Here is a 113,255-nt window from a genome sequence, read left to right as displayed (position 1 = left end):
AGGCGGACTTGTGCATCTTTCAGGTCGATCTGTTTCCCGCCCGTGGCCAGATGCCGCGCGACCTTCTGGAGGTCGATGCGCGCGTCAAGGAAATCCGCTATTCCAGCCGCACGCGCATGAACACCGACGAGTTCGCCCGCAAGCAGATGTTTCGCCGTGCGGCCCGCCGCCTCCTCGAAAAACTGCCGCCGGAGCTTCGCGACGACGAGGATGTCAAACTGCTGCGCTCCGTCGGCATCGAATACGATGTGACGCTGGTCCATCTCATCCACCGCAGCGCCGCCTATGATTCGCACGCCATGGATGCGGAGTTCTCGCGCGCCAGCGTCGAAGCCAACTGGAAGGCCGGTTATGACGATGCCATGCACACGCTGAACCATCCCAAGTGGAAAAAACGGGGCCGTCCGAAGGATGGCATCCAGATCTTCGATCTCGCCCGGGACAGGCCGCGAGACGAATAACGACGGACCCTCAGCCGGTACAAAAACACCGACGGGGCGGCCCGATTTCAAGGAGACCGCACCATGACCCTCAACGGAAAAATCGCCATCGTCACCGGATCGGCAAGCGGCATCGGCGCCGAAATCGCCAGGCGTTATATCGAACAGGGCGCCCATGTCGTCATCGCCGATCTCAGGCTCGATGCGGCGGAAGCAAAGGCCAAGGAACTCACCGCCATCGGCCCCGGCCGGGCAATCGGCATTGCCATGGATGTCACGGACGAGGCGGCGGTGAATGCGGGCGTTGCAAAAACCGTGGAAACCTTCGGTCGCGTCGATATCCTCGTCTCCAATGCCGGCATTCAGATCGTCCACCGGATCGAGGATTTCCCGTTTGCCGACTGGAAGAAGATGCTCGCCATCCATCTCGATGGCGCCTTCCTCACCACCAAGGCCTGCGTGCCGCACATGAAGGCGAGTGGCGGCGGCGCGGTCATCTACATGGGCTCCGTCCACTCGCACGAGGCCTCGCCGCTCAAGTCCGCCTATGTCACGGCAAAGCACGGGCTTCTCGGCCTTGCCCGGGTGCTCGCCAAGGAAGGTGGCGAATTCGGCATCCGCGCCAATGTCATCTGCCCCGGTTTCGTGCGCACGCCGCTTGTCGACAAGCAGATCCCCGAACAGGCGAAAACGCTGGGCATTTCCGAGGATGAGGTGGTGAAGCGGGTGATGCTGGGCGAAACCGTCGACGGCGAGTTTACCACGGTGGAGGATGTCGCCGACGTTGCGCTGTTCCTCGCCGCCTTCAAGACCAATGCGCTCTCCGGCCAGTCGATCACCGTCAGCCACGGCTGGCACATGGGCTGAACTTTCCCGGTCCGCCGGGGCATCACGTCGACGCAACCCGCGCCGCTCCTGAAGCATCACGCAAAGTTGTGGCGCGGGTGGCGGCCGGGCCGCTTCCAAAACCTGCGCTTTCGCCCATCTTGTCCCAAGCCGTGGGGATTTGATGGAGGAAACGCAATGACCGACAAGCCGAAGATCACGCAGGCGATGATCGACGCCTATGACGAATACACGCATCTCAGCCTCGATCGCCGAAAATTCATGGAAAAGCTGAGCCTGCTTGCAGGCTCCGGAGCCGCCGCTGCCGCAATTGCGCCGATGCTCGCCGCCAGCAGCGCGCAGGCAGCCGTCGTGCCGGCAGACGATGCCCGGCTGACCGGTGCGGATATCACCTATCCGGGAGCAGGCGGCGAGATGAAGGGTTATCTCGTTACGCCCAAAAATCCGGCCAGCCCGCTTGGTTCGGTCATCGTCATCCACGAAAACCGTGGCCTGAACGATCATATCCGCGATGTGGCGCGCCGTATGGCGCTTGAAGGTTTCGTGGCGCTCGCCCCGGATTTCCTGTCACCCAATGGCGGCACGCCCGCTGACGAGGACCAGGCGCGCCAGATGTTTTCCACCTTGGACATGAGTGCTGCCGTCGCCAATGGCGAGGCCACAAGGGCGTTTCTGGCAAAGCGCCAGGGGGCGAACGGCAAGGTCGGCGCCATCGGTTTCTGCTGGGGCGGCGGCATGGTGAACCGCATGGCGGTGGCATCACCGGAGCTGAACGCCGGCGTCGCCTATTACGGCGCGCAGCCGCCCGCCGCAGACGTTGCGAAAATCAAGGCGCCGATCATGCTGCATTACGCCGGCCTCGACGAGCGCATCAATGCCGGCATCGATGCCTATCGCAAGGCGCTGGAAGCCGGCGGCAAGACGTTTGAAATCTTCATCTATGACGGCGTGAACCACGCCTTCAACAACGACACCTCATCGGCCCGTTATGACAAGGCGGCAGCTGACCTTGCCTGGAGCCGCACCGTGGCATTCTTCCGCAAATATCTGGCGTAATCTTACTGCCAGAGGCCGTGCCCGCATCAGCCGGCACGGCCCTCAAATCCTGCTCACCACCCCGGCATCAGCTGGGCGGTGCGCAGGCGGGCGGCGGCGCGGCCAAAGGCTTTCATGTCGCCGTCGAGATCATCAGGTGCAACGGCTGGCGAGATGTTGTCGAGGCAGGCGGTGATGTGATCGGTGATCGCCGTCATCAGCGAGGGCGACAGGCCCGGCCGCTTCATCAGGCCGATCTGCACCGGGGGAAGCGGCGGAAAACCGTCCGACTGGCTCAGCACCTTCATGCCCGGGCGAAGGGCCGATTCCGGCAGGATCGACACGGCCATGCCGGCGAGAACCGCTGATGCCACCACCATGGACGACCAGCTGGTAAACAGGATCTGGTATTCGCGCCCGTCGGCATCGAGCGCCGAACAGGCAAGCTGGCGCCAGTTGCAATCACGCCGGCCGACAGCGAGCGGCACCGGCGCATCGTCGCGCAGTGGATGGTTGGCCGAGGCCACCCAGCAGAGCGGCTCCGTGCGCACCACATCCGACTGGCGGGCGCGGGGATTGTGGGTGACGAGCGCGATATCCAGCTCGCCGCGCGCCATCTTTTCCGCCAGATCCACCGAGGGTTCGCAGACAATGAACAGCTCGACATTCGGATGCGTCTTTGCAAAACGCCCGATGATCTCAGGCATGTAGCGGTCGGCGTAATCGTCGGGCGTGCCGATGCGCAGCGTGCCTTCCAGCCGGTTGTCGTCGAAGGCTGCAATCGCCTCGTTGTTCAGCCGAATGATGCGGCGGGCATAGTTCAACAGCTTTTCGCCCTCGAGCGTCAGCCGGTTGCCGCGCCCGTCCTTGGCAAACAGCTGCTTGCCCACCCGCTCCTCCAGCCGTCGCATCTGCATGGAGACGGCGCTTTGCGTCTTGAACACGCGGTCGGCGGCCTTGGTGAAACTGCCGCTGTCGACGATGGCGACGAAGGTTTGCAACTGGTCAGTATCAAGTGGAGCAGACATTGGAGCACCCATCAGTGAGTTTGATGCTAATCATTAGAAACATTCGTTGGACTGATCAATGGTGATTTCGCATAACGCAAAGGCAAAGCCAAACAGATGGCGCTTCCCAAGCGCCGTCCCTGCCTTCCTTCCAGAAACGGCGGCCCGATCCAGCGGCCTGACACTGTTGGAGGAATGAATTTTCGTGCCTGACGAAAGGAAGTTCCCATGAGCACGACTGAACGGACCATGACCCGCACCCTCTCCGCCACCCGGAAGGTCAATGTGCGCCTTTTTGCCGATGTGATCGCCTATACGGCAGCATGGAGCAAAACCGTTCTTCGTGCCCTTCGCAATCGCAAGGCCATGAATGCGCTGAGCGAGCTTGAAGATCACCAGCTGTTCGATATCGGCCTGACACGGCTTGAGGTCGATCGTGCGATGATCCAGTCGGGCCTGTTTGAGGATCCCTATGCGCTCCTGCCACCGCATGCCCGCCAGCGCGGCCGCCGGTCGCTGTTCGTGAACAAGCGCGCCTGACCACCAGTTTTCCCCGCAGGGTAACGCCAATGACCCTGCATACTTGCCCGGCCGGATTTATCCGCGCCGGGCTTTTTTATTGGCCTGCAAACCTCTGCAGGGCAGGACCTCTGGTTCAGGCGGTGATCAGACGGAAGCCTTTGGCGCTTCACCGGCCTGCGCGCGTACATAACCCTCGAAGATGGCTTCCATATTCTTCTGATAGGCTTTCTGCACTTCGACGCCGCTATCGAACATGCTGGAGAGAACAGCCTGGAATTTCTCGATCTCCGGCTTGCCAGTCGGCATCTCGGGCGCCTCAGTCTTCGGCGCTGCGGCTTTGGCTGGCTGTGGGGCAGCCTCGGGCGCGGAAAAACTGCCGCTCATCATGTCCTGAAAAGCCTTGGCGAACGGATTGTCGGTGAAAGGGTTGGTCTGCTGGGCTGCCTCTGCAGGCTTTTCCAGCCCCCACATGCTGCGCATGGCCTGGAACATCGGGTTGTCGAAGGGAATGGCCTGCGGCTGCGGCTTGGGTTTGGGCTGGAAGCCGATCGCCTGCAGCCATTGCTGCGTCGCCTGGCCCATGGCTTCCGGCGAGAAGGGATTGGCCGAGACCTGGCCGGTCATCTGCTTGAAGAGCCCGCCCATGATCGTGTCGGCCATGGCCGGCATCATCTGCTTCAAAACGTCCTGGCCGATGCCGGTCAGTTGTGCCGCCTGCGCCGCAATCGCGCGCGACACATCCTTGGAGCCGAACAGGCGTTCCAGAACCGCATTGCCATCAGCCATGCCCTGCGGCGTGAAAGCCTTGTTGATGTCCTCGAAATATTTGCCGTAGGCGCCGGAAAACATGCCGCTCATCAGCGCGCTGAAATCATATGGGTTGTTGCTGGTGCGCTTGAGGCCGGAGGAAAACGCCGGGAGGAGGGCGGCCATGGCCTGCGCCGCCTGCTCCTGGGCAAGATTGAACTGCTTGGCCAGAGTGTCCATCGCGGCGCCGTTCTGCGCCTTCAGCATCATGTCGAACAGCGGCAGCATGGTAACCGGCTCCTTCCTGGATTCCCCTTGTATCCAGCTACTATAACTGGAAAAATCCGGGACGGAACCGGTTTGTTCAGCTTTAAACTGTCCCTTGGCGGGAAGGCTTGAGGCTTAATACTGGTATTCGTCGAAAACCGGCTCAACGGAGCCGTTCCAGCGACCGTGGTAAAGCGACAGCAGTTCTTCCGCCAGCACCTTCTTCTTGGCCAGAATCTCTTCCAGCGGCTGCAGAAACACCGATTCGTCCTGACCTTCACCGTTCAGCCGGTTGCGGGCCTTGAGGCCTTGTGTGGAAACGGAAAGAATGTCGCGCGCAACCTCCATCAGCGGGCGGCCGGCAATTTTTGCAGCAAGCCCCTCGACCGGCACGGCATCGCGCAGCGCCAGCACATCCTGGTAGGTCCAGTCACGGGTGATCTCTTCGGCGGCCGTCATGGCGGCATCGTCATAGAGAAGGCCGACCCAGAAGGCCGGAAGCGCACAGATGCGGCGCCACGGGCCACCGTCTGCGCCGCGCATTTCCAGATATCGCTTCAGGCGCACATCGGGAAACAGCGTGCCGAGATGGTTCGTCCAGTCGCCAAGCGTCGGCTGCCAGTCGGCCACTTCGCCCTTCAGCGCGCCGGCCATGAACTGGCGGAAGGTGACATGCGTGCAATCGTGATATTTGCCGTCGCGCACGATGAAATACATCGGCACGTCGAGCGCCCATTCCACATAGGTGGCAAAACCGAAACCGGGCTCGAAGGCCTTTGGCATCAGCCCGCCGCGGGCATTGTCCGTATCGCGCCAGATCTCGCCACGCCAGGACAGAAGCCCGTTCGGTTTGCCCTCGGTAAAGGGCGAGGCGGCAAACAGCGCCGTGGACAGCGGCTGCAGCTTCAGGGACAACTGCATCTTGCGTGCCATGTCGGCTTCGGAGGAGAAGTCGAGGTTCACCTGGATGGTGCAGGTGCGGTACATCATGTCCAGCCCGTGGCTGCCCACCTTCGGCATGTAACGGGTCATGATCTTGTAGCGGGATTTCGGCATGACCGGCGTTTCCGCCAGCGTCCATTTCGGGCTGCCGCCAATGCCGAGGAAGCGGATGCCCATGGGCTCGGCAATCTCGCGCAGCACAGCCAGATGCTGGTTGGATTCGCGACAGGTCTCGTGCAGCGTTTCAAGCGGCGCGCCCGACAGTTCGAACTGGCCGCCCGGCTCGATGGAGATCGCGCCCATGCCACCGGTCTCACCAAGCCCGATGATGTTGTCGCCATCCATGATCGGTTCCCAGCCGAGCTTTTGCTGCATGCCCTTCAGAAGCGCCGAAATGCTCGCCTCGCCGAAATAGGGAACCGGCGAATTGTCGGAGCGGAAGAAGGCGAACTTTTCGTGTTCGGTGCCGATGCGGAAGTCGGTTTCCGGCTTGCAGCCCCCGGCCATATAGTCGGCAAGTTCCGAAACGGAGGTCAGCGGGGTGTGATCGGTGGTATCGCGGGCCATGAAGTCGACCTTGTTTGAAGTAGGAGCCGTGAAGCAGGACGCTATCCCGAACGCTGCAATGAGACCTTCGGAAAAGTTGCTTGTACCGGATCTAGCGGCGGTGCAAGTGAATTTCTCTGAACGCAGAATGAGGCGAAAACCTCATCCCCAATCCCCGATGGTTGCCTGCACGAGCGCAAGGGCGGCCACGGCTGCGGTATCGGCGCGCAGAATACGCGGTCCAAGCGGAATGGCGGTGACGAAGGCGAGGCTGCGCAGCAGCACCCGCTCTTCTTCGGAAAACCCGCCTTCCGGGCCGATCAGCAGCGCAAGCTTGCGCTCCTTGATTGCTCCGAGAACAGGCAGCGGGTTCTGGCTTTCCTCACCCTCGTCGCAAAAGATGATGCGCCGGTCGGAAGGCCAGGTGTCCAGCAGATCCTTCAGCTTCATCGGGGCTGCCACCGCCGGCACCGCCAGCACGCCGCATTGTTCGGCCGCCTCCACCACATTGGCTTGAAGCCGTTCCAGGCTGGTGATCTTGCCCTGCACATGCTGCGTCATCACCGGCTGCAACAGGCCGGCGCCCATCTCCACCGCCTTCTGCACGAGATAATCCAGCCGGCCGACTTTCAGCGGCGCAAACAGATAATGCAGATCGGGCAGTGGTGATTGCGGCCGTGTCTGTTCGATGGGCTCGATCAGCAGCTTTTTGCGGGTGGGCAACAGAAGGCGTGCCCGCCATTCGCCGTCAACGCCGTTGAACACCAGAACCTCGTCGCCCTCTGCCATGCGCAGCACGTTGATCAGGTAGTTGAAATGGTCGCTTGCCGCCTCGTGGGAAAGGCCGAGAGCCAGCTTCTGGTCGATGAAAAGCCGCTGCATGCGGAAATTGGCGCGCATTCGGAATGCCCCATTCTTGTTTTTGGTCAACAGCCTGTCAGGCGAACAGGCGGAACATAACCATCGCGATGACGGCTGCAAGGGCGCCGGAGACCGGAACGGTAATCGTCCAGGCGCCGACGATGGTCAGCAGGTGCGAACGGCGCACGAGATAACGCCGGCGCACTTCGGCCGTGTTGACCTCGCCGATCGGCCTTTCGCCAAGATCCTGTCCGCCCGGTGCGATCTGGCTCAGATAGGCCTTGCGCTGTTTGGAATAGCGGTGATGCCATTCGCGAAACAGGCCGACGCCGAAGACGGCGCCGACGGCGATATGCGTGGAACTGACAGGTGCGCCAATCGAAGAGGCGAGGATAACGGTGACGGCGGAAGACAGCGCCACGCAATAGGCGCGCATCGGATTGAGCTTGGTGATTTCCTTGCCGACGAGATGAATGAGTTTCGGCCCGAACAGAAGAAGCCCCATCGAGATGCCGACACCGCCGATCAGAAGTTCCCAGAGCGGGATCGGGGCATCGCCGACCAGCGGCCCATCGTTCAACGTTCCGATGATGGCCGCCAACGGCCCGATGGCATTTGCCACGTCGTTTGCGCCATGGGCGAAGGAGAGGAGGGCGGCCGAGAAGATCAGCGGCATCTGGAAGAGCTTGCGCAGCGACTGGTTGCGGTTTTCCAGCCCTTCCGACTGGCGCCTGACCAGCGGTCGGCTGAGAACCGTTGCCAGGATGCCGCTTACAAGGCCCAGCAGCAGGGCCTGCGGCAGGGGAAGCGTCAGGGTTCCCAAGGGCAATATCATCAGGAGGTAGGCGGCAAACGAGCCGAACATCACGCCGATCAGCACCGGCACCCAGCGGCGGGCGGCGGCAATCTTGTCGGGCGTATAGATGATGAAGGTCTTGATGAAGGCGAGCATGGCGATGGCCACCGCCGCCCCGAGGAGGGGAGAGACCACCCAGCTGGTGGCGATGCCGGCAAGCACCGTCCAGTTGACGGCGCTGACACCGGCTGCCGCAATGCCGCCGCCCATCACACCCCCGACAATGGCATGGGTGGTGGAAACGGGCGCGCTGATCCAGGTGGCGATGTTGATCCAGATGGCGGCTGCCAAAAGTGCGGCCATCATCGCCCAGACGTAAAGATCAGGATTTGCCAGGCGGTCGGCATAAATAATGCCATTGGCAATGGTGCCGGCCACCTGGTTTCCGGCAATCAGCGCGCCGGCAATCTCGCAGATGGCGGCAAGCGCAAGGCCAAAGCCGAGGCTGAGTGCCTTGGAACCGACGGCAGCACCGATATTGTTGGCGACATCATTGGCGCCGATATTCATCGCCATGTAGCCCGCCAACACGGCCGCCGTGATGGCAACGATGGTTTCCGGATGTCCGGCCGTGAAGGCGACGGTAAAGATCATGACGGCGATGAGAAACAGGAAACCGGCACCGGGACCAGCCAGCCGGCGGCCGATATGCTTTGAGGCATCTTCCACCGAGGCGATCTTTTCCAGATCCTTGTCGAGGGTCGCCTTCCTGGCCTGCAGGGCGCGGTTTTTGTGCCGGCCGTCATGTTCTGGTTCGGGTATTGTCTTCAATGAAAAAGCGCCGCCTTCGCAAAATCTTTCGTGTGTCGATCATGGCCGGTGCGCGGCAGCGCCAGCCTGTCACGCGAACGCATCTTCGACAATCTCGTCCGCAGTGGTAAAGTCCACGCATGCGGTTTAATTCCGGTCGCCGATCGCAAAACGCGATCGTCTGAAATCCGTCGCCTTTAAAAAATCAGCGCCCGAAAGCGCGCAGCTTGCCTTCGACAGGTGCCGGCACCATGCGCTTGGCAAAAGCCATGAACAGCGCCCGCAGTTCGGGCTCATTCACCCGCAGTGCAGCCTCTGCACACGAGGTCCATTCCAGCGTGCGGCTGTCCCGTTCGGGAAAATCGGGAAGCATCTCACTAACGTGCAATGCATGAACCTGCACCCTGACAGGCACTTCCACGCCGCTTTTGCGCTTTTTCATATAGGCGAAATAACCGAAGGGCTCCTTCTCGGCTTTGCCCAGCACGCCGGCTTCTTCATAGGCTTCCCGCTCGGCAACCGCATGGGCCTTCTTGCCCTTCATCGGCCAGCCCTTCGGAACGACCCAGCGGCGCGTTTCGCGGCTGGTCAACAACAGAACCTGCAGGCCCGCCATCGCATCAAACCGGTAACACAGCGCAGCATATTGCTGCCGCGGTGGACGCCGCAGCATCAGATACAGGTTCGAGGCGAGTTCCTTGAGAAGGTTCACTGTCTTTGTTCACTCCGGATATGCTGAATGGCTCCTAGCACGATAGCGCATTGCACAGCTGTTCATTTGCGACGTTAACCGAAAATTTGATTCGGTGTACAAGCTTGTCCAAACAGTCTTACACCAGCTGGGTTGCGTGAACCTGAAATATAAGGGCCTGCTTGAATATGTCGCGCATTTTTCTGAGCCGGGACGCTTGCGACTTTTTCAGCGCTTGATGCTGACCGGCCATTCGTGAGACGAGTAGGTGCGGGACAGGTGGAGGAGACGACGTGTCGGACGCAATTGCTTTTCTTGAACCTCGCGCGAACGTGATGGCGCGCCGCTCGATCATCATCGCCGACCTGGCCGACATGCTGCCGCCCGAATGCCTGGTGCATGAGGCGCGCGAACTGGTGCCGTTCGAGACGGATGCCTTCGTCGCCTATCGTCGCCTGCCGCTCGCCGTGGTCCTGCCGAAAACCACGGCGCAGGTGTCTGCCGTGTTGAAATACTGCAACCGCTACGGCATTCCCGTGGTGCCGCGGGGCGCGGGCACCTCGCTCTGCGGCGGCGCCATTCCGCAGGAGGATGCGGTGGTGATCGGGCTGTCGCGCCTGTCGCGCATTCTGGAGATCGACACGTTCAACCGCACCGCAAAGGTGCAGGCGGGCGTTACCAATCTAGCCATTTCGGACGCCGTATCGCCGGAAGGTTTTTTCTACGCCCCGGATCCCAGTTCGCAGCTTGCCTGCACCATCGGCGGCAATATCGGCATGAATTCCGGCGGTGCGCACTGTCTGAAATACGGCGTGACCACCAACAACCTGCTCGGCGTAACCATGGTTCTGGTGGATGGCACCATCGTGGAGCTGGGCGGCAAACATCTGGATGCCGGCGGTTACGATCTGCTCGGCCTCATCTGCGGCTCCGAGGGGCAGCTCGGCATCGTGACGGAAGCGACCGTTCGCCTCATCGCCAAGCCGGAAGGCGCACGCCCCGTTTTGTTCGGCTTCGAGACGTCGGAAGAGGCGGGCGCCTGCGTCACTGATGTCATCGGCTCCGGCATCATTCCCGTTGCCATCGAATTCATGGACAAGCCGGCCATCGAGATTTGCGAGGCTTTTGCCAAGGCCGGTTATCCGCTGGATGTCGGCGCGCTGCTGATCGTCGAGGTGGAAGGCTCCGAGGCCGAGATGGATGCGATGCTGGCGCTGATCGTTGAGATCGCCCGCCGGCACGGCGTCAAAACCGTGCGCGAATGCCAGTCGGCGACGGAAGCGGCCCTCATCTGGAAGGGCCGCAAATCCGCCTTCGGCGCCACCGGGCGCATTGCCGATTATATCTGCATGGATGGCACCGTGCCGCTCAGCCAGCTGTCTTATGTGCTGAAGCGCACGGGAGAGATCGTCGAGGGCTTTGGCCTTCGCGTCGCCAATGTCTTTCACGCCGGTGATGGCAACATGCATCCGCTCATCCTCTTCAACGCCAACGATCCGGATGAGGCGGCACGCGCGGAAGCGGCCGGCAACGAGATCCTGAAACTCTGCGTCGATGCCGGCGGGTGTCTGACGGGGGAACACGGTGTGGGCATCGAAAAACGCGACCTGATGCGCCACCAGTTTTCCAAGGCCGATCTCTACCAGCAGATGGCAGTACGCTCCGCCTTCGACGCGCAGTGGCTGATGAACCCGTCAAAAGTGTTTCCGCTCGACGGACGGCCCGAAACGAGAGCGTTTTCCGCATGAGTGCGATCACGGTCAACACGACATCTGAGGTCAACATGGCGCCGATGAGCGCCATCCTCGTTCCCGTCTGCGAGGAAGAGGCGGCCGGCATGATCCGTGCGGCGGCAGCAGCGGGCCGCAAGCTGATGATCTCAGGCGGCAACACGCGCTCGGGTTTCGGCAATCGGGTCGAGGCGGATTCCGTGCTGCGTTCGGCGGCCATTTCCGGCATCGTCGCCTATGATCCGGCCGAAATGGTCATGACGGCGCGGGCGGGCACGCCGGTCGCCGAAATCGAGGAAATCCTGCTCGAAAACAACCAGATGCTGGCTTTTGAGCCCATCGATCACCGCACTGTCATGGGCACGGAAGGCGAGCCGACGATCGGCGGGGTGTTTGCCACCAACGCATCCGGCCCGCGCCGGCTGCTGTCCGGTGCGGCGCGCGACAGCCTTCTCGGCATCCGTTTCATCAACGGGCAAGGCGAGGTGATCCGCGCCGGCGGCCGCGTGATGAAAAATGTCACGGGGCTCGATCTCGTCAAGCTGCTGGCCGGCTCCTTCGGCACGCTCGGCTTCCTCACCGAGGTAACGTTTCGCGTCGCCCCGCGCCCGCAGACTGAGCAGACGCTGATCCTCTCCGGTCTCCTCGATGAAGAGGCTGCGCGCGCCATGGCGCTTTCCATGGGGCTTTCCGTCGAAGTGTCCGGCGCGGCCCATCTGCCCGATAGCGTGAAGGGCCGGTTCCTGAACGGACGCCTGCCGGACGGTGCCGCAACTGTACTGAGGCTCGAAGGCCTTTCCGCCTCCGTTCCGGTGCGGGCTGAAAAGCTTGCCGCAGCGCTGGGCCGTTTCGGCCCGATTTCCCGCATCGAGGCGGACGCGAGCGCGCATCTCTGGCACCAGATCCGCGACGTGCTGCCCTATGCCGGCGACAGCCAAAAACCGCTCTGGCGGGTTTCCGTGGCGCCGGGCGCCGGTGCCGCACTCGTTCTTGCGCTGCGCCAGCACGCCGGTATCGATGCCTTCTACGACTGGCAGGGCGGCCTTGTGTGGATGCGCATGGAGGCCGAGCCGGAAGCAGACCTGCTGCGCGCCCTCATCCCCCGCTTCGGCGGCGGCCACGCCACGCTGATGCGTGCCAGCGATGCCCTGCGGGCCTCAATACCGGCCTTCGAACCGCAACCGGCACCGCTTGCCGCACTCTCGGCGCGTGTCCGGCAAACGCTTGATCCGGCAGGAATTTTCAACCCGGGGAAGATGGGGCGTAACGGCTGATGCAGACCAATTTCACCGAGGCACAGCTTGCCGATCCGCATGTGGCGGCGTCTGAAAAGATCTTGCGGCGCTGCGTGCATTGCGGGTTCTGCACCGCCACCTGTCCGACCTATGTGACGCTCGGCAATGAGCTGGATAGTCCGCGTGGGCGCATCTACCTCATCAAGGACATGCTGGAAAACGACCGGCCGGCCGACCGCGAGGTGGTGACCCACATCGATCGCTGTCTCTCCTGCCTTGCCTGTACCACCACCTGTCCCTCCGGCGTCGATTACATGCATCTGATCGACCATGCGCGGGCGCATATCGAAAACACCTACCAGAGGCCGCTGATGGACCGGCTGATCCGCGGGGTGCTTGTGGCCGTGCTGCCGCATCCCCAGCGGTTCCGGCTGGCACTGTCGCTTGCTCGGTTGGCTCGGCCCCTGGCACCGGTCCTTTCCCGCGTCACAGCGCTAAAACCGCTGGCCGCCATGCTGGAGCTTGCGCCGCAAAGCCTGGCTCCCGCAGCGAAGGCAGTGCCGGTTCCGGTGGAAAGGCCGGTGCGGGGGCGTGTCGCCATCCTTGCCGGTTGCGCCCAGCCGGTGCTCGATCCCGGCATCAACGCGGCAACGGAACGGCTTCTGTCACGGCTCGGCGTGGAGATCGTTCGCCCACAAGGCGAGGGCTGTTGCGGCGCTCTGGTGCATCACATGGGCCGTGAGGCGGCAGCGCTCGATTTTGCCCGCGCCAATGTCGATGCCTGGATGCGCGAGATCGAGGCGGGCGGGCTCGATGCGATCCTCATCACCGCGTCCGGCTGCGGCACGACGATCAAGGATTACGGCCACATGCTGCGGCTCGATCCGGCCTATGCGGAAAAGGCGGCGCGTGTCTCGGCGCTTGCAAAGGACGTGACGGAATATCTGGCGCTGCTTGACCTGCCGCGCCTTGCCCCGCAAAACCTGACCGTCGCCTATCATTCCGCCTGTTCGATGCAGCACGGCCAGAAGATCACGATGCAGCCCAAACTTCTCCTGAAGGCGGCGGGTTTTGCCGTGAAGGATCCGGCGGAAGGCCATCTCTGTTGCGGTTCGGCCGGCACCTACAACATTCTCCAGCCGGAGATTTCGGCCGAACTGAAGACGCGCAAGGTGAAAAATATCGAGGCGACGCGGGCCGATCTCATCGCCACCGGCAATATCGGCTGCATCACGCAGATCGCAACGGCGGCCAAAATGCCGATCCTGCACACGGTGGAACTACTCGACTGGGCCTATGGCGGGCCGAAACCCGCCAAACTTTCCGGCGTGGAAAAGGCTCACAGTCTGTTCAAGAATTCCCTTCGGTGAGGCGAAAATGGTGATTTCGAGAACCGGAGCGGAGCGTACGTTTGGTACGTGAGCACCGGACAAGCAGAAATTGCCATTTACAGCCCGCCGGAGGGAATTATGGGGCAGACTGTCAGAACTTGTAGGCAATGCCGAGGTTGACGGCATTGGTCTTCACATCCGTCTTCAGCTTTGCATTGCTGTCGATATCGACGTCCACGAAGGAATAGGTGCCCTTGTATTCCAAAAAGGTCGACCAGTTCTTGGTGATCGCGTAACTGATGCCCGCCTGCGCCTGCAGGGTTGCGCCGCCGAACTGGTATTCGAACGTCTTGCCCGAAGCGCGGGTAACTTCCACATGCGGCACGTTGATGCCGGCACCGGCACCGACATACGGCGTGAGCGCGGGCATGCTTTCCAGCGGAAAACGATAAAGCGCGTTCAGTGTCAGCAGGTTCAGGCCGTCGGTAAACTCGAAATGCGACCAGCCGGACTTTTGCAGCGTTTCGTCGTCGGCATAGACCTTGTCATGGGTGTAATCGAGGGAGATGCCGAGATTGGAGAGCGCACCGCCTTCGAACCAGTAGGTGCCGCGCACGCCCCAATAGGGCGGCGATGCGAAGGATTTGCCTTCCCAGCCGGCGGTGAAATCCGGCTGGTCGGAGACCTCCACCTTGCTGTGCGGCGCGGTCTGGTAACCGCCATAGGCAGAAATTTCGATATCGCCGGCAAAGGCGACACTCGACAAAAGACAGCCGCCGACGAAAACAGCAGCGATGCTGATGGCATTGCGATTTGACATGCGAGAACCCCGATCCCCTGATGTCCTCGAGCTAACCGGCAATGCGTGACAGGGTGATGACGCGGCTGTGGCATGGCGGCATCATCAGGCTCAGATCACGATGACCTTGGTGCCGACGGGCACGCGCCCGTAAAGATCAGTGACATCTTCGTTGCGCATGCGGATGCAGCCGGAGGAGACGGCGGAACCGATGGTCCAGGGCGCATTGGTGCCGTGGATGCGGTAAAGCGTTGAGCCGAGATAAAGCGCGCGGGCGCCGAGCGGATTTTCCGGCCCGCCCTGCATGGAGACGGGCAGGTAATGGCCTTTTTCGGCCTCGCGGCTGATCATGTCTTTCGGCGGATGCCAGCTTGGCCATTCGGCTTTGCGCGTCACAGTATGGGCGCCGGCCCATTCAAAGCCCGGTTTGCCGACGCCGACGCCATACCGTTTCGCCTTGCCGTCCTGCAGCACGAGATAGAGAAAGCGGCTGGTGGTATCGATGATGACGGTGCCCGGCGCATGCTGCGTTTCGAAGGTGACGATCTGCGGCAAAAATTGCGGCTCGATACGGCCGCGGATGACAGGGATGGCTCGTCCGGCCACCGCCGTCCGCACCGGCTGGCGGGTTTCCACCTGCGGGACATGAGGCCGGATCTGGGTGGACTGCGTGCGCGGTGCGGGCTGGGCCAGGGATTGGGGTTGCCGGTAGATGACGCGCAGGCCGGGCGATGTGGCGGCCGGAGCGGCGCGGGCTGCCGGTGCGCGGCGCGGCTGGCCGCCAAGCTGCATGATCCACGGTGCCGTGAGATCGGGGCTGACGATGACAGGCGGGCGCTCGGCGTAACGGTCGTTTGCGGCAGCCATGGCCGGGAGCACTGAAATCAGAAGGGCACAGCCCAGCCATATCGTCTTCATTCGCCCTCATCCTTTGCAAAGTCTTGACGTCACGGCCTGTTTTACCGCGCAACTGCCCCGAAACTGAGCGAAAGGGGAAAGCAAAAGGTAAATGCGGCCCCCCGGAACCTGAGACTTTTGCACAAACTCTGGCGCCACGGTTAATCAGCGGTTTGCAGACATGGTTTATCACCGCTAAACAAGCAATGCAGCGCGTCTGGAGGGCCATCATCACCATGCAAAAGCCGGGGATTATCGAAGGGGCGGATGGACGCTGCCGTTGCAGCTGGCATCAGGGCCTTGCCGATTACGAGCGTTACCACGACGACGAGTGGGGCCTGCCCATGACCGACGATATCAGGCTGTTTGAAAAGATCTGCCTCGAAGGCTTTCAGTCGGGCCTCTCCTGGCTCACCATCCTGCGCAAGCGCGACAATTTCCGCGCAGCCTTTGCCGGCTTTGATTTCGACAAGGTGGCGCAGTTCGGCGAGGCGGATATCGAGCGTTGCGTCGCAGATGCCGGCATCATCCGCCACCGGGGAAAAATCGTTTCCACCATCAAAAATGCCCGCCGCGCGGTGGAATTGCGCGATGAATTCGGCTCGCTTGCCAAATTCTTCTGGTCCTATGAGCCCGCAGCTTCCGAGCGCCCGGCCGTGATGGATCTCGACACGCTGCGCGCCAATCCGACAACCGCCGTTTCCGTGCGCCTGTCAAAAGACCTGAAAAAACGCGGCTGGACGTTTGTCGGGCCAACCACGGTTTATGCCTTCATGCAGGCGATGGGTCTGGTCAACGACCATCTGGACGGCTGCTACCGCCAGAGCGAGGTAGAAGCGCTGCGGCAGGCTTTTGCGCGGCCCTGAACCGGTCAGCTACAGATTTGCGCCACAAGGTCGGGCAACTCGCCCAGCGTCTCGATTTCGCGAAAACGTGGGGCTTCCATCGGGCGTTCCACGTGTTCCAGAACCCAGGTCAGTTCGTGCGGCACGAACACGCCCCAGCTGCCGGCGGCAATGGCCGGCACCACATCGGATTTCAGCGAATTGCCCACCATCATCGCCCGTTCGGGGCCTTCGCCATATTTTGTAAAGATGCGGCGATAGGTGGTGGCGGTCTTGTCGGAGACAATCTCCACCGCATCGAAAAAATCGCCAAGGCCGGACTGGGCAAGCTTGCGTTCCTGGTCAAACAGGTCGCCCTTGGTAATCAGCACGAGGAAATAGCGACCGCGCAGGGCTTCCAGTGCGGCGCGCGCCTGCGGCAGGCATTCCACCGGATGGCTTAGCAAATCGCGGCCGATGGCCAGGATCTTGCCGATTGCCTGACTGGACACCTTACCGTCGGTTACCTCCAGTGCCGTCTCGATCATCGACAGGGTAAAGCCCTTGATGCCGAAACCGTAATGGGCAAGGTTGCGCTTTTCCGCTTCCAGAAGGCGTTCGGAAATATGCTCGCCCTCGGCAAACTCGGTCAGCAGGTCGCGAAAATGGGTTTCGGTGAGGCGATAGAACTGCTCGTTCTGCCACAGCGTGTCATCGGCATCGAAACCGATCACGGTGAGCGGACGGATCGTCATGGGCAACCTCCCAGGTTTTCGGTCACTCTACGCTAATGGGCGCTTGCCGCAAAGCGATGGCGCCGACAGGCCTTCTCCCTCTCCCCGCGTGCGGGGAGAGGACCGGGGTGAGGGGCTCTAAACGATAGATGCCGAGCGCGAATTTGCCCCTCATCCCGCTGCCGCGCCCTTCTCCCCGTCAGGACGGGGAGAAGGGCATTGCGGCCACCCGCTCAGCCAAAGTGAAGGCTACGAAGGTTTGTCAGCACTTCGGGCAATGGCGCCTACCTTACTGGCCGCGGCTTTTCAGCCAGGCCTTCATGTCGGCGATTTCAGCCTCCTGCGCTTGGATCACAGCTTCAGCCAAAGCACGGATCTTTGGGTCCTTGCCGTGTTCCAGTTCCACGCGGGCCATGTCGATGGCGCCCTGGTGGTGCGGGATCATCGAGCGGACGAAATCCACATCGGTATCGCCGCTGTATTGAACCGCCATGTCGGCATGCATTTTCTGGTTGGCGGCCATGAAGGCGCGGGTGGAGGGCGTGTCCGCCGTCTTTGGCATCTGGCCCTTCATGGTGCCTTTCATCTCGCCATGCCCGGCATGGGCGGGCATGTCCTGCGCCATCGCGACAGGCTTGAGAACCGGGGCGGCAGAAATGAGCGCTGCGGTGAAGGCAGCCAAAAGCAGTTTGGTGTGCATGGGGATTTCCCTTTGTCTGAAACATATGGATGGAAGAGAGGCCGGATCGGCCCGTTCATCGCAAACGCTCAGGCTCGAGGCGGGGGAACCAACGGATCGGGCGCGTCGGCCAGCATCTGCGCCACGCGGGCAAGGGGATAACGCAGCGGCAGGATTTTTGTCTGCCCTTGAGTCACCATCGGCATGGGCGACAGGCAGGTGCCGCAGAGTGATGCGGAACAGCAGGTCATGGCATGCATGGGTTTGCAGGTGGGGCAATGGTCCGCCGCCGCATCGCCTGCCAGCTCATTTTTATCCGCCCCATGGCCGTGATGATGGGACTGCGCACTCTGATGATGCGGCATCGGGGCCTGCATTGCCATGGCAGGCATCATCCCTTGCAGTACAATCGACAGAACCATCAAAAGCTGGGCGAGGTGACGCATGGCATGAATTTAGAGGATTTATGGCGGCTGGACAATGCATTTGATGACCCTTGTCAGGCCGCCAATCCCTGGAGCGCCAATTGATGATCGTGGGCGCCGGCGCAAGCCGCCCCCTCATCCGTCGCTCCGCGCCACCTTCTCCCCGAGGGGAGAAGCGAACCGCAGGCGTTGGTGCAAGCCAAGGGCATGGGACGCGGGCGAGTCCTTGCGTGAATTTCGGGCAGGCCAGTGACCCCCTCTCCCTTCTCCCCACGGGGAGAGCGACTGTCTTTGCAGTCAAGCGTTTTGCCATGGTTTTTGGTCCCGGATGATGGCGTTGAGCATGGTGAGGAGTTTGCGCATTGTTGCGACGATGGCGACGATCTTGGGTTTGCCGGCTGCGACGAGACGGTCACGAAAGGCTTTGAGCACGGGGTTGTGCCGGCTGGCGACGAGGGCTGCCATGAACAGCACGGCCCGCACTTTGCCCCTGCCGCCGCCAATGAAGCTCTTGCCTTTCCACGTGCCCGATTGTCGGGTAAAGGGTGCCAGACCCGCAAGCGATGCGATCTGACGTCGATCGAGACTGCCCAGTTCCGGCATCTCGGCGAGCAGCGTGCGAGCGGTGGCGGCCCCCACCCCCGGCACCGATGTCAGTAGCTGCTCGCGCACCCGCCACAGCGGCGACCTGCGGATATGTTCATCGAGATCGGCGTCGAGACTTTCCAACTCGCGCTTGAGGGCTTTCAGCAACCGCGTAATGCTCTTCTGGGCCTCTTTCGCCAGAACCATGCGCGCCCGGTTTTCCTCAGCCACGATCATCTGGACGATCTGCCGCCTGCGGGCCACAAGTGCCGACAAAGCCTGGGTTTCCAAGTCTTTGAGCGGTCTCAGCTCTGGCTTGGTCGCAATCACGAAAGCGGCAATCACTGCCGCATCGATCGGATCTGTCTTGGCGCGACGGCCGATCGCATTGGCATAAGAACGCACCTGCGCCGGATTGACCACGAGGACGGCAAAGCCCGCCGAAGACAGCGCCGCCACCGCCAGCATCTCAAACCCGCCGGTTGCTTCCATGGCAACGGCATTGGCTTTGATCGATTGCAGTCGCGAGACCAGATCTTCGACGCCCGCATGCGTATTTTCCACCGCAAACGTCACACCGGATGGCGCCACGGCGATATCCAGACGATCCTTCGAAACATCGATCCCAACAACGATATCCATCTTTTCCCATCCTTGCCTAAACGGACTTTGCCTGCGCAAGCGGTCCTGGCGACTGTTCGGGTTCGATGGAACGGCGGACGAAGACCCTTGCTCTCCCACGGGCTTGGTGTCCCAAAGGTTTGTCGGTCTCCCATCCGCCACCGCATTGGGCATTACACACCCAAATGCGGCTATTGGGAAGTTACAAAGGTGCCGGCAGGCGGATGAGGGGGCGGCACGCGCTGTGGCTCACCTTCTGCCCATCACCCCGCCACCACCCGATGCACCGCTTGGTACGCCCCGTCAGCCTCCTCGAACGGCACCACCGGCCACTCCCAGCTGCGATCATGGGCGGGCACGGGCACCCCGGCCATCAGATCGTGCTCCTCCAGAATCTTTCCGGCCTTGTCTTCCGTCCGGTAGGAGACATCCGTGATCAGGCAGGTTTTGGCCGAAGCCATGGCAAGCCCATCGAGATGGGCGCGAATGAGGGCGGGCAGCACGGCCTCAGAACTGCGCCCCTCGGCTTTCAGCCGCCAGCGGGCGCCGACGCTTATCTGCGAGAGGATGTTGGCGGAGACGACGAGATCGAGATACGGAACCTGCCGCAGGAAGCCGAGCGGTTCCGGCACCTGTCCCGCAACCGCTTCGTCATAACCGGAGAGATCGCGCCAGATCAGCCGCACATTGGAAAGCCGTTTTGCGATAAAAAAAGCCCGAACGCTTGCCAGATGCACGAGATCGACCAGCACCACCGTATCGAACGCGCGCGACAGTTCCAGGATCGGCACATCGCGCAACAGGCCGGAGCCGAGCACGACGGCGGTCCGCCGCTGCTTCAGGCCGTGGATGGCGCAGAGTACATGCGCCTTGCTGTTTTCCTCATGCTCTGCCCACGCACTGCGGCACCGGTTGGCGCGGGCCAAAAGGCTGATGGAGGAGGCAATGTGGTCGCGAAACGGCTTTGGCGTCAGCGGCCAGCTTGCGGCATAATTGAGGGCTTCGAGGATCACCGGTAAATCTCGCGGCGATGGCCGACCTCGACGACGAGCACGATCAGTTTTTGGTCCTTGATCTCGCAGATGATGCGGGAATCGCCCACCTTGGTGCGCCACAGATGGGCAAATTCGGTGCCCTGCATGGCAAGGCCTGCGTCACGCGCGTTCTCCAGCGGTGCAATACGGCTTTCCAGATAGGTGATAACCCGTTGTGCGGCGGGCTTGCCGAGCTTGGCAAGCTGCTTTTTGGCCTTGGCGTCGATCTCAATCGTCCAGGCCAAGTTCGCTCTTCACTTCTTCCAGAGTGTAGGTTCTGCTTTCGCCGCGGGCGCGCGCCTCCAGCACCTCCTTGGCACGCTCGAAGAAATAGGCGTCTTCCAGCTTTTCCTCGATGAGGTCGAGAATGAAGGTGTCTAGCTCTGCGCCAGCCTGTTCTGCCTGTTTCAGCACCAGGCGATGCATAGGTTCCGGCATTTCCAGTGTGACGCGCTTGTTCATGGCCTTGCCCTTGTCTTCAGCGGCAATATACCACCCGGCATTCCTCTTCGCCAGCCTTCGCCCTTGCCGCACCGGGCGCCATCCTCTAAGAAACCGCACACATTTCCGGCCTTTTTTCCTGTGCCGGGGGCAAGGATGACGATCATGAGCGAAAAAAAGCAAAAACCGCAGAAACTGAAAGCCCGCCTGCCGCGCGGTTTCGGGGATCGTACCGCCACCGACATCCATGCCACCAACGAGATGGTGGCCAAAATCCGCGAGGTCTACGAGCGTTACGGCTTTGACCCGATCGAGACGCCGCTCTTCGAATACACCGATGCGCTCGGCAAATTCCTGCCCGACAGCGACCGCCCGAACGAAGGCGTGTTTTCGCTGACCGACGACGACGACCAGTGGATGAGCCTGCGTTACGACCTGACGGCGCCGCTTGCCCGCCACGTCGCGGAAAACTTTAACGAGATCCAGCTGCCCTACCGCACCTATCGCGCCGGCTATGTTTTTCGCAACGAAAAGCCGGGCCCCGGCCGTTTCCGCCAGTTCATGCAGTTCGATGCCGATACCGTTGGCGCACCCGGCGTTTCTGCCGATGCCGAAATGTGCATGATGATGGCCGATACGCTGGAAGCGCTCGGCATCAAGCGCGGCGATTACGTCATCCGCGTCAACAACCGCAAAGTTCTGGATGGCGTGATGGAAGCCATTGGCCTCGGCGGCGAGGAGGATGCGGCAAAGCGGCTGAACGTGCTGCGAGCGATTGATAAATTTGATAAGTTCGGATCCGATGGTGTCGAGAAATTGCTCGGAGAAGGCCGTAAAGATGAGAGCGGCGATTTCACCAAGGGTGCTGGCCTAGATCAGGAACAAATAAATGCTGTGATGCTTTTATTTGCTTGGAAAGCAACACTCCATACCCCCGCCCGAAAAGGCGACCAATTCGAATTTGTGATTGATACATCTGTCAGCAACGAAACGATAGTGGATCGGTATCAATCGGGATTCGGAAGGCATGGCGCATTATTGTTGGAAGGTATTGAAGAACTCCGCATTATTGCGAAAATGACGGCGGCCGCGGGTTATCACCGAGACCAAATTCAGATCGATCCCTCCGTCGTCCGCGGTCTCGAATATTACACCGGCCCCGTCTACGAAGCCGAACTCACCTTCGATGTCACCAATGAAAAAGGCGAAAAGGTCGTCTTCGGGTCGGTCGGCGGCGGCGGGCGGTATGATGGTCTGGTGTCGCGCTTCATGGGCCAGCCGGTGCCGGCCACGGGCTTTTCCATCGGCGTGTCGCGCCTGATGACGGCGCTCAAAAACCTTGGCAAGCTGGGGCGGGACGAGGTTCTGGCGCCGGTTCTCGTCACCGTCATGGATGGCGATGTGGAGGCCATGGGCCGTTACCAAAAATTTGCGCAGGACCTGCGCAATGCCGGCATCCGAGCCGAAATGTACCAGGGCAACTGGAAAAAGTTCGGCAACCAGCTGAAATATGCCGACCGTCGCGGTTCGCCGATTGCCATCATTCAGGGCGGTGACGAGCGGGCTGAGGGTGTTGTTCAGATCAAGGATCTCATCGAGGGCAAGCGCCTCTCCGGCGAGATTTCCGACAACACCGAATGGCGCGAGGCCCGCGTTGCCCAGGTCATGGTGCCGGAGGCAAAACTGGTCGAGACGGTGAAGGACATTTTGGAGCAGCAGGCGCAAGATCGTCTGCGGGCAAAGGCGGGCTGATGTCTGCGTTTCCCCTCCCCAACCCTCCCCACACGGGGGAGGGCGCAGGTTTTCGTGCGCGGCCCGGGTCTCGCTTTGCGGCATGTCGACGCGTTGGCGTTGTGCCGGGTCGTTACCCCCCTCTGCCCTGCCGGGCATCTCCCCCACACGGGGGGAGATCAGCCGGAGGTATCCGCGCCATTCAGCATCTGGCGACAAAAGCTGGCTTTGTCTGCACAAGAATTTCAGACCCGATGCTATCGGCTCCAGCTGATCTCCCCCCGCGTGGGGGAGATGTCCGGCAGGACAGAGGGGGGCGAGCTTGCGCGACACCAATTTACAGTCGAGAGGGCGCGGCAATTCCCGTCTTCCCGTCCGCACGGGGAGCCGGAGCCGGCAGCCTCGGGTTCGACATTCTTGCGCAGACAACGCCAGCCGAAATCGCCCGATGGTGGATGGCGCAGATCCTTCCAGCTGATCTCCCCCCGTGTGGGGGAGATGTCCGGCAGGACAGAGAGGGGCGAGCTTGCGCGACACCAATTTACAGTCGAGAGGGCGCGGCAACTCCCGTCTTCCTGTCTGCACGGGGAGAAGGGTCCGCAGGACGCAGCCTGATGAGGGGCAATCCTCCAACAGGAGCCACCCCATGCCGCTAACCGACATGCCCGATTTCGCCGCCGCAATCCTCGAAGAGTTTGCCGCGCGCAATACCACGCGGGTGGATACGCCCGTCATCCAGCCGGCCGCACCGTTTCTCGACATGGCCGGGGAAGACCTGCGCCGGCGCATCTTTCTGACCGAAAACGAGCGCGGGGCAAGCCTTTGCCTTCGTCCGGAATTCACCATTCCCGTCTGCCTGCGCCACATCGAAACGGCCACCGGCACGCCAAAACGTTATGCCTATCTCGGCCAGGTGTTTCGCCAGCGCCGCGAAGGCGAAAGCGAGTTCTATCAGGCCGGCATCGAGGATCTGGGTGATCGCAATGCCGCAAGCGCCGATGCCCGCGTGGTGGTGGATGCGCTTTCGTGCCTCACAAAAATCCTGCCCGGCCGGGGCCTTGCCGTCACCATCGGTGATCAGGCGGTGTTCGAGGCTGTCGTCGCAGCGCTCGGCCTTCCCGCCGGCTGGCAAAAACGCCTCGTGCGCGCCTTTGGCCAGACGGATCTGCTGGAAGCGATGATTGCACGGCTTGCCCGCCCGCAGCCGGTTGCCGGCCTTTCGCCTGAGGTGGAAGCCCTGCTGGAAGCCGGCGATGAGGCAGCCCTAGTCGCCCATGTGGAGGCGGAGATGGAGCGCACCGGCTATTTGACCAATGCCAGCCGGTCGCCCTCGGAAATCGTGCGGCGGCTGAAGGAAAAGCGGCTGCTGGCCGGTGCGTCGCTCGACACAGCAAAACTCGATGCGCTGAAGGAATTTTTGTCGATCAACGTGTCGCTGCGTTATGCGCCGGGGGTGCTTGCCGATTTCGCCCGCTCCGCCGGCCTGCCGCTGGAACAGGCGATTGCCGGCTTCGATGCCCGCGTGGCCGCTTTTGCCAATGCCGGGGCGTCGCTTGCCGATATCACCTGGCGCGCCGCCTTCGGGCGTCCGCTCGATTATTATACCGGCCTCGTGTTCGAGATCACCGCGCGGGGCGATCATGACGTGCTGGCCGGCGGCGGGCGGTATGACCGCATGCTGACGCTGCTCGGCGCAAAAGACCATATCCCAGCCGTCGGCTTTGCCCTCTGGCTGGACCGCATCGAAAAGGCCAAGGGGGGCGCACGATGACCATTACCATCGGTCTTCCCTCCAAGGGCCGCATGAAGGACGATGCTTCTGCCATCTTCGCCCGCGCCGGCATGGTGATTTCTGCCATCGGCAATGAGCGCTCCTATCGTGGGCGCATCGAGGGCATGGAGGACGTGGAAATCGCTTTCCTCTCGGCCTCCGAAATTTCCCGGGAAATCGGCAATGGCACGGTGGATTTCGGCGTGACCGGCGAGGACCTGATCCGCGAGGAACTGTCCGACGCCGACCGTCGCATGGAAATTTCCGCCCGCCTCGGCTTTGGCCATGCGGATGTGGTGGTGGCGGTGCCGGACATCTGGCTCGACGTGGAAAACATGGCGGATCTCGGAGACGTCGCGGCCGATTTTCGCGCCCGCCACGGCCGTCGCCTTGCCATTGCCACCAAATACTGGCGCCTCACCCAGCAGCATTTTTCCGCCCAGCACGGCATCCAGCTTTATCGTATCGTCGAAAGTCTCGGCGCCACGGAAGGCGCACCGGCGGCCGGCCAGGCCGATATCATCGTCGATATCACCTCCACCGGTTCCACACTCGTCGCCAACCATCTCAAGGTGCTGTCGGACGGCGTGATTTTGCGCTCCGAAGCCTGTCTCGTGCGGGCGAAAAAGCCGGAGCATGAGGGCAATGCGACGGTTGCACGGATTGTCGAGGCGGTGCGCGGGGTTTTGTGAATGCTGTGCGGATGGTGTCGGCGTTGGTTGGCATTTGTGCCAGCCGCCCCCTCATCCGCCTGCCGGCACCTTCTCCCCGAGGGGAGAAGGGATTTTCTCGCCAGCGCTTCGGTTCCATCTCCCTTCTCCCCAGCGGGGAGAAGGTGGCGGCAGCCGGATGAGGGGGCGGCACTCGCTCCGCCCTCACCGAGATACCTCAAAATTCGCCATACGCAAAAAAACCCGCCGGATCGCTCCAGCGGGTTCTTTTTTGCCTTGGGGGCAGAAGATTAGCGAACAGCGAGTGCCGGTGCGGTGCCGCGGCGAGCGTCAACCGAGTAGGCGCCGGCGCCGACGGTGGCGAGCAGGATATAGGCGCCAGCCAGCGTAAAGTTCTTCATCATCATGATGCCGTTCAGCGTGTTGATCCAGCCGAGAGCGGCATCCGGCCAGCCGGGAACGGCAACGGTGCCCGAATGGAAAACGGCGCCGGTGAAGATGCAGAAGAGCGCCAGCGCCCAGCCGACGATTTTGACCTGGAAGCCGGCGAGAACGGCAAGGCCCGTCACCAGTTCAAACAGGCCGGCGAGATAGGAGAGCGCGGTTGCGGCGGGCAGCCCGGCACCGGCAATCATGCCGGCAGTGCCTGCCGGATCGGTCAGCTTGCCGAAACCGGACAGGATGAAGATGAAGGAGAGGAGGATGCGGGCGAGAAGCAGGATCGCATTGTTGGGGGTCGACATGGGAGGATCTCCGGGGGCAGGGCCACATGGGCCAATGAATTTCTGACGGGATATATGCGCCAGATTGTCGCGCCGCGAAAGATGAACAACCGAAGACGAATTGTTCGATATTGGTGAACGACAAGATGTGGCCGTTGCCCGTTCCTTTCGAGGCAGTGAGGCAACCTTTCGCGGGAGAGGCCGTTGAGAAGAACGCATTTGGACGCACAGCGTTTGATGCGTGCAGGAAGGAGATCCCATGAAGAAAATTCTAATCGGTGCTGTGGCGCTGACCCTATTGTGGACGGGCACCAGTTTTGCTCAGACTTATCGCACCGAAACCCGCGAGCAGCGGCAGCAGGAGCGGATTTATAAAGGCGCCGCACGAGGCCACCTGACGCCGCGCGAGCTACGCAATCTCGAACGCCAGCAGCATCGCATCGACCGCAATCAGGCGCGTGCTGCCCGCGATGGCTACATCACGCCAAAGGAAAGGCGTCGCCTGGAACGCCAGCAGGATCGCGCCTCGCGCAATATTCACCGCAAGCAGACCAATGGCCGCGGTTATTATTGAGGCATGATCTGAACGCAAAAAGGGCGCCGGTTTCCCGACGCCCTTCCGTAACTGAACCGGATGGCTCACATGCAAGACCCAAAGGGTCTTACATCATGTCCATGCCGCCCATTCCGCCCATGCCGCCCGGCATGCCGCCAGCCGATTCCTTCTTGGGAAGTTCGGCAATCATGGCTTCCGTGGTGATCAGCAGCGAAGCAACCGAAGCTGCGTTCTGCAGAGCCGTGCGGACAACCTTGACCGGGTCGACGATGCCCATGGCGATCATGTCGCCATATTCAGACGTCTGGGCGTTGTAGCCGAAGTTGTCGCTGTTGCCTTCGAGGATCTTGCCAACAACGATCGAGGCTTCGTCGCCTGCGTTTTCAGCAATCTGGCGAACCAGCGACTGCAGGGCGCGGCGAACGATGTTGATGCCGGCTTCCTGGTCGTCGTTTGCACCCTTGACGGTGATCTTCGTGGAAGAACGCAGCAGAGCAGTGCCGCCGCCGGGGACGATGCCTTCCTGAACGGCAGCGCGCGTTGCGTTGAGCGCATCGTCGATGCGGTCCTTGCGTTCCTTGACTTCGATTTCCGTCGAGCCGCCAACGCGGATCACGGCAACGCCGCCAGCAAGCTTTGCAAGACGTTCCTGCAGCTTTTCGCGGTCGTAGTCCGAAGAAGTTTCTTCGATCTGCGCCTTGATCTGGGCAACGCGGCCTTCGATGTCGGTCTTTGCACCGGCGCCATCAACGATGGTGGTGTTTTCCTTGGTGATGGAAACCTTCTTCGCACGGCCGAGCATGTCAAGCGTGACAGACTCGAGCTTGATGCCGAGGTCTTCCGAAATCACGGTACCACCGGTCAGGATCGCGATGTCTTCCAGCATGGCCTTGCGGCGATCGCCGAAGCCCGGAGCCTTGACAGCAGCAATCTTCAGGCCGCCACGCAGCTTGTTGACGACCAGCGTTGCAAGAGCTTCGCCTTCAACGTCTTCAGCGATGATGACGAGCGGCTTGCCGGTCTGAACGACAGCTTCGAGAACAGGCAGCATGGCCTGGAGGTTCGAAAGCTTCTTCTCGTGCAGGAGAACGTAGGCGTCTTCCAGGTCAGCAACCATCTTTTCAGGGTTGGTGACGAAGTAAGGCGACAGGTAACCGCGGTCGAACTGCATGCCTTCGACGACTTCGAGTTCGGTTTCGGCGGTCTTGGCTTCTTCGACGGTGATAACACCTTCGTTGCCGACCTTCTGCATGGCTTCAGCAATGTCACGGCCAACCTGTGCGTCGCCGTTTGCCGAAATCGTGCCAACCTGGGCAACTTCTTCAGACGTGGAGATCTTCTTGGCCTTGGCCTGGAGATCCTTCACGACTTCAGCAACAGCCAGATCGATACCGCGCTTCAGGTCCATCGGGTTCATGCCGGCAGCAACAGCCTTGTTGCCTTCGCGAACAATCGCCTGGGCCAGAACCGTTGCCGTCGTGGTGCCGTCACCAGCGATGTCGTTGGTCTTGGAAGCCACTTCGCGCACCATCTGGGCGCCCATGTTCTCGAACTTGTCTTCGAGCTCGATTTCCTTGGCGACCGATACGCCGTCCTTGGTGATGCGCGGTGCGCCGAAGGACTTGTCGATGATGACGTTACGACCCTTCGGGCCGAGCGTTACCTTCACTGCGTCTGCGAGGATGTCGACGCCGCGCAGCATCTTTTCGCGCGCAGTGCGGCCGAACTTGATTTCTTTAGCTGCCATGTTCAAAACTCCCGGGCATCACGCCCTTTGGTTGATTTGATAATTCGGATGGAAAGATCGGACTGAGATCAGCCGATGATGCCCATGATGTCGGCTTCCTTCATGATCAGAAGGTCTTCGCCGTCGAGCTTTACTTCCGTGCCCGACCACTTGCCGAACAGAACGCGATCGCCAACCTTGACGTCGAGTGCAACGATCTTGCCGCTGTCATCGCGAGCGCCGGAGCCGACGGCGACGATTTCGCCTTCCTGCGGCTTTTCCTTGGCGGTATCGGGAATGATGATGCCACCCTTGGTCTTGGCTTCGGATTCAACGCGACGAACGACGACGCGGTCGTGAAGCGGGCGGAAATTGGTGCTTGCCATTGTCTAATCCCTCGATCAAATGACCTTTACGGGCTTTGAGGAGGCCCGTGTCCCTGTTGCTAGCACTCACCTGTTGGGAGTGCTAACGACCCCGAGATAAGACCGGTGCTGTGATGAGTCAAGAACGGGCCTCTAAAAAATCTGCGCCTTTCTCAGCGCCGTCACACGCTTTGCCTGTTCATTGCGGCGGAGTGGTGTCGTGAGCGTCGCGACGCCCGATCCGGCAGGCGCGGCAGGCATCTCCGCCGACGGTGCGACACCCAAACCGTCCCTGAAGGAATTGACGCTGGTTTTTGCCCGCATCGGCTGTCTGGGCTTTGGCGGGCCGGCCGGCCAGATCGCCATGATGCACCGGGCAATCGTGGACGAGCGCCGCTGGCTGTCGGAAGACCGTTTTCTGCACGCGCTTAACTATTGCATGCTTCTGCCGGGGCCGGAGGCGCAGCAGCTGGCCACCTATGCCGGCTGGCTTTTACATGGCGTGCGCGGCGGCATTATTGCCGGCCTGCTCTTCGTGCTGCCCGGCCTTTTCGTCATCATCGGGCTCTCCACCGCCTACGGGCTTTATCAGGATGCCGGCTGGCTTGCCGGCCTGTTTTTTGGGCTGAAGGCCGCCGTCCTGTCTGTCGTGGTGGAGGCGGTGATCCGGCTTGCCAGGAAAACACTGAAGACCGCTTTTCTGCGGGTGCTGGCGGCGCTGGCATTTCTGGCGCTTTTCGTGCTGGCCCTGCCGTTTCCGCTGGTCATTCTTCTCGCAGCCCTTGCCGGATATTTTCGCGCCCGCCGTGTCAGCGCACCCGATGCGCTGACGGTCTCCGAACCGCGTGACACCGCGCCGGTTCTCGCGCGCCCGCCGCTTGTGCGCTCGCTCGCTCTGCTATTGTTCTGGGTCGGCGTCTGGCAGTTGCCGCTTCTCGTCCTCTCCTTCATCGCCGGCGCCGAAAGCATGGCGGTGATGTTTACCTTCTTCTCGAAGATGGCGCTTGTGACCTTCGGTGGCGCCTATGCGGTTCTGGCCTATGTGGCGCAGGTGGCGGTTGAGAATTACGGCTGGCTCAGGCCCGGCGAAATGCTGGATGGGCTTGCGCTGGCCGAGACGACGCCGGGGCCGCTGGTGCTCGTTCTCTCCTATGTCGGTTATCTCGTCGGCTTTCGCACCGTGCCGGGGCTCGATCCCGTGGTGGCCGGCATCATCGGTGCGCTGTTGACGGCCTGGGCCACGTTCGTGCCAAGCTTCATCTGGATCTTTGCCGGCGCGCCTTATATCGAGCGCCTGCGCGGCAATATCGCCATATCCGCGGCGCTCTCCGCCATCACCGCTGCCGTGGTCGGCGTCATCCTCAACCTTGCCATCTGGTTCGGCCTGCATGTGCTGTTTGCGAAAGTGGACCGCATCGCCTTCCTCCCCAGCTGGCAGGGTGCGGGGGCGCCCGGCGTCTGGTGGCCGCAGCCGGCCTCGCTCGATGCAGCAGCGCTCGCGCTTTTTGCGCTCTCGGCCTTCCTGCTGCTCAGGGTCCGGCTCGGCATGGTTAAGGTGCTTGGCCTTTGCGCCACGCTCGGCCTTTTCTGGCGCCTTTCCGGCTTCTGAGGCTTCTGTCCGAGTTGGCGACCGGGGCTCAAGGCAAGGGCTGAATGGCGCGGCCCGCCTAAAACTCCTTGCCATCGGGCCGGAGCTTTGCCATGTCAGCGCCAGTTTCTTGCAACGCATCAGGGTGACCATGGCAGACCGCATCAAGAACCTCAGCGCGATCACCGCTGGCTACGATCTCGTGCTTTCGGATGTCTGGGGTGTGCTGCACGATGGCATCACGGCGTTTCCTGCCGCCTGCGAAGCGCTGGCGGCGGCGCGCAAGGCAGGCCTTGCCGTTGTTCTCATCACCAATTCGCCGCGTCCGGCTCCCGGCGTCATCGACCAGCTGCGCGTACTCGGCGTGCCGGATGAAGCTTATGACCGGATCGTGACCTCGGGCGATGTGACCCGCGCGCTGATTGCCGAAGGCCCGAAGAAGGTTTTCCTGCTCGGTCCGGAGCGTGACATGCCGCTGTTTGAGGGTCTTGACGTCACGGTCACCAGCGAGGCGGACGCCGATTGTATTGTCTGCACCGGCTTTTTCGATGACGAGCGCGAGGTGCCGGAAGATTACCACGACATGCTGTCGCGCTTTATCGCCCGCGACGTGCCGATGATCTGCGCCAATCCGGATCTTGTCGTGGAGCGCGGCCATCGCATCATCCCCTGCGCCGGCGCCGTTGCCGCCTATTACGCTCAGCTTGGCGGCCATAATCGTTTCGGCGGCAAACCGCACCGGCCGATCTACGAGGCAGCCCTTGCGAGCGCGCGCGATGTGAAGGGCGAAATCGATCTGTCGAAGATCATTGCGGTCGGCGACGGAATGCCCACAGATGTGAAGGGCGCCTTGAGCTACGGGCTCGACCTTCTCTACATCTCCGGCGGCATTCACGCGGCGGAATATACCATCAACGGTGAAACCGACGAGGCGATCCTCAACGCCTATCTGGAGCGCGAGGCGGCCACACCGAAATGGTGGATGCCGCGGCTGGCCTGACGGATGGACGAGATGACCGTATTTCACCGCAATGAACAGAAGGAAGCGCTGCCGGCGGATCTGAAGGGCGGCGTCGTTGCCATCGGCAATTTCGATGGCGTGCATCGCGGCCATCGCAGTGTGCTGGAACGGGCGCTGGCGCTTGCCAAGGAGCGCGGCGTGCCGGCGCTGGTCCTGACCTTCGAGCCGCATCCGCGCACCGTCTTCAAACCGGAGCAGCCGGTGTTTCGGCTGACGCCCGGCCCGCTGAAGGCACAGCTTCTGGAAGCCATGGGCTTTCATTCGGTCATCGAATACCCGTTCGACCGGGAGTTTTCGCAGCGCTCCGCCGAGGATTTTGTCGAAAACATTCTGGGCGGCTGGTTGCAGGCGAGCGCCGTCGTCACCGGTTTCGATTTCCATTTCGGCCGTGGCCGCGAGGGCGGCCCGGCCTATCTGATGGATGCCGGCCGCCGCTTCGGGTTCGACGTGACGCTGGTCGATGCCTTTCGCGATGAAAACACCGAGGTGATCTCCTCCAGCCGCATCCGCGATCTGATCGCAGAGGGTGAGGTCAGCGAAGCCGCCGGCCTGCTCGGCTACCGTTACACCGTGCAATCGGAAATCGTCGGCGGTGAACAGCTTGGCCGCACGCTGGGTTACCCCACCGCCAACATGGCGCTTGCGCCTGAAGTGGAGCTGAAAGCCGGCATCTACGCCGTGCGCTTCCGCAGGCCGGACGGCACGCTCTACAACGGCGTCGCAAGTTATGGCCGGCGCCCGACGGTGACGGAAAACGGCGCACCGCTTCTGGAAACTTTTGTCTTCGATTTCTCCGGCAGTCTCTACGGCGAAATCTGTTCGGTATCCTTCTTCGGTTACCTGCGCCCGGAACTGAAGTTCGATGGGCTGGATGCGCTTGTCGTGCAGATGAAGCGGGACGAAGAAGAGGCCCGTGCGCTGCTGTCAGGTGTTACGCCGCTGAGTGACGTGGATGGGAAGATCGCGTTCTGAGGGTTTTTAGAGTTTTCGGGTTGATCCCGCGTCTTTCAGAATGGCGTTGGCCGTGTGGCGGCTCATCAGGTTGCGCGGCACGAGGATGATCCTGCCGGTCTTGCTGGAGCGCCATTTCTCGTGCGAGCCTTTGGCGTTGGTCAGATATTCATAGCCCAGTTGGGCGATGATCTCGCACACGATGCTGTAATATCCTGAGACCATCAGGCGGCCATGGGCTCAAGCGGTCTTTCAAACAGGATGGCGGGAATGAGATCCTTGAGCGGTGTCGTTGCCAGCTCTTCGGGTGATATGTGATTTGCGACGATCAGTTCGGCCGCCGCATCGAACATCACCTCTTCAAAAGCCTCAAGGGTGGCGGTTTCGATATGCAGGCCGTCGATGTCGCTCTCGCAGTAATAGACCTTTGCATCGGCGTCCCAAAGTGCCTTTACCGAGAAGGTACGTTTTGCCATGGCCATGAACTCCGCAAACCTTGCCCGCCAAGAATACAGCGATCCCGCGCAATTCCAATCCCCTCTTCCTTTTGGCGGCGAAAACCCCTAAAGAATGCGCCACCATGACGTATCTTTCGGCGGCCCGTGTCATTCGAATTATTGGCCCGGCTTTCCCGGCGGCTTGAAAAGCTGAAGGGAGGGTCCGGGTTTTTGGCGCTGGGGTTTTTCCTTGCGCGTCCGTCGCCAATCCACATTGTTTATTCTGCGACCGCGACCGGTCGCCTTTCCGATGGTTGATCCATGACCGATACCGCTGAAAAACTTGATTATTCCAAAACCCTCTATCTGCCCGAGACCGAGTTTCCCATGCGCGCCGGCTTGCCCGCCAAGGAGCCGGAAATGGCGAAAAAGTGGAAGGACATGGAGCTTTACAAGAAGCTCCGCGCCTCTGCCGCCGGGCGCGAAAAATTCGTGCTGCACGATGGCCCTCCTTATGCCAACGGCAATATCCATATCGGCCATGCGCTGAACAAGGTGTTGAAGGACGTCATCACCCGCTCGTTCCAGATGCGCGGGTTTGATGCCAATTACGTGCCCGGCTGGGATTGCCATGGCCTTCCGATCGAATGGAAGATCGAGGAAAAATACCGCGAAAAGGGCAAGGACAAGAACGAGGTCCCGGTCAACGAATTCCGCCGCGAATGCCGCGAGTTCGCACAAGGCTGGATCGACATCCAGTCCGAAGAATTCCGCCGCCTCGGCATCGAGGGCGATTTCGAGCGCCCCTACACGACGATGAATTTTCACGCCGAAAGCCGCATCGCCGGCGAACTGCTGAAGCTTGCCATGTCCGGCCAGCTGTATCGCGGTTCCAAGCCGATCATGTGGTCGGTGGTGGAGCGCACGGCGCTGGCTGAGGCCGAGGTGGAATATCACGAGGTCGAGAGCGACACGATCTGGGTGAAGTTTCCCATCCGTTTCATGCCTGATGCAATTGTTGTCCCGCTAGGAGCATCGGTTCCAGCGGAGTACCATGATCGGGCGGCCATGCTTGGCGGGCCTGTTTCTGGCGGGCTTGCGGGAGCCTCCGTGGTAATCTGGACCACCACACCCTGGACGATCCCCGGCAACCGCGCGATCTCCTATTCGTCTCGTATCGAGTATGGGCTTTACGAAGTCACCGAAGCCGTCAACGACTTTGGCCCGCAGCCGGGTGAAAAGCTGATCTTTGCCAAGCGTCTTGCGGAGGACTCTGCAGCCAAGGCCAAGGTCACGTTCAAGTTGATCCGCGACGTCACCGGTGCGGAACTCGCATCCATCACCTGCGCCCACCCGCTCGCCGATATGGGCTACACCTTCGACGTCCCGCTCCTCGATGGCGATCACGTCACCGATGATGCCGGCACCGGTTTTGTCCACACGGCCCCGAGCCACGGTCGCGAAGACTTTGAGGCGTGGATGAGCAATGTCCGCGCGCTGGAAGCACGCGGCATTGACACAAAAATCCCGTTCCCGGTGGATGATGCCGGCTTCTACACCGATGAAGCTTATGGCTTTGGCCCCTCGGCCGAAGGCGGCGCCGCGCGCGTGCTGGATGATAACGGCAAGAAGGGCGACGCTAACAAGCGGGTGATGGAGGCGCTGATCGCTGCCAACAACCTGTTTGCCCGCGGCCGCATCAAGCACGAATATCCGCATTCCTGGCGCTCCAAGAAGCCGGTCATCTTCCGCAACACGCCGCAATGGTTCGTCTACATGGACAAGGAATTGTCCGATGGCACGACGCTGCGGTCGCGCGCGCTGTCGGCCATCGATGATACCCGTTTCGTGCCCGCCGCCGGCCAGAACCGTCTGCGCGCCATGATCGAGGGGCGTCCGGACTGGGTTCTGTCGCGTCAGCGCGCCTGGGGCGTGCCGATCTGCGTTTTTGCCGACAAGGCCGGAAACGTGCTGCAGGATGAGGACGTCAACGCCCGCATTCTCGAAGCCTTCGAGAAGGAAGGGGCCGACGCCTGGTTTGCTAGAGGCGCCAAGGAACGTTTTCTCGGCAATGCCCATGATAGCGAACAGTGGCAGATGGTCACCGACATTCTCGATGTCTGGTTCGATTCAGGTTCCACCCACACCTTTACGCTGGAAGACCGTCCGGACCTGAAATGGCCGGCCGATGTCTATCTGGAAGGGTCCGACCAGCATCGCGGCTGGTTCCATTCCTCGCTTCTGGAGAGCTGCGCCACGCGCGGCCGCGCACCTTACAACGCCGTTGTCACCCATGGTTTCATCATGGATGAGAAGGGCGAGAAGATGTCGAAATCGAAGGGCAACGTGACAGCCCCGCAGGCCATCATGAACGATGCCGGCGCCGATATCCTGCGTCTTTGGGTGATGAGTTCGGATTATGCCGAGGACCTGCGCGTCGGCAAGACGATCATCCAGACCAATATCGATGCCTACCGAAAAATCCGCAACACCATCCGCTGGATGCTCGGCACGCTTGCCCATGATAAAGGCGAAGAGATCGCCTATGCGGATCTGCCGGAGCTGGAAAAGCTGATGCTGCACCGGCTGGCCGAACTCGACCAGCTTGTGCGCCGTGCCTATGACGATTTCGATTTCAAGCGCATCACCCGGGCGCTGACCGATTTCGCCAATGTGGAGCTGTCGGCCTTCTACTTCGATATCCGCAAGGATGCGCTTTATTGCGATGCGCCGTCGTCGCTGCGCCGCCGGGCCGCCCTGCATGTCATCCGCAAGCTGTTCGATTGCCTCGTGTTGTGGTTTGCCCCGATGATGCCGTTTACGACGGAAGAGGCGTGGCTGAGCCGCGATCCTTCCGCCGTTTCGGTGCATCTGGAGCAGTTCCCGAGCATTCCGGCCGAGTGGCAGAACGAGGCGCTGGCCGACAAGTGGAAACGCGTGCGTAACGTGCGCCGTGCCGTTACCGGCGCGCTGGAGCTGGAACGCAAGGACAAGCGTATCGGCTCCTCGCTGGAAGCGGCCCCGGTCGTTTATGTCGCGGATGCCGATCTCCTCTCGGCGCTCGATGGTCTGGATCTCGCTGAAATCTGCATCACCTCGGATATTTCCGTCGTGGCAGGCGAGGGGCCGGCGGATGCATTTCGTCTGGAAGACGGCACGAAGGTTGCTGTCGAGCCAAGACTTGCAGAAGGCGTCAAATGCGCCCGCTCGTGGAAGATCACCAGGGATGTCGGGTCCGATCCCGCTTATCCGGATGTGTCCGCGCGCGATGCGGAAGCTCTGCGTGAACTTGCCGCACTAAACTGAAGCCTTGATACCGGATGATTGCGCTTTGGCGCGTCATCCGGTAAATCTGCCTGAAATTGGCCGGAATTTGCGGCCAACGGGAGATGATGGATCTCGCAAGCGTCTCGGACGGGCGCGGCTGGAAGGGTTTTGATGAACATGACCAATGTCATTGGCGCACGGGCAGGTGCAATTCGCGCGCGCGCGGGGCTTCTTGCCGTTGTGGCGGCCGCTCTTGCTGTTTCAGGCTGCACGACAGGCCCGACCTACGGGACGAGCAAGACCTCCGGCGAGCAGCTGGTCGATGACCTGGGTCAGGCCGTGTCGCTGGGTTCTGAACCCGCAAACAAGAACACCCGGTACAATCCGCGTCCGCAACTGGTGGTGAACAAGAACGCCACCGGCCTTCCTGCCCCGCAGGCATCACTTGCCAGCCGCGAAAACAACCCCAACTGGGTGGAATCGCCGGAAGAAACCCGTGCGCGCCTGCGCGACGAGGCAGACGCCAACAAGGATAACCCCAATTACCGTTCGCCGCTTCTCGCCGGCAACGGCACGGCCGGTACGCTGACCGAACCGCAGAAGTGGGAAGCCTTCCGCAAGGCCCGCCAGAACGCCGAAAACCCCGGCATCACCGGCACCCGCCGCACCTTGACCGACCCGCCGACCGAATACCGCATCGCCGATACCGATCAGCTGAACGATCTTGGCGAACCGGAGCTGAAAAAGGAACGCGAACGCAAGAAGGCCGCCCAGGAAGCCGGCACAAAGACATCGTCCTGGTGGAAGCCGTTCCAGTAAGGTGATTTTTTTTGGGTGGGCCGGTCGGGACTTGGTTTCTGATTGAGACGCTGCTGTTGCGGATGAGGCCACTTCGTTTTTCGTGTCGAGGATAAGCTGCTGTCCGTTGCAGTTGTGGCCCCCTCATCCGCCTGCCGGCACCTTCTCCCCGAGGGGAGAAGGGATGTGTGGCTGCCGTTTCATTCTCTCTTTCTTCCTACCAGTGCTATAGCCCGCAGCGCCTGCGGTTCCCCTCTCCCCTCGGGGAGAGGTCTGCCGAGCGAAGCGGAGGCAGGGTGAGGGGGCCGCTTGCTCCTTACGGTCTCAATCTGTCACAAGAAAACCGCCAAGACGTTCATCACACCTCAATCCCCACGCTTGCCCTTGAAAAATTCCACCAGAATTTCCGCGGCGGCCGTTTCGCCAATGCCGGAATAGACGTCCGGCTGGTGGTGGCAGGTGGGCTGGTTGAAAAAGCGCACGCCGCTTTCCACCGCGCCGCCCTTGGCGTCGTTTGCGCCGTAATAAAGCCTTCGGATGCGCGCGAAAGAGATGGCGGCCGCACACATGGTGCAGGGCTCGAGCGTCACGTAGAGATCGGCGCCCGCAAGTCGCTCTTCGCCAAGGGCTTCGCAGGCCATGCGGATGGCCAGAATTTCGGCATGCGCGGTCACGTCATGCATCTCGCGCGTGCGGTTTCCGGCACGGGCAATGATGTCGCCATCGAGCACCAGAACGGCGCCGATTGGCACTTCGTTTCGCTCTGCCGCCCGCTGTGCCTCGATCAATGCTTCGTCCATGAAGCGATTTGTCCCGCTCATGCGGCGATTTCCTCTTAACCAGGGCAACGCGAACTGTTAGGAACGGTCCAACCTGCGTTGCGTCAGCCGTCTTTCGCAACGCGACAGACATTAATTTCAGTCAAACACTGATGTCATGGACAGCATTGTCCGACACACGCTTCAGGCAAACAACAAATGAGCTTCAAAGACAAGCCGAAGCGCGAGGGGACCAAGTCCTTCGATCGCGACCGGAAATCCACTTCTGCCCCCAAGAAGGCCTCGGCCGAGAATGCGCAGGCCAAGTCTGCGCCGGCCAAGTCTGCGTTGGAGGGTGCGCCACGCGTGGCCCGCAAGGCAGCGCCTGCGGCAACGGAAGGGGCAGGATCTGCCCCCGCAAAGCCGGAACGTATCTCCAAGATCCTCGCCCGCGCCGGCATTGCGTCGCGTCGTGATGTCGAGCGGATGATCATGGAAGGCCGCGTCAGCGTCAACGGCAAGCAGCTGGAAACGCCGGTTCTCAACGCCACGCTTGCCGACCGCATCGAGGTGGATGGCCAGCCGATCCGCGGCATCGAGCGCACGCGCCTGTGGCTTTACCACAAGCCGTCTGGCCTGGTGACGACCAATTCCGATCCGGAAGGCCGGCCCACCGTGTTCGACAACCTGCCGGAAGACCTGCCGCGCGTGCTGTCGATCGGCCGTCTCGATATCAACACCGAAGGCCTGCTGCTGCTGACCAATGACGGCGGCCTGTCGCGCGTGCTGGAACTGCCGACCACCGGCTGGCTGCGCCGTTACCGCGTGCGCGCCTATGGCGATATCAGCCAGGAAAAGCTCGACACGCTGAAGGACGGCATTGCCGTCGACGGCGTGCTTTATGGCGCCATCGACGCGACGCTCGACCGCACGCAAGGCCACAATGTGTGGATCACCATGGGTTTGCGCGAAGGCAAGAACCGCGAGATCAAGAATGTGCTCGGCGCGCTCGGCCTCGATGTGAACCGCCTGATCCGCCTGTCCTACGGTCCCTTCCAGCTGGGTGACCTGCCGGAAGGCCATGTGGTGGAAGTGCGTGGCCGCATGCTGCGCGACCAGCTTGGCCCCCGCCTCATCGAAGAATCCAAGGCCAATTTCGACGCGCCGATCTATACCAATAACGGTCCCGTCGAAGAAGATGCCACCGCTGCCAAGCCGGGCGAGAAGCCGTTTGGCAAAACCTTCGGCAAGCAGGGCGACCGCGAGGAACGCGGCTTTGCCGTCGAACGCCGCGAGCGCTCGACCGAGGGTGCCGGTGAGGGAAAACGCCCTGCATTTTCAAAGCCATCAGGCAAACCGGCTGGCAAATTCGACAAGGGTGGCGCAAAGTTCGGCGGCAAGTTCGACCGCGCGCCCGCCTATGACGAGGACAAGCCGAAGAAGCGTCCGCCGATGGGTACGTCGCGCACGGCAAATGTCTGGATGGCGCCCGGTGCGCGTCCGACCGCCGATGTGAAGGGCAAATCGTCCGCCCGCGCCGAGGCCGAGCGGCTGTTTGCCAAGGGCACGGATGATCCGAGCCTGCGCGTGCAGGTGACCCGCGTCGAGGGCGACAGCGACTGGATCCGCGCCGATGAACCACCTGCTGGCGGCCGTGGAGATCGGGCCGGCGGCCGTGGCGAAGGTCGCAGTGATCGCGGTGATCGTGGCGACAGGGGTGATCGCGGTGATCGTCCTGCCCGTGGTGACCGTCCCCGTGGCGATCGTCCCGCCCGCAGTGAAGGTGGCGAACGCAGTTTTTCCGATCGTCCGCGTGGCCCGCGTCCCGCAGGAGATCGTCCGTCCGGTGATCGCAAGCCGCGCGAAGAGGGTGGCCGTTCCAAGCCGTATGGCGCAGGTGCCGGCCCCGGCCGTTCGCCGCGTGAAAATGCCGAACGGGCGTTCCGCCCGTCCGGTCCCCGCTCTGAAGGTGGCCGTTTTGAAGGCGGCCGTTCTGAGGGTGGACGTTCGGAAGGTGGTCGTTCTGAGGGCGGACGGGGCGGTTTCGGCGCAAAGCCGGCCGGCAGCCGTCCTTATTCCGGCAAGCCCGCGGGTGACCGTGGCGACCGGCCAGCTCGTTCCGAAGGTGGTCGCTCCGAGGGCGGACGTTCCGAGGGTGGACGCGGCGGCTTTGGTGCAAAGCCTGCCGGTGCGCGCCCCTATTCGGGGCGTCCGGCCGGTGAACGTTCTGAAGGTGGACGTGGCAGTTTCGGCGACAAGCCGGCGGGTGCCAAGCCCTTCGGCGGAAAACCCGGCGGTGCAAAACCGTTTGGCGGCAAACCCGGCGGCGGCAAGTCTTTCGGCGGAAAACCCGGTGGTGCAAAACCGTTTGGCGGCAAGCCTTCCGGTGGCAAGCCATCCGGCGGTCGCGGTCCGGGCTCCGGCCCGAAGGGCGGCGGCACGCGCTCCAGAACTCCGAGGGGCTAAACCTTGCGCATCGTTGGCGGTGAATTTCGTGGCCGCAATCTTGCCGCGCCCAAGACAGACGCGATCCGGCCGACCATCGACCGGACGCGTGAAAGCCTGTTCAACATCATCGGGCATGTTTATCCCGAGGCAATTGAAGGCACGCGGGTGATCGACCTGTTTGCCGGCACCGGCGCGGTGGGGCTCGAAGCACTGTCGCGCGGCTGTCGCAGCGCGCTGTTTGTGGAAAACGGCGTCGAGGGCAGGGGTCTCCTCTGGGAAAATATCGAGAGCCTCGGCCTGCACGGCCGGGCGCGTATCCTGCGCCGGGATGCCACCAAGCTTGGCACCGTCGGCACGATGGAGCCCTGTCATTTCCTCTTTGCCGATCCGCCTTATGGGCGCGGGCTCGGGGAAGCAGCGCTCGTTTCTGCCCATGAAGGCGGCTGGCTTTTGCCCGGTGCGCTCGTGGTGCTGGAGGAGCGCGCCGATGCGTCGCCCTCCGTCGCTCCGGTCTTCCAGCCGCTGGAACAGCGCGTGTTTGGCGATACGCGCGTCGATTTCTTCCGTTACAAGCCGGTCTGAGGACGGACCCATGACGACGAAGCTCTCGCTTCCCGAACACGGCCTGTCGCTTCACGGCGGCATGCCACGGGTGGCGGTGGCCTTTGGCGGCGGCGGTGCGCGCGGCATTGCCCATATCGCCGTCATCGAGGCGCTGGACGAGATGGGCATCGTGCCCGTGGCGATTGCCGGCTCCTCCATCGGGGCCATTTTTGGCGCCGGCATGGCCGCCGGCCTGTCAGGCGCTGCCATCCGCGATTATACGCTCGAAACCGTCGGCAACCGTTCCGCCGTGTTGAACCGCCTGTGGTCGCTCGGGCCTTCCAGCATGCGCGATGTGGTGGGCGGCTTTCGGCTGGGCCATTTCAATCTGGAGCGCATCCTTGAGGCATTTCTGCCGCCGGAAATCCCGGCGGATTTCGAAGGCCTGAAAATCCCGTTGAAAATCGCCGTCACCGATTATTACGGCCAGTCGGAGGTGATCCTGGAAGAGGGCGACCTTCGCACGGCGATTGCCGCCTCGGCTGCCATTCCCGGCCTCTTCATGCCGGTCATGATCCATGGCCGGGTGATGATCGATGGCGGCGTGTTCAATCCGATCCCTTATGAACATGTCATGGAAAACGCAGACATCGTCATTGGCGTCGATGTGGTGGGCGCCCCCGAGGGCGACGGAACCCATGCGCCGAACAGGATCGACAGCGTGTTCGGGGCAAGCCAGCTGATGATGCAGGCGGCCATTGCCTTGAAGATGAAGCTGCATCCGCCGCATCTTTTCCTGCGCCCCTCCGTCAACCGCTTCGGGGTGATGGATTTTCTCAAAGCCCACGAAATCCTCGAGGAATCCACGCCGATCAAGGACGAGCTGAAGCGCGGGCTGGAAGGCCTGCTCGCCGTTGCCCGCACCTGATTCGCTCGGGATTGGCGCCGGGCATGTCCCGGCCTAAACGTTTTCCGGCTCTTCCGTCACGGTGGTGGCGCGTTTCGGCTTGGTCAGCGGTTCCGGGCGAACCGGGCGCGTGTGCAGCATATGGGCGCCGGCGGAAATGCCTTGCGCCGCCTGGATCTGCAACCGCTCCTCGTCGCGCCGGCGAATGTCGTCACCGATCTCGCTCGTTTCCGATTCCGATGTGCCAAGTGCCTCCAGCGTCTTTTGCCCGAACAGAAGCCCGGATTCCAGCGTCTCGCGCAGTTCGTATTCCACCTCGCGGGCGCGCAGCGAGATCGTGTGGATGCGGTCATAGGAGCGCACGAACAGCCGCACTTCCGGAAACTCGGCGCGGATGAGGTCAACGATGTGGTCTGTCACCTCGCGTTTCTGGGTGCAGACGGCAACGATCTTGGCCCGCTCGATGCCGGCTGCCATCAGCACCTCGCGCCGCGTGCCGTCACCGAAATAGATGCGGAAACCGAAGGTCGCCGCCTGGCGGATACGGTCGGGCGAATCGTCGATGACGGTGACGTCGCGACCGCCGGCAAGCAGGATCTGCGCTGCGATCTGGCCAAAACGCGAAAAGCCCACCATCAGCACGTCGGAGCCCGCGCCCTCAAAATCCTCCGGCATTTCCTCGCGGCCCTGTTCACGCACGAGGAAACGCTTGGCAATGGCCGAACCGAGGGGGGTGAGCGCCATCGACAGGGTGACGCTGGCAATCAGCAGCGAAGCGGTGGCCGGCGACAGAAGGCCGGCGGCAACCGCCGTTGTAAACAGCACGAAACCGAATTCGCCACCCTGCGGCAGAAGCACTGCAATGCTTGCGGCATCTTCGCGGCTGGAGCCGCCGATACGGCAGAGGATATAAAGGATAAGCCCCTTTGCGGCCATGAACAGCGGCACGCCGATGAGGATCAGCGCCAGATTGGCGAGAATGGCCTCAAGATCGAGCGACAGGCCGACCGCCATGAAGAACATGGCGAGCAGCAGCCCGCGAAATGGCTCGATATCAGCCTCAAGCTCATGGCGATAGGAGGATTCGGCCAGCATGATGCCGGCGAGAAACGCGCCCAAGGCCATGGATAGCCCGGCAAGCTGCATGAGAAGAGCCGATCCCAGCACCACCAGAAGCGCTGCAGCCAACATCACCTCACGCGCGCCGGTGCGGGCAATCACCTGAAACAGCGGTGTCAGCAGGTAACGACCGGCCAGAACCATGCCGATGACGGCGCCGGCGGCCACGGCAAAATCGGTGAGGAACGAGCTTTCTTCAGCACCCGGTCCCGATCGCAGCAGCGTGACCAGCGCCAGAAGCGGCACGATGGCCAGATCCTGGAACAGCAGGACCGAAAAGGCGCGTCGCCCATAAGCGGAATTCGTATCGCCGGCATCGTTGAGGATCTGCAGGGCGAAGGCTGTGGAGGAGAGGGCAAGGCCAAAGCCTGCAATCACCGAACCCTGCCAGCTGGCAATGCCGGTTGCCCAGGCAAGTCCCGTCAGCGCCAGACCGCTCAACAACACCTGCGCGGTGCCGAGGATAAAAATATCGCCGCGCATCTGCCACAGGCGCGAGGGTTTCAACTCCAGCCCGATGATGAAGAGCAGGAAAACGACGCCGAGTTCGGAGACATGCAGCACCTCTTCGGGATCTGCAATCAGCTGCAGGATGGGTCCGATGACGATGCCCGCCGCCAGATATCCGAGCACCGTGCCAAGCCCGAGCTTCTTGAAAATTGGTGCGGCCAGCACCGCGCCGCCCAGCAGCAGCAGCGTTTCGGTAAACAGGGGATCTGCACTTGCCATGAAACCTCGCGGGGTCGTTTCGGCATTGGGAACAAGAATCGCCCCGCCGCCCTTGATGCATCCTTTAGTCCACAATACATGGAACGGGAATGAAAGGGTTTCCCATGTCCTCTGAAAATGGCCAAAACGCGCTGCTGTCTCGTGCAGGCGAGCTTGTCGATCTTGCACGCAAGGCAGGCGCCGATCAGGCCGATGCGGTCATCGTGCGCTCCCGCTCCCGTTCCGTCAGCGTTCGCCTTGGCAAGGTGGAGGGGACGGAAGCCTCCGAAAGCGACGATTTTTCGCTGAGGGTGTTTGTCGGAAAGCGCGTCGCCAGCGTCTCGGCCAATCCGGGCTTTGATCTTGCAGCCCTTGCCGAACGCGCCGTTGCGATGGCGCGCGTCTCGCCGGATGACCCTTACGCCTGCCTTGCCGACGAGGCGGATCTGGCTCGCGCCTATCCCGATCTCGAGCTGTTTGATCCGACCGAGATGTCGACGGAGGAACTGACGCAGGCAGCCCTTGCCATGGAAGAGGCAGCCCTTGGCGTGCCCGGCATCAGCAATTCGTCCGGTTCCGGCGCATCGGCTGGTGCCGGCGGGCTGGTGCTCGTCACCTCGCACGGCTTTTCCGGCAGCTATATGGCCAGCCGCTTCAGCCGCTCCGTCAGCGTCATTGCCGGCGAAGGCACAAAGATGGAGCGCGACTATGATTTCGACAGCCGCCTTTATGCCGCAGACCTTGCCTCTCCCGAACTGATCGGCAAACGCGCCGGTGAACGCACGGTCAAGCGCGTCAACCCGCGCCAGGTGGATACGGGCAGCAATGTCACCGTCATATTTGATCCGCGCATCGCACGCGGCTTTGTCGGCCATATCGCCGGCGCCATCAACGGCGCATCGGTTGCCCGCAAGACCAGCTTCCTGCGCGACAAGATGGGCCAGCAGGTGCTGAAATCGGGGCTGTCGATCACCGACGATCCGATGATCGTGCGCGGTTCCTCCTCGCGCCCCTTCGATGGCGAGGGCGTATCGGGTGCCAAGCTTTCGATGATCGAGGACGGCGTGCTGAACCACTGGTTCCTGTCCACCTCGACCGGCCGGGAACTTGGCCTTTCCACCAACGGGCGCGGCGTGCGCGGCGGCACTTCTGTCTCGCCGGGGTCGACCAATCTGGCGCTGGAGCCGGGCGATATCTCGCCGGAAGACCTCATCGCCAGCATCGGCACCGGGCTTTACGTCACCGAACTCATCGGGCAGGGCGTCAACATGCTGACGGGCGAATACAGCCGTGGCGCCACCGGCTTCTGGATCGAGAATGGCGAACTGGCCTTTCCCGTTTCCGAAGTCACCATCGCCTCCAATCTCAAGGACATGTTCATGCGGCTGACGCCGGCCAGCGACATCGACCGCAAATATGGCGTTGCCGCACCGACGATTGCGATTGAAGGCATGACACTGGCGGGGCGCTGATCTTGAACCATGACGCAGAGCAGACCTTTGACGACGATCTGGCGCTGATCCGTAAGGCAGCCCGCGAGGCGGGCGATATCGCGCTTGGCTATTTTGGCCGTTCACCGGAAGTCTGGTGGAAGAACGAGGGGCGCTCGCCGGTGAGTGCTGCCGATTTTGCCTCCAATGACCGGCTGCAGACGCTGCTTCTTGGGAGTCGCCCCGGTTATGGATGGCTGTCGGAAGAGACGGATGACGATGCGCAGCGTTTGTCGCGCGACACGCTGTTCGTGGTCGATCCGATCGATGGCACGCGCGCCTTCATCAACGGCGAAAAGACCTGGTGCGTCAGTGTTGCGGTGGTCCATCGCGGCAAGCCGGTGGCGGGCGTTCTGTATGCGCCTGCGCTGCAGGAGGAATTTTGCGCCTGCGTGAATGGGCCGGCGCTGAAGAACGGCGTGCCGATTTCCGTGTCTGCCGAAAATCCAGGCGCGCTTCGCCAGATCGCAGTGGCCGAAGACATGCTCGGCCAGTTTGCGCCCGATTTTCGCCAGACGCTCAACCGCATCCGCCACGTGCCCTCGCTTGCCTACCGGCTTGCCATGGTCGCCGATGGGCGGATCGATGGCACAGTGGTGAAGCGCAACAGCCATGAATGGGATCTGGCGGCTGCCGACATCATCCTGGAGCGGGCCGGCGGGCGGCTTGTCGATCTTGATGGCCATCGCCTCATCTACAACCGGCAGGCTGTTACGCAGGGTGTGCTCTGCGGCGGGGCGGAACATGTTCTGGAAAGCTTGGTCGCCGGCCTTGCCTCGGGTTGACCTTTGCCCTCGAATGCCGCAGGAGGAAGGGACGGGGAGACGAAAAGACGAGGTAGAAAATGACCGAGCAGAGCGGCAAGAAACAACTCCTACACCTGGTTTTCGGCGGTGAGCTGGAAAGCCTCAAGGGCCTTGATTTCAAGGATCTGGCGGCCCTCGACATCGTCGGTATCTATCCCGATTATGCAAGCGCCCTGGAAGCCTGGAAAAGCAAGGCGCAGATGACCGTTGACAATGCGCACATGCGCTATTTCATCGTTCACATGCACCGTCTGCTGGACCCCGATTCCAAGGGCTGATCCATCGACCATGCGGCGGTCCGCCCGCCTCTTAAGGCAATCGACAGCTGTGTTTTCGACGCATTTGTCAGGCATGGGCCAATGTGCAAAAAACAAGGGCTGCGACCGGGGATGGTGCGGATGGCAAGCATAAAGGGGCGATGGCATTGAGCAACGGCTTGGCGCGCATGGCCTTGCTCGGATACCGCATGGCCGGTATCTGCGCATATCCCCTGGCTTCATCCTATCTTGCCTACCGGGCCATCAAGGGCAAGGAAGAGCGCCAGCGCCGTCTGGAACGTTTCGGTTATGCCAGCATTGCGCGTCCGCGCGGCCCGTTGATCTGGGTTCATGCGGCAAGTGTGGGCGAAACCATTGCCGTCATTCCGCTCATCCGCGAGCTGCGGCGCCGGGACATCCATGTTCTCCTGACCACCGGCACGGTGACGTCGGCCGAGCTTAGTCACAAACGCCTCGGCGACGAGGTGATCCACCAGTATGTACCGCTGGACGTCAAGTTTCCGATCAAACGCTTCATCGCCTATTGGCGTCCCGATGCGGCGATTACGGCGGAATCGGAAATCTGGCCGACGACCATGGCGGAACTGACGCGGCGCAATATCCCGCAGATCCGGGTCAATGCCCGTATTTCCGATCGCTCCTTCGAGCGCTGGAGCAGCCGCTCGGCGATTGCCGAACTGTTGTTCGGCAAGCTTGCGCTGGTGGTGGCCCGCTCCGACCTCGATGCCGAACGCTTTCGCGATCTCGGTGCCTGGCCGGTGGTCATTTCCGGCAATCTGAAGGGTGATACCGACCCGCCACCGGTCGATGAGGCCGTGCTGGAACGTTACGTTGCCGAGATCGGCACCCGCAAGACCTGGGCTGCCATCTGCACATTCGAGGGCGAGGACGAGGCGGCCGCCTTCGTTCACCGGGCGTTGAAGCCGCGCAACGGGCAGCTGACCGTTCTCGTGCCGCGCCATCCCGAACGCGCCGACGCGATCGAGGCGATGTTGACCGGGCAGGGGCTTGTCGTTGCCCGCCGCAGCCGCAACGACCGCATCACGCCGGAAACCGATGTCTTTCTGGGCGATACGATCGGTGAAATGGGGCTTTACCTGCGCCTCACCGACATTTCCTTTGTCGGCCGTTCGCTGACGGCCGAAGGCGGCCAGAACCCGCTTGAATCCGCCATGCTCGGCTGCGCGGTGCTGACCGGCCCCAATGTGCAGAATTTTCGCGAGACCTATCAGCAGGTGATCCGGCGTGGCGGGGCGCGCATGGTGCGCGATACCGAAATGCTGGCGAAAGCTGTGCATTATCTGATGACCAATGACCCCGCCCGTCAGAAGATGATCGATTGCGGCCATGAGGCGGTGCAGGATATGCGCGGTGCGCTCTCCACCACGATCAAGGCGCTGGAACCCTATCTCAACCCGCTGACCGTCACCGCACGGCTGCGCCCTGCCGGAACCGCTGGCTGATGGATACGCCCTCCCTTTCCACCATCAAGGGCCTGCTGTTCGACAAGGACGGCACGCTGTTGCGTTATGACGAAAGCTGGGGCCCGGTAAACCGGCAGGCGGCAAGACTTGCCGCCGATGGCGGTGGCGAGGATCTGGAAAACCGGTTGCTGATCGCCTGCGGCATGGACCCGGTGACCGGATTGACCAGGGCCGACAGCCTGTTTGCCGCCGGAACCGCCGCAGAGATCGCTGCCGGTTTCGTGAAGGCCGGCTCACCGCTTGCCGTTGGGCCGCTCACCGTGGCGCTGGATGATCTTTTCGTGCGCGCCTCGGATTTTTCCGTCGCGGTCACCGATCTTAGCGCCTATTTCGGCCGCCTTCGCGCTCGTGGCTTTCGCCTCGGCGTCGCCTCCAGCGATAACGAACGCTCGATCCGCGAGACGGCACGACGTTTCGGCTTTCTCGATCATCTGGATTTCATCTGCGGTTATGACAGCGGCCATGGCTGCAAGCCGGAGCCGGGCATGGTGCTTGGCTTCTGCAAGGCTGTTGGCCTTGAACCGTTCGAGGTGGCGATGATTGGCGACAACAATCACGACCTGCACATGGGCGCGGCGGCCGGTGCCGGGCTGAAAGTCGCGGTTCTCACAGGCACCGGCTCGCCGGAAACGCTGGCAGCGGCTGCCGACCATGTGCTGGCCGATATTACCGGGCTTGAAACGCTGCTGCCGCAGGGTGAGCCGGCCTGAGCGTTGCCTGGCCTGATCTTGTGCGAGCGTCCGGCAGGATAGAGCATTTCCGGCGAAAATGGAGTCGCCTTTAATGCTCTATCTGCTTGTTTTCACGCAAATCCGGACGCAAAACCGCTTCGCACTTTTGCTGGAATTGCTCTAGCTGCCGGCGGCAAAGAGGACAAAGATGGTTTCTGAGGCGCCTTCCTTCTGGTGGACACGGGCGAACTGGCGTGCCTGTGGCCTGTGGCCGCTCTCTGTCCTTTATGGGCGCATTGCCGGCCGGCGCATGGCCCGCACGCAGCGGCCGAGCGTTCCCGTGCCTGTGCTTTGCGTCGGCAATTTCACCGTCGGCGGCGCCGGCAAGACACCGACAGCCATTGCCCTTGCCCGAGCGGCCAAGGCGAAAGGGCTCACGCCCGGCTTTCTCAGTCGCGGTTATGGTGGCACGCTTTCCGTGACGACGGTGGTGGATCCGAAGCTGCACGGTGCCGATGCCGTGGGTGACGAGCCACTGCTTCTGGCGCGCGAGGCACTGACGGTGATTTCCCGCAAGCGGTTTGAAGGGGCGCAAAGGCTCGTGGCGGAAGGCTGCGACCTCATCATCATGGATGACGGTTTTCAAAGCGCCCGCCTGGTGCTCGATTTCGCCCTTGTCGTCATCGATTCCGTGCGCGGCGTGGGCAATGGCCATGTCCTCCCGTCAGGACCGCTGCGTGCGCCGCTTTCCGAACAGATCCGCCAGATGTCGACGCTGATGAAGGTCGGCAATGGCACCGGCGCCGATGCGGTGGTGCGCCGGGCGGCGCGCGCCGGAAAACCGCTTCGCATGGCAAGCCTTGTGCCGCGTCCTGATCCGGAGATTGCCAGCAAGCGCGTGCTGGCCTTCGCCGGCATTGCCGATCCGCAGAAATTCTATCGCACAGTGAAGTCTATTGGCGGGGAGATTGCCGTCGAGCGCTCTTTTGCCGACCACCATGCTTTTTCGGATGCGGAAGCGGCGGATCTTATGCGCGAGGCGGAGGAGCAAAATCTGCTGATCGTCACCACGTCAAAAGATGCCGTGCGCCTTGCCGGGCGTCCGGGGGCGGCGAAAACGCTGCTGGATCGGCTGCGGGTGGTGGAGGTCGATATGGTGTTCGACGATCCCCATGTGCCGGGGCAGATGATCGACGAGGCGATTGCTCATGGCCGGGAGCGGGTGTTGCGGGAAAAAAGCGGACGGGGCTGACGTCACGTCTGTGCGGGTGCGCTCAAAAGACACCGCGCAATTCGCGGTCTGCCCCCTCTGCCCTGCCGGGCATCTCCCCCACAGGTGGGGAGATTAGCGTGGCGCTGCCGTCGGGGCTACCATTGCAGAGGTGTGCTGCCCTTAATGCTACCGAGAAACTTGGTTGATATCGAGGAAGTTGGGCGTTTGCCCCATCTGATCTCCCCACCTGTGGGGGAGATGCCCGGCAGGGCAGAGGGGGGCTAAGCGGCATACTCGGCGGCTATAGAGCCGCAAGCCGGCCCCCAAAAAAACTACCCGCGGCTCTGGTTCGGCAATATGCCCGCCCTTTTGTCGGCTTCGAGCGACGATGCGGCATCGGCATAGGGTTCCTGGCGGGCGACGCTCCAGTAGCGCAGCTCGTCGACCGGGATCTGCGCACCGGTCATGGCGCAGGTCACATAGGCGCCGGCCGACAGGATCTGGAAATCGCCGTCGAGATAGCGGATTTTTGCCTCGCGGTGGCTGCCGCCTTCAAAACGGTTCATCGGTCGTCTCCTGCGTAAATTCATTGGTTTCATCTACCCCCGCACGCCGCCCCTTGGCCAGACCCGGCGGGCTGGGCGTGTTTAAAAAATCAGCTGCGGCCGAACAGGCGCTCGATGTCGTTGAGTTTTAGCTCGATATAGGTCGGGCGCCCATGGTTGCACTGGCCGGAGCCGGGGGTCGCCTCCATCTCGCGCAGCAGCGCATTCATCTCTTCCGGGCGAAGCCTGCGGCCGGAGCGCACCGAACCATGGCAGGCCATGGTGGCGGCCACATGCTCCAGCCGGCTTTTGAGGCCATCCGACGTATTCCATTCGCCGATTTCATCGGCGAGATCGCGCACCAGGCCTGCCGCATCGACGGCACCGAGCATGGCCGGTGTTTCGCGCACGGCAACGGCGTCGGGACCGAACCGCTCCAGCGCCAGCCCGAGCTTTTCCAGCTGCGGCGCATGCGCAATCAGCCGGTCGCATTCCTCTTCCGGCAGATCGACGATTTCGGGGATCAGCAGAACCTGCGAAGGCAGGCGGTCCTTTTCCAGCGCCTTGCGCATCGCCTCGAAGACCAGCCGTTCATGGGCGGCATGCTGGTCGACGATGACAAGGCCGGTATCGGTCTGGGCGACAATGTAATTTTCATGCAGTTGCGCGCGCGCTGCCCCCAGCCGGAACTGCGTGGCGGGGTCTGGCGCACCGGGCAATGCGCCCGGCGGCGTGGCGTCGGCCATGGCATCGGCGCGGGCGCTCGGCGTCATCATCGCCGCAAAACCTGCCTGTCCCCGCTCGCCAAAAAACCCGGCAGATGCCCGCTCGGCAATCGTCATCGGCCGAAACGGCGAGGCAGCCTGCGTCCAGCCGACATTGCCGCTGCGGTGGCCGGTGAAATAGCCTGATGAACCGCCTGCCTGCGAAGTGGCGGTCTCCGTTGGGGGCGCGCCGCCAAAGCCTGGACGAAACGCGCGCATCAGGCCATCGGTCCCGGTCGTTGCCGCCCGGTCGCCCTCGCGTGCCAAGGCCTGGCGCAGCGCTCCGACGATCAGGCCACGCACGAGGCCCGGATCGCGAAAGCGCACGTCGGCCTTGGCCGGATGCACATTGACATCCACAAGCGCCGGATCGAGCGTGATCGACAGCACCGCCACCGGATAACGGCCGGACGGAATGGTTTCGGCATAGGCGCCGCGGATGGCGGACAGGATCAGCTTGTCCTGCACCGGGCGTCCGTTGACGAAGGCATATTGATGCGCCGAATTGCCCCGGTTGAAGGTCGGCACGCCGGCAAAACCGGTGAGGCCGACATCTTCGCGCTGAGCGTCGATCTCGATGGCATTGTCCTTGAACTCCGCGCCCAGAACCTGCGCCATGCGGGACAAAGGATCGCCGGGCGAGGCTGGAAATTCCAGCGTCGAGCGGTCGGAGCCAGAGAGCACGAAACGCACATGCGGAAAGGCGATTGCCATGCGCTTCACCACTTCGGTGATGGCGCCGGCTTCTGCCTTTTCCGTCTTCAGGAATTTGAGCCGGGCAGGGGTCGCAAAAAAGATGTCGCGCACCTCCACAACGGTGCCGATATTGGCGGCGGCCGGGCGCACCGGCGTCAGCTTGCCGCCGGCAAGCGCGATCTCGACGCCCGTGGCCGAACCGGCACGCCGGCTGGTGATGGAGAGTTTGGCGACCGAGCCGATGGACGGCAACGCCTCGCCGCGAAAACCGAGCGTGCGGATATCGTCGAGCGTTTCGGAAATCTTTGACGTGCAGTGGCGGCGCACCGCAAGGCTCAAGTCATCGGCGTCCATGCCGCTGCCATTGTCGGTGATGCGGATCAGGCTTTTGCCACCACCGGCGGTGGCGATTTCCACACGGGTCGCGCCGGCATCGATGGCGTTTTCGATCAGCTCCTTGGCGGCGCTGGCGGGACGCTCGATCACTTCGCCTGCGGCGATCTGGTTGATGAGCGTTTCGGGAAGCTGTTTGACGGACATCGCATTATTTTCCAGGATTTTCCGGTCCGGGAAAAGCCGGCCTGTCGCTTTGTCCCCCGCAGATCGTAGCGTTAAGCGCAACTTAACGCCAAATCGGCTATCGTTTGCAACAGGATACCGCGCCGCACGACCTTGCGCCAGTCGAAGCGGCGTATCTGTTGGGCGCAGACGAGCGAACCCGTATGACAAAGCGGGTGCAAAGACAGGACAGGAAGCGATGCAACCGGCAGCGGACGAAAGCCGGCTCCCCCGGGCGGGAGCCGCCCGGACCATGCGAACGGTTCTGCGATGATTGAGACCGTGAAGATGGAGGGGCTTGCCGCCACCGCGCTGATGGAACTGATCGCCGATGCGATGTCGGGAGCCTTCCTGATCTATGATCGCGATGACACCATTGTGTTTGCAAGCCCGCAGGTCGTCGGTTTCCTGCCGGCACTGTCGGCCGCACCGCAGCCCGGCACGCGGCTTCGCGATGTGCTGGGCCGCATCTACGACAAGGGCGGCTACAGCGCGGATCCGGAAGCCGGCCTGAAGGGCGACGTGACCAGCAGCGGGGAGCGCCGCCGCATCAGCCGCGAGGACTGGATCGCCGGCGAGATTGCCGCCCTCTGGCGCGAGCGTTCGGAAACCGTGGTGCGCCGGGATGCCGACCGCTGGATGAGCCTCACGCGGCGGCGCCTGCCATCCGGTTACGGCACCTGCATCCTGCGCGATGTCTCCGAACTGCGCCGGCGCGAGGACCAATGGCGCACGGACCTTGAGCGGGTGCAACTGACGGAAGAGATCCTCGATTCTCTGCCCTTTCCGGTGATGGTGCGCGATCGCAATCTCCTCTGCGTGGCCGTCAACAAGGCGGCAGAACGGCTCTATTGCCGCCCGGCGGATGAAATTCTCGGTCGCAGGGCCGATGAGCTGCATGCTGCGGATCCGGCAGCCCATATCGACGCCGCCAACCGCCAGGTTCTGGAGACCGGCGTGCCGTTTTCCATCGGTATCCAGATCATTCTGCCGGAGGAACCACCGTCCTGTTATCTCATGCGCAAATTCCGTGTCGGCAAGCCGGGGCGGTATTACGTCGTGACTGTCATGGAGGATGTGGCCGAGTTGCTGGCGAATGGCGAGCAGCCGGAATGGAATTTCGCCGGTCTCGAGGGTGTCGATTTTATCGTCTCGGACATGCGCCGGCCAAAATCGGAGGGGCAGGCGGCGGAGGTCACGCCACCGGTGGACATGGCCGGGCGCCGCGTTCTTCTTGTGACGGATAACGGCGCGGTGGAAGAGGAAGGCGTCTCGCTCCTGCTGCGCGCCGGTTTTGATGCCACCGCTGCCCGCAACGGTCGTGAGCTTGCCGCCGTGCTCGATATCACCCGCCAAAGGCAGGTGGTGGTCGATCTGGTGGTGGTGGATGCCGGCATGGATTTCGCCTGCCTGGAAGCAGCACAAGCCTGCGGCATCGACGTGCTGGTGCTGGAAGGGTTTCAGGTCGCGCGCGAACTGATCCCGTCCGTGCTGCGTCGTTTCCGCAATCCCCCGCCGGCACAGCCGGTGGCGGATGAGCAGTGGCAGATTTCCTCGGCCATGCCCGTCGATGTGCTGGTGGCGGAGGATAACGGCGTCAACCAGATCGTCTTTTCCCAGATCCTGGAAGGGCTCGGCTATCGTTACGCGATTGCCGCCGATGGCGAGGAGGCGGTGCGGCTGTTTCGCGATCTCCAGCCGCGCATCGTCCTCATGGACATCACGCTTCCGCGCCTCAACGGCTTTGAGGCAGCCTCGGCGATCCGCGAAATGGAAACGGTGGCCGGCACGGTGCCGATCATCGGCGTGCTGTCGCCTGCTGTCGAGGGAGACCGCGATGCCTGCTGGGCCGCCGGCATGAACGACGTGGTGATGAAGCCGCTCAGCCCCGACGTGCTGGAGGAAAAGTTTCGCCGTTATCTCGGCGACGAGAGCCCGGGGAAGCGACGGCGCGACGGGTTGCGTTAGGCGCGGGCTACAATACCCACAGTCGTGCTGCCATGTTTTATTAATCTTTCGCCAGCATTGTGCGCCAAGGCCAGAAATCTCAACGGGGCACGGGTTTATGAAGTCGGCGGGCGATCCGTTGCCAGACGTCAGTCAGAACGAACTGCAGGCGATGGCATACCGTGATCCCCTGACGGGGCTTGGCAATCGCTACCGGTTGCGCGACAAGGTGCGCCTGATTGCCGCCGAACGCGCCGATGATCCCGCCCCCTTCACCATCGGCATCGTCAACCTTGATGGCTTCAAGCCGATCAACGACCTGTTCGGCTCTGAAGCCGGCGACGAGATCCTCTGCCAGGTGGCCTATCGCCTGAAGGCCTGCATTCCCGACGGCGCGACGGTGACCCGCCACGAGGGCGACGAGTTTGCCGTTCTGCTGCCGCTGGTGTTTGAAAAACACAGCGCCGAACGGCTGGGGCAGATGATCAAGGACGTGCTGTCGGCACCCTATGATCTTGGCGATCGCAATGTGCGCCTCTCGGCCTCGCTCGGCTTTGCCGTTTATCCCTTTGCCGGTGCCGAATTCGAGGAATTGCTGAAAAGCGCTGAAACGGCGCTTTATCGCTCCAAGCGTCGGGGCCGCGGCCAGATCACCGTTTATTCGCGCGAGATTGCCCAGGAGATGAAGCGCTCGACGCAGCTGGAACAGGCGTTGCGCAATGCCATCATCGCAGACGCCGTGGAGGTGCATTTCCAGCCGATCGTGCGCATTCGCGATGCCTGTGTCGTCGGTTTCGAGGCGCTTGCCCGCTGGAACGATGCGGATCTCGGTTTCGTATCGCCTGCCGTTTTCGTACCGCTTGCCGAAGAACGCGGCTTTATCGATGCCCTCTCGCATGCACTTTTGCGCAAGGCGGCGGAGGCAGCACTGTCGTGGCCGCGCGAGCTGTTCCTGTCGTTCAACCTGTCTTCCGCGCAGCTAATGGATACGGGCACGGCGGGTGCCATCCTCAACACACTGTCACGCGTCGGGCTCGATCCTGCCCGGCTGGAGCTGGAGATCACTGAAACGGCCGTCATGACCTCTGCCGATACCGCCGAACAGATCATTGCCGATCTTCGCCAGGCGGGGGTGCGCATTTCGCTGGATGACTTTGGCACCGGCCAGTCGAGCCTTGGGCGGCTGCGCGATTTTGCCTTCGACAAGGTGAAGATCGATCGCGCTTTCATCTCCCGCATCACCACGGACCGGGCCTCCGAACATATCGTCAAGGCAATCATCGCCATGTGCGACGGGCTTGATCTTGAAGTGGTGGCCGAAGGCATCGAAGAGCGGGCGGATGCGGAAAAGCTGAAGGGGCTCGGCTGCGCCATGGGGCAGGGTTATTATTACGGACGGCCCGTCGATGCCGTCGCCACGCAGCGGTATCTCCAGCAACATTTTCGCGACCCCGGCACCCTCAGCGAAACCGCCTGACCTGTTGTGCTGCAACACGCGAACATCACGCACGAAAAAGGGCGACACCTGCGTGCCGCCCTGATCCGTTTCGCCTTCAAAAGCAATGCGTCCCTCGTTCCGGGACCCGCCGTAAAAGATTACGGCTGGGTGGTCGTCGACGGGGTTGTGGCACCGCCTGCAGCAGGCGCCGTGGTCGTTGCAGCGCCACCGGTCGAGGACGTGGTGGTTCCATCCATCGTGCCGGATGTTGCAGCCGTATCCTGATCGTCAAGCGTCTTGAATTCCGGTGCGGCCTTCAGCGCGTCAGCCGTTTCGGTCGTCGTCAGACGAATGTCGTTGCTGTCGGCTTCACGGGTCACCGTGATCTTGTCCATGGGGACCGCGACGTCCTTCTGGCCCATGCCGAGGAAGCCACCGACGCCGACCACCGCTGCGACAATGCCGCCGTTTTCTTCGAGAATGAGGTCGGTCACGCTGCCGATGCTCTTGTCTTCGCCATTGTAGATCGACTTGCCGATGTAGTCATTGGCGCTGATCTGGTTCTGAGCCTGTTCGGTCAGATATTCGCCGGTCATGCCAGCGCCTGCGGCGGACGTCGTACCGGTCGTGCCGGCGGCAGGTGCCGTCGTCGTCGTACCGGACTGGGTGGCCGGAGCGGCCGGCGAAGCCGGGGTGGCGGTCTGAGCAAGCGCGGGTGCGACTGCTGTGGAGGCCATCAGTACGGCAGCGGCTGCCATGGTGCTAAGGGTCTTCTTCATATCGTACCTACCTTTGTAATCTGTTTGTCTCTGGCGCTTCAAACTGTTGGCTCGTTGCGCCGGTTCGAGGAGAGAATGCATGGGGTAGCGGATGGTTCCGGAGGCATATGCCAAAAAAATAGGCGAAAACGCGGGAACGTTTTCGCCTGATCTTTGTTTGCGCCAGCCTTCGCGGGCTCTTTTTCGTTCGGCCTTCGCCGGCGCCCGCTAGAGCAGGTAGGCCGGTTCCTCGCGTCCCTTCACGGTGATGCCGAGATCGAAGAGGAAGCCGGCCTGCTTATCGGCGGCGCGTTCGGCTTCGCTTGCGCCTTCATAGGCGGTAGTCACGGCGATGCGGCCAAATTCCTTGCCGAAGAAGGCGGGGCAGGAGGTGCGGCTTGTCGGTAGCGCATAACGCGCCGCATGGCTGCCGTCGGGGCGGTAGCAATCCACGGCCGATGCGCCCCAGCGGGCGTTCCAGACATTGCCCTCGCTGTCGCAGACGGAGCCATCCGGTCCGCCGGCGGGGCCGCTTTCGACAAAAACCTCGGCTTTGCCGGCGGGAAGGCCCGTTGCTGCATCGAGCGGCACGCGCATGATCTTGCCGATGCGGGTATCGGTGTAATAACCGGTCGCGCCATCCGGCGAAAAGCAGATGGAATTGGGGATGCTGACACCGGCAAACATCCTTGTGATGACGCCCTTGGCCACGTGATAGATGGAGCCTGCGCCATCTTCGGCCTTCAGGCCCATGGTGCCGATCCACAGCGCGCCGCAGGGGTGAACCCTGCCATCATTGGACCGGGTGCCCATATGGGCCGGTTCCAGCTCGCGGTAGGGTATCAACTCGCCGGTTGCGACGTCGCGGATGAAAAGGCCCTTTTCGGATGCCAGCAGCTGGCGTCCGGCATCGATGCGGGCGAGAACGCTGGCGCGAAACGGCAGCGCATGCACGCGGGCAGCTCCGTTCGTGACGTTCAATTCATGCAGTTCGCGTCCGAGAATGTTGAACCACCAGAGCGTGTCGGTGGCCGCATCATAGGTCGGGCCTTCGCCGAGTTCCAGGCCATGCGAGGAGAGAACCGTGCCTTTGAAATCGACCACCTGCGTCATGCGTGCGCCTCCATGGCCCGGTCATAGGCCTCGATGGTCATCATGGCCTTGCCCACCACCTCGGCAAGCGTCATGCCCGGCTTGTAGAGGCTGGAGCCGAGGCCGAAGGCGGTGATACCGCCCTTGATATAGTCGGCGAAATTGGCATCCGAGACGCCGCCAACGGCCGCGATGACGAGATCCTTCGGCAGCACGGTGCGAATGGCATTGATGCCCGACGGACCAAGCACGCTTGCGGGGAAAAATTTGAGGCCCGTGGCACCGGCACGCGCGGCGGCCAGCGCTTCGGTTGCGGTAAAGCAGCCGGGAAGCGTCACCATGCCCTTTTGGGCGGCAAGGGAAATCACCGCCGGTTCGACATTGGGGCTCACCATCAGCCGTCCGCCGGCGGCATCAAGCGAGGCGACATCCTCGACGGTCAGCACCGTGCCGGCGCCGATCAGGCAATCGGCCGGCGCAAGTTTTGCCGCGATCTCGATGGAGCGGAACGGATCAGGCGAATTCAGCGGGATCTCGATGGCGGTAAAGCCCACCTCGATCAGGCCGCCAACAACGGCTTGTGTTTCTTCCGGCTTCAGGCCGCGAAGGATTGCGACCAGCGGCCGCTGCATCGGGGGAAAGGGAACGCGGGTCATGCGGGCATCCTTGCATCGGAGAAGAAAAGGGTTTGGGCGGCGGCGCCAAGGCCGTTACGCACGGCAAGATCGGCATCCACCGTTTGGTAGCCAAGGCCAAGTGCCTCGAAAGCGGCCTCGTAAAGGCCCTGCAGGCGGCCGGATGCCACCAGCTGGATCGTCTCGACGGAGCCGCCGGCTGCAAGCAGGCCGCCGGCGATTTCCGTGCCGATCAGCGTGCCGGAAAGGCGCGCGGCCGCACTTGTCGCATCAAGGCCGTTCAGAAGCTGGCCGGAACGGGCGGTGAAGATGAGGTTGGTGACCATGGCAGGGGCGGAGACTGCCCGTTTGATCGCGCCCAGAAAGGCCGGATGCGACCCGTCAAATCCTTCGGCACCGGCCACCGCATGTTTCAGGATCGACTGTTTCGACAACACATCAAACACTTCGCCGGTCATGAAGGAGGCAAAGCTCGTCACGCGGCTGTCTTCGACGTTCACCCATTTCGAATGGGTGCCGGGCATGCAGACCAGCTGCTTGCCTGAAGATGCGGTGCCGAGGGCCCCGAGCAACTGGGTTTCCTCGCCGCGCATCACGTCTGGTGCGTCCGCTGCGCGCTGGGCAATGCCCGGCAGGATGCGGATGTCGCGGGTCTGGCCGGGAACGGTGACAGCGCCTTCCAGCACCGAGGAGAGCGGGGCAGGGGCATCGGCATAACCGGCCTCCACCCAGCCTTGACGGGCGCCGGCCATGCCGCAGATGATGACGGGTGCGTTTTCGGGGGCGGAGACGGCGGCCAGATGCGCGTCGAGCACCGTGGCAAAGCCGGTTTCGGCGGCCGTCGTCATGCCTTCGCCGCTGCGGCGTTCGGCCAGAATATTATGTCCGGCATCCATCAGCCAGAGCCTGAAACTGCTGGTGCCCCAGTCCACGGCGATATAGGTGGCCTCAGCCATCAGAGAGTTCCTCCATCTACGGTCAGCCATTGCGCCGTCATGCCGGCGGATGCGGTGGAGGCGAGAAACAGGCATGGCCCCACCATGTCTTCCGCCATCAGGCTGCGTTTCAGGCACTGGCGATCGATCATCGCGCTGATGCTTTCGTCTGTCAGCCACAATTCCTTCTGCCGCTCCGTCACCACCATGCCGGGCAGGATGGCGTTGACGCGGATATTGTCCGGCCCCAGCCGTCCTGCAAGGCTTTTCGTCAGCCCGAGAATGCCGGCTTTCGCCGTCGCATAACTCGGCAGGCTGCCCATGTTGAGCATAAAGGCGATGGACGACAGGTTGACGATGGCGCCGTTGCCATCGGCCTTCAGATGGGGAGCGGCGGCCTTGGCGGCAAAAAACATCTGCTTGATGTTGATCGCCTGGTTGTCGTCCCAATACTCTTCCGTCACGTCCAACAACTCGTGGCGGTCGTCCCAGCCGGCATTGTTGACGAGAACACCCAGCCCGCCACAGCGATCGGCTGCCGCCTTAACCGCTGCTTCAACGGCGCTCATGTCGCGCAGGTCGGCGTTGAGATAGGTCACCGGATGGCGGCTGTCGCGGTCAAGCTCCTTGACCAGCGCTTCGCTCGGCTCATCCGCCCGGTCGATGAAGGCGACGCGGGCACCCTGACGGGCAAAGGCGCGGGTGAAGGCGGCGCCAATGCCCGAACCGCCGCCGGTGATCAGCACGCCACGGTCTTCAAGATCAGCAAAGCGGAAGGAGGGCGAAGGGCTCAAGGATATATTCCTGTTGTTCCATTATATGGAACTGAGTTTGACTAAATGGAATAAAGAGAATAAACCGGCGGACGTGTCAAGCCGCCTTTGCGGCCGATCCTCCTCAACGGGCGGGGACTGTCCATTGCCTCAATCATCGTCAGATCCTCATGGCCCCGACGCCGCGGACGTGGATGCGCAAAGTGCCGCTGGCGAAACGGGTACGCTCGGCAAGGCGGTGGCACTGCTGGATCTGGTGGCACGCGCGGAAAACCCGCCGCGCTTTACCGATCTTTTAAAGCTCACCGGCCAGCCGCGCGGCAGCCTGCACCGGCAATTGCGGCATCTGGTGCTGGAGGGATTGATCGACCTGTCGCCGGATGGCGTCTACACGCCGGGCCTGCGCCTGCTGCAATTTGCCTCCCGCGCCTGGGCGCGCAATTCCTTTCGCCTGGTGGCCGAGCCGCATCTGACGCGGCTGCATGAGATAACCGGCGAGACGGTGCATCTCGGCGTGCTGCGCGACTGCGAGATCGTCTATCTCGACAAGATCGAAAGCCGGCAGGCGGTGCGCATGCATTCGCAGGTCGGCAATTCCGCGCCCGCCTATTGCACCGGCGTCGGCAAGGCCGCGCTCTCCTGTCTTGATGATGCGGATCTCACTGCGCGTTGCGCGCGCATGGTCTTCCATTCCTATACACCGGGAACGCTTGTCCGTGCGGCAGACCTTATGGAGGATATCGCAAATATCCGCGCCCGCGGTTTTGCCTTCGATCTGGAGGAACATCAGCCGGGCATTCGTTGCGTGGCTGCCGCCATTCACGCGCCGGCGGCGGGAATTCTCGGCGGCGTCTCGGTCACCGCGCCGGCTTTTCGGGCAGGGTCAGAGCAATTAGACGCCTGGGCCGAGCCGGTCTGCAGGGCGGCCAGCGCCATTGTCGCCGATATCGCCGGTCGGCTTGGCCCGCGGCGCTGAAAAAATCGACGAATTTTACGAAAACTCTCGAAATCCGGAACTGAGTGTTTGTCAAGTACAACCAATCATGGCATGATTGCGGCATGATGATTGCGGCCATGATGGCATCTACGCAAGACCGGCCTGTTGGTTGCCGGCTCGATGTCACCTCGAAGCTTTCCTGACGCCTGAACATCGGGCAATCGGTGGGTGCGTCGGGGACGCTCTAACCAAGATTGTCATGCAAGATGGATAAGACCGAAAGCTTCGATGCCACCTATTCCGTGGCCGCCCGCGTGGCGGAACTGAAGTCCCTTCAAACGCAATTCGATATTTTCCGCTTCATGCGCCGCATCACCGAAAGTTACGGATGCCGCATGTTCATCGTCTGCGAACTGCCCTCCACGACAACGCTGGAGCTTTCCGGCAATACGATCATCACCAACTGGCCCTCCGAGCTGATGTCGAATTTCGATCAGGCGGGCCTTTTGCAGACAAGCCCCATTCTGCAGCGCCTGCGCAGTGCCACGCTGCCGGTGACCTATACGATGGCGGAGATCGCGCTGGCGCGGGGCGGCGACATGGTCTCCTGCGAATTGTTTCAACGCTTCGGCATGAGCGGCGGCGCATTTTTTCCCGTGCATGATGCCGCCGGCAAGCGAGGCACTGTTGGCTTCTGCGGCGACGGCGTGATGTTTACCGTGCAGCAGATGGTGGAGCTTCTTTATCTGTCGGTGCATGTCTATCAGCGCCTGGCTGAGATCCGCGATATCGACATCAAGGTGGCCGAGCAATTGAGCGACCGCGAGATCGATTGCCTCAACTGGACCTCTGCCGGCAAGACAAGTGCCGAAATCGCCGAGATCCTGACCTTGTCGGAACATACGGTTAACCATTATCTCAATCGCGCCACGAAGAAGCTCGATGCGGTGAACCGTACGCAGGCGGTTGCCAAGGCATTGCGGATGAAATTGATCGCCTGAGAGGCAGTTCAGGCGGCCTTCTGTTCATCGCGGCTTATCTTTTAATCATGGCCGTCCGCCAAACCTGCTTCCAGGCGGATATTTTTGCCTCCTAGGGGCGGAATAGCCCGGTTTTCCAACTGGCATGCATCCTGCATCCTCTCCGGCAGGTCCAGAGGGGACTGAAAAAAGCGTCCCAAGAGGCGCATTCAACAAAAGCCGTCGTCTGAGCTTCGCGCGTCGATCATGACTGCGGCAGGCTTCAGGCGGCGGCTTTAATACTTGTTGCCCGCGCCCGGATGCACCACCTATAAGTCCGACCGGATGAGCCGCGCCAGACATCCCGCAAGACCCGAAGATCTTGCACGGGAAGGGCGCTGGCGTTGATGCACGGGGCAAGGGAGTTTGACATGGCGGATGTGACCAAGGATATCGTGCTTGCAGCGCTGTCGCGCGTGCGCGGACCGGATCTGGAAGGCGATATCGTGTCGCGCAACATGGTGTCGGATGTCTTCATCGCCGATGGCAAGGTCTATTTCTCCATCACCGTGCCGGCCGAGCGCGCCAAGGAACTGGAACCGCTAAGGATTGCCGCTGAAAAAACCGTGACCGCCATCGACGGCGTCCGCGGTGCGCTGGTGACGCTGACGGCAGACCGCAAGGCCGGTGCCGCGCCCGCAGCCGCGCCACCCAGGCCGCAGCCGGCGCCCCATTCGCACGGTGGCCATTCCCACGCACCGCAGGCCGCTGGCCCGGCGCAGCCGCAGCGTCCGCAAAAAGCCGGCGTCCCCGGCGTCGGTGCCATCATTGCGGTGGCCTCCGGCAAGGGCGGCGTCGGCAAATCCACCACGGCCGTCAATCTGGCGCTCGCCATGATGGCAAACGGCCTGAAGGTCGGCCTGCTCGATGCCGATATCTACGGCCCTTCCGTGCCGCGTCTTTTGAAGATTTCCGGACGCCCGCAGCAGATCGAGAACCGCATCATCGTGCCGATGGAAAATTATGGCCTGAAAACCATGTCCATGGGTTTTCTGGTGGATGAAGAGGCTGCGATGATCTGGCGCGGTCCCATGGTGCAGTCGGCCATCCTGCAGATGCTGCGCGAAGTCGCCTGGGGAGAGTTGGACGTGCTCTTCGTCGACATGCCCCCCGGCACCGGCGATGCGCAATTGACGCTTGCCCAGCAGGTGCCGCTGGCCGGTGCCGTCATCGTCTCCACGCCGCAGGATCTCGCCCTCATCGATGCCCGCAAGGGCATTGCCATGTTCCGCAAGGTGGAGGTGCCGCTGCTCGGCATCGTCGAAAACATGAGCTATTTCCTCGCCCCCGATACCGGCGCGCGCTACGATATCTTTGGCCATGGCGGCGCGCAGGCGGAAGCCAACCGCATCGGCGTGCCCTTCCTCGGTGAAGTGCCGCTCACCATGGATATCCGCGAACGCTCGGATGCGGGAACACCGGTTGTCGTGTCCGATCCTGACGGCGCTTCGGCAAAAATCTACCGCGATATCGCCACTCGCGTTGTCCAGGAATTGACGGGCATGAAGCCGCGCCCGGCACCGGCGATCGTCTTCGACTGACACGTTCCGATTCGTTTCGCTTGCATTCATCAGTGACTGGTCTTATACGCCCGTCTCGCTTGGGACGGGGGAACTGCATGTTGGCCCTTTACGTTCAATTGTGTCGGTCGATCGGGCGCCGGCGCGGAGACGCTGCTTGATCAATGCCTATCGTGCCAATGGCTCCCATACGGTGCTTGCCCCGGATATGTCCGCGGCTGCCTTGCCTTCCGATATCGTCTGGATCGATCTCGTTGCGCCCTCGCGCGAGGAAGACCGGCATGTGGAAGACCTGCTTGGTATCGACGTGCCGACCCGCGACGACCTGAAGGACATCGAGCCGTCCAGCCGCCTCTACATCGAGAAGGATGCGGTCTACATGACGGCTTCGCTCGTGCTGAAGGCCGATACGCGCGATCCGCAGCTGACCGATGTCGCCTTCATCCTCACCGGCAACCGGCTGGTGACGGTGCGTTATGCCGAGCCAAAATCCTTCAATCTGTTCATTGCAGCGCTCGGGCGCGCACCGGACGAGGCCTGCGACGGACGGCTGCTTCTGGCGCATCTTGTCGAAACCATCGCCGACCGCACCGCCGAAATCATCGAGACCGTGGTGGCCCGCCTCGATCGCCTGTCCGGGGATATCTTTCGCGCCGGTGACGGGCGCCGGCCGCCAAAATTCCTCGAGCGCAAGCTGGCCGAAATTGCCGAATGTCATCGTCTCGTCGGCAAGGTGCGCGATAGTCTCGGCTCGTTGTCGCGGCTTTTGTCCTTCATCCTCAACGTGCCGGCCGTTCATGATGACGGCAAGGTCGGTTCTCTCTGCGGCACGGTGGCCAAGGATGTCGCGACGCTGTCTGAACATGCAGCCTTCATCGCCGGCAATATTTCCTTCCTGCTCGATGCCTCGCTCGGCCTCATCAATGTCGAGCAGAATTCCATCATCAAGATCTTTTCGATCGCCTCCGTGGTCTTCCTGCCGCCAACGCTGGTGGCGTCAGTCTACGGCATGAATTTTCGCGCAATGCCCGAACTGGACTGGACGTTTGGATATCCGATGGCGCTTGTTGCCATGTTGATCTCTGCCATCGTTCCGTTTTATTTTTTCCGCTGGAAGGGCTGGCTTTAAGCGCCAGGAAACCGGATGTCACACGCAGCTGACGACCACATCTCCGAAAACAAGAGCCTCAAACATTTCCTCGCGCTGACGCTGGGATCCGTGGGCGTCGTTTATGGCGATATCGGCACGAGCCCGCTTTATGCCTTTCGCGAGGCGCTGCGCCCGGTGTCTGCCGATGGCGTTACTCAAGGGGAAATCATTGGCATCATCTCGCTGATGATCTGGACGTTGACGATTATCGTCACGATCAAATACGTGCTGTTTTTGTTGCGCGCCGATAACCACGGCGAAGGCGGCACGCTGTCGCTTCTGGCCATGCTGATGAAGACGGCCGGCGGCAACAAGGCGGTGCTGATGATGCTCGGCCTCATCGGCGCGGCGCTTTTTCTCGGCGATGCGATGATCACGCCGGCGCTGTCGGTTCTATCGGCCGTCGAGGGTCTGAAACTGGTGACGCCGGCTCTCAGCGAAGCCGTGCTGCCGATTTCCATCGTCATTCTCATCGGGCTGTTTGCCATCCAGTCGCAGGGCACCGGGCTTGTGGCGCGTTTTTTCGGGCCGATCACGCTCGTCTGGTTCATCGTCATGGGCGCCGGCGGCATTGCCCATATTTCCGATGACCTCAGCATCCTCAAAGCCTTTAATCCGCTTTATGCGGTCACTTTCATGCTGGACGAACATTTTGTCGGCGTGGTCGTGCTCGGTGCCGTGTTCCTGACCGTCACCGGGGCTGAAGCGCTTTATGCCGATCTTGGCCATTTCGGCCGCCGGCCCATCCAGTGGGCGTGGTTTGTGGTGGTGTTTCCGGCGCTGACGCTGAATTATCTCGGCCAGGGCGCGCTGGTGCTCAAACATCCGGAAGCTATGGAAAACCCGTTCTACCTGATGTTCCCCAGCTGGGCACTGCTGCCGGTGGTGATCCTTGCAACGGCTGCCACCATCATCGCCAGCCAGGCGGTGATTACCGGCGCCTTCTCGCTGGTGCGCCAGGCGATCCATCTCGGTTACCTGCCGCGCATGGAAATTCTCTTCACCTCGGAAACCAATACCGGCCAGATCTTTCTGCCCGGCGTCAATATGCTGCTTTTGATCGGTGTTCTGGCGCTGGTGTTGGGCTTTGAAAGTTCCGATGCGCTGGCCACCGCCTATGGCATCTCGGTCACGGGCGCCATGGTGGTCACCACGATGATGGCCTTTGAATTCGTCCGTGCCCGCTGGCGCTGGCCGCGCATTGTGGCAGCTTTGGCACTGGCGCCGCTTCTGGCGCTGGAACTGGTCTTTCTCGGGGCAAACCTTCTGAAGATCCATGACGGCGGTTATGTGCCTGTCATGATGGCGGTGGCCTTCACGGTGATCATGTGGACGTGGAAGCGCGGCACGGCAATTCTGGCGGAAAAAACCCGTCGCTCCGATGTGCCTCTGGCAGCCTTTGCCGCCTCGATTGAAAAATCGATCAACGGCAAAAGCGCCCATGCACCCGTCAGCGTGCCGGGAACGGCGATCTTTCTCACCAGCGATCCGGAATCAGCCCCGGCGGCGCTCATGCACAATCTGAAGCACAATCACGTACTGCATGAAAAGAACGTCATCCTCACCATCAAGACGGTCAACAAGCCGCGCGTCTCCCAGGAACACTGCTTCCATGTGGAGAAATTTTCCGAACGCTTTACGCTGATCGAGCTGCGCTTCGGCTTCATGCAGTCGCAGAACGTCTCCCAGGCCATTGCCTACCTGCGCAAATGCGGCCTGAAGTTCGACATCATGTCGACCTCCTTCTACCTCGGCCGTCGCAAGCTGGTGCCGGATGCCGAATCGGGCATGCCGATCTGGCAGGACCGCCTGTTCATTGCGCTCGCCAATGCCGCAACCGATCCATCCGACTATTTCCACCTGCCGGCAAACCGGGTGGTGGAGCTGGGCTCCCACGTCATCATCTGACAGCCCGCCCCATAATTCCCCTCGGCGGGCTGCAAATGGCGATTTCTGCTTATCCGGTGCTCACGTACGTTAAGTACGCTCCGCTCCGGTTCTCGAAATCACCATTTTCGCCGCACCGAAGGCAATTCTGGAGCAGACTGGAAAGCCCTTCGCAACGACTTATGCTTAACGACGCCCAGTGGCTGGCCCGGCCGGTTGCGTCTTCACCCGGAAAAAAGCCCGCAAAGCCTGGAACATCCGGGCTGTTAACCCTCCATTTAGGTTAATATCAGATCCTTCGCGCATACCAGTTGACGTGTTGGAGTTGCGGCTGTGCGTGGCAAAACTATCAAGCGTGGATCATCCACGCGCATGGACCGGTGGACATCACCGGCACTGTTCGGTCTTGCCGCCTGGCTGATCTTCCCGTCGCTTCCGGCCAAGGGCGATCTGGCAGACCTGCTCGCCGGTTTTGACCGCAGCGGCACGCAATGGCGCATGGTGCTGACCGATTCGCCGGCAGGCTCGCTGCATGCGGCAGAACTTGCTTTTCCCGAAGGCGAGGAGCGGCTGGCAAACGGTGCCGGCATGACCATGGCCGATGGCCGCAAGATTGCTTTTGCGGGCGCCACCAAGAATGTCGAACAATCCACGGACGAGGCACGCGTCAACCGCGCCACCAAGGCCGGCCGGGTGATCGCGGTGGAGCGGATGCAGCCGCCGAAGGATTTTACCGCAGGCTCGGTCTTGCAGCGGCAGAGTTCGCTGCTTTCCCCGCCCGGCAAGCCGGGTGAGCTTGTGGCCTTTGCCAAGCCGCCAAAGCCGAAGGACGACATCAAGCTTGCCGCCTTCTATTTCCGCAAGAAGGACGAGGCGCCGCGCGAACCGGCGCTCTCGCCGATGGTGGCCGGCCTTGTGACCAATTCCCATGCCGATATTCTGGCCACCGCATTTGCGCCGCAGAAGCCCGATTTTTCGCGCCAGTCGCCGTTCGATGCGATTCTCACCAAAAAACCGGAGGAAGGGCGCTTCGTGCCGGAAATCGGGCCGAAGGATCATGCCTGGGCCGCAACCGCGCTTCCAGCCGCCGTGTTTTCGCCCGCCGAACAGCAGTGCCTGTCATCAGGCATCTATTTTGAAGCCCGTGGCGAATCGGTGAAGGGGCAGGCGGCCGTCGCCCAGGTCATTCTGAACCGCGTGCGCAATCCGGCCTATCCGAAAACCATCTGCGGCGTCGTTTACCAGAACGAGGACTGGCGCAACCGTTGCCAGTTTTCCTTCGCCTGCGACGACATCAAGGACCGGATCCGCTCCGAAGACCACTGGAAAATGGCCCGCGAGGTCGCTCTGGCGGTCACGGCGGGCAAGATCTGGCTGCCGGAAGTGGGCTCCTCCACCCATTATCACGCCGTTTATGTGCGCCCCAAATGGGCCCGCAGCATGGAGAAGGTTGGTCGCATCGGCCTGCACATCTTCTACCGCACCTATGGCGGCGGATGGAGTTGAAATGTGTGATTTGCTCAACAACCGATCACGACTTCATCAGGTTGTGACTTAAACGATTGAATTTCCCCATTAAATTAGTTCTGGATGAGCGCCCTGTGCTGCCTTGACTATGGGTTCGCGCAAAACTATGGTGCGCCGACTTCAAAACGGCCGGAAGGCGCTTATTCCTGGGCTTCGAGAGAGGCTTTGACCTCTGGTCAGGGCAACGGAAGCTTGAAGGGGGGATTAAGTGACGGAAGACCGCGACGATAGTCTTGAGCAGCGCCGCAAAAATCTGTCCGCCAAGCTTGCGGACAGGCAAAAGGGCGATGCAGCGGAAAATGCGAAGGAAAAGAGTTCCGAGGAAAGCCGTAAAGGCATGGCTCTGGGGCTGAAGATCTCTTCGGAATTTATCGCTGCCATCGCGGTCGGTACCATGCTTGGCTATCTTCTCGACCGTTTTGCCGGAACGACGCCGTGGGGGATGATCATTCTTCTTCTCCTTGGTTTTTGTGCCGGAATACTGAACGTTCTGCGTGCGCTGGGCATGGTTGCCCAGCCTGGTCCCTTCAAGGATCAGAGCGACAAGGACGGCAGTTGAGACTGCAGACTAAGGTAATCCGTCGATTGCGGCGGGTGTAAGGAAGAAAGAAGGTAGAGCGGTGGCCAACGATCCGACGCATCAGTTCCAGGTCTTCAAGATCGTCCCGATCGAAATCGGTGGCATGGACTTCTCGTTCACCAATGCGTCGCTGTTCATGGTTGCGACCGTCGCTGCTGCGTCCGGCTTCCTGTATTTCTCCACCGCCAATCGCGGTCTGATCCCGACGCGCATGCAGTCGGTTGCGGAAATGTCCTATGAATTCATCGCCTCCATGCTGCGCGAAGGCGCCGGCAGTCAGGGCATGAAGTTCTTCCCCATGGTGTTTTCGCTGTTCATGTTCGTGCTGACGGCAAACCTGCTCGGCATGTTCCCCTATTTCTTCACCGTCACCAGCCAGATCATCGTCACCTTTGCCTTGGCGCTCTTCGTCATCCTGACGGTTCTGATCTACGGTTTCTACAAACACGGCCTGCACTTCCTCAGCGTGTTCGCGCCAGCCGGCGTGCCCAAGGTGCTGTTGCCGCTGGTCTCGTCCATCGAGATCATCTCGTTCCTGTCGCGCCCGATCAGCCTTTCGGTTCGTCTGTTTGCCAACATGCTCGCAGGCCATATCACGTTGAAGGTATTTGCCGGTTTCGTCGCCTCCATGAGCGCCATGGGCGCACTGGGCGTCGGCGGCGCGATCCTGCCTCTCTTGATGACGGTCGCCATGACCGGTCTCGAATTTCTCGTGGCCTTCCTGCAGGCATATGTCTTCGCGGTACTGACTTGCATGTACCTGAATGACGCCGTGCACGGCGGTCACTGAGAATATAGTCGCGGGTCCCGGCCTCTCCGGGTCCTCAAAATGCCGCAACAACCATTTCGAAGGAGTATCCATATGGACGCGGAAGCAGCAAAGTTCATCGGCGCAGGTCTCGCATGCCTCGGCATGGCTGGTACGTCGCTGGCACTCGGCCGTATCTTCGGTGATTACCTCACCGGCGCACTGCGCAACCCCTCTGCTGCCGACAGCCAGTTTGGCCGTCTGGTATTCGGCTTCGCCGTTACGGAAGCTCTGGGCATCTTCTCGCTGCTCGTTGCTCTCCTCCTCCTGTTCGCTGTCTAAGAGCGGCCTGGAATTGGGATCACGGCCGTCTCAAAAAAGGCGCGCCGTGATTCTTCGTATTTGAATACCCCTGGAGGTGATGATGTTCGTGACACCGGCATTCGCGCAAGGCGCGCCGGCCAATGGCGATCCGAATGCAGCAACCGGCACCGCGCCGGCGGCCGAAGTGCATACCGAAACCGGTGTTGCGCACGATGCGCATGCGACCGGCGTTTTCCCGCCCTTCGACCATACCACCTATTCGTCGCAGCTGCTGTGGCTGGTCATCACCTTCGGCTTTTTCTACTGGATCATGCAGAAGGTGGTCGTGCCCCGCGTTGGCGGCATTCTCGAACACCGCCATGACCGCATCGCCCAGGATCTCGACGAGGCCTCGCGCCTGAAGGCGGAAGCAGACGCCGCCGTCGAGACCTACGAGAAGGAACTGGCAAGCGCCCGCGCCAAGGCCGGCACGATTGCCGAGACCGCCCGCGAAGCTGCCCGCGCCAAGGCTGCCGCCGACCGCGCCGCCATCGAGACGGAACTGTCTGAAAAGATTGCCGCCGCCGAGGCCAGCATCGCAACGATCAAGGCGCAGGCCTTTGCCGAAGTGGGTGCCATTGCCGAAGAGGCAGCCGGTGCTATCGTCGATCAGCTGATCGGAGCCAAGGCGTCGGCTGAAGACATCCGGGCCGCCGTTGCCAGCGCCAAAGTGGAGGCTTGATCACCATGGCATTTGACGCAACATTCTTTGCCCTTGTCGGCCTCATCCTGTTCTTCGTGCTTCTCGCCTATGTGAAGGTGCCGGGCATGATGGCAAAGGCGCTCGACAAGCGCGCCGACAACATCCGCGACGAGCTGGACGAAGCCAAGCGCCTGCGCGAAGAAGCCCAGGCGCTGCTGGCTGAATACCAGCGCAAGCGCAAGGAAGCCGAAGCGGAAGCCGCCGGCATTCTGGCATCCGCCGAACGTGAAGCAGCGATGCTGAGCGAAGAAGCCCGCCAGAAGACCGAGGAATTCGTCGCTCGTCGCAACGCTCTGTCGGAACAGAAGATCCGCCAGGCCGAAACCGACGCCATCAGCGCCGTGCGCGCTGCAGCCGTCGACATCGCCATTGCCGCTGCCGAAAAAGTCATCGCCGCCAAGGCCGATGCCGGCGCTCAGCAGGCGCTGTTCGCCGACACGATCAGCCAGGTTAAGACCCGCCTCAACTGAGGGTTTATCTTTCGCGCATTTTGGAAAGGCCGGACTTCTGTCCGGCCTTTTTGCGTTTCGGGCGGAAACAGGCTCCAGCCTGCCTCGTGCGAGCCGCCCCCTCATCCGCCTGCCGGCACCTTCTCCCCGCTGGGGAGAAGGGATGTGCCATAGCCGTCCTTCCGTAAAGCCAAAGAGTGGTTCTCCTGGGTTCTCCGACCTTGGTTGGCATCCAATGCCAACGGTCCGCTTCTCCCCTTGGGGAGAAGGTGGCGCGTAGCGCCGGATGAGGGGGCGGCTGGGCACCACGTTGACGTCCGAGTCAGGCAACGGATGCATCGTCGGTCTCAGCAGGCCCTGTTTGCCGAGACGGTCGGCCAAATCAAGACCCGCCTGAACTAAGGTTTCACCGGATCTGAAATGTTTAATGGCAGGGCTTTGTCCGGCCCCGTTGCATTTTTGGTAGGACAGGCTCCGGCTTGCGTTGTGCTAGCCGCCCCCTCATCCGCCTGCCGGCACCTTCTCCCCTGGGGGAGAAGGGAAGGGCCGCCGCCGACCTTCCGGAAAGTCATAGACTGATTCTCCTCAGGTCCTCCGACCTTGGTTTGCACCAACGCCAGCGGTTCGCTTCTCCCCTCGGGGAGAAGGTGGCGCGTAGCGCCGGATGAGGGGGCGGCTGGCCCGGCGTTGATGTGCGCGTGAGCCAACGGATGCCCCGGCCGTGTCCCACACTTGGCCAGATCGAGACCCGGACGTCAGGCGTTGAGGTTTTATCCACAACATCATCCTTTTCGCATCGGTGGCAAAATCTCAATCCCTGCGCAGCGGGCGAAAGCTCATGCGGTGGAGCGGGCAGGGGCCGGATGCGTCGATGGCGGTGCGGTGGCGGGCTGTACCGTAACCGGCATGGGCGTCAAAGCCATAAGCGGGGTAGACGAGGCCGGCGCGGGTCATCATGCGGTCGCGGGTGACCTTTGCGATGATGGAGGCGGCTGCAATCGAGACGGAGCGGGCATCGCCCTTGATGACCGCCTTGCCGGGGCAGGAGAGGCCCGGCGGCACGTCGCGACCGTCGGCGAGAACAAGGGCGGGTGCAACCGCCAACCCGGCAATGGCGCGGCGCATGGCATCGAGGCTGGCGCGCAAGATATTCTTTTCGTCGATATGGCGCGGGCCGGAGGTGGCGATGGCGACATGCGCCGTGGCGAGGATTTCCTCGAACAGCTGTTCCCGCTGCTTGAGGGTGAGCTGTTTGGAATCGTTCAGGCCGTGCGGGATCCGTTCCGGATCAAGAATGACGGCGGCGGCAACGACTGGACCCGCGAGCGGCCCGCGCCCGGCTTCGTCGGTGCCGGCAACCGGCCAATGGCCGGCCTTTCGGGCCGCAAGCTCCAGGCTGAAATCCGGAACGAGTGGCACAAGGTCGAAAAGGCTCGGAGAATCGGGTGGCGTGCTCTGTAACATGCGGCGGAAACTCGCACGCGCACCCGATCTCCTGCAAGCCCCGGCAAAGCGCTGATTGCGGCATCGCTTGAACCGCCCAAGGGGAGGGGCGGGCCGGGGGCGTTCAGCACGGATCGAGGCGGCGGACCGTGCCGAATTCTCATTCTTACTCACGTCGCGTCCGCTATCGCTCTCGGTCGCTGGCCTTGTTCAGGCTTATCCGTCCAATCTTGCTAGCTCGTCAGAGTCTCTGCCTCCGGCGCCAAGCGCAGGAGAGTCAGGGATACGTCCGGTCATTTCCCAAACAACCGTCGTCCCTCAGAACTACAGCAGCGACAGCTGGATGCCTGTGCCGGCCGGCGGAACAAAAAGATCGTCTCGCAGCTGGATGCCGCGACGGCCAAGGCCGAGGCGCTTGGTGGCCAGTTCAAAACGTCGCGAGATCTGCCAGGCATAGGGGCCGGCCCCCTTCATGCGCTTGCCGAACTCGGCATCATAATCCTTGCCGCCGCGCATGGAGCGCACCAGCGACATCACATGGCGGTAGCGATCCGGGTAGTTGCGCAGCAGCCAGTCGCGAAACAGCGGGCTCACCTCCAGCGGCAGGCGCAGCAGCACATAACTTGCCTCGCTCGCGCCGGCAGCCTTTGCCGCATCGAGAATACGCTCGATCTCGTGGTCGTTGAGTGCGGGAATAACCGGGGCGACGAGAACGCTGGTGGGAATGCCTGCCGCCGTCAGCTTCGTGATCGCTTCCAGCCGCTTTACCGGCGTCGAGGCGCGGGGCTCCATGCTGCGGGCGAGCTTGCCATCGAGCGTGGTCACCGAGATGCCCACCTTGGCCAGTCCCTTTGACGCCATGTCGGACAAAATATCGATGTCGCGCGTCACCAGTGCCGACTTGGTGACGATCATGACGGGATGATTGGCCTTGGCGAGAACCTCGAGGATCTGGCGCATCACCCGCCATTCCCGCTCGATGGGCTGGTAAGGGTCGGTATTGGTGCCGATGGCGATGGTGCGCAACCTGTAGTCGGGGCGGCTCAGTTCGCGTTCCAGCAGCTTTGGCGCGTCGGGCTTGGCAAAAAGCTTTGCCTCGAAATCGAGACCTGCCGAAAGCCCCATATAGCTGTGCGTCGGGCGGGCAAAACAATAGATGCAGCCGTGCTCGCAGCCGCGATAGGGATTGATCGAGCGGTCGAAGGGAATGTCGGGCGAATCGTTGCGGCTGATGATGGTGCGCGGCTTTTCCACCTGCACTTCGGTCTTGAAGGGCGCAAGCTCCTCCAGCGTCTGCCAGCCGTCGTCAAACACTTCGCGGCGTTCGGTCTCGAAACGGCCGCTGGGGTTCAAGCCGGAGCCGCGTCCGCGCCTGCGGTCGATCTCGATGCGCAGCCCCGAGGTTTCCACCAGGGCGTCGGCAATATCTGCCGTATGGGCAGGCGCAAAAGCGTCCTGCCGCAGCTGGGTCAGCTCGTTCATGGGGAAACTCCTCGGCGCCGATCTCGTGATCACCGTGACCTCATTGGTAATGGCAAAAATAGAACATTGCAAGAACAAAATCGCTGTGTCAGTTTTGTGGCAATTCCTGTTGCGATGCGGTAAGCATTGGGCATGCTGAGCGTGCTGATGGAATGCCATGACCAGGAGACCCAACTGGCCCAGACCTTGTCTGTGCTTGTGGCGGGTGCCGTGGAGGGGTTGGTGAGCGACGTGTCCGTGCTCGATCACGGCTCGACGGATGCCTCGGCGCGGGTGGCGGATGCGGCCGGCTGCCGCTTTCACACGGGTTGGAATATCGAGGATGTGCTGCGCACCACAAGGGGCGAATGGCTGTTTCTCATCGAGCCGGGCGCGCGTCCGCAGATCGGCTGGATCGACGAGGTGGCCGAGCATATCGCGCTCAATCGTCAGGCAGCGCGGTTTTCGCCGTCGCGCAACCATCGCCGTCCGCTGTTGTCGCGGCTGGTTGGTTCGGCAAAACCTCTGGAGCAGGGGCTGATTGTCGAGAAGAGCAAAGCACTGGCGCAGGCGCGCTCGGTCATGCGGCTGTCGGATCTCGCCCGGGGCCAAAAACCCTTCCGGCTGATCAGCGAGATGGTGCCGGCCTGGGCCGCGCGCAGCTGAGGGTTAGCCCTTGCCGCCGCGCCGCAGGTGTTCGTCCAGACGCGGCATGATTTCCACGAAATTGCAGGGCATGTGGCGATAATCCAGCTGCGCCTTCAAGATGCCGTCCCAGGCATCCTTGCAGGCGCCGGGGGAGCCGGGCAGCACGAAGATGAAGGTGGCATTCGCCACGCCGCCGGTGGCGCGCGACTGGATGGTGGAGGTGCCGATCTTGTCGTAGGAAATCCGGTGAAAGACCTCTGAAAAGCCATCCATGCGTTTTTCAAACAGCGGCTCCAGCGCTTCCGGCGTCACGTCACGGCCGGTAAAACCGGTGCCCCCGGTGGTGATGACCACGTCCACCTCGTCCATCAGCGTCCACTGGCGCACGCGCTCGAAGATCGCTGCCTTGTCGTCGGGCACGATGGCGCGCGCGACCAGCCGGTGGCCGGCCTCTTCAATACGGGCCACCAGCGTATCGCCGGATTTGTCGGTGTCTGGCGTGCGGGTGTCGGACACGGTCAGCACTGCGATGCCGACGGGAAGGAACGGGCGGCTCTCGTCGATCCGGCTCATGCGGCGTCTCCTGCAATCGTGGTGGTGGCCTGAACATACCAGCCGGGGTGGCGGTCTGCCAGAACGGTTGCCGCAGCCTCTGCCGCCTCAATCGAGCGGTAAAGCCCAAAACAGGTGGCGCCGGAGCCGGACATACGCATGAGGCCTGCGCCGGTTTGCGAGAGCGCTTCGGACACGGTGTCGATATCCTGAACGGCGGCGCGGGCCGCAGGTTCCAGATCATTGCGCTGGGTGGCGATGAAGGACAGCCAGTCGGCGTCCTCACCCAAGGGCAGGGGCGGCACGGCTGCGTTGTCGCGTTTTGTGAGGCGGCGAAAAATCTCGGGCGTCGAGACCGAAACCAGCGGATTGACCAGCACCATAAAAAGCGCCGGCAGGTTTTTGACCGGAGCCAGATCCTCGCCGATGCCGCGCGCCATCAGCGGGCGGGAGGAAAGGCACATCGGCACATCGGCGCCAAGGCCAAGCGCCATGTCGCTAAGCCGGGTTTCATCGAGCGATACGCCCCAGAAGCGTAACAGGCCGCGCATCGTCGCTGCCGCATCGGCAGACCCGCCGCCGATGCCGGAGGCGATCGGCAGGTCCTTTTGCAGGGTGATGGCAACGGGTGGCGCGGCCATGCCCACCGCCTCAACCGCCGCCCGCAGCCGGTCGCGCGCGCGCACCACCAGATTATCGGCGTCAGGCGACAGAAGCGGGCCGAAGCGGCCGGTCACCGCAAACCTGTCCGTGGCGCTTGCGGCAAACCGCACCGTGTCGCCGTGGCTCGCAAAGGTCACGAGGCTGTCGAGCAGGTGATAGCCATCTGCCCGGCGCCCGGTCACGTGCAGGCAAAGGTTTATCTTTGCCCGCCCCGTTTCGGTCACGTCGGCTGCCGGGATACCCAAGGCCAAGCCAGATAATGTCATGCCGGGCAAAACGCCGTCAGTTGGCGGGGCCGGGAAGCTCCAGCACCTGGCCGGGATAAAGCCGGTTCGGGTTGCGCTTCAGCTCCGGGTTGATCTCGATCAGCTCACGAAAGCGGTCGCCATCACCCAGCGCGTCATTGGCGATCTTCCACAGCGTGTCGCCGGCACCGACGATGTAGTTCGATTTGGCAGCGGCGGCAGGATCCTGCTGCGGCACGGCTGGCGCCGTTGCGGCGGGGGATGCCATGGCCGTCTGCACCGGCGGCGGGCCGGCGTCGGCCAGTCCTTCGCGGATCTTTTGCTCGATCTTCGGGATTTCGGTCAGTTCCGGCTTCATGGTCAGCGCCCGCTGCCACTGGTAACCCGCCTCCAGCTTGCGGCCCACACGCCAGTAGGCGTCACCCAGATGGTCGTTGATGGCGGCATCACCGGCGCGCAACTGCACGGCGCGCTCCAGCTCCTCCACCGCCTCGTCGTAACGGCCAAGGCGGTAATAGGCCCAGCCGAGCGAATCGACGATGTAGCCATCGTCAGGGCGCAATTCCACGGCCTTGCGGATGAGGTTCAGGCCCTCTTCCAGGTTAAGGTTCATGTCCACCCAGGAATAACCGAGATAGTTCAGCACCTGCGGCTGGTCCGGGTTCAGCTCCAGCGATTTCTTGAAGTTCGGCTCAGCCTTGTCCCATTCCTTCAGGCGCTCATAGGCAATGCCGCGCTGGAAGAAGACGGACCAGTCGGTCGGGCGCGGCACGGGGCCGATCACGTCCACGGCCTTGTCATAGGTCTCTGCCATCGCCTTATAATCCTTGGCATCGGAGAGAACACTGCCATAGGCGATGTAACTGCGAATGTCGGTCGGATCGCTCTCGATCAGCGATTTCAGATGCGCGCGCGCGCCATCGACATCGCCGGTCTGCGCCAGCGTCAGGCCCAGCTGCAGCTCGGAAATACGCCGCATGGGCGAACCTTCCGGCACGCGGCTGTAAAGCTCGATCGCCTGCTTCGGCTGTTCCATCTTTTCGGCAATGCCGCCGAGAAGCACCAGCGTATCGGCGCTCTTCGGGTCCAGCGCATGGGCAATCTGCAGGTAAAGCGACACCATTTCCTCGGCGCCCTGGCGGTTCAGGGCGCTACCCACGGCAAACAGAACGGCAGCGGAGCCTTCGGTGGCGTTGGTCACCTGCTGCTCCGGCTTTTCGCCGTTTTCGATCGACTGGCGCAGCGCCTTCAGCGGCGCGTAATTGGCAATCAGGCGTTCCGCGACGGCAATCGCGTCGAGTGCCTTCTGCTTGTTGCCGTCGGATGCTTCCAGCCGGGCCAGCGCCATCACGGCGCGCATGAAGGTGTCGGGGGTCGTTGCCACCGCTTCTTCGCTGGTGATGGCGGCCTTCAGGTAACTGCGGGCGGTTGCCTTGTCGCCGGCAACGATGGCCATGGTGCCGATGTGATAATCGGTAAACACCTTGAACCAGTCCGGACCCTTCAGGCCCTTGATGAGGGCAATGCCTTCCTTGCCCTTGCCGGCACCCACCTTGGCCCAGCCGGTGATCAGCGCCTGCGTCAGCCGGTCGAGATCGTTCAGGCCCTTATAGGCAAGGATCTTTTCCGCATTGGCGTAGTCACCCTTGCGGATGGCATCCAGCCCGCGCACGATTTTTGTCACCCGCTCGACGGCGCCGTCTTCCTTCAGCGCATCCACCTGTTTCAGGCTTTCGTCGAACTGGCCGTTCATCAGAAGCGAGATCATCAGGCGTTCGCGAATGTCGAGATTGGCCGGATCGAACTGCAGCGCCTTCTGGTAGAGCGCAATCGCGGTCGCGTAATCGTGATCGACATCGGCGGTGCGGGCGGCAAGGAAGGCGCCGGAGAAGCTGTTGACCTTGGCGGTCGAAAACTCCGGCGCGTCAATGATCGGTGCCGGTGCGGCGGCCTGCACCGGTGCAGGCTCTGTGACGGGTGCTTGATCGGGGGCCGCGGGTGTCGCCGGCGAGGGCTCCGTTGCGGGAGCAGGCGTTGCAGGCGCAGGCTCTGTTGCAGGCGGAGACGGGGTTGCAGGTGCAGGCTGGGTTGCAGGTGCGGGCTCCGTCACCGGAGGCTGCTGGGCCATGGCCAGATGAGGCATTGCCGCCGCCCACAGGAGCGCTGCCCCGAATGCCGTGCCCGATAGCAGACGATGGGCGAATTTCTGCCGCATGAAGGTGCCTCTCATGAAAAGCTGTGGGCGCCCGTGTGGCCGCCATGGAATCCTGCGCTGATGATTCACCACAGAATGGCTTTTTTGGAGCAGGTCTGCAAGAAACTTGCCATTGCCAACCGGCCATCCACAGGAGAGGGTTAAGCCTCTCCTGCCGCCTTCAGTTGACCCGGTCGATGCAGAAATCGATCACTTCCATCAGCGCCGCCTTCTGGGGCGAGGCGGGAAGCGGAGACAGCGCATCGCGGGCCATCTCGCCATAGTGCCTGGCACGGGTAATGGTATCGCCAAGGCCATTGTATTTGGAGATGAGACCGAGCGCCTTTTCCAGGTTGTCGTCGCTGCTGTCGCCCTGTTCGATGGCCGCCTTCCAGAAGGCATGGTCTTCCGCCGTGCCGCGCCGGTAGGAGAGGATGACCGGAAGCGTGATCTTGCCCTCGCGGAAATCGTCGCCGACATTCTTGCCTGTTTCGGCAGCCTTGCCGCCGTAATCCAGGACGTCATCGACAAGCTGGAAGGCCAGGCCGAGGTTCATGCCGTAGGATTTAAGCGCATTGCGGCTGGCCCGGTCCGTATTGGCAATGATCGGGCCGACTTCGGCTGCCGCTGCAAAAAGCGCCGCCGTCTTGGCGCGGATGACGGAGAGATAATCGTCTTCCGTCGTTTCCATGTTCTTGGCGACCGAGAGCTGCAGAACTTCGCCTTCGGCAATCACGGATGCAGAGGTGGCAAGCACATCGAGCGCATCGAGCGAGCCGACCTCGACCATCATCTTGAAGGCCTGGCCAAGCAGGAAATCACCCACCAGAACGGAGGCCTGGTTGCCCCAGATCATGCGGGCGGTGGATTTGCCGCGGCGCAGATCGCTTTCGTCCACCACGTCGTCATGCAGAAGCGTTGCCGTGTGCATGAATTCGACGCTGGTCGCGAGCTTGATATGGCCTTCGCCCTCGTAACCGAACATCTGGGCGGATGCGAGCGTCAACATCGGGCGCAGCCGCTTGCCGCCCGAAGAAATCAGGTGATTGGCCACTTCCGGGATCATCTGTACATCGGATCCGGCCTTGGACAGGATCAGCTGGTTGACCCGATCCATGTCCGCCTTGGTCAGATCGACCAGCGGTTTGACGGATGCCTGCTTGTTTTTGCCCTCTTCGAGCGGAATAACGACGCCCAATGAAATGGCCTCCTGTTCAAAATTTGTGCCGGACAATAGAAAGGGGAGGGTGGCCCGGCAAGGGGCAATCGGACTGATGACTGATAATTGAGGTGGTTTGACCCATGAAAGAATTGATCCGCACCAATGATGCGGTTGTATTGTCCTTTTCGCAGAGCCTGCTCAAGGATGCCGGCATCCATTGTCTCGTCGCGGATCAGTCTATGAGCATTCTGGAAGGTTCGCTCGGGCTTTTGCCGCGCCGCCTGCTGGTGGAGGGCGAGCGGATGAACGAGGCGCGCCGCATTCTGTCCGATGCCGGGCTTTCCGCCGAGCTTCGAATTCCCGGGGACGAATGAAGCCATGGACGAGCCGGACCCCATGCCTGACACCCTGGATGAGGTGGCGAACGAAACAATCGATGCCTTCCATCGCGGGCGTTTCTTTCTGGTGCAGCCAAGGGATGGCGGGCATCGGGCGGGCATGGATGCCATGCTGCTTGCCTCGCTGGTCGATGCAGATCGTGTGGTCCGGGTGGCCGATCTTGGCGCCGGTGCCGGGGCGGCCGGTCTTGCGGTGGCCGCACGGCTTGCCGCAGCCGAGGTGGTGCTGGTCGAGCGCTCGCCGCAGATGGCAGGCTATGCGCGGCGCACCCTTGCCCTTGAACAAAACGGCCATCTTTCAGGCCGCGCAGCGGTCATCGAGGCGGATGTGACGCTGCGCGGCAAGCTGCGGGTTGAAGCCGGTCTCCTGGACGATCATTTCCACCACGTCATCATGAACCCGCCCTTCAACGACGGCCGCGACCGCAAGACGCCCGATGCGCTGAAGGCCGAGGCCCATGCCATGACCGACGACCTGTTCGAAAGCTGGATCCGCACCGCCGGTGCGATCACGGTGCCGGGCGGGCAGCTTTCGCTCATCGCGCGGCCGCATTCGGTGGGAGATATCCTTGCCGCCTGCGGCAAACGCTTCGGCGGGCTGGAGCTGACGCTCATCCATCCGCGCCCCGGCGAGGATGCAATCCGGCTTTTGGTGACGGCGATCAAGGGCTCGCGCGCCCGCCTCAGGGTTCGCGCGCCGCTTTACATGCATGCCGACGAGGGCCATGCCTTCCAGCCTTTCGTGGATGATCTGAATAACGGGCGCACCGCCTATCGCCGCAAAAGCTCCTGAATGACGCGGAATTTATAAGGCGCAACCATTGCGCCGGCCATTCCGTTGCATACATCTCAGGTCCACGTGACGTGATGAAGCAGGAGATGAAATGGCTGGTGTTTTGAAGCGGTTGGTGCCGAAGCGGTTTCGCAAGGACGAGGGCATCACCATTCCCGTCGTGCGCCTGCATGGCGCCATCATGACGGGCGGCAGCCAGTTTCGCCCCGCCCTCAATCTCGCAACCGTCGCACCCATGCTGGAAAAGGCGTTTTCGCGGAAAGATTCGCCAGCGGTTGCGCTCTCGGTCAACTCGCCGGGCGGTTCGCCGGTGCAGTCGCGCCTCATCTATCAGCGCATCCGGGCACTGGCTGAGGAAAAGAACAAGCGCGTGCTGGTCTTCGTGGAAGATGTGGCCGCCTCCGGCGGTTATATGATCGCCATTGCCGGTGATGAGATCCTCGTTGATCCCACCTCCATCGTCGGCTCCATCGGTGTCGTCTCCGGCGGTTTTGGTTTTCCCGAACTGTTGAAGAAGATCGGCGTCGAGCGCCGCGTTTATACCGCCGGCGAAAACAAGGTGATCCTCGATCCCTTCCAGCCGGAAAAGGAAGGCGATATCGAATATCTGAAGACGCTGCAGCTCGATATCCACAAGGTCTTCATCGACATGGTGAAGGCGCGCCGTGGCGAGCGGCTGGCCGACGAGGAAACGATTTTTTCCGGCCTGTTCTGGACGGGCACCCGCGGTGTCGAACTCGGCCTCGTCGATGGTCTTGGCGAAATGCGCGAGGTGCTGAAGCGCCGTTATGGCAAGAAGACCAAGCTGGAACTGATCGGCGGCGCCCGTGGGCTCCTTGGCCGGCGTCTGCCCGGTGTCCTATCGACGTTTGATGGCGGGCAGGGTGCGCAACTGGCGGCATCTGCCGCATCGGGTCTTGCAGCCACGCTGGAAGAGCGGGCATTGTGGAGCCGTTACGGCCTTTGATTCATCAGGGGCGATAGTAAGGGGCATCTTCCATGGCACAACTTCTGTTCCTCGCCGTCCTTGTCGGCGGGGGCTGGTATCTTTACCGACGCTTCATAACGGATGCCGAAAAGCTGGCCATTCGCCGGCGCGAGCAAGAACGTGAGCGCGAAACGGGGGCAACTGGCACCCTGATCAAGGATGAGAAGACCGGTGAATATCGCGTCAAACGGGATGAGGAATAGGGCGCGACGAGGAAGAGGAATTGAACGCCGCAAGCGATGACCAAGCTTCGCTTGCGGCTTCCTTTTAAAAGCGCGTTGTCAGGTCTGTCAGCCAGGCGGGCGATGCGGAAACCAGCGCCGTCTCAAGCTGCTTGTCGATGCCGGAGAGGATCAGCACACCGATAACAATCAGCACCACTCCGAACAGGAGCTTCAGCCATTTGCCGGCCCCCAGCATACGCTCGCGGCTGCGGTTGAACACATCGCGCGAGAGCGTTCCGAGCAGGAGAAGCGGCAGTGCCGCGCCGATGCCGAAGGCCAGCATCGTGACGACGACCTGACCGAGGTTTTCACCACGTGCCGCCATCAGCGATGCGGCACCCAGCGTGGGGCCGACACAGGGGCTCCACACCGTGCCCAGCAGCAGCCCCACACCGAACTGGCCCTGCCAGCCGCTTTCATCAAAACCGCCGAAGCGCTTTTCCGTCCAGTTTCCGATGGGGCCTGCGGCCAGTGCCACCCGCGCCTGCATGGACGGCATCACCATAACCGCGCCAATGACGATCATGATGACGGCACCCACGGAGCGGAACACGCCGAGATCCAATCCTAGCCCGAAGCCGACCAGCGCCACGAAGAGGCCAACCGCGACAAATGAGACGCCAAGTCCGGCGGCAAGCGCTGCCGGGCCGAAGCGGTGGCGGGTGGCCGCACTCGCCAGCACGATCGGTACCAGCGGGAGCACGCAGGGCGACAGAATGGACAACATGCCGGCAAGGCCGGCAAAGGTGATGCTGGTCAGCATGGCTCAGTTCGCCATGGTTGACTTGAACAATTGTTCGATTGATGCGGGTTTTGTATCGCCCACCGAACGTGCGGTTTCCTGTGCTCCCCGGTAGGCGATGAGGGTGGATTGCATGGAGGCGCCGAGCGCGCGCACGACATCCTTCTGGGCATCGAAATCGACGGTAAAGACGGTCACATCCTTGAAACTGCCGCTGGCCGCCAGCTGGTCGATGATCGGTTTCTGCTTGGCGCAGGTCGGGCACCAGCTGGCCGTGATATCCACTACAACCGGTTGCCCGGCCTTTTGCGCGGTAGCAAAGGCATCCTTCTCAAAGGAGCGGATTTCGGCCGCACCGACAGTGACGACGGAGGTGAGGGTGAGGGCTGCAGCAGCCATCAGGGTGGCAAAGGCAGATGTAAGTCTCATGATGTTCTCCTCGGGTTCTGGCCGGCTGTTTCTGGCAGCCACCTCTCCTTTACGAAGGTGGCAAGAGGTCCGTTACAGGATCACGAAAACGTGGGTTCTCAGCGTTGCAGCAGCTTCGATCTTTCCATGCCCTTTGCGTGTTGCGCGGCGAAGTGCTTGACCCTCCGGCTCCGTCGTGGCACCAGACGGGCCACGTCACAGACCCCCAAGACATTCCGGATAGTCCCATGACCACGCCCCTTGCCCCGCACATGGACCCCAAGCGCTCGTTTCAGGCGCTGATCCTCACGCTCCACGCTTACTGGGCCGACAAGGGCTGCGCGGTGCTGCAGCCCTATGACATGGAAGTGGGCGCCGGCACCTTTCATCCGGCAACGACCCTTCGGGCGCTGGGACCAAAGCCCTGGAAGGCTGCCTATGTGCAGCCGTCGCGCCGTCCCTCCGATGGCCGTTACGGCGAAAACCCGAACCGCTTGCAGCATTATTACCAGTATCAGGTCATCCTGAAGCCGAACCCGTCGAACCTGCAGGAGCTTTACCTCGGCTCGCTCGCGGCCATCGGTCTCGATCCGCTGCTGCATGATGTGCGCTTCGTGGAAGACGACTGGGAAAGCCCGACGCTTGGCGCCTGGGGTCTTGGCTGGGAATGCTGGTGCGACGGCATGGAAGTTTCGCAGTTCACGTATTTCCAGCAGGTCTGCGGCATCGAATGCTCGCCGGTCGCGGGCGAACTGACCTATGGTCTGGAACGTCTGGCCATGTATGTGCAGGGCGTCGACAATGTCTATGATCTCAATTTCAACGGCCGCGAGGGCGAGGAAAAGATTTCCTATGGCGATGTCTTCCTGCAGGCCGAGCAGGAATATTCGCGGCACAATTTCGAATATGCCAATACGGACATGCTGTTGCGCCATTTCGAGGATGCCGAGCGCGAATGCGCGGCTTTGCTGGCCTTTGGTGCCCCCGGCGACAACGCCAACCAGCGCCTGCACAAATGCGTCTTCCCGGCCTATGACCAGTGCATCAAGGCGTCCCACGTGTTCAACCTCTTGGATGCCCGCGGCGTGATTTCCGTGACTGAGCGCCAGAGCTACATTTTGCGCGTGCGCACGCTGGCCAAGGCTTGTGGCGAAGCGTTTCTGCTGACGGATGCCGGCGGTGTGAACATCGAAAAGGCCGTCGCCTGAGACGGTGCTGGCGGCGGCGGATGGTCAGTCCGCCGTCAAAATCCCGAGCGAGGCCAGAAGCGCCTCGTGCTGGTCGCGCGTCACCACGGCTGCGTGAAACGAGGCAAGGCTCGTCATGTCCAGCGCGTCGAAGCTGGCATGCGACAGATCGGCATGGTCGAGCGTCGATCCGGTGAAATCGATATTGTGGAGACTGGAGCCGCGAAAGCTTGCCTGCGACAGATTGCAGCCGGAAAGGCTTGCATCGCGCAGATCACAGCTTTCAAACACGCTTTCGCGAAAATCGGCGGGTGAAAAGGCGGCATATTGCAGCTTGCATTTGCGAAAAGTCACGCCGCCGGCAAGAATCTGCGTGCGGATTTTCCGCTGGGTCTCGAGGTCGAGCCGGATGCCGGCGGCCGAACAATCGCTGAAGGCAGTCAGATAGGCCGTGCTGCCGATCATGGTGTTGAGGCTGAGATTGCTGCGGCGGATCTCTGCCTTGGAGAGATCGCAATAACGCCACTGCGTGCCGATCTCGCCCTCGCAGAACTGGCAGTCCTCGATGATCGTTTCGCGAAAGCTGCAATGATCAAACACGCAGCCGTAAAACCGGCAGGCGCGAAAGGTGGCTTCGTCAAACGTGCAGTTTGAAAAGCGGCAATTGCGAAATTCCGCCTCGGCAATATGGGCCTCCTGCATCTCTTCCCCATCGAAACGGGCGTCGATGATCGGGCCTTTGCCGGCCAGTCTTTCCTGAAGCGGCTGCATGCGGTTCCTCCTGCGGCCGGGCCTTGGGCCTGAGACCGTTTTGCGTCGGCTGTTTTTCTTACAGGTCCGGTTACGGGCTGCACAGCCCCGTTCGGTGGCACCCCCGCGTTGCTGGCTGAACCGGGCCGCTCTCTGCGCACCGATCATGGGTTTTGCGGCCAAATCCTGTTGCCAGCCGGCTCGGTTTGGTGAACAAGCCTTGTCACGACATCAACCACGAGACGGAGTGGAACCGGCCTGCCGAGACGCGGCCCCCATCCGTTTCCGCATGCCATCCGAGACGGACGAGACCGATATGACCCTTGACAAGCTGACCATCGTTCCCCCCGGCCATCCCCTGAACGGGGATGTGGCGCCTCCCGGCTCCAAGTCCATCACCAATCGCGCGCTGCTTCTGGCAGGCCTTGCGCGCGGAACGAGCCGGCTCACCGGGGCGCTCAAAAGCGACGATACCCGCTATATGGCAGAGGCCCTGCGCGCCATGGGCGTGATCGTCGAGGAGCCGGATGCGACGACCTTCGTTGTCACCGGCACAGGACGCCTCACCGCGCCATCCGCGCCGCTTTTCCTCGGCAATGCCGGCACGGCGACGCGCTTTCTGACGGCAGCCGTCGCCTCGGTCGAGGGGACGGTGGTTGTGGATGGCGACGAACATATGCGCAAGCGCCCGATCGGGCCGCTGGTGTCTGCCCTCAACGCGCTGGGCATTGCCGCGGAGGCGCCGACCGGCTGCCCGCCGGTGACGGTCAAGGGTTCTGGCCATTTCGCCTCGGGCCGCGTCGAAATCGATGCGGGCCTCTCCAGCCAGTATGTCTCGGCACTGCTGATGGCCGCGCCGCTTGCGCTGGAAGGCGCCAATGCCCCGGTCACCGTGGCGCTCACCGGCACAGAGATCGGCGCGCGCGGTTATGTGGACCTGACGCTGGATGCCATGCGCGCCTTCGGCGCTCAGGTGGAGCCGCTGGACAGCGCCACCTGGCGGGTAAAGCCGACCGGTTATACGGCCACCGATTTCCACATCGAACCGGACGCGTCGGCCGCCACCTATCTCTGGGGTGCCGAAGTGCTGACCGGCGGCCACATCGACATCGGCACGCCGGCCGACGCCTTCACCCAGCCGGATGCGAAAGCCCATGCGGTCATCGCCTCCTTCCCGCATATGCCGGCCGTCATCGACGGCAGCCAGATGCAGGATGCGATCCCGACCATTGCCGTGCTTGCCGCGTTTAACGAAACGCCGGTGCGTTTTGTCGGCATCGCCAACCTGCGCGTCAAGGAATGCGACCGCATCCGCGCGCTGTCGACCGGCCTCAACGCCATCCGGGAAGGGCTTGCGACCGAGGAAGGCGATGATCTCGTCGTCGCCTCCGATCCCGGGCTTGCCGGCCAGCACCTGCCGGCAAATATCGATACCTTTGCCGATCACCGCATCGCCATGAGCTTTGCGCTGGCCGGGCTGAAGATCGAGGGCATCACCATTCTCGATCCCGACTGCGTGGGCAAAACCTATCCCGGCTACTGGGATGCGCTGGCCTCGCTCGGGGTCGGGCTGGAGCGGGATTGAGGGCGCGGGCGGGCTCACTTTGGTGGTGTCGCACCGGCTCTGGGCGGGCTCATTGATTTTCGCGATTGTGCGAGGGGCTGAATCTTTGCTAGCAGGTGCCCCAAGCTTTTTATGATCCCACCCCGGACCCCGTGTCCGCCCCTCCGGCAACGGAGGGTGAGGAAAGAGACCATGCCTGCTTGCGGGCGAAGGAAATGAACCATGCCTGATCTTCTGCTCGAACTTCGCTCCGAGGAAATTCCTGCCCGCATGCAGCGCAAGGCGGCGGGAGACCTCAAAAAGCTCGTCACCGATGCGCTGGTGGATCAGGGGCTGACCTATGAGGGCGCGCGCGAATACTGGACGCCGCGCCGGCTGACGCTCGATATCCGTGGCCTCAACGCCCGCTCGGCCGATCAGCGCGAAGAAATCAAGGGCCCCTCCACCAAGGCGCCGGAACAGGCCGTGCAAGGGTTTTTGCGCAAGGCCGGCCTCACGGATATTTCTGAGGCGCAGGTCGTCTCCGATCCGAAGAAGGGCGATTTTTATGTGGCGGCGATTTCCAAGCCCGGTCGGCCGGCGGAAGACATCATTGCCGATGTGATGCCCGCCATCGTGCGCACTTTCCCCTGGCCGAAAAGCATGCGCTCGGGTTCGGCCTCCATGCCGAAGGGCATGCGGTTCGGTGGCATCGAGGGCAAGGGGTCGGAAAGCCTGCGCTGGGTGCGCCCGCTGCAATCCATCCTCTGCGTCTTCGGGCCGGAGCATGACGAAACGCAGGTGGTGGATTTTGAGGTAGATGGCATCAAGGCCTCCAACATCACCTATGGCCACCGCTTTCATGCGCCCGATGCCATCAAGGTGCGCCGCTTTGACGATTACGTGTCGAGCCTTGAAAAGGCGAAGGTCATGCTGGATGCCGAGCGCCGCAAGGACGTGATCCTGCATGATGCGCGCGATCTCGCCTTTGCCAGCGGCCTCGATCTCGTCGAAGACGAAGGTCTTCTCGAAGAAGTCTCCGGCCTTGTCGAATGGCCGCATGTGCTGATGGGCTCGTTCGAGGAAGAGTATCTGGCAATCCCCGCCGAGATCATCCGCCTCACCATCAAGACCAACCAGAAATGTTTCGTCACCCGCCGCCAAGGCGGCGAAGGCCTGTCGAACCGCTTTATTCTTATCTCCAATATCGAGGCAAAGGATGGCGGGGCGGAAATCATTCATGGCAATGGCAAGGTCGTGCGCGCGCGCCTGTCGGACGCCAAACATTTCTGGACCCGCGACCAGGGCAACCTGCCGGATCTCGAAACTCTAAAGGCCTCTGCCGAAAAATTTAACCTCGATCTCAAAAAGCCGCTCGACCAGCGCATGGCCAAGCTCGACGCGCTGAACGTGACCTTCCACGCCAAGCTCGGCACGCAAGGGGAGCGCGTGGCGCGCATCCGCTCACTTGCCGCCCAGTTGGCCCCGCTCGTCGGTGCCGATCCGGCGCTCGTGGACCGCGCCGTGGTGCTTGCCAAAGCCGATCTTCGCACCGAAGCGGTTGGCGAGTTTCCCGAACTGCAGGGCCTGATGGGCCGCAAATATGCTCTCCTGCAGGGCGAACCGGCCGAAGTTGCCGCCGCCATCGAGGATCACTACAAGCCGCAGGGTCCGTCCGACCGTCTGCCGGAAGGCGCGGTAGGCCTGACGGTGGCGCTCGCCGACAAGCTGGATACGCTGACCGGCTTCTGGGCGATCGATGAAAAGCCGACGGGCTCCAAGGACCCCTATGCGCTGCGCCGTGCAGCGCTCGGCGTCGTGCGCATCCTCATGGAACGTAAGGTGCGGCTGCGGCTGCTTGCCATCATCAAGGACAGCGATCTCCTCTCCTTCTTCCACGACCGCCTGAAGGTTTATCTCCGCGACATGGGCGCCCGCCACGATCTGATCGATGCCGTGCTGACGCCGGCTGCCGACGATCTGCTGCTGGTGGCCCGTCGGGTCGAGGCACTCACTGCCTTCATCACCTCCGAGGACGGCAAGAACCTGCTTTCCGGCACCAAGCGCGCCACGCAGCTTCTGGCGGCCGAAGAAAAGAAGGGTGCCGTCATTGCCGATGGCGTTTCCGACGAACTTCTGGTGCTGGACGCCGAAAAGGCGCTCTACACCGCCGTGCGCGCCGCCTCCGCCGAAGCGTCCGACGCCATCGTGCAGGAGGATTTCCGGTCCGCCATGCAGGCGCTGTCGAAACTGCGCGGCCCGGTCGATACCTTCTTCGAGGATGTGCTCGTCAACGACGAAAACCCCGAAATCCGCGCCAACCGCCTCGCTTTGCTTTACGCTGTGCGGGAAGCGACCGGCACGGTCGCGGATTTTTCCAAGATCGCGGGATGATGGCTGAAGGCCCTGCTTCGGCGGGGCCTTTGCATCCGCCTTCCGCTTTGGAGGCGATCTGTGTTAAATTGCATCCACAGTTCAATGCTGGACGCTTCTCATGAACAAGCCCTTATCGATCCTCCTCGATAAACCGCTCGACCGCTTTGTCGATGAGCAGGTCGAAAGCGGCCGCTTTTCCTCGCCGCAGCAAGTCGTGGAAGCGGGGCTCCGGCTGCTGGAGGAAGAGCAGGCGAAGCTGGAAGGCTTGCGCGATGCGCTGATCGAGGGCGAGAACAGTGGCCCTTCGGTTCCCTTCGATCCTGAAGACCTGATGGCTTTGACACGGGAGCGATGGAAGGCCCGTGGCTGAGGTCCGGCTTCTTCCCGCGGCGCGAAACGATTTTCTCGACATCGGCGAGCAGACACGGGAGCGCTGGTCTGAAGCCCAGGCAGAGTGCTATCTGAAAGAGATCCTGGAGATGATTGCCGAGATCCGTCGTCATCCGTTCGCGGGTGGCGACGTGTGTTGGGTGCGGCCCGGCTATCGGCGGCGGCGGGCCGGTTCTCACCTGATCTTCTATGTCATCACTGGGGACGATCTGGTCGAAGTGGTCCGTATTCTTCATGAACGATCCGACATCCCGCGCCGATTGGACGTGTAAAACCATGCCCGCCAAAATCCTCGCCAGCGCCTGTCTCCTCGGTCAGCCGGTCCGTTATGACGGTAAAGGAAAGCTGCTGTCCCATGCGGCCCTCACGCGTCTGCAGGAGGAGGGGCGGGTGGTTGCGTTCTGTCCGGAACTGGCAGGCGGCATGAGCGTGCCGCGGCCGCCGGCGGAAATCGAGGCGGGCCTGACAGGCGAGGATGTACTTTTGGGGCGCGCAAGGGTGCTGGAAGTGACCGGCGGTGATGTCACGGCGGCGTTCGTGACAGGCGCGCAGAAGGCGCTGGCGGTCGCACTGGAAAACCACTGTCGCCACGCGCTTCTCATCGATGGCAGCCCGTCCTGCGGTTCGATCTCTATCTATGATGGCGCCTTTGCCGGGCGCCGGCATGCGGGATCGGGGGTTACGGCGGCGCTGTTGCGTCAGAACGGCATTTCTGTTTTTGCCGGGCATGAGATCGACCGGCTGATGGCGGAACTGGACGCCTCTCTCTGAAGCAATGCTTTGAACGCAAAACGCCGGCCACGGGGGCCGGCGCTGTCTGTGTGTGAGAAGCAATTCCAACGTCCGGAATTGCGTCAAGACAAAGCGTGAAGATCAGCTGGCGCGGCGCATCTTCTGGCCCATGCCCTGGAGGTTGCCGGCGGCATCACGCACGTCACCGGTGCGGAAGCTGCGGATGAGGTCCAGAAGGTCGCCGGTGTCATTGGCGAGAACTTCGGCGGAAGCCGTCGTTTCCTCGGCCATGGCGGCGTTCTGCTGGGTGGCGCTGTCCAGCTGGTTCAGCGCTGCCGAGATGGAACGCAGTGTCGTATCCTGCTCCTGGGCGCTGTGCGAGATTTTGCCGACGATGTCGTTGGCGCCCTCGATCTGGTTGGAAATGCGCTTCAGAGCCTCGCCCGCCTGGGCAACAAGCTGCACGCCCTGTTCCACCTGGCCAGACGAGCGGGAAATCTGTGCCTTGATCTCCTTGGCGGCGGCCGCCGAGCGCTGGGCAAGCTCGCGCACTTCCTGCGCAACGACGGCAAAACCCTTGCCGCTTTCGCCCGCACGGGCCGCTTCCACACCGGCATTCAGCGCAAGCAGGTTGGTCTGGAAGGCAATCTCGTCGATCACGCCGATGATCTTGGTGATCTCGGACGAGGATTGCTCGATGCCGCTCATGGCGCCGATGGCCTGTTCCACGATGCTGTCGCTCTGGCGCGCTTCGGTGCTGATCGTTTTGACACGCTGGGCCGCTTCCCGGGCACCGTCTGCCGTCTGGCGCACGGCAACGGTCAGTTCGTCGAGCGCTGCAGATGTTTCCTCAAGATTTGCCGCCTGGCGTTCGGTGCGCTGGGCAAGCTCGCTGGAGGCGCGGCGGATCTCTTCCTTGGAGACGCCGATATCGTTGCCCTTGAGGTTGACGCGGGACATGGCCTGCTCGAGGCGTGACAGCGCCTCGTTGAAGTTCTGGCGCAGGCCTTCGTATTTGGGGCCGATGTCGTCGCAGCGGATGGTGAGGTCGCCATCGGCGAGCTGTTCGAGCGCCTTGCCGATCGTTGCCACCACATGCGCCTGCTGCTCGGCATCGACGCGCTGCGAGGCGATATTGCGCTGGCGCTCGGCATCCAGTTCCTGCTCCTGCGCCTTCTGGCGCTCGGCCAGTGCATGGCGCTCGCGGATCTTCTGCTGAAGCGAAAGGGTGGCCTTGGCCATCATGCCCACTTCATTGCTCATGTCTGTGTGCGGAATGGTCTTTGAGGTATTTTCGTCGGCAACCGCCCCCAGCGCATCGTGAATGGCGTTGAGCGGGCCGGTGATGCCGCGGATGACGAAGAAGGCGCCGGCAATGGCCATCAGGAACAGGGCAGCCGAACCGCCCACGGTCTTGATGATGTTGTTGCGCACTTCCGCCTTCAGGTCGTCGGTGTAAAGGCCGGTGACGACAACGATCTGCCAGGGCTCGAACACCTTGCCATAGGCGGCCTTCGGGTAACTGTAGTCGTTCGGGTCCTTGCCGGGCTTCGGGCCGATGAATTCGACGTAACCGCCGCCGGCGCGACCGAGCTTGACGAGATCGTCGCGATACATATTGCCGGTTGGGTCGCCCTTGCCCTTGTTGCTCTTGCCGACGCTGGGCGAGGAGGGGTGGAACACCAGGACGACGTCATAGTCATAACCGAAGAAATATCCGTCCGGCTGGAACTGCATCTTGTTGATGAGCGCGTAGGCGCGCTTCTGCGCCTCTTCCTTGGTAAATTCGCCGGCTTTGACGCGATCGTTGAAATCGCTCATCACGGAAATCGCCGTTTCCACCTGCGTGCGCAGCATCTCGTAGCGCTCACGGTAGACGGCAGTTGTCGAGGACCGGATCTGAAAGAAGGTGATGGCTGCAAATACCACCATCATGGCGCCCACCAGCAGGAACAGCTGAGTGGATATTTTCATGTTCTTCATTGCTACCACCGCCATTGGGGTTGTCGCCGAAGGTCCATGAACAGGAAGGGCGACAACTTGTTTCGTTATCGCGCTCCTGCGCTTGACGGGCACTATACCGTGCCCCATCTCTCGTTTTAGTATTTAACTATAAATAAAACTCTAATCCTCCGTCATTTGGCAGAGCCTTGCTGTTTCGCTAAGGAAATCGCTCGAACCTGATAGACCCTCTGTTTTATCCGGAAGAAAAATACTTCAGTCAGAGGGAGGGGCGCAGCGCCACGCCGGAAAAGTCCGGCGGTGAGGGAGGTGCGGTCCGGGCGGCCGGTTGCGGCGGCACGGCAGCCGTCGTGCCGGTATCCAGGGGATCGGCGGGCGCTGCCGGATCGGTGCGACCGGAAGGCATGGCGCGCAGTACGATCGCCTGTTCCTCGCGGTCGATCCACACCGGGTTGAGGCTGACAAAGGTGACAGGGGAGCCACCCATCCACGCTTCGGTGCGCAGCAAAGCCGGCTTTCCATGCCGTTCCTGCAGCGTCAGGATCTGCTGGCCGGAGGCAAGGTCTGAGGGCGTTGTGACCGCAAGGTGAGGCTTTTCAGCTGTTTTGCAGGACAGGCAGCCAAGCGTGACGATGCTTGTCGATTGCGCGGCAGGCACTGTCGAAATCGCCTCAAGGGAGGCTGCCGCCGCAGGGGTTGCGGCAAAGGTCATCAACAGCAGCAGGGCAGGGCTTGGCATGGCGCATTTCCTCGATCGCTCGCGGAAGGCTAGCGCCGTTTCCTTTCCAACCGGTCAGGGGACGCGGTTAACACGTCGTAAACTCCGGCGGCGCGGGCTCAGGCGTCCCGGCCGATGGCACGCCAGCCGATATCGCGGCGGCAAAAGCCGTTGTCCCATTCCACGGCATCCACCAGCGCATAGGCCCGCGATTGCGCATCCGCGACCGTGCTGCCAAGGCCTGTGAGGTTGAGCACGCGCCCGCCGGTTGCGACAAGCTTGCCATCCTGCAGCGCCGTGCCCGCATGAAACACCTTTGCGCCATCCGTGTCGTGCGGAAGTGCTGCAATCGGCGTGGCTTTGTCATAAGCGCCGGGATAACCCTTCGATGCCATGACCACGGTCAGGGCTGCCTCGTCATGCCATTCGGCGCTCACCTGATCCAGCGTGCCGGTTGATGCCGCATAAAGGATCGGCAGGAGATCGCTTTTCAGCCGCATCATCAGCACCTGCGTTTCCGGATCGCCGAAGCGTACGTTGTATTCGATGAGTTCGGGGCCTTTTGCGGTAATCATCAGGCCGGCGAAAAACACGCCGGTAAACGGCATGCCGCTGTCGGCCATCCCTGATATCGTCGGCTGGATGATGTCTTTCATGGTGCGTTCCACCATCTCAGGCGTCATCACAGGGGCCGGCGAATAGGCGCCCATGCCGCCGGTGTTCGGTCCGGTGTCGCCATCACCCACGCGCTTGTGGTCCTGCGCGGTGGCCAGCGCCAGTGCCGTCTTGCCATCGGACAGGCAGAAGAAACTTGCCTCTTCGCCATCCAGATAGGCTTCCACCACCACTTCGGCACCGGCTGCGCCAAAGGCGCCGGCAAAGCAGTCGTCGACGGCGAAAAGTGCCTCATCCAGCGTCATGGCAACGGTCACGCCCTTGCCGGCGGCAAGGCCATCGGCCTTTACCACGATGGGCGCACCCTGTTCCCGGATATAGGCCTTTGCCGGTTCTGCCGCGGTAAAGCGCTGATAGGCGCCGGTCGGAATATTGTAACGGGCGCAGATATCCTTGGTGAAACCCTTGGACCCCTCCAGCTGGGCGGCAGCTTTCGAGGGACCAAACACGGCAAAACCGGCGTCGCGCAGATCATCGGCCAGGCCTGCCACCAAAGGCGCTTCCGGGCCGACAACGATGAAGTCGATAACCTTGTCACGGCAGAAGGCGATGACGGCAGCGTGGTCTTCGACGGCAAGCGCCACCAGCTCGGCTTCCTCGGCCATGCCGGGATTGCCGGGGGCGGCATAAAGTTTTGTCAAAAGGGGCGATTGCGCCAGTTTCCAGGCCAGCGCATGCTCGCGGCCACCGGATCCGATCAGAAGAACCTTCACTATCGCCCCCTTAAAAGGTCAAAGAGTAAGCCTGCGCGGTTAAGGCGAGCGGGGGGAAAGGTCAAGGCTTTTGGCCGCCCACACATGGCTTCATCCGGTTGCGAAGCCAGATCCTGTGGAATCGCCCCCGCCGGCGTTGCCTTGCCACGATCTGTCGTTATGGTCGCGCCCGAACAACAAAGAGAAGATGCCCATGGCCGCCGACATCAGATCCATCGCCGCAACCATTGCCCAGGAAATCAACGCACGGCCCGATCAGGCCGTTGCCGCCATCGGGCTTCTGGACGAGGGATCGACGGTGCCGTTCATCGCGCGTTACCGCAAGGAAGTGACGGGCGGGCTGGATGACACGCAGCTGCGCAATCTCGCCGAACGTCTCGTTTACCTGCGAGAGCTGGAAGCGCGCCGCTCGACCATCGTCGATTCGATCGGTTCCCAAGGCAAGATGACCGACGAGCTATCGCTAAAAATTGCCCGCGCCACGACCAAGGCCGAGCTGGAAGACCTGTATCTGCCGTTCAAGCCGAAGCGCCGCACCAAGGCGGAAATCGCCCGCGAACGGGGGCTTCAACCGCTGGCCGATGCGATCTGGGCCAACCGTGCGGCCGATCCGCAGCAGCTGGCAGCCGCTTATGTGACGGCTGACGTTGCGGATGTGAAGGTGGCGCTCGAAGGCGCGCGTGATATCGTTGCCGAAACCATCACCGAAAACGCCGACCTGTTGAAGACGCTGCGCCAGTATCTGCGCGACAATGCGCTGCTGCGCGCCAAGGTGGTCGATGGCAAGCAGGAGGCCGGCGCCAAATTTTCCGATTATTTCGATCATTCCGAACGCTGGTCCGGCACGCCCGGCCACCGGGCGCTGGCCATGCTGCGCGGCTGGAACGAGGAGTTTCTGACGCTCACCATCGAGGTGGACCAGGACGATCCGTCGCCGGTCAAGCCCGTGCAGCGCAAGATCGCCTTCGCCTTCGGCATCGGCGAAAAGGGTCCGGCCGACCGCTGGCTGATGGATGCCGCCGGCTGGACGTGGCGGGTGAAGCTTTCCATGTCGCTGTCGCTCGACCTGATGCGCGAGTTGCGCGAGCGTTCGGAAGAAGAGGCGATCCGCGTTTTTGCCCGCAACCTCAAGGACCTGCTGCTGGCAGCCCCCGCCGGCTCGCGCGCCACGATGGGGCTTGATCCGGGCATCCGCACCGGCGTCAAGGTGGCCGTGGTCGATGGCACCGGCAAGGTGCTGGAAACCTCGACCGTCTATCCGTTCCCGCCGAGAAACGATATTCGCGGCACGCAAGCGGAACTGGCAAGCCTTATCCGCAAGCACAATGTCGATTTGATCTCCATCGGCAATGGCACCGGCAGCCGCGAGACGGAAAAGCTGGTGGCGGACATGCTGACGCAGCTTCCGGCGACCGCCAAGAAGCCGACCAAGGTCATCGTGTCGGAGGCCGGCGCGTCGGTCTATTCGGCCTCGGAACTGGCCGCTCAGGAGTTTCCGAATCTCGACGTCTCCCTGCGCGGTGCCGTCTCGATTGCCCGTCGCCTGCAGGATCCGCTGGCGGAGCTTGTGAAGATCGAGCCGAAATCCATCGGCGTCGGCCAGTATCAGCACGATGTCGACCAGCAAAAGCTGTCACGCTCGCTCGATGCCGTGGTGGAAGATGCGGTGAATGCCGTCGGCGTCGATTTGAACACCGCGTCTTCGCCGCTTCTGGCGCGTGTCGCCGGTCTGTCCCGCGGCATTGCCGATGCCATCGTCTCGCACCGCGACCAGAATGGGCCGTTTGCCAGCCGCAAGGAACTGTTGAAGGTGGCGCGTCTCGGGGCGCGCACGTTCGAGCAATGCGCCGGCTTCTTGCGTATTCCCGATGGCAAGGAACCGCTCGATGCCTCCGCCGTCCACCCGGAAGCCTATGGCGTGGCGAAAAAGATCGTCGCCGCCTGCGGGCGTGATCTGCGCTCGCTGATGGGCGACAGTGCGGCCCTGAAGCAGCTCGATCCGCGCCAGTTCATCGACGACACCTTTGGTCTGCCGACGGTGAAGGATATTTTGGCCGAGCTGGAAAAACCCGGCCGCGACCCGCGCCCGAGCTTCAAGACCGCGACCTTTGCGGACGGGATCGACGAGATCACCGACCTGAAACCCGGCATGACGCTGGAGGGGACCGTCACCAATGTCGCTGCCTTCGGCGCTTTCGTCGATATCGGCGTGCATCAGGACGGGCTCGTCCACGTCTCGCAGCTTGCCGACCGTTTCGTGAAGGATCCGCATGAAGTGGTGAAAGCCGGTGATGTGGTGAAGGTGCGCGTGGTGGAGGTGGACGTGAAGCGCAAACGCATCGCGCTCACCATGCGAAAAGATGGCGGCGAGGCGGAAGCCCCTTCGATGCGCGAGCCGCGCGGTCAGGGTAACCCCATGCGCCACGCCAACGCCAAGCCGGCGAAGGCGGAAACCTCACAACTCGGCGGACTGGGCGCTGCCCTTGCCGAAGCCATGAAGAAACGCTGAGCTGCGGTCACCCGGTCTCTCCTTTCAAGCCCCTGCTTTTAAGCCTCTATAAACTCACCCCGCCAAACCCTGTTTGGCGGGGTGAACGCGTGCGAGGTCGCGTTCAAAAAATTGCGCTTGCCAGCGGAAAAATCCGTACTAGGTTCTTTTTCAGAATAGTAAGGCATCCTTAGTATCTGGAGGTGTCCATGGCCTCGTCCTTGCGTCTTCTGCTTGCAAAAATCATCAAGGTCGGAACGCTTGTCGTACGAGGTCCGGCCGGAGAACAGCAATTTGGCAGCGGTGGCGGGCGAAGGGTCACGCTGCGTTTCACCGATGACAAGGCCGAGGAGGAACTCGCGGCCGATCCTGCATTAAAGCTCGGCGAACTTTACATGGAGGGACGGATGATCGTCGAGGAGGGCGACATCTACGAATTCCTCGCGCTGGTGAAGGACAATACGCTCAGCGAAGGCCTGACATTTGGCATGATCTGGCGCGGCCTCTTTCGCATGGGCGTGTCGCTGTTTCGCAACCGCGTGCCGATCAACCATAACCAGCGCAATGTCGCCCATCATTACGATCTCGACGAGCGGCTGTTTTCGCTGTTTCTCGATGAGGACTGGCAATATTCCTGCGCCTATTTCAATCCGCCGGACCTTTCGCTCGATGCGGCACAGCTGGCGAAAAAGCGCCATATCGCGGCAAAGCTTCTCGTTGAACCCGGACAGCGGGTGCTCGAGATCGGCTCCGGCTGGGGCGGAATGGCGATGTATCTGGCCGAATCTTCAGGCGTCGATGTTACCGGTATCACGCTCAGTCGCGAGCAATTGAAGATCTCGCGCGAGCGGGCTCAAAAGCGTGGTCTCTCGGCTCGCGTCCGTTTCGAGCTGCAGGATTACCGCACCCTGAAGCCGCCGCAGAAATTCGACCGTATCGTTTCCGTCGGCATGTTTGAGCATGTCGGGCGGACAAACTATGCCAATTATTTCCGCAAAGCGCATGAGGTGCTGGCAGATGATGGCGTGATGTTGCTGCATTCCATCGGCCAGCCGAATGTCGCCTATGTCACCAATCCCTTCATCGAAAGATACATCTTTCCCGGTGGTTACATCCCGGCGCTCCGCGAAGTGCTGCCGCAGATCGAGCGGTCCGGCCTTCTGGTCTCCGACATCGAAATCCTGCCAATGCATTACGCCCACACGCTGCGCCACTGGCGGATGCGTTTTCTGGCGCGCAAGTCAGAAGCCGTGGCGCTCTACGACGAGCGGTTTTACCGCATGTGGGAGTTTTATCTCGCCGGCTCCGAAATGGCGTTTACCCACGAAAACTTCTTCATCTTCCAAATCCAGCTGAAGAAGGCCCGCGATGCCGTGCCGCACGACCGCGATTATATCGCGCGGCGGGAGGAGGCGCTAAAGAGGTTCGAGGCGGGACGGGCACCGCTGGAGCCGGTGATTTTTTGATATCAAGCCGGCCGGGTAGAGGGGGAGGGTTATCGTATTTTAACTAAGGCCCTCTCTGCCCTGCCGGGCATCTCCCCCACAAGGGGGGAGATACTGCGCAGTAAGCGCCCGGTTCCTGCACCAGGCGGTGCGGCCGGGTTAAGCCCTCCCCCTCGTGGGGAGGGTTTGGGAGGGGACTTGTCTCATAGGCGGGTATCCAAGCCCGTGGGAGCGATACTCGGCAGGCTAGAGGGGAGTAGGCGTCATATTCCGGCGGCCAATGGGTAAACCGCCGATGCACACGCAGACTGACCCGTCCACAACCACCCCTCCCGTGACAATCCTCCCGATTGCTTTTGGCGGTAAAGCTTTTAGAAGTTTGAGCCATGAGCACGACACACGATAGTTCCGGCCGCGTGGCCGATGCCCCCTCCGATAACTGGGTCTACCGGTTCCTGCCGCGCGCGCTTTGGCCTTATGCGCAGCTTGCCCGATGGGACAGGCCGATCGGCTGGCAGTTATTGATGTGGCCGTGTTTCTGGTCGGCAGCGCTGGCCGCCAATGCCGATGCGGCACCGGATGGCGGGTTTTCGCTGGAGCTGAAGCTTGCGCATCTCTTTCTGTTCTTCGTCGGCTCGATTGCCATGCGCGGCGCCGGCTGCACCTATAACGATCTGGTCGACCACAAAATCGATAGCGAAGTGGCGCGCACGCGCTCGCGTCCGCTGCCCTCGGGGCGCGCCACGCGGCTTCAGGCGAAGATTTTTATTCTGCTGCAGGCGCTGGTCGGGCTCATCGTGCTCCTGCAGTTCAACACCTTCACCATTCTTCTGGGCTTTGCCTCGCTGCTGGTGGTGGTGATCTATCCGTTTGCCAAGCGTTTTACCGACTGGCCGCAGTTCTTTCTCGGTCTTGCGTTTTCCTGGGGTGCGCTGATGGGCTGGGCGGGCGTTTTTGCAAGCCTCTCCTGGGCGCCGATCTGGCTTTATCTCGCCGCCATCGCCTGGACTGTCGGTTATGACACCATCTATGCCCATCAGGACAAGGAGGACGATGCGCTGGTTGGCGTTCGTTCCACCGCGCGCCTGTTTGCCGAAAACACCAAGGCGTGGCTCTCCGGCATTTACGGTCTGGCGCTGGTGTTCCTGCTGTTTGCCTTCATGGCGGCAGATGTCAGTGTTCTCGGTTATATCGGGCTTTTTATCGCCGCCCTGATGTTTGCCTGGCAGATCCTGATCCTCGATATCGACAATCCCGATCACTGCATGCGGCTCTTCAAGTTCAACGGCCGCGTCGGCGGGGTCATTTTCCTAAGCCTTGTCGTATCGTTGGTCAGCCACGGCGGTTAAGTTTTCCGTATCGTTCAAACGAAAGAGCCCGGGCAGGGGTGCCGGGCTCTTTTGCGGGAGGTCTATAGTTCCAAGAGTGGCCAGGCGGTGGCCGGTCGATCAGCGCCGGGCGATGATCTCCTTGCCTTCGATGCGCATCGCGACACCCAGGCTGCCGGTGGATCGGCGCACGAGGAAACGCGGGCGGCGGGCGGCGAAATAGGAGTGGCGGCGGCGCGGCTTGGTATCCTGCATGCGCACTTCGCCGAGATGGTTTTCCAGCGGCCGGGCAATGCCGTCGGCTTCCACCATCAGCATGGGAATGCGGAAGGCTTCCGACCAGCTGCGCCAGTCTGCAGCGATGTCGCAGAGATCATGGGCCACGAGCAGCGGAATGCAGAGGTCCACGTCGTCGTGGTGCAGTTCCAGCGTGACGGTCACTTCGCCATTGCCGTGGTCGATGGCCCGGGCCGCGACACCCTTGAAGGCGCGGGCCGGAAGAGCAAACGACAGCGGAAGCCCGCTGCCGGGAAGGATCTTGCGCAGGACTGCGCCGCGTTCGTCGATGGTAATGGTGACATCGCCGGCGGCATCATGCAGCCTGTACGTGATCTGCTGGGGAAAACGCGACGGATCGAGCCGAAGTGTTGCACCTGCCCATGAGGGCTTCAGAACCGTATTTGTCATCGTCAATTGCTACCCTTGTTTTACCCGAGAGCCGCTGCCGGATCTCTTGTCGGGACTTTTGTCCTCTGATGGGGCCAACATAGGCGGGGCCTTTCCAGAACCACTTAAAAATTGCGGTTAAGAAATCTTTGCCTCCCCTGATGGTTAGCAAAAGTGAATCCGGCAGGGTTTCCTGAACGTGAATTTCCGCCGTTTTGTGTGGGTCTAAAACATCTTTTGGCAGGAGGTCAGGTCCGGGCAAGCCCAGCGTGCAAAGGGCAAAGAGCAATTCTTTAAGTTTCGTTGACGTATCATCCGGCGCACTGTCCTGAACCGTCAACGGGAGATAAGGGCCACCGAAATGGTATCGACCTACCTGAGTTATGACCTTGTGAACCGCGACCTCCAGGCCAGCCTGAAGCGTGTCGCAAAGCAGTCGGACGTCTCGCGCGAGGCCGCTTATTACAAGGACAACATCGCAAAGGTTACCTCGGTCGACGACCTGCTCGACGACTACCGGCTGTATTCCTACGCGATGAAGGCCTTCGGTCTTGAGGACATGACCTATGCCAAGGCCTTCATGCGCAAGGTGCTGGAAAGCGATCTCTCCGACGAAGACAGCTTTGCCAACAAGCTGACCGACGACCGCTACCGCGATTTCGCCACCGCCTTCAATTTCTCCTCTGAAGAAAAGACGGCGCAGTCGGCAACGCAGGTCGATGCGATGGTCGGCCTTTATACGTCCACCATGGTGAGCCAGGGTAATGCCGTGACCACCGAGACGAATTATTTCAACGCGATGATGGGCGAGATCGGCTCCGTCGATGATCTCCTCAACAATGATCGCCTGCGGAGTTATCTCTTCACCTCCTATGGCGTGTCGGACACCTATTATTCGCGCACGTTTTTGAAGGGTGTGCTGTCGAGCGATACCAGCGACAGTTCAAGCACGATCAACCAGACGCTTGGGCCGCAGCGCGATACGCTGAACGCGCAGGTGGCGGATGCGCAGACGCGGCTTGCCGCGGCCACCACGACGGCCGACAAGGCGATCATCCAGACGGAGATCGATGGTTACGACGCCAAGCTCACCTCGATCCAGTCCTATTACGACATGGCCGATGCCTTCAGCTTTAATGCCGATGGCAGTGTGCCCTCAGGCGGCGCGCAGACGGCCGCGCAGAAGGAAACCATCAACGATCTCTATCTCAGCAAGCAGACGCGCCTTTCCAGCGCCACGGCGCTGAACGAGTCCGACTACTTCAAGGAAAAGATGGCTTCGGTCGACAATGTCTCCGACATTATCGCAGACCGCCGGCTCTACAACTTCATCAAGACGTCCTATGGGCTCTCCGGGATCACCGTGGTCAGTTCGACCATCGAGCAGATCCTGACCAGCGACCTCAACGATCCCAACAGCTACGCCAACCGCTTCGGTACGAGCAATCCGGCCTATCTGGAGCTGGCGAAGGATTTTGGCTTTGCAACCGATGGAACGGTAACGGCCGGCGCTGCCCAGACCGCCACCCAGCAGGCCGCCACGGTCAACCGCTATTACAGCACCTATAACGACGCGCAGGACACAGCAGACGAAAAGGCGACCAGCCTCTACAAGGCGGCAATCTCGGAAATCGACAGCGTTGCCGAGTTCATGGATACCGGTGACGTCTACAATTTCGCCCTGAAGGCGGTCGGCCTCGATCCCGACAAGGTCTCGAAGTTTACCGTGCGCCAGGCGCTGATGAGCAATCTCGACGACCCCAAGAGCTATATCTACACGCTGAAGGACGATCGCTACCTGACGCTTGCCAAAGCCTTCAACTTCAACGCCAAGGGCGACGTGACCGTGCCGCTGACGGCGCAGTCGCAGGGCACCATCACGTCTGTCGCCTCCGACTATACCGTGCAGATGACGCGTTTCCTCGATGAGGACAAAAAGACGGCCGCCAAGGAAGCGGCGTCCACCGAGGTCAAGTATTATTCGACCAAGATGCTGTCCATCCAGACCGCATCGGAGTTTATCAACGACGACCGTCTGGTGAATGTCCTTCTCACGGCCTATGACGTCGATCCGAAATCGGTCAGCAAGGATTTCCTGAAACAGGTCTTTTCCTCTGATCTCAACGATGCCAACAGCTTCGTCAACAAACAGGCCGATACCGTCTGGGCCGAAATTCTCGGCACCTTCAATTTCGACGCCAGCGGCAAGCTGACCGACGACCGCATGGCCGGCGCCCAGAGCACCGGCAAGGTGCTGGAAACGCAGAATAAATATACCCGCCAGAGCCTTGAAGAGGGCGAGGGCGAGAGCAATGCGGGCGTGCGCCTGGCGCTCTATTTCGAGCGCATGTCGCATTCCATCACCAGCGCCTACGATATTCTCGGCGATACCGCACTGCTGGAATTCTTTCGCGTCAGCTACCAGCTGCCCGACAGTTTCAGCAATCTCGACGTCGACAAGCAGGCAGCGCTCGTCAAAAAATACATGAACCTCGAAGATCTCAAGGATCCGGAAAAAGTGGCGAAGATGGTGGAGAAATTCACCGTCATGTACGACGTGCAGAATTCCGATTCCAGTTCCTCGGCGCTGTCCATCCTCACCGGCAGCGGCTCGGATGGCGGCATCAGCGCCGATCTTCTTTATTCGCTGTCGCAGAACCGCTGACGGCCGGCGACAGCCCCGCAAGGTTGCGTCAGACGCTGACAACCTTGCCGGGGTTCATGATGCCGGCGGGATCGAAGGCGCGCTTGATGCGGCGCATCAGGTCGATCTCGATTTCGGAGCGGATTTTTGCCAGTTCGTCCCGCTTCAGCTGGCCGATGCCGTGTTCGGCCGAAATCGATCCGCCTGCTTTCAGCACGATGCCATGCACGATGGCGTTCATCTCGCGCCAGCGGCCAAGGAATTCGGCCTTGTCGGCACCCACCGGCTGGGAAATGTTATAATGGATATTGCCGTCGCCGAGATGCCCGAAGGCGCAGATGCGCGCACCCGGCATCGCCGCCAGCACGCCCTTTTCCGCCTCTGCCATAAAGGCCGGAATTTTCGAGACCGGCACGGACACATCGTGCTTGATCGAGCCACCTTCCGGCTTTTGCGCATCCGACATGCTTTCGCGCATGTGCCAGAGCGCCTTCTGCTGGGCAACGGAAGTGGCAATCACCGCATCCGCGATAAGCCCGGCTTCCAGCCCCTGTTCCAGCAACGTTTCCACCATCACCTGCGCTGTCTCGGCGGATTCATTGGTGGAGATGTCGATCAGCACATACCAGTCATGCGCAGTCGCCAGCGGATCGCGCACGCCCGCAATGTGGCGGGTGGTGAAATCGACGCCGATGCGCGGCATCAGCTCGAAGCCGGTGAGCGCCGTGCCGCAAAGGTTGGACGCCTTTTCGAAGAGATGCAGCGCCATTTCCGGCGAGGCGAGCCCGACAAAAGCGACCTGATGGCCGGCCGGCTGCGGGAATAGTTTCAGCACCGCACCGGTGATGACGCCGAGCGTGCCTTCGGCGCCGATGAAGAGGTCGCGCAGGTCGTAGCCGGTATTGTCCTTTTTGAGGCGCCGCAATCCATCCCAGATCTCGCCGGTCGGCAGCACCACTTCCAGCCCGAGGCAAAGCTGGCGCATATTGCCATAGGCGAGCACTGCGGTTCCGCCGGCATTTGTCGACAGGTTGCCGCCGATGCGGCAAGACCCTTCCGAGCCGAGCGACAGCGGAAACAGCCGCCCGACATTTTCCGCCGCCTTCTGCACGTCTGCCAGTATGCAGCCGCCCTCGACCACCATCACATTGGCAAGCGGATCGACATCCCGGATCTTGTTCATCCGCTCCAGTGACAGGAGGATTTGGCTGCCATCGGCGCTCGGCGTCTGGCCGCCGACAAGGCCGGTATTGCCGGTCTGCGGCACGATGGCGGTGCCGGTCTCCGAGGCAAGTTTCAGGATTGCCGAGACCTCCTCCGTGGAGCCCGGCTTCAGTAACATCGGCGAGGCGCCCTTGTAGAGCCCGCGGTTTTCCACGAGATGCGGTGCCATGTCGGCCGCATCCGTCACCACATTCGCCGCGCCGACAATGGAAGTGAAACGGGAGAGAAGGTCGCTGCTGGGGTTTTTATGGGCGTCCATGGGGTGTCTCCTTGGGGTGTGCGGCGTGGTTTATACGGTGTTGGGCGGATGAAGCCGCCCCCTCATCCGCCTGCCGGCACCTTCTCCCCGAGGGGAGAAGGGATGTTGCCGCAAGGTCTGCGTTTCCCCTCTCCCCTCGGGGAGAGGTCCGCCGAGCAAAGCGCAGGCGGGGTGAGGGGGCGCTTGCCAAGAGGGACACGGCCAGGGCTTCCGCAACCGCCCATCTGCCTGGGCAGAGGTGAACCGATGAGTTTGCGGCGGTCTCCCTTCTCCCCTCGGGGAGAAGGTGCCGGCAGGCGGATGAGGGGGCCTCTGGCTCCAGCATTTGCCATGCGTCCCATCCCCCGATCCTTCTCCCTCGCGCGGTGCTGTACTGCGAAGCGGCAATCTCTCATCGGACTGGACAAAGGCGAGGCATCAGCGTCATCTCCCTTCTCCCCTCGGGGAGAAGGTGCCGGCAGGCGGATGAGGGGGCCTCTGGCTCCGAAATTTGCCATGCGTCCCATCCTCCAATCCCCTATCCCTCGCGCGGCGCTGCGGCGCGAAACAGCCGGTCGTTGATCGCCTCGCCAAGTCCATGATCGGGGATCGGGGCAATGGCAATGCATGTCGCGCCCGTCGCATCGGCCCGCTTCAGGTAATCGAACAGGTTGGCGGCAGCTTCCGCGAGATCGCCCTTGGGGCTCAGGTCGAAAATCGCGGTTGCGGCCGTTGATCCGGATATGGGCAGCCCATGAAAACGGATCAACGCCTCGCCCGGTTCTGCCGATGAGGCATTGAGCCGCACGGCAGCGCCCGGCGCATAATGCGAGGCCATCATACCGGGCGCCTCGATGGCAGGGGCGGGGCCGTCCTGGCGTTCGACCGTACGGCCGGTCAGTCGCTCGATGTCTTCGACAGCGAGACCGCCGGGGCGCAGCAGCCGGATGCGTTCGCCCTCGACGCGCAGAATGGTGGATTCCACACCGACGGCTGCACTGCCGCCATCAAGGATGAGTTCAAGCTTTTCGCCGAGATCGTCGGCCACATGGCGCGCCGATGTCGGGCTGACCTTGCCGGATGTGTTGGCGCTTGGGGCGGCCAGCGGCTTGCCGAAGGCGGCGATCAGATCTGCGGAAAATCCCTTGGGCACGCGGATGCCGACGCTGTCGAGGCCGGCGGTTGTGAGCGCGTGGATGCCGCAATCGGACTTCAGCGGCAGAACCAGCGTCAGCGGACCCGGCCAGAAGGCATCGGCCAGCTGTCTCGAGATCGGGTCGAACATGGCGTAACGCACGGCCATGGCAAGATCGGACATGTGGCAGATCAGCGGATTGAAGCGCGGCCGGCCTTTCGTCTCGTAGATGCGGGTGACGGCTGAGGGATTGGTGGCGTCGGCGGCAAGGCCGTAGACGGTTTCTGTGGGAATGGCGACGGGAAAGCCTTGCCCCAGCACCCGGCAGGCTTCCGTCACCGCCGCGTCGCGGTCTGTCGCAATGTCGATGATGCGTGCTGCCATGATGGCGCTTCCATAACGCCAAATGCGACCATGAGGCAAATCCTTTCAGAGCCTGGCGATGACCTCACGCAATGAAGGTTCGGGCGCGCCGAGCATCAGCACGTTCTTCAGCGCCTCCGCCGGATCACTGGTGCGAAACAGGATGCCGTTGCCGCGCACGGTGCGGTTGATGCGCGTTTCGCCCGTCTCCTGCCGCTCGATGGCAACGGCAAAATACATGCGGGCGTAATCGGTGCGGATATGGCCGAAGAATTCTTCCTCATCACCGATTTCGGCTAAGAAATTGCAGATATAGAAGGACCAGCTGACCGGGCGTCTGGGGCTGAAGAAGGTGCGGGCTGCCGTGACATGGCAATAGCCAAGATGCGGCGTGTCCGTCAGCGAACGGCTGAACAGCAGCTTTGGAAACTGGATGGCGCGGTGAACGGCATTGATCCGCGCATGGGTCTTTTCGCCGGCGGAGGCAAGCTTGAGTTCGGTGCGCGCCCCCACTTCCTCATAGGTGAGGTAGCGGCGTTCCTCGGGCAGCCAGTCGCGCCGGTCGCGCGAGATGCGTCCGGTGCGCAGGAATTCCGAATGTGTCGCTGCTTTTGCCGGCGGTGCCGGCGGCCTTTCGGCGCGGGCATCGAAATATCTGAGCTTCGCCTTGGCGTCCACGTTCAATCACTCCCTGTCGTCTCGGGCTGAAGTTTAGGGCAACATCCTTAACGGTGGCTTGCGCTGGAACACCGAGGCCACTGTTCCATTTGCGCCGTGCTCTCTCCCGCAAGAGCGTTGCAGGCGCTGGCCTGCCACGGGGCCGCTAAACCCCGCTTTGGCGGCAGAAATGCAGGGGCCGGAGGTGCCTGTTGCCCTGCGCGATGGATGTCGCGTTTTGTCGTCAATGCGGGATGACATGTCGCATTGCATCCGCTCAGCCGGGGAGGGCTCGGTTATATCTTGATCATTCGAGGTTTCGCCGCCGAGAGGCGAAGACAACCGGGGTGCCGGCCAGGGCTAAAAGCCGCCGGCGCTGCCGCAAAAAAGGCCCGAGTGACAGGTTGACCCATCGCGGTGGGCGACGGGGATGGACAAGGCCCGGCCCTTTGAGGCACCCTCCCATGCCTGGCTCGCATCCCCGCCATCGAAGGAACGGAAGATGGATATTCGCGACACCATGCTGCGGCAGTTGAAGAACCACCGCCCGGGCTTCAGCCTGGAGCAGCCGTTCTACATCGATCAGGATTATTACAAGCTGGATCTCGAAACCATCTGGTATCGCGACTGGCTGTTCATCGGTCATGATTGCGAAATCCCGCGCGCCGGCAATTACGTCACGCTGCAGGTGGGTGATTATCCCGTAGTCGTGGTGCGCGGCCGCGACAAGCTGATCCGCGCCTTCCACAACACCTGTCGCCATCGCGGCCACCGCGTCTGCACGCAGGAACGCGGTGCCGCGGCAAAGCTCGTCTGTCCCTATCACCAGTGGACCTATGATCTGGATGGCTCACTGGTCTTTGCCCGCCAGATGGGCGAGGATTTCGACAAGGCGCAGTTCGGCATGAAGCAGGTCCACTGCGAAACGGTGGCCGGTTACATCTTCATCTGTCTGGCCGAGGAAGCGCCGGATTTTGCCCCGGTGCGCCAGATGGTCGAGCCCTATATGGCGCCGCACCGGCTGTCGGAGGCCAAGGTCGCCTACCAGAACACGATCATCGAAAAGGGCAACTGGAAGCTCGTCTGGGAAAACAACCGCGAGTGCTACCACTGCGCCAGCAACCATCCGGAGCTTTGCCGCACCTATCCGGAAGCCCCGACGGCCACCGGCGTTCAGGGCGCGGGCGACGATCCGTTCATCTCCGAACACTGGCAGCGCTGTGAGGCGGCAGGCCTTCCGAGCACATTTTCCATGCACGAGAGCGGCCAGTTCCGCGTCGCGCGCATGCCGCTCGTCGAAGAAGCCGAAAGCTACACCATGTCCGGCAAGCGGGCGGTCAAGCGTCCGCTGTCGGACGACGTGCCGATCAGCCATATCGGCACGATGCTGCTTTTCCATTACCCCACCACCTGGAACCACATGCTGGGCGACCACGCGATTTCCTTCCGCGTGCTGCCGCTGTCGGCGGAAGAAACCGCCGTCACCACCAAGTGGCTCGTTCACAAGGATGCGGTGGAAGGTGTGGATTACGACCTGGAAGAACTGACACATGTGTGGAACATGACGAACGACCAGGACCGCTCCATCGTGGAAGAAAACGCCTTCGGCATCCGCTCGCCCGCCTATGAGCCCGGCCCCTATTCGCCGGATCACGAGGGCGGCGTGATGCAGTTCGTCGACTGGTACACGACCTTCATGCTGAACCGCCTGCAGGGCGACAAGGCAAAGCTTTCGGCCGTTGCCTGACAGTCTGTCCCATCATTCTCTCCGGCGGGCTGACATGGCGATTTCTGCGCCGCGCCGAAGAGAATTCTTGAACAGACTGTGAGCGACGAGATAACCGAACAACCTGCCCGCAGACGGAATGACGTGAGATGAACATGGCCGTGACGACCTACCAGCATTTCGACCAGATGGTGCCATGGAGCGACCGGCTGCATCTTCTCGAATGCACCTCCGTTACACTGGAGGCGCCTGATGTCATGACCTTCACCTTCAAGGCGGAACGGTCCGTGTGGTTCCGCTATCTGCCGGGCCAGTTCGTGACGCTCGAAATTCCGGTCGGGCCGGAGCCGGTCATGCGCACCTATACGCTGTCATCCAGCCCGTCGCGGCCTTATGCGCTGGCCGTCACGGTCAAGGCGCAGAAGGACAGTATCGGCACGCGCTGGATGTTCGAGCACCTGAAGCCCGGCATGAAGATGCGCGCTTACGGCCCGCTCGGCGATTTTTCCTATGTGAAACATCCGGGCGAAAAATATCTGTTCATCTCGGCCGGCTCCGGCATCACGCCGATGATGTCGATGACGCGCGACATGGCCGACCGGGCGCCGCTTTCGGATATCGTCTTCATCAACTGCGCCCGCTCGCCGTCGGAGATCATCTTCCGTTACGAGCTGGAAAACCTGTCGCGGCTGATGCCGAAGCTCAATCTCGGCTTCGTGGTGGAACATTGCGGCAAGGCGGAACCCTGGCACGGCCTGCGCGGTTTTGTCGACCGCGCCAAGATTTCGCTTCTGTCGCCGGACTTTCTCGATCGCACCATCTTCTGCTGTGGACCGGAGCCGTTCATGGCCGCCGTGCGCTCGGCGCTGGAAGGGGCGGGCTTCGACATGAGCCGCTACCACCAGGAAAGTTTCCAGCCGGCGGTGCCAACCGTCGAAGTGGAAGCGGTGGCGCTGGCCGAAGGCGACGTGCCCGCCATGGTCTCCTTTGCGATTGCCGGCAAGCAGGCAGCATGCAAACCGGGCGAAACCATCCTGATGACAGCGCGGGCCAATGGCGTTCGCATCGGGGCGGCCTGCGAATCCGGTCTCTGCGGCACCTGTCGCGTCATGCTTTTGTCCGGCGAAGTGGACATGAACCACAATGGCGGCATTCTCGACGAGGAAATCGAGGAAGGCTATATCCTCGCCTGCTGCTCGCGTCCCAAGGGCGATGTCGAGATCGAGATCTGAAGTCTCTTGAAGCGCCAGCTCATCGGATGCCTTGAGGCTGGGTGATCTCTCATAAAAGCGTCGTTGCTGGTCGGGATCACCCCGGTCCGGCAGCACCTGCTCAACCAATGCAGGAACCTGTCGGGGACTTGAGGCGTTCTGACTGTCTTACTAGGACAGAGGAAATACCCCCATGGGCAACATCAAGAAGAAACTGGCAGTGCTTGCGACCACGCTTGCGGTGACGTTTACCGGCCTTGCACCCGTTCAGGCCATGCCGATCGTTCCGGTCGAGCGTTCGCAGGTGCAGACACAGGCCACGGATGTGCAGTGGCGCCGTGATGACCGCCGTCACTTCAACGACCGCCGCCATTACAATTCCCGCCGCGATTATCGCCGCCCGCCGCATCGCGACGGCTATTATAACGGTCACCGCGGTTATCGTGAGCGCCGCGCCGGCTATCGTTATCACAACGGTTTCTGGTTCCCGCTCGCAGCCTTTGCGGCAGGCTCCATCATCGGTGGTGCTGCCGCCCAGCCGCAGCGCGTCAGCCCCGGCCGGTATTCGCCGAGCCATTATTCCTGGTGCCAGAACCGCTACAAGACCTACCGCGCCTCCGACAACACGTTTGTCGCAAACAGCCGCGGCGAGCGCCTGAGCTGCAACTCCCCTTACTAAGACCCGCGGTCTTTCTAAGGATACCACCCTCATCGACATGCTCCGGCCTCCGCACTGTGCGGGGGCCGGATTTTTCGGGTTCGGGCAGCCTGTGCGGTTCTGAAAACGAAGTTGTGAAGCCGGCATTGCGGCGCCCGCTTAGCGTTAATCGCCGGTTCAGGTAGGCAAAGCTAGGGTTTGCTCATACACGCAAAAGCCGTGGTAACGGATGTCCGGCCCGGTTTTTGTGCCCCCATTTCCGGATTGGAGACTGGAATGATGACGTTGATGAAGAAGATATCCGTCCTCGGGCTGTCCGTGGCCATGCTGGCGGGCTCGATGCTGCCCTCGCAGGCCATGCCGCTGACGGTTGCGCCGGCGACCGGCAGCGATGTCGTGACCGTGCAGTACTGGCGCGATGGGCCGCCGCCGCGTCGTTATTACGGTCGTGATTATGGCCGCCCCGGTTATTACGGCGGTTATCGCGGTTACCGCGAACATCGCCCGAACCACCGTTACCGCGATGGCTACTGGTATCCGCTGGCGGCCTTTGCCGCCGGTGCCATCATCGGCGGTGCCATTGCCCAGCCGCGTCCGGAGCCCCGTTACGTGCCGGCGCCGCGCTACGTGCCGGAATATCGTGCGCCAGCTCCGGTCCGTGCCGGCCTCAATCCGCGCCATTATGAATATTGCGCCGCGCGTTATCGCTCGTATGACAGCTATTCGAACACGTTCCAGCCCTATGAAGGCCCGCGCCAGCAGTGCCTGTCGCCGTATTACTGAGACGGGTCACCATCCGTTCAAAGGCCAACATGAAAAGCCGTCCGGATGCCAATCCGGGCGGCTTTTTCTTGGGTCGCTTCACAGAATGCCGGCGCGTTTCAGCAGCCACCAGGCAAAGGCGACCGACAACAGCATGAAGCCGAAGGCATAAAAGGTGCCGCTTTCGCCATGGGCAAAGGGCAGCGCTGCGGTGTTCATGCCGAAAAAGCCTGTCACCAGCGAGGGCGGCAGCAGGAAGGCCGTCATCAGCGAGAGGATGTAGAGGTGGCGGTTGGTTTCAGACGACAGCTTGGAATCGATTTCCTCGTGCAGCAGCCGCGCCCGGTCCTGCAGCGCATAGACATCGTGATCCACAGCTTCGAGCCGGCTTGTGAGGCGGCCGGCCACATCGTCGAAACCATCGGGCATCTCGTCCTCGTCGGCGGCGGCCGCCCGCCGCATCAGCGTCAGCACCGTGCGCAGGTGGCGGTGCAGGCGAACCACGATGCGGCGCACCGGCGCCAGCCGCCGCCGCTCGTCGCGGGAATCATTGCCGTAGACGACGTCCTCGATCTGGTTCAGCTCCTCCGTCAGTTCGATGACCAGCGAGATCATCGTGCGCTGGAATTCCGCAACGATGGCCTCGAAGAGATCGATGGGCCGGCGATAGCGCGCCGGGTTCTTTTCCACCGCCGCCCGCACCCGGTCGATGGAGCGCAGCGGCTGCAGGCGCGTGGTGATGATGAGGTTGCCGCAGACGGCAAAATGCAGCCAGCCGATGTCGCGTGTGTCGGCATCGAAATCCCGCTGGAAATCCACCAGCGTGCCATAGACCGTTCCCTCGTCAAGGGTGATCGAGGCATGGGTTTCATGGGTGGTGAGAGCGGCAACAACGCTGGGGGCAAGCGCTTCGAAACCCTCGAGAAAAGCCGGCACCCGCTGGTCTGCCAGATTGAGATGCAGCCAGAGGAAATCGCCGGTTTCGGTGATCGTCAGCGCCTCGCGGCCGGCTTCCGTCGGCAGCTGGCGGCAGGTCTTTGTGTTGCTGTGGAACTGGTAGGCCCAGACGAGGCCGGGAACGGAAGGGGTGAGAAGCACCATGCGGATATCCGGAAATGACGAGGGAAGGGCGCCGTGCCGCTGCCGCCTTGCTGCCTTGGGCGTTGACGGTGAGGATAACGGTGGCGTGCAGCGGGCGGAAGCCCCTTGCTTCCTCCTTATCGCGACTGTGTGACGGTCTTTGTCGCCGTGTTGGTCAATTGTCACAAATACCGTGGCGGCCGCTTTGGCCTTCGCGATTGACAAAACATCTTACGTTTACGTAAAAAGCATATGGAGGCGGAGCGCTCTGGACGCGCCGCGAGGAACGACTGAGGAGGAGTTCTCATGTACAAGGCACCGGTCGAGCAGATCGCCTTCACCCTGAACCATGTCATCGGCCTGAAAGCGGCCATTGGCGAGGGGCGGTTCGGCGATCTGAGCGAGGATCTGGTCGATGCCATCCTGTCGGAGGCCGGCCGGTTTGCGACCGACGAAATGGCGCCGCTCGGGCGGATCGGCGACACGCAGGGTGCCCGCATGGCCGAGGATGGCAAGGTTATCTCGCCGGATGGCTGGGTGGCGCTCTACAAGGCCTGGTGCGCCGGCGGCTGGAACGGCTTGACGGCACCGGAAGAATTTGGCGGGCAGGGCCTGCCCAATATGCTGAATGTCGCAACGCTTGAAATGTGGAATTCCGCCTCCGTCGGCTTCACGCTCGGGCCGACGCTGACGGTTGGCGCCATCGAGGCCCTGAAGGCGCATGGCAGCCGCCTGCTGCAGCAGACCTATCTGGAAAAGCTCGTCTCCGGCGAATGGACGGGCACGATGAACCTTACCGAACCGCATGCGGGCTCCGATCTCGGCGTCCTCAAGACGCGCGCCGAACGACGCGCCGACGGCACCTACCGGATCTTTGGCCAGAAGATCTACATCACCTGGGGCGAACACGACGCGAGCGACAACATCATTCATCTGGTGCTGGCGCGGCTTCCCGATGCGCCCTCCGGAACGCGCGGCATCTCGCTGTTTCTCGTGCCCAAATTCCTCGTCAACGAGGATGGGACGCTGGGTGCACGCAACGATCTGTTCTGCCATTCGCTGGAGCACAAGCTCGGCATCCATGGTTCACCCACCTGCACGATGATCTATGGCGACGGCCGTTATGGCGAGGAAGCCGGCGCCATCGGCTGGCTGGTCGGCGAGGAAAACCGTGGTCTCGCCTGCATGTTCACCATGATGAACAATGCGCGTCTGGCCGTGGGCATGCAGGGCGTGGCCGTGGCGGAAGCGGCAACCCAGAAGGCTGTCGCCTATGCGCGCGACCGCACGCAGGGCAAGGCGCCGGCCTGGAGCGGGGAAAAGCCTGCCGGCGGCGGCATGAGCCCGATCATTGAGCATCCGGATGTGGTGCGCATGCTTTTGACCATGAAGGTGCTGACGCAAGGCGCGCGCGCCATTTGTTATGCCTGCGCCCACGCCATCGATCTGTCGCATCACGCCGGCGAAACGCCGTTCTGGCAGGAGCGCGCCGCACTTCTGACGCCGATTGCAAAAGCCTTTGCCACCGATATCGGCGTCGATGTCGCCTCGCTCGGCATCCAGGTGCATGGCGGCATGGGTTTCATCGAGGAAACCGGTGCTGCGCAATTGCTGCGCGATGCCCGCATCGCCCCGATCTACGAGGGCACCAACGGCATCCAGGCCATCGATCTCGTGACGCGAAAACTGCCGCTGTCGGATGGCGGCCATGTGCGCGGCTTCATTGCCGAAATGAGAGCGGTGGCTGAGGCTGTGCGCGCCTCCAACCTCGATGGTTTTGGCGAAACGGCAGCCCGACTTGCGCAAAGCCTCGATGACCTCGACGCTTCCACAGAATGGCTGCTGGCCCAGCAGGCGGCTGGAAATACGGTGGCAGCGCTCTCTGGCGCCACGCCCTATCTGCGGCTGTTCGGGCTGGCCCTCACCGGCGTCCATCTCGCCAAGGGTGCGCTGGCGGATGAGGCGCATGGCAGGGCCGAGCGCGTGGCGTTTTGCCGGTTTGCCGCCGAAAACCTGATTGCTGAAACCGGTGCGCTGAAGGACCGGGTGGTGAACGGGGGGCCAAGCCTTGCCGCCGCCCGCGCCGTGTTCGGCTGAAGGAGAGAGCCATGAGCGACCCGATCCTGATTGAACACCCGGAGCGTTTTTCCGGCGTGACCGTCATCCGCTTCAACCGGCCTGACAAGAAAAACGCCATTACCTCGCCGATGTATCGCACCATGGTGGCGGCGCTGAAGGCGGCAAGTGACGATCCCGCCATCCGCGCCGTTGCCGTCTTAGGCTCGGAGGGCTGCTTTTCTGCCGGAAATGACATGGCCGATTTTCTGGCCTACGCCATGTCCGGCACGACAGAACCGCCGGCCGCCGTGGATTTTCTCAAAGCGCTCGCCACGTTCGACAAGCCGCTGGTCTCCGGCGTCGATGGCCTTGCCATCGGCATCGGCACGACGCTGAACCTGCATTGCGATCTCACCATCGCCTCCTCCCGCAGCCTGTTTCGCACGCCTTTCGTTGATCTGGCGCTGGTGCCGGAGGCAGCGTCCAGCCTTCTTGCGCCCCGCATCATGGGCCACCAGCGCGCCTTTGCGCTCCTGGTGGCCGGCGAGGGCTTTTCGGCCGAGGCCGCCCGCGAGGCGGGGCTGATCTGGAAAGTGGTCGAGGCCGGGGAGGTAGAGGCGGAAACGCTTAAAACTGCCGCTTCGCTTGCTGCAAAACCCTTAGGTGCCCTGAAGATTGCCCGCGATCTCGTGCGCGGCAACACGCAG

At 62.0% G+C, this 113,255-nt stretch carries 104 protein-coding genes and 2 pseudogenes (2 of these 106 running past the window's edge); 60 read left to right on the top strand and 46 right to left on the bottom strand.

Annotated elements, in window-relative coordinates:
• The 3 genes from AC4CWF_RS14850 to AC4CWF_RS14840 form a co-directional block, all read left to right on the top strand.
• Positions 1–461, top strand: partial view of a DUF3734 domain-containing protein gene (locus AC4CWF_RS14850; protein ID WP_491282411.1) — the 3' portion only. 652 nt of this gene lie to the left of the window's left edge; the window shows 461 of its 1,113 coding nt (coding positions 653–1,113); the start codon falls outside the window, past its left edge; its stop codon occupies positions 459–461.
• Between the two features lie 63 nt (positions 462–524).
• Positions 525–1,307: a 3-hydroxybutyrate dehydrogenase gene (locus tag AC4CWF_RS14845; protein WP_491282410.1), complete on the top strand. Its 783-nt coding sequence runs from the start codon at positions 525–527 to the stop codon at positions 1,305–1,307.
• Positions 1,308–1,463: 156 nt separating this feature from the next.
• Positions 1,464–2,342 carry a dienelactone hydrolase family protein gene (locus AC4CWF_RS14840; protein WP_491282409.1) on the top strand — a complete coding sequence of 293 codons (879 nt, stop codon included), beginning with the start codon at positions 1,464–1,466 and terminating at the stop codon, positions 2,340–2,342.
• A 53-nt stretch (positions 2,343–2,395) separates the two neighbouring features.
• Here AC4CWF_RS14840 and AC4CWF_RS14835 read toward each other — a convergent pair whose 3' ends face one another.
• Entirely contained in the window at positions 2,396–3,349 is a 954-nt protein-coding gene (locus AC4CWF_RS14835) for a LysR substrate-binding domain-containing protein (RefSeq protein WP_491282408.1), read from the bottom strand.
• A gap of 207 nt (positions 3,350–3,556) precedes the next feature.
• Between AC4CWF_RS14835 and AC4CWF_RS14830 the strand changes: the two genes are divergently transcribed.
• The gene (locus AC4CWF_RS14830; protein ID WP_491282407.1) at positions 3,557–3,868 is read left to right on the top strand and encodes a YjiS-like domain-containing protein; all 312 of its coding nucleotides are present in this window, start codon (positions 3,557–3,559) and stop codon (positions 3,866–3,868) included.
• Positions 3,869–3,994: 126 nt separating this feature from the next.
• On the opposite strand, the gene AC4CWF_RS14825 is transcribed toward AC4CWF_RS14830, so the two are convergent.
• The 5 genes and pseudogenes from AC4CWF_RS14825 to AC4CWF_RS14805 all read right to left on the bottom strand — a co-directional run bounded on the left by AC4CWF_RS14825 (position 3,995) and on the right by AC4CWF_RS14805 (position 9,492).
• A complete protein-coding gene (locus tag AC4CWF_RS14825; RefSeq protein ID WP_491282406.1) occupies positions 3,995–4,885 on the bottom strand; it encodes a DUF937 domain-containing protein in 891 nt (296 codons plus the stop codon).
• Between the two features lie 114 nt (positions 4,886–4,999).
• Positions 5,000–6,373, bottom strand: a complete 1,374-nt coding sequence (locus tag AC4CWF_RS14820; protein WP_491282405.1) for a glutamate--cysteine ligase — start codon at positions 6,371–6,373, stop codon at positions 5,000–5,002.
• Positions 6,374–6,514: 141 nt separating this feature from the next.
• On the bottom strand, positions 6,515–7,252 hold the full coding sequence (locus AC4CWF_RS14815; RefSeq protein WP_491282404.1) for a 16S rRNA (uracil(1498)-N(3))-methyltransferase: 738 nt from the start codon (positions 7,250–7,252) through the stop codon (positions 6,515–6,517).
• A gap of 37 nt (positions 7,253–7,289) precedes the next feature.
• Positions 7,290–8,799 (bottom strand): annotated as a pseudogene (locus tag AC4CWF_RS14810) (inorganic phosphate transporter); the annotation flags it as partial.
• A 225-nt stretch (positions 8,800–9,024) separates the two neighbouring features.
• Positions 9,025–9,492 (bottom strand): NUDIX hydrolase, encoded by a 468-nt coding sequence (locus AC4CWF_RS14805; protein ID WP_491285417.1) that lies wholly within the window; start codon positions 9,490–9,492, stop codon positions 9,025–9,027.
• 311 nt (positions 9,493–9,803) lie between these two features.
• Here AC4CWF_RS14805 and AC4CWF_RS14800 point away from each other — a divergent pair, with 311 nt between their 5' ends.
• From AC4CWF_RS14800 to glcF, 3 genes are read left to right on the top strand one after another with little or no spacing between them, the layout of a single operon-like run.
• Complete coding sequence (locus AC4CWF_RS14800; RefSeq protein ID WP_491282403.1) at positions 9,804–11,258, top strand: FAD-linked oxidase C-terminal domain-containing protein; 1,455 nt, start codon at positions 9,804–9,806, stop codon at positions 11,256–11,258.
• 44 nt (positions 11,259–11,302) lie between these two features.
• On the top strand, positions 11,303–12,514 hold the full coding sequence (gene glcE / locus AC4CWF_RS14795) for a glycolate oxidase subunit GlcE (RefSeq protein WP_491285416.1): 1,212 nt from the start codon (positions 11,303–11,305) through the stop codon (positions 12,512–12,514).
• Entirely contained in the window at positions 12,514–13,845 is a 1,332-nt protein-coding gene (gene glcF / locus AC4CWF_RS14790; RefSeq protein WP_491282402.1) for a glycolate oxidase subunit GlcF, read from the top strand. The genes glcE and glcF overlap by 1 nt, the downstream gene beginning before the upstream one ends.
• 112 nt (positions 13,846–13,957) lie before the next feature.
• Here glcF and AC4CWF_RS14785 read toward each other — a convergent pair whose 3' ends face one another.
• A complete protein-coding gene (locus AC4CWF_RS14785) occupies positions 13,958–14,626 on the bottom strand; it encodes an outer membrane protein (protein ID WP_491282401.1) in 669 nt (222 codons plus the stop codon).
• A 90-nt stretch (positions 14,627–14,716) separates the two neighbouring features.
• Positions 14,717–15,523: a L,D-transpeptidase gene (locus AC4CWF_RS14780; protein ID WP_491282400.1), complete on the bottom strand. Its 807-nt coding sequence runs from the start codon at positions 15,521–15,523 to the stop codon at positions 14,717–14,719.
• Between the two features lie 215 nt (positions 15,524–15,738).
• Here AC4CWF_RS14780 and AC4CWF_RS14775 point away from each other — a divergent pair, with 215 nt between their 5' ends.
• Positions 15,739–16,368 carry a DNA-3-methyladenine glycosylase I gene (locus AC4CWF_RS14775; RefSeq protein WP_491285415.1) on the top strand — a complete coding sequence of 210 codons (630 nt, stop codon included), beginning with the start codon at positions 15,739–15,741 and terminating at the stop codon, positions 16,366–16,368.
• Positions 16,369–16,373: 5 nt separating this feature from the next.
• Here the strand turns inward: AC4CWF_RS14775 and AC4CWF_RS14770 are convergent, their stop codons facing one another.
• The 7 genes from AC4CWF_RS14770 to AC4CWF_RS14740 form a co-directional block, all read right to left on the bottom strand.
• The gene (locus AC4CWF_RS14770) at positions 16,374–17,081 is read right to left on the bottom strand and encodes an HAD family hydrolase (RefSeq protein ID WP_491282399.1); all 708 of its coding nucleotides are present in this window, start codon (positions 17,079–17,081) and stop codon (positions 16,374–16,376) included.
• Between the two features lie 268 nt (positions 17,082–17,349).
• Positions 17,350–17,766 carry a CopM family metallochaperone gene (gene copM, locus AC4CWF_RS14765; protein WP_491285414.1) on the bottom strand — a complete coding sequence of 139 codons (417 nt, stop codon included), beginning with the start codon at positions 17,764–17,766 and terminating at the stop codon, positions 17,350–17,352.
• A gap of 62 nt (positions 17,767–17,828) precedes the next feature.
• Positions 17,829–18,185, bottom strand: a complete 357-nt coding sequence (locus tag AC4CWF_RS14760) for a hypothetical protein (protein ID WP_491285519.1) — start codon at positions 18,183–18,185, stop codon at positions 17,829–17,831.
• Between the two features lie 276 nt (positions 18,186–18,461).
• Positions 18,462–19,391, bottom strand: coding sequence for an IS110 family RNA-guided transposase (locus tag AC4CWF_RS14755; RefSeq protein ID WP_491282054.1), 930 nt, complete (start codon positions 19,389–19,391; stop codon positions 18,462–18,464).
• Between the two features lie 242 nt (positions 19,392–19,633).
• A complete protein-coding gene (locus AC4CWF_RS14750) occupies positions 19,634–20,383 on the bottom strand; it encodes a hypothetical protein (protein ID WP_491282398.1) in 750 nt (249 codons plus the stop codon).
• Positions 20,380–20,649, bottom strand: a complete 270-nt coding sequence (locus AC4CWF_RS14745) for a type II toxin-antitoxin system RelE family toxin (RefSeq protein ID WP_491282397.1) — start codon at positions 20,647–20,649, stop codon at positions 20,380–20,382. Before AC4CWF_RS14745 ends, AC4CWF_RS14750 begins: the two co-directional genes overlap by 4 nt.
• Positions 20,633–20,866 (bottom strand): DUF6290 family protein, encoded by a 234-nt coding sequence (locus AC4CWF_RS14740; protein ID WP_491282396.1) that lies wholly within the window; start codon positions 20,864–20,866, stop codon positions 20,633–20,635. Before AC4CWF_RS14740 ends, AC4CWF_RS14745 begins: the two co-directional genes overlap by 17 nt.
• Positions 20,867–21,010: 144 nt before the next feature.
• Here AC4CWF_RS14740 and hisS point away from each other — a divergent pair, with 144 nt between their 5' ends.
• The 3 genes from hisS to hisG all read left to right on the top strand — a co-directional run bounded on the left by hisS (position 21,011) and on the right by hisG (position 25,039).
• Positions 21,011–22,597, top strand: coding sequence for a histidine--tRNA ligase (gene hisS, locus AC4CWF_RS14735; RefSeq protein WP_491282395.1), 1,587 nt, complete (start codon positions 21,011–21,013; stop codon positions 22,595–22,597).
• A 625-nt stretch (positions 22,598–23,222) separates the two neighbouring features.
• Complete coding sequence (locus AC4CWF_RS14730; RefSeq protein ID WP_491282394.1) at positions 23,223–24,347, top strand: ATP phosphoribosyltransferase regulatory subunit; 1,125 nt, start codon at positions 23,223–23,225, stop codon at positions 24,345–24,347.
• On the top strand, positions 24,344–25,039 hold the full coding sequence (gene hisG, locus AC4CWF_RS14725; protein ID WP_491282393.1) for an ATP phosphoribosyltransferase: 696 nt from the start codon (positions 24,344–24,346) through the stop codon (positions 25,037–25,039). Before AC4CWF_RS14730 ends, hisG begins: the two co-directional genes overlap by 4 nt.
• Before the next feature lie 269 nt (positions 25,040–25,308).
• Here the strand turns inward: hisG and AC4CWF_RS14720 are convergent, their stop codons facing one another.
• On the bottom strand, positions 25,309–25,761 hold the full coding sequence (locus AC4CWF_RS14720; RefSeq protein ID WP_491282392.1) for a DoxX family protein: 453 nt from the start codon (positions 25,759–25,761) through the stop codon (positions 25,309–25,311).
• A gap of 238 nt (positions 25,762–25,999) precedes the next feature.
• Here AC4CWF_RS14720 and AC4CWF_RS14715 point away from each other — a divergent pair, with 238 nt between their 5' ends.
• Positions 26,000–26,314, top strand: a complete 315-nt coding sequence (locus AC4CWF_RS14715; protein ID WP_491282391.1) for a hypothetical protein — start codon at positions 26,000–26,002, stop codon at positions 26,312–26,314.
• An 88-nt stretch (positions 26,315–26,402) separates the two neighbouring features.
• On the opposite strand, the gene groL is transcribed toward AC4CWF_RS14715, so the two are convergent.
• Both groL and groES read right to left on the bottom strand, forming a co-directional pair.
• The gene (gene groL, locus AC4CWF_RS14710; RefSeq protein WP_491282390.1) at positions 26,403–28,043 is read right to left on the bottom strand and encodes a chaperonin GroEL; all 1,641 of its coding nucleotides are present in this window, start codon (positions 28,041–28,043) and stop codon (positions 26,403–26,405) included.
• A 68-nt stretch (positions 28,044–28,111) separates the two neighbouring features.
• Positions 28,112–28,408 (bottom strand): co-chaperone GroES, encoded by a 297-nt coding sequence (groES, locus tag AC4CWF_RS14705; RefSeq protein ID WP_137132408.1) that lies wholly within the window; start codon positions 28,406–28,408, stop codon positions 28,112–28,114.
• A gap of 199 nt (positions 28,409–28,607) precedes the next feature.
• Here groES and chrA point away from each other — a divergent pair, with 199 nt between their 5' ends.
• The 3 genes from chrA to AC4CWF_RS14690 all read left to right on the top strand — a co-directional run bounded on the left by chrA (position 28,608) and on the right by AC4CWF_RS14690 (position 31,968).
• Positions 28,608–29,996, top strand: coding sequence for a chromate efflux transporter (gene chrA, locus AC4CWF_RS14700; protein WP_491282389.1), 1,389 nt, complete (start codon positions 28,608–28,610; stop codon positions 29,994–29,996).
• Positions 29,997–30,126: 130 nt separating this feature from the next.
• On the top strand, positions 30,127–30,975 hold the full coding sequence (locus tag AC4CWF_RS14695; RefSeq protein ID WP_491282388.1) for a TIGR01459 family HAD-type hydrolase: 849 nt from the start codon (positions 30,127–30,129) through the stop codon (positions 30,973–30,975).
• 12 nt (positions 30,976–30,987) lie between these two features.
• Positions 30,988–31,968, top strand: a complete 981-nt coding sequence (locus AC4CWF_RS14690) for a bifunctional riboflavin kinase/FAD synthetase (RefSeq protein ID WP_491282387.1) — start codon at positions 30,988–30,990, stop codon at positions 31,966–31,968.
• Positions 31,969–31,974: 6 nt separating this feature from the next.
• Here the strand turns inward: AC4CWF_RS14690 and AC4CWF_RS14685 are convergent, their stop codons facing one another.
• Positions 31,975–32,148, bottom strand: a complete 174-nt coding sequence (locus AC4CWF_RS14685; RefSeq protein ID WP_491282386.1) for a type II toxin-antitoxin system HicA family toxin — start codon at positions 32,146–32,148, stop codon at positions 31,975–31,977.
• A 23-nt stretch (positions 32,149–32,171) separates the two neighbouring features.
• A complete protein-coding gene (locus tag AC4CWF_RS14680; RefSeq protein ID WP_491282385.1) occupies positions 32,172–32,423 on the bottom strand; it encodes a DUF1902 domain-containing protein in 252 nt (83 codons plus the stop codon).
• Between the two features lie 282 nt (positions 32,424–32,705).
• Here AC4CWF_RS14680 and ileS point away from each other — a divergent pair, with 282 nt between their 5' ends.
• Positions 32,706–35,690: an isoleucine--tRNA ligase gene (ileS, locus tag AC4CWF_RS14675; protein WP_491282384.1), complete on the top strand. Its 2,985-nt coding sequence runs from the start codon at positions 32,706–32,708 to the stop codon at positions 35,688–35,690.
• A 138-nt stretch (positions 35,691–35,828) separates the two neighbouring features.
• Entirely contained in the window at positions 35,829–36,470 is a 642-nt protein-coding gene (locus tag AC4CWF_RS14670) for a hypothetical protein (protein ID WP_491285413.1), read from the top strand.
• 344 nt (positions 36,471–36,814) lie between these two features.
• Here the strand turns inward: AC4CWF_RS14670 and AC4CWF_RS14665 are convergent, their stop codons facing one another.
• The gene (locus AC4CWF_RS14665; RefSeq protein WP_491282383.1) at positions 36,815–37,270 is read right to left on the bottom strand and encodes a nucleoside deaminase; all 456 of its coding nucleotides are present in this window, start codon (positions 37,268–37,270) and stop codon (positions 36,815–36,817) included.
• A 156-nt stretch (positions 37,271–37,426) separates the two neighbouring features.
• On the opposite strand from AC4CWF_RS14665, the gene AC4CWF_RS14660 reads away from it, so the two are divergent.
• From AC4CWF_RS14660 to AC4CWF_RS14650, 3 genes are read left to right on the top strand one after another with little or no spacing between them, the layout of a single operon-like run.
• Positions 37,427–39,673 carry a pseudouridine synthase gene (locus tag AC4CWF_RS14660; protein WP_491282382.1) on the top strand — a complete coding sequence of 749 codons (2,247 nt, stop codon included), beginning with the start codon at positions 37,427–37,429 and terminating at the stop codon, positions 39,671–39,673.
• A 3-nt stretch (positions 39,674–39,676) separates the two neighbouring features.
• Complete coding sequence (rsmD, locus tag AC4CWF_RS14655; RefSeq protein ID WP_491282381.1) at positions 39,677–40,237, top strand: 16S rRNA (guanine(966)-N(2))-methyltransferase RsmD; 561 nt, start codon at positions 39,677–39,679, stop codon at positions 40,235–40,237.
• A 10-nt stretch (positions 40,238–40,247) separates the two neighbouring features.
• Positions 40,248–41,126 carry a patatin-like phospholipase family protein gene (locus AC4CWF_RS14650; RefSeq protein ID WP_491282380.1) on the top strand — a complete coding sequence of 293 codons (879 nt, stop codon included), beginning with the start codon at positions 40,248–40,250 and terminating at the stop codon, positions 41,124–41,126.
• A 33-nt stretch (positions 41,127–41,159) separates the two neighbouring features.
• Here the strand turns inward: AC4CWF_RS14650 and AC4CWF_RS14645 are convergent, their stop codons facing one another.
• Positions 41,160–42,953, bottom strand: coding sequence for a monovalent cation:proton antiporter-2 (CPA2) family protein (locus tag AC4CWF_RS14645; RefSeq protein ID WP_491282379.1), 1,794 nt, complete (start codon positions 42,951–42,953; stop codon positions 41,160–41,162).
• Between the two features lie 104 nt (positions 42,954–43,057).
• Here AC4CWF_RS14645 and AC4CWF_RS14640 point away from each other — a divergent pair, with 104 nt between their 5' ends.
• The 6 genes from AC4CWF_RS14640 to lpxK all read left to right on the top strand — a co-directional run bounded on the left by AC4CWF_RS14640 (position 43,058) and on the right by lpxK (position 48,913).
• Positions 43,058–44,404: a TldD/PmbA family protein gene (locus AC4CWF_RS14640; RefSeq protein ID WP_491282378.1), complete on the top strand. Its 1,347-nt coding sequence runs from the start codon at positions 43,058–43,060 to the stop codon at positions 44,402–44,404.
• A gap of 2 nt (positions 44,405–44,406) precedes the next feature.
• A complete protein-coding gene (locus AC4CWF_RS14635) occupies positions 44,407–45,207 on the top strand; it encodes a 3'(2'),5'-bisphosphate nucleotidase CysQ (protein ID WP_491282377.1) in 801 nt (266 codons plus the stop codon).
• Between the two features lie 59 nt (positions 45,208–45,266).
• Positions 45,267–45,506 carry a DUF4170 domain-containing protein gene (locus tag AC4CWF_RS14630; protein WP_491282376.1) on the top strand — a complete coding sequence of 80 codons (240 nt, stop codon included), beginning with the start codon at positions 45,267–45,269 and terminating at the stop codon, positions 45,504–45,506.
• Positions 45,507–45,652: 146 nt separating this feature from the next.
• On the top strand, positions 45,653–46,969 hold the full coding sequence (waaA, locus tag AC4CWF_RS14625) for a lipid IV(A) 3-deoxy-D-manno-octulosonic acid transferase (RefSeq protein WP_491285412.1): 1,317 nt from the start codon (positions 45,653–45,655) through the stop codon (positions 46,967–46,969).
• Positions 46,969–47,700 (top strand): HAD family hydrolase, encoded by a 732-nt coding sequence (locus AC4CWF_RS14620; RefSeq protein ID WP_491282375.1) that lies wholly within the window; start codon positions 46,969–46,971, stop codon positions 47,698–47,700. The genes waaA and AC4CWF_RS14620 overlap by 1 nt, the downstream gene beginning before the upstream one ends.
• A gap of 169 nt (positions 47,701–47,869) precedes the next feature.
• Complete coding sequence (gene lpxK / locus AC4CWF_RS14615; RefSeq protein WP_491282374.1) at positions 47,870–48,913, top strand: tetraacyldisaccharide 4'-kinase; 1,044 nt, start codon at positions 47,870–47,872, stop codon at positions 48,911–48,913.
• 293 nt (positions 48,914–49,206) lie between these two features.
• Here lpxK and AC4CWF_RS14610 read toward each other — a convergent pair whose 3' ends face one another.
• Both AC4CWF_RS14610 and mutL read right to left on the bottom strand, forming a co-directional pair.
• Complete coding sequence (locus tag AC4CWF_RS14610; RefSeq protein WP_491282373.1) at positions 49,207–49,440, bottom strand: DUF2093 domain-containing protein; 234 nt, start codon at positions 49,438–49,440, stop codon at positions 49,207–49,209.
• 89 nt (positions 49,441–49,529) lie between these two features.
• Entirely contained in the window at positions 49,530–51,419 is a 1,890-nt protein-coding gene (mutL, locus tag AC4CWF_RS14605; RefSeq protein ID WP_491282372.1) for a DNA mismatch repair endonuclease MutL, read from the bottom strand.
• Positions 51,420–51,707: 288 nt separating this feature from the next.
• On the opposite strand from mutL, the gene AC4CWF_RS14600 reads away from it, so the two are divergent.
• Both AC4CWF_RS14600 and AC4CWF_RS14595 read left to right on the top strand, forming a co-directional pair.
• On the top strand, positions 51,708–53,405 hold the full coding sequence (locus AC4CWF_RS14600; RefSeq protein WP_491282371.1) for a response regulator: 1,698 nt from the start codon (positions 51,708–51,710) through the stop codon (positions 53,403–53,405).
• A gap of 97 nt (positions 53,406–53,502) precedes the next feature.
• Positions 53,503–54,861, top strand: a complete 1,359-nt coding sequence (locus tag AC4CWF_RS14595) for a putative bifunctional diguanylate cyclase/phosphodiesterase (protein ID WP_491282370.1) — start codon at positions 53,503–53,505, stop codon at positions 54,859–54,861.
• A gap of 119 nt (positions 54,862–54,980) precedes the next feature.
• Here AC4CWF_RS14595 and AC4CWF_RS14590 read toward each other — a convergent pair whose 3' ends face one another.
• The 5 genes from AC4CWF_RS14590 to AC4CWF_RS14570 form a co-directional block, all read right to left on the bottom strand.
• Positions 54,981–55,601 (bottom strand): PRC-barrel domain-containing protein, encoded by a 621-nt coding sequence (locus tag AC4CWF_RS14590; protein WP_491282369.1) that lies wholly within the window; start codon positions 55,599–55,601, stop codon positions 54,981–54,983.
• A 207-nt stretch (positions 55,602–55,808) separates the two neighbouring features.
• Positions 55,809–56,693 carry an SMP-30/gluconolactonase/LRE family protein gene (locus AC4CWF_RS14585; RefSeq protein ID WP_491282368.1) on the bottom strand — a complete coding sequence of 295 codons (885 nt, stop codon included), beginning with the start codon at positions 56,691–56,693 and terminating at the stop codon, positions 55,809–55,811.
• Positions 56,690–57,328, bottom strand: coding sequence for a 2-dehydro-3-deoxy-6-phosphogalactonate aldolase (locus AC4CWF_RS14580; protein ID WP_491282367.1), 639 nt, complete (start codon positions 57,326–57,328; stop codon positions 56,690–56,692). The genes AC4CWF_RS14585 and AC4CWF_RS14580 overlap by 4 nt, the downstream gene beginning before the upstream one ends.
• Positions 57,325–58,263 carry a 2-dehydro-3-deoxygalactonokinase gene (locus tag AC4CWF_RS14575; RefSeq protein WP_491282366.1) on the bottom strand — a complete coding sequence of 313 codons (939 nt, stop codon included), beginning with the start codon at positions 58,261–58,263 and terminating at the stop codon, positions 57,325–57,327. The genes AC4CWF_RS14580 and AC4CWF_RS14575 overlap by 4 nt, the downstream gene beginning before the upstream one ends.
• Positions 58,263–59,036 (bottom strand): SDR family NAD(P)-dependent oxidoreductase, encoded by a 774-nt coding sequence (locus AC4CWF_RS14570; protein WP_491282365.1) that lies wholly within the window; start codon positions 59,034–59,036, stop codon positions 58,263–58,265. The genes AC4CWF_RS14575 and AC4CWF_RS14570 overlap by 1 nt, the downstream gene beginning before the upstream one ends.
• A gap of 169 nt (positions 59,037–59,205) precedes the next feature.
• Between AC4CWF_RS14570 and AC4CWF_RS14565 the strand changes: the two genes are divergently transcribed.
• The 11 genes from AC4CWF_RS14565 to AC4CWF_RS14515 all read left to right on the top strand — a co-directional run bounded on the left by AC4CWF_RS14565 (position 59,206) and on the right by AC4CWF_RS14515 (position 69,919).
• Entirely contained in the window at positions 59,206–59,991 is a 786-nt protein-coding gene (locus AC4CWF_RS14565) for an IclR family transcriptional regulator (protein WP_491282364.1), read from the top strand.
• 227 nt (positions 59,992–60,218) lie between these two features.
• The gene (locus AC4CWF_RS14560) at positions 60,219–60,953 is read left to right on the top strand and encodes a helix-turn-helix transcriptional regulator (protein ID WP_491282363.1); all 735 of its coding nucleotides are present in this window, start codon (positions 60,219–60,221) and stop codon (positions 60,951–60,953) included.
• Between the two features lie 389 nt (positions 60,954–61,342).
• Positions 61,343–62,512: an Mrp/NBP35 family ATP-binding protein gene (locus tag AC4CWF_RS14555; protein WP_491282362.1), complete on the top strand. Its 1,170-nt coding sequence runs from the start codon at positions 61,343–61,345 to the stop codon at positions 62,510–62,512.
• 136 nt (positions 62,513–62,648) lie between these two features.
• Complete coding sequence (locus AC4CWF_RS14550) at positions 62,649–63,620, top strand: magnesium transporter CorA family protein (RefSeq protein WP_491282361.1); 972 nt, start codon at positions 62,649–62,651, stop codon at positions 63,618–63,620.
• A 15-nt stretch (positions 63,621–63,635) separates the two neighbouring features.
• Positions 63,636–65,549 (top strand): potassium transporter Kup, encoded by a 1,914-nt coding sequence (locus tag AC4CWF_RS14545; RefSeq protein WP_491282360.1) that lies wholly within the window; start codon positions 63,636–63,638, stop codon positions 65,547–65,549.
• Between the two features lie 351 nt (positions 65,550–65,900).
• Complete coding sequence (locus AC4CWF_RS14540) at positions 65,901–67,034, top strand: cell wall hydrolase (protein ID WP_491282359.1); 1,134 nt, start codon at positions 65,901–65,903, stop codon at positions 67,032–67,034.
• A 229-nt stretch (positions 67,035–67,263) separates the two neighbouring features.
• Positions 67,264–67,614 carry an AtpZ/AtpI family protein gene (locus AC4CWF_RS14535; protein ID WP_491282358.1) on the top strand — a complete coding sequence of 117 codons (351 nt, stop codon included), beginning with the start codon at positions 67,264–67,266 and terminating at the stop codon, positions 67,612–67,614.
• A 61-nt stretch (positions 67,615–67,675) separates the two neighbouring features.
• Positions 67,676–68,425 (top strand): F0F1 ATP synthase subunit A, encoded by a 750-nt coding sequence (locus AC4CWF_RS14530; protein ID WP_210103376.1) that lies wholly within the window; start codon positions 67,676–67,678, stop codon positions 68,423–68,425.
• A 72-nt stretch (positions 68,426–68,497) separates the two neighbouring features.
• Positions 68,498–68,725: a F0F1 ATP synthase subunit C gene (locus AC4CWF_RS14525; protein ID WP_491282357.1), complete on the top strand. Its 228-nt coding sequence runs from the start codon at positions 68,498–68,500 to the stop codon at positions 68,723–68,725.
• Between the two features lie 79 nt (positions 68,726–68,804).
• A complete protein-coding gene (locus AC4CWF_RS14520) occupies positions 68,805–69,428 on the top strand; it encodes a F0F1 ATP synthase subunit B (RefSeq protein ID WP_491282356.1) in 624 nt (207 codons plus the stop codon).
• A 5-nt stretch (positions 69,429–69,433) separates the two neighbouring features.
• Positions 69,434–69,919: a F0F1 ATP synthase subunit B gene (locus tag AC4CWF_RS14515; protein ID WP_491282355.1), complete on the top strand. Its 486-nt coding sequence runs from the start codon at positions 69,434–69,436 to the stop codon at positions 69,917–69,919.
• 789 nt (positions 69,920–70,708) lie between these two features.
• Here the strand turns inward: AC4CWF_RS14515 and rnhB are convergent.
• Both rnhB and AC4CWF_RS14505 read right to left on the bottom strand, forming a co-directional pair.
• A complete protein-coding gene (rnhB, locus tag AC4CWF_RS14510; protein WP_491282354.1) occupies positions 70,709–71,362 on the bottom strand; it encodes a ribonuclease HII in 654 nt (217 codons plus the stop codon).
• 303 nt (positions 71,363–71,665) lie between these two features.
• Entirely contained in the window at positions 71,666–72,823 is a 1,158-nt protein-coding gene (locus tag AC4CWF_RS14505) for a PA0069 family radical SAM protein (protein ID WP_491282353.1), read from the bottom strand.
• Positions 72,824–72,955: 132 nt separating this feature from the next.
• Between AC4CWF_RS14505 and AC4CWF_RS14500 the strand changes: the two genes are divergently transcribed.
• Positions 72,956–73,468 (top strand): glycosyl transferase, encoded by a 513-nt coding sequence (locus AC4CWF_RS14500; protein ID WP_491282352.1) that lies wholly within the window; start codon positions 72,956–72,958, stop codon positions 73,466–73,468.
• Positions 73,469–73,471: 3 nt separating this feature from the next.
• Here the strand turns inward: AC4CWF_RS14500 and moaB are convergent, their stop codons facing one another.
• The 4 genes and pseudogenes from moaB to AC4CWF_RS14480 form a co-directional block, all read right to left on the bottom strand.
• Positions 73,472–74,023, bottom strand: coding sequence for a molybdenum cofactor biosynthesis protein B (gene moaB, locus AC4CWF_RS14495; protein WP_491282351.1), 552 nt, complete (start codon positions 74,021–74,023; stop codon positions 73,472–73,474).
• Positions 74,020–74,931: a 4-(cytidine 5'-diphospho)-2-C-methyl-D-erythritol kinase gene (locus tag AC4CWF_RS14490; RefSeq protein WP_491282348.1), complete on the bottom strand. Its 912-nt coding sequence runs from the start codon at positions 74,929–74,931 to the stop codon at positions 74,020–74,022. The genes moaB and AC4CWF_RS14490 overlap by 4 nt, the downstream gene beginning before the upstream one ends.
• A gap of 181 nt (positions 74,932–75,112) precedes the next feature.
• Positions 75,113–77,125: pseudogene (locus AC4CWF_RS14485) on the bottom strand (tetratricopeptide repeat protein); the annotation flags it as partial.
• Positions 77,126–77,285: 160 nt separating this feature from the next.
• Complete coding sequence (locus AC4CWF_RS14480) at positions 77,286–78,302, bottom strand: polyprenyl synthetase family protein (protein ID WP_491282347.1); 1,017 nt, start codon at positions 78,300–78,302, stop codon at positions 77,286–77,288.
• Between the two features lie 104 nt (positions 78,303–78,406).
• Between AC4CWF_RS14480 and AC4CWF_RS14475 the strand changes: the two genes are divergently transcribed.
• The 4 genes from AC4CWF_RS14475 (at position 78,407) to AC4CWF_RS14460 (ending at position 80,648) form a co-directional block, all read left to right on the top strand.
• Complete coding sequence (locus AC4CWF_RS14475; RefSeq protein WP_491282346.1) at positions 78,407–78,640, top strand: putative signal transducing protein; 234 nt, start codon at positions 78,407–78,409, stop codon at positions 78,638–78,640.
• Positions 78,641–78,662: 22 nt separating this feature from the next.
• Positions 78,663–79,457, top strand: a complete 795-nt coding sequence (locus AC4CWF_RS14470; protein WP_491282345.1) for a tRNA1(Val) (adenine(37)-N6)-methyltransferase — start codon at positions 78,663–78,665, stop codon at positions 79,455–79,457.
• Between the two features lie 91 nt (positions 79,458–79,548).
• Positions 79,549–80,424: a S49 family peptidase gene (locus AC4CWF_RS14465; protein ID WP_491282344.1), complete on the top strand. Its 876-nt coding sequence runs from the start codon at positions 79,549–79,551 to the stop codon at positions 80,422–80,424.
• Positions 80,425–80,456: 32 nt separating this feature from the next.
• Positions 80,457–80,648 (top strand): hypothetical protein, encoded by a 192-nt coding sequence (locus AC4CWF_RS14460; protein ID WP_491282343.1) that lies wholly within the window; start codon positions 80,457–80,459, stop codon positions 80,646–80,648.
• Positions 80,649–80,712: 64 nt separating this feature from the next.
• On the opposite strand, the gene AC4CWF_RS14455 is transcribed toward AC4CWF_RS14460, so the two are convergent.
• Entirely contained in the window at positions 80,713–81,432 is a 720-nt protein-coding gene (locus tag AC4CWF_RS14455; protein ID WP_491282342.1) for a cytochrome c biogenesis CcdA family protein, read from the bottom strand.
• A 3-nt stretch (positions 81,433–81,435) separates the two neighbouring features.
• Positions 81,436–81,840: a thioredoxin family protein gene (locus AC4CWF_RS14450; RefSeq protein WP_491282341.1), complete on the bottom strand. Its 405-nt coding sequence runs from the start codon at positions 81,838–81,840 to the stop codon at positions 81,436–81,438.
• A gap of 251 nt (positions 81,841–82,091) precedes the next feature.
• On the opposite strand from AC4CWF_RS14450, the gene AC4CWF_RS14445 reads away from it, so the two are divergent.
• Positions 82,092–83,027, top strand: a complete 936-nt coding sequence (locus AC4CWF_RS14445; RefSeq protein ID WP_491285411.1) for a glycine--tRNA ligase subunit alpha — start codon at positions 82,092–82,094, stop codon at positions 83,025–83,027.
• 24 nt (positions 83,028–83,051) lie between these two features.
• Here the strand turns inward: AC4CWF_RS14445 and AC4CWF_RS14440 are convergent, their stop codons facing one another.
• Complete coding sequence (locus AC4CWF_RS14440) at positions 83,052–83,777, bottom strand: pentapeptide repeat-containing protein (RefSeq protein WP_491282340.1); 726 nt, start codon at positions 83,775–83,777, stop codon at positions 83,052–83,054.
• Between the two features lie 295 nt (positions 83,778–84,072).
• Between AC4CWF_RS14440 and AC4CWF_RS14435 the strand changes: the two genes are divergently transcribed.
• From AC4CWF_RS14435 to AC4CWF_RS14415, 5 genes are all read left to right on the top strand, one after another.
• Entirely contained in the window at positions 84,073–85,341 is a 1,269-nt protein-coding gene (locus AC4CWF_RS14435; protein WP_491282339.1) for a 3-phosphoshikimate 1-carboxyvinyltransferase, read from the top strand.
• Positions 85,342–85,542: 201 nt separating this feature from the next.
• Complete coding sequence (glyS, locus tag AC4CWF_RS14430; RefSeq protein WP_491282338.1) at positions 85,543–87,693, top strand: glycine--tRNA ligase subunit beta; 2,151 nt, start codon at positions 85,543–85,545, stop codon at positions 87,691–87,693.
• A 100-nt stretch (positions 87,694–87,793) separates the two neighbouring features.
• Complete coding sequence (locus AC4CWF_RS14425) at positions 87,794–88,045, top strand: type II toxin-antitoxin system ParD family antitoxin (RefSeq protein ID WP_491282337.1); 252 nt, start codon at positions 87,794–87,796, stop codon at positions 88,043–88,045.
• Positions 88,038–88,337 (top strand): type II toxin-antitoxin system RelE/ParE family toxin, encoded by a 300-nt coding sequence (locus AC4CWF_RS14420; protein ID WP_491282336.1) that lies wholly within the window; start codon positions 88,038–88,040, stop codon positions 88,335–88,337. Before AC4CWF_RS14425 ends, AC4CWF_RS14420 begins: the two co-directional genes overlap by 8 nt.
• A gap of 4 nt (positions 88,338–88,341) precedes the next feature.
• Entirely contained in the window at positions 88,342–88,836 is a 495-nt protein-coding gene (locus AC4CWF_RS14415; RefSeq protein ID WP_491282335.1) for a 2-thiouracil desulfurase family protein, read from the top strand.
• 102 nt (positions 88,837–88,938) lie between these two features.
• On the opposite strand, the gene AC4CWF_RS14410 is transcribed toward AC4CWF_RS14415, so the two are convergent.
• The 3 genes from AC4CWF_RS14410 to purD form a co-directional block, all read right to left on the bottom strand.
• Positions 88,939–90,780, bottom strand: a complete 1,842-nt coding sequence (locus AC4CWF_RS14410; RefSeq protein ID WP_491282334.1) for a methyl-accepting chemotaxis protein — start codon at positions 90,778–90,780, stop codon at positions 88,939–88,941.
• Positions 90,781–91,018: 238 nt separating this feature from the next.
• Positions 91,019–91,498, bottom strand: coding sequence for a plant virulence effector HPE1-like domain-containing protein (locus AC4CWF_RS14405; RefSeq protein WP_491282333.1), 480 nt, complete (start codon positions 91,496–91,498; stop codon positions 91,019–91,021).
• 98 nt (positions 91,499–91,596) lie between these two features.
• Complete coding sequence (gene purD, locus AC4CWF_RS14400) at positions 91,597–92,865, bottom strand: phosphoribosylamine--glycine ligase (protein ID WP_491282332.1); 1,269 nt, start codon at positions 92,863–92,865, stop codon at positions 91,597–91,599.
• Positions 92,866–93,058: 193 nt separating this feature from the next.
• Between purD and AC4CWF_RS14395 the strand changes: the two genes are divergently transcribed.
• From AC4CWF_RS14395 to ubiA, 3 genes are all read left to right on the top strand, one after another.
• Positions 93,059–95,374 (top strand): Tex family protein, encoded by a 2,316-nt coding sequence (locus AC4CWF_RS14395; RefSeq protein ID WP_491282331.1) that lies wholly within the window; start codon positions 93,059–93,061, stop codon positions 95,372–95,374.
• 188 nt (positions 95,375–95,562) lie between these two features.
• Positions 95,563–96,819 carry a cyclopropane fatty acid synthase gene (locus AC4CWF_RS14390; RefSeq protein ID WP_491282329.1) on the top strand — a complete coding sequence of 419 codons (1,257 nt, stop codon included), beginning with the start codon at positions 95,563–95,565 and terminating at the stop codon, positions 96,817–96,819.
• A gap of 365 nt (positions 96,820–97,184) precedes the next feature.
• Positions 97,185–98,147, top strand: coding sequence for a 4-hydroxybenzoate octaprenyltransferase (ubiA, locus tag AC4CWF_RS14385; protein WP_491282327.1), 963 nt, complete (start codon positions 97,185–97,187; stop codon positions 98,145–98,147).
• A gap of 99 nt (positions 98,148–98,246) precedes the next feature.
• Here ubiA and AC4CWF_RS14380 read toward each other — a convergent pair whose 3' ends face one another.
• Positions 98,247–98,813 carry a DUF6101 family protein gene (locus AC4CWF_RS14380; RefSeq protein WP_491282326.1) on the bottom strand — a complete coding sequence of 189 codons (567 nt, stop codon included), beginning with the start codon at positions 98,811–98,813 and terminating at the stop codon, positions 98,247–98,249.
• Between the two features lie 340 nt (positions 98,814–99,153).
• On the opposite strand from AC4CWF_RS14380, the gene AC4CWF_RS14375 reads away from it, so the two are divergent.
• Positions 99,154–101,457: a DUF1217 domain-containing protein gene (locus tag AC4CWF_RS14375; protein WP_491282325.1), complete on the top strand. Its 2,304-nt coding sequence runs from the start codon at positions 99,154–99,156 to the stop codon at positions 101,455–101,457.
• A gap of 28 nt (positions 101,458–101,485) precedes the next feature.
• Here AC4CWF_RS14375 and AC4CWF_RS14370 read toward each other — a convergent pair whose 3' ends face one another.
• The 3 genes from AC4CWF_RS14370 to AC4CWF_RS14360 form a co-directional block, all read right to left on the bottom strand.
• A complete protein-coding gene (locus AC4CWF_RS14370) occupies positions 101,486–102,919 on the bottom strand; it encodes an FAD-binding oxidoreductase (RefSeq protein ID WP_491282324.1) in 1,434 nt (477 codons plus the stop codon).
• A 517-nt stretch (positions 102,920–103,436) separates the two neighbouring features.
• On the bottom strand, positions 103,437–104,417 hold the full coding sequence (locus AC4CWF_RS14365; protein WP_491282323.1) for an L-threonylcarbamoyladenylate synthase: 981 nt from the start codon (positions 104,415–104,417) through the stop codon (positions 103,437–103,439).
• A 45-nt stretch (positions 104,418–104,462) separates the two neighbouring features.
• Positions 104,463–105,074, bottom strand: a complete 612-nt coding sequence (locus tag AC4CWF_RS14360) for a DUF6656 family protein (RefSeq protein ID WP_491282322.1) — start codon at positions 105,072–105,074, stop codon at positions 104,463–104,465.
• A gap of 481 nt (positions 105,075–105,555) precedes the next feature.
• Between AC4CWF_RS14360 and AC4CWF_RS14355 the strand changes: the two genes are divergently transcribed.
• The 4 genes from AC4CWF_RS14355 (at position 105,556) to AC4CWF_RS14340 (ending at position 109,431) form a co-directional block, all read left to right on the top strand.
• Positions 105,556–106,800, top strand: coding sequence for an aromatic ring-hydroxylating oxygenase subunit alpha (locus AC4CWF_RS14355; RefSeq protein WP_491282321.1), 1,245 nt, complete (start codon positions 105,556–105,558; stop codon positions 106,798–106,800).
• A 128-nt stretch (positions 106,801–106,928) separates the two neighbouring features.
• Positions 106,929–108,011, top strand: coding sequence for an FAD-binding oxidoreductase (locus tag AC4CWF_RS14350; RefSeq protein ID WP_491282320.1), 1,083 nt, complete (start codon positions 106,929–106,931; stop codon positions 108,009–108,011).
• Positions 108,012–108,183: 172 nt separating this feature from the next.
• Positions 108,184–108,669: a BA14K family protein gene (locus AC4CWF_RS14345; protein ID WP_491282319.1), complete on the top strand. Its 486-nt coding sequence runs from the start codon at positions 108,184–108,186 to the stop codon at positions 108,667–108,669.
• A gap of 255 nt (positions 108,670–108,924) precedes the next feature.
• Entirely contained in the window at positions 108,925–109,431 is a 507-nt protein-coding gene (locus tag AC4CWF_RS14340) for a BA14K family protein (protein WP_491282318.1), read from the top strand.
• A 78-nt stretch (positions 109,432–109,509) separates the two neighbouring features.
• Here AC4CWF_RS14340 and AC4CWF_RS14335 read toward each other — a convergent pair whose 3' ends face one another.
• Positions 109,510–110,511 carry a transporter gene (locus AC4CWF_RS14335; protein WP_491282317.1) on the bottom strand — a complete coding sequence of 334 codons (1,002 nt, stop codon included), beginning with the start codon at positions 110,509–110,511 and terminating at the stop codon, positions 109,510–109,512.
• Positions 110,512–110,796: 285 nt separating this feature from the next.
• On the opposite strand from AC4CWF_RS14335, the gene AC4CWF_RS14330 reads away from it, so the two are divergent.
• On the top strand, positions 110,797–112,587 hold the full coding sequence (locus tag AC4CWF_RS14330; protein ID WP_491282316.1) for an acyl-CoA dehydrogenase family protein: 1,791 nt from the start codon (positions 110,797–110,799) through the stop codon (positions 112,585–112,587).
• 11 nt (positions 112,588–112,598) lie between these two features.
• Positions 112,599–113,255, top strand: partial view of a crotonase/enoyl-CoA hydratase family protein gene (locus tag AC4CWF_RS14325; protein WP_491282315.1) — the 5' portion only. 108 nt of this gene lie beyond the right edge of the window; 657 of the gene's 765 nt are visible here — the first part of the coding sequence; the start codon lies at positions 112,599–112,601; the stop codon falls past the right edge of the window.

The sequence above is a fragment of the Neorhizobium sp. PAMB6630 genome (genome assembly GCF_058242775.1).
The sequence above is the reverse complement of the archived record's forward strand: the minus strand, read 5'-3'. Positions and strand labels throughout refer to the sequence as shown.

Bases quoted from the DNA above. Each gene is read 5' to 3' on its own strand.
- AC4CWF_RS14715 (WP_491282391.1), top strand. From the start codon at position 26,000: ATGAAGAAAATTCTAATCGGTGCTGTGGCGCTGACCCTATTGTGGACG.
- mutL (WP_491282372.1), bottom strand. From the start codon at position 51,419: ATGTCCGTCAAACAGCTTCCCGAAACGCTCATCAACCAGATCGCCGCA.
- AC4CWF_RS14825 (WP_491282406.1), bottom strand. From the start codon at position 4,885: ATGCTGCCGCTGTTCGACATGATGCTGAAGGCGCAGAACGGCGCCGCG.
- AC4CWF_RS14450 (WP_491282341.1), bottom strand. From the start codon at position 81,840: ATGAGACTTACATCTGCCTTTGCCACCCTGATGGCTGCTGCAGCCCTC.
- AC4CWF_RS14755 (WP_491282054.1), bottom strand. From the start codon at position 19,391: ATGGATATCGTTGTTGGGATCGATGTTTCGAAGGATCGTCTGGATATC.
- AC4CWF_RS14785 (WP_491282401.1), bottom strand. From the start codon at position 14,626: ATGTCAAATCGCAATGCCATCAGCATCGCTGCTGTTTTCGTCGGCGGC.
- AC4CWF_RS14555 (WP_491282362.1), top strand. From the start codon at position 61,343: ATGGCGGATGTGACCAAGGATATCGTGCTTGCAGCGCTGTCGCGCGTG.
- AC4CWF_RS14595 (WP_491282370.1), top strand. From the start codon at position 53,503: ATGAAGTCGGCGGGCGATCCGTTGCCAGACGTCAGTCAGAACGAACTG.
- AC4CWF_RS14660 (WP_491282382.1), top strand. From the start codon at position 37,427: ATGAGCTTCAAAGACAAGCCGAAGCGCGAGGGGACCAAGTCCTTCGAT.
- AC4CWF_RS14460 (WP_491282343.1), top strand. From the start codon at position 80,457: ATGGCACAACTTCTGTTCCTCGCCGTCCTTGTCGGCGGGGGCTGGTAT.
- moaB (WP_491282351.1), bottom strand. From the start codon at position 74,023: ATGAGCCGGATCGACGAGAGCCGCCCGTTCCTTCCCGTCGGCATCGCA.
- AC4CWF_RS14425 (WP_491282337.1), top strand. From the start codon at position 87,794: ATGAACAAGCCCTTATCGATCCTCCTCGATAAACCGCTCGACCGCTTT.
- AC4CWF_RS14820 (WP_491282405.1), bottom strand. From the start codon at position 6,373: ATGGCCCGCGATACCACCGATCACACCCCGCTGACCTCCGTTTCGGAA.
- AC4CWF_RS14370 (WP_491282324.1), bottom strand. From the start codon at position 102,919: ATGGACGCCCATAAAAACCCCAGCAGCGACCTTCTCTCCCGTTTCACT.
- glcF (WP_491282402.1), top strand. From the start codon at position 12,514: ATGCAGACCAATTTCACCGAGGCACAGCTTGCCGATCCGCATGTGGCG.
- AC4CWF_RS14395 (WP_491282331.1), top strand. From the start codon at position 93,059: ATGGCCGCCGACATCAGATCCATCGCCGCAACCATTGCCCAGGAAATC.
- AC4CWF_RS14340 (WP_491282318.1), top strand. From the start codon at position 108,925: ATGATGACGTTGATGAAGAAGATATCCGTCCTCGGGCTGTCCGTGGCC.
- rnhB (WP_491282354.1), bottom strand. From the start codon at position 71,362: ATGTTACAGAGCACGCCACCCGATTCTCCGAGCCTTTTCGACCTTGTG.
- AC4CWF_RS14350 (WP_491282320.1), top strand. From the start codon at position 106,929: ATGAACATGGCCGTGACGACCTACCAGCATTTCGACCAGATGGTGCCA.
- AC4CWF_RS14670 (WP_491285413.1), top strand. From the start codon at position 35,829: ATGACCAATGTCATTGGCGCACGGGCAGGTGCAATTCGCGCGCGCGCG.
- AC4CWF_RS14470 (WP_491282345.1), top strand. From the start codon at position 78,663: ATGCCTGACACCCTGGATGAGGTGGCGAACGAAACAATCGATGCCTTC.
- AC4CWF_RS14720 (WP_491282392.1), bottom strand. From the start codon at position 25,761: ATGTCGACCCCCAACAATGCGATCCTGCTTCTCGCCCGCATCCTCCTC.
- AC4CWF_RS14435 (WP_491282339.1), top strand. From the start codon at position 84,073: ATGACCCTTGACAAGCTGACCATCGTTCCCCCCGGCCATCCCCTGAAC.
- AC4CWF_RS14840 (WP_491282409.1), top strand. From the start codon at position 1,464: ATGACCGACAAGCCGAAGATCACGCAGGCGATGATCGACGCCTATGAC.
- AC4CWF_RS14830 (WP_491282407.1), top strand. From the start codon at position 3,557: ATGAGCACGACTGAACGGACCATGACCCGCACCCTCTCCGCCACCCGG.
- AC4CWF_RS14730 (WP_491282394.1), top strand. From the start codon at position 23,223: ATGCCGCTAACCGACATGCCCGATTTCGCCGCCGCAATCCTCGAAGAG.
- AC4CWF_RS14805 (WP_491285417.1), bottom strand. From the start codon at position 9,492: ATGCTGCGGCGTCCACCGCGGCAGCAATATGCTGCGCTGTGTTACCGG.
- AC4CWF_RS14680 (WP_491282385.1), bottom strand. From the start codon at position 32,423: ATGGCAAAACGTACCTTCTCGGTAAAGGCACTTTGGGACGCCGATGCA.
- AC4CWF_RS14410 (WP_491282334.1), bottom strand. From the start codon at position 90,780: ATGAAGAACATGAAAATATCCACTCAGCTGTTCCTGCTGGTGGGCGCC.
- AC4CWF_RS14845 (WP_491282410.1), top strand. From the start codon at position 525: ATGACCCTCAACGGAAAAATCGCCATCGTCACCGGATCGGCAAGCGGC.
- AC4CWF_RS14345 (WP_491282319.1), top strand. From the start codon at position 108,184: ATGGGCAACATCAAGAAGAAACTGGCAGTGCTTGCGACCACGCTTGCG.
- AC4CWF_RS14630 (WP_491282376.1), top strand. From the start codon at position 45,267: ATGACCGAGCAGAGCGGCAAGAAACAACTCCTACACCTGGTTTTCGGC.
- AC4CWF_RS14380 (WP_491282326.1), bottom strand. From the start codon at position 98,813: ATGACAAATACGGTTCTGAAGCCCTCATGGGCAGGTGCAACACTTCGG.
- AC4CWF_RS14375 (WP_491282325.1), top strand. From the start codon at position 99,154: ATGGTATCGACCTACCTGAGTTATGACCTTGTGAACCGCGACCTCCAG.
- glcE (WP_491285416.1), top strand. From the start codon at position 11,303: ATGAGCGCCATCCTCGTTCCCGTCTGCGAGGAAGAGGCGGCCGGCATG.
- AC4CWF_RS14330 (WP_491282316.1), top strand. From the start codon at position 110,797: ATGTACAAGGCACCGGTCGAGCAGATCGCCTTCACCCTGAACCATGTC.
- AC4CWF_RS14355 (WP_491282321.1), top strand. From the start codon at position 105,556: ATGGATATTCGCGACACCATGCTGCGGCAGTTGAAGAACCACCGCCCG.
- AC4CWF_RS14335 (WP_491282317.1), bottom strand. From the start codon at position 110,511: ATGGTGCTTCTCACCCCTTCCGTTCCCGGCCTCGTCTGGGCCTACCAG.
- AC4CWF_RS14500 (WP_491282352.1), top strand. From the start codon at position 72,956: ATGCTGAGCGTGCTGATGGAATGCCATGACCAGGAGACCCAACTGGCC.
- AC4CWF_RS14760 (WP_491285519.1), bottom strand. From the start codon at position 18,185: ATGCGTCACCTCGCCCAGCTTTTGATGGTTCTGTCGATTGTACTGCAA.
- AC4CWF_RS14455 (WP_491282342.1), bottom strand. From the start codon at position 81,432: ATGCTGACCAGCATCACCTTTGCCGGCCTTGCCGGCATGTTGTCCATT.
- AC4CWF_RS14835 (WP_491282408.1), bottom strand. From the start codon at position 3,349: ATGTCTGCTCCACTTGATACTGACCAGTTGCAAACCTTCGTCGCCATC.
- AC4CWF_RS14815 (WP_491282404.1), bottom strand. From the start codon at position 7,252: ATGCGCGCCAATTTCCGCATGCAGCGGCTTTTCATCGACCAGAAGCTG.
- AC4CWF_RS14515 (WP_491282355.1), top strand. From the start codon at position 69,434: ATGGCATTTGACGCAACATTCTTTGCCCTTGTCGGCCTCATCCTGTTC.
- AC4CWF_RS14580 (WP_491282367.1), bottom strand. From the start codon at position 57,328: ATGACCCGCGTTCCCTTTCCCCCGATGCAGCGGCCGCTGGTCGCAATC.
- AC4CWF_RS14520 (WP_491282356.1), top strand. From the start codon at position 68,805: ATGATGTTCGTGACACCGGCATTCGCGCAAGGCGCGCCGGCCAATGGC.
- groES (WP_137132408.1), bottom strand. From the start codon at position 28,408: ATGGCAAGCACCAATTTCCGCCCGCTTCACGACCGCGTCGTCGTTCGT.
- AC4CWF_RS14610 (WP_491282373.1), bottom strand. From the start codon at position 49,440: ATGAACCGTTTTGAAGGCGGCAGCCACCGCGAGGCAAAAATCCGCTAT.
- AC4CWF_RS14390 (WP_491282329.1), top strand. From the start codon at position 95,563: ATGGCCTCGTCCTTGCGTCTTCTGCTTGCAAAAATCATCAAGGTCGGA.
- AC4CWF_RS14590 (WP_491282369.1), bottom strand. From the start codon at position 55,601: ATGAAGAAGACCCTTAGCACCATGGCAGCCGCTGCCGTACTGATGGCC.
- ileS (WP_491282384.1), top strand. From the start codon at position 32,706: ATGACCGATACCGCTGAAAAACTTGATTATTCCAAAACCCTCTATCTG.
- AC4CWF_RS14740 (WP_491282396.1), bottom strand. From the start codon at position 20,866: ATGAACAAGCGCGTCACACTGGAAATGCCGGAACCTATGCATCGCCTG.
- AC4CWF_RS14560 (WP_491282363.1), top strand. From the start codon at position 60,219: ATGGATAAGACCGAAAGCTTCGATGCCACCTATTCCGTGGCCGCCCGC.
- AC4CWF_RS14780 (WP_491282400.1), bottom strand. From the start codon at position 15,523: ATGAAGACGATATGGCTGGGCTGTGCCCTTCTGATTTCAGTGCTCCCG.
- groL (WP_491282390.1), bottom strand. From the start codon at position 28,043: ATGGCAGCTAAAGAAATCAAGTTCGGCCGCACTGCGCGCGAAAAGATG.
- AC4CWF_RS14665 (WP_491282383.1), bottom strand. From the start codon at position 37,270: ATGAGCGGGACAAATCGCTTCATGGACGAAGCATTGATCGAGGCACAG.
- AC4CWF_RS14415 (WP_491282335.1), top strand. From the start codon at position 88,342: ATGCCCGCCAAAATCCTCGCCAGCGCCTGTCTCCTCGGTCAGCCGGTC.
- AC4CWF_RS14600 (WP_491282371.1), top strand. From the start codon at position 51,708: ATGATTGAGACCGTGAAGATGGAGGGGCTTGCCGCCACCGCGCTGATG.
- AC4CWF_RS14505 (WP_491282353.1), bottom strand. From the start codon at position 72,823: ATGAACGAGCTGACCCAGCTGCGGCAGGACGCTTTTGCGCCTGCCCAT.
- AC4CWF_RS14490 (WP_491282348.1), bottom strand. From the start codon at position 74,931: ATGACATTATCTGGCTTGGCCTTGGGTATCCCGGCAGCCGACGTGACC.
- AC4CWF_RS14620 (WP_491282375.1), top strand. From the start codon at position 46,969: ATGGATACGCCCTCCCTTTCCACCATCAAGGGCCTGCTGTTCGACAAG.
- AC4CWF_RS14405 (WP_491282333.1), bottom strand. From the start codon at position 91,498: ATGCCAAGCCCTGCCCTGCTGCTGTTGATGACCTTTGCCGCAACCCCT.
- AC4CWF_RS14540 (WP_491282359.1), top strand. From the start codon at position 65,901: ATGGACCGGTGGACATCACCGGCACTGTTCGGTCTTGCCGCCTGGCTG.
- AC4CWF_RS14365 (WP_491282323.1), bottom strand. From the start codon at position 104,417: ATGGCAGCACGCATCATCGACATTGCGACAGACCGCGACGCGGCGGTG.
- AC4CWF_RS14690 (WP_491282387.1), top strand. From the start codon at position 30,988: ATGACCGTATTTCACCGCAATGAACAGAAGGAAGCGCTGCCGGCGGAT.
- hisS (WP_491282395.1), top strand. From the start codon at position 21,011: ATGAGCGAAAAAAAGCAAAAACCGCAGAAACTGAAAGCCCGCCTGCCG.
- AC4CWF_RS14440 (WP_491282340.1), bottom strand. From the start codon at position 83,777: ATGCAGCCGCTTCAGGAAAGACTGGCCGGCAAAGGCCCGATCATCGAC.
- AC4CWF_RS14775 (WP_491285415.1), top strand. From the start codon at position 15,739: ATGCAAAAGCCGGGGATTATCGAAGGGGCGGATGGACGCTGCCGTTGC.
- hisG (WP_491282393.1), top strand. From the start codon at position 24,344: ATGACCATTACCATCGGTCTTCCCTCCAAGGGCCGCATGAAGGACGAT.
- ubiA (WP_491282327.1), top strand. From the start codon at position 97,185: ATGAGCACGACACACGATAGTTCCGGCCGCGTGGCCGATGCCCCCTCC.
- AC4CWF_RS14585 (WP_491282368.1), bottom strand. From the start codon at position 56,693: ATGACGCAGGTGGTCGATTTCAAAGGCACGGTTCTCTCCTCGCATGGC.
- AC4CWF_RS14445 (WP_491285411.1), top strand. From the start codon at position 82,092: ATGGACCCCAAGCGCTCGTTTCAGGCGCTGATCCTCACGCTCCACGCT.
- AC4CWF_RS14640 (WP_491282378.1), top strand. From the start codon at position 43,058: ATGTCCTCTGAAAATGGCCAAAACGCGCTGCTGTCTCGTGCAGGCGAG.
- lpxK (WP_491282374.1), top strand. From the start codon at position 47,870: ATGGTTTCTGAGGCGCCTTCCTTCTGGTGGACACGGGCGAACTGGCGT.
- AC4CWF_RS14475 (WP_491282346.1), top strand. From the start codon at position 78,407: ATGAAAGAATTGATCCGCACCAATGATGCGGTTGTATTGTCCTTTTCG.
- AC4CWF_RS14645 (WP_491282379.1), bottom strand. From the start codon at position 42,953: ATGGCAAGTGCAGATCCCCTGTTTACCGAAACGCTGCTGCTGCTGGGC.
- AC4CWF_RS14525 (WP_491282357.1), top strand. From the start codon at position 68,498: ATGGACGCGGAAGCAGCAAAGTTCATCGGCGCAGGTCTCGCATGCCTC.
- AC4CWF_RS14770 (WP_491282399.1), bottom strand. From the start codon at position 17,081: ATGACGATCCGTCCGCTCACCGTGATCGGTTTCGATGCCGATGACACG.
- AC4CWF_RS14575 (WP_491282366.1), bottom strand. From the start codon at position 58,263: ATGGCTGAGGCCACCTATATCGCCGTGGACTGGGGCACCAGCAGTTTC.
- AC4CWF_RS14465 (WP_491282344.1), top strand. From the start codon at position 79,549: ATGGCTGGTGTTTTGAAGCGGTTGGTGCCGAAGCGGTTTCGCAAGGAC.
- AC4CWF_RS14650 (WP_491282380.1), top strand. From the start codon at position 40,248: ATGACGACGAAGCTCTCGCTTCCCGAACACGGCCTGTCGCTTCACGGC.
- AC4CWF_RS14545 (WP_491282360.1), top strand. From the start codon at position 63,636: ATGTCACACGCAGCTGACGACCACATCTCCGAAAACAAGAGCCTCAAA.
- glyS (WP_491282338.1), top strand. From the start codon at position 85,543: ATGCCTGATCTTCTGCTCGAACTTCGCTCCGAGGAAATTCCTGCCCGC.
- AC4CWF_RS14695 (WP_491282388.1), top strand. From the start codon at position 30,127: ATGGCAGACCGCATCAAGAACCTCAGCGCGATCACCGCTGGCTACGAT.